Source organism: Paraburkholderia sp. AV2 (genome assembly GCF_054968425.1).
In genome coordinates this window covers 1-97,410 of record NZ_JBANLK010000023.1, presented here as the reverse complement: position 1 = coordinate 97,410, position 97,410 = coordinate 1, and the positions used below count along the sequence as shown (strand labels likewise).

General features: G+C 65.5%; 79 protein-coding genes and 4 pseudogenes. 43 read left to right on the top strand and 40 right to left on the bottom strand.

Annotated elements, in window-relative coordinates; genetic code table 11:
- Positions 1-438 precede the first annotated feature (438 nt).
- Together V8683_RS17485 and V8683_RS17480 are read left to right on the top strand one after the other, a co-directional pair.
- Positions 439-891: pseudogene (locus V8683_RS17485) on the top strand (hypothetical protein); the annotation flags it as partial.
- 105 nt (positions 892-996) lie between these two features.
- Entirely contained in the window at positions 997-1,467 is a 471-nt protein-coding gene (locus V8683_RS17480; RefSeq protein ID WP_411193366.1) for a rhodanese-like domain-containing protein, read from the top strand.
- Positions 1,468-1,476: 9 nt separating this feature from the next.
- Here V8683_RS17480 and V8683_RS17475 read toward each other — a convergent pair.
- Both V8683_RS17475 and V8683_RS17470 read right to left on the bottom strand, forming a co-directional pair.
- Positions 1,477-1,584, bottom strand: a pseudogene (locus tag V8683_RS17475) (IS5/IS1182 family transposase); the annotation flags it as partial.
- Positions 1,585-2,527: pseudogene (locus tag V8683_RS17470) on the bottom strand (IS701 family transposase); the annotation flags it as partial. It abuts the pseudogene before it with no gap.
- Between V8683_RS17470 and V8683_RS17465 the strand changes: the two are divergent.
- A complete protein-coding gene (locus V8683_RS17465; protein WP_411193365.1) occupies positions 2,474-2,917 on the top strand; it encodes an AAA family ATPase in 444 nt (147 codons plus the stop codon). The pseudogene V8683_RS17470 and the gene V8683_RS17465 sit on opposite strands and share 54 nt — an antisense overlap.
- Positions 2,918-3,105: 188 nt before the next feature.
- Here the strand turns inward: V8683_RS17465 and V8683_RS17460 are convergent, their stop codons facing one another.
- Together V8683_RS17460 and V8683_RS17455 are read right to left on the bottom strand one after the other, a co-directional pair.
- A complete protein-coding gene (locus tag V8683_RS17460) occupies positions 3,106-4,530 on the bottom strand; it encodes a YadA family autotransporter adhesin (protein ID WP_411193364.1) in 1,425 nt (474 codons plus the stop codon).
- Between the two features lie 419 nt (positions 4,531-4,949).
- A protein-coding gene (locus V8683_RS17455) for an IS5 family transposase (RefSeq protein ID WP_462880662.1) occupies positions 4,950-5,758 on the bottom strand; the annotation gives its coding sequence in 2 pieces (ribosomal slippage) (positions 4,950-5,419 and positions 5,419-5,758; 810 coding nt in all).
- A 405-nt stretch (positions 5,759-6,163) separates the two neighbouring features.
- Here V8683_RS17455 and V8683_RS17450 point away from each other — a divergent pair.
- Entirely contained in the window at positions 6,164-6,739 is a 576-nt protein-coding gene (locus V8683_RS17450) for a hypothetical protein (protein WP_411193363.1), read from the top strand.
- A gap of 36 nt (positions 6,740-6,775) precedes the next feature.
- On the opposite strand, the pseudogene V8683_RS17445 reads toward V8683_RS17450, so the two are convergent.
- Together V8683_RS17445 and V8683_RS17440 are read right to left on the bottom strand one after the other, a co-directional pair.
- Positions 6,776-8,624 (bottom strand): annotated as a pseudogene (locus tag V8683_RS17445) (elongation factor G).
- A 133-nt stretch (positions 8,625-8,757) separates the two neighbouring features.
- Complete coding sequence (locus tag V8683_RS17440; RefSeq protein WP_411193362.1) at positions 8,758-9,174, bottom strand: nuclear transport factor 2 family protein; 417 nt, start codon at positions 9,172-9,174, stop codon at positions 8,758-8,760.
- Between the two features lie 163 nt (positions 9,175-9,337).
- Between V8683_RS17440 and V8683_RS17435 the strand changes: the two genes are divergently transcribed.
- The 5 genes from V8683_RS17435 (at position 9,338) to V8683_RS17415 (ending at position 17,676) form a co-directional block, all read left to right on the top strand.
- Positions 9,338-10,279 carry a LysR family transcriptional regulator gene (locus V8683_RS17435; protein ID WP_411193579.1) on the top strand — a complete coding sequence of 314 codons (942 nt, stop codon included), beginning with the start codon at positions 9,338-9,340 and terminating at the stop codon, positions 10,277-10,279.
- A gap of 125 nt (positions 10,280-10,404) precedes the next feature.
- Positions 10,405-12,399 (top strand): amylo-alpha-1,6-glucosidase, encoded by a 1,995-nt coding sequence (locus tag V8683_RS17430; RefSeq protein ID WP_411193361.1) that lies wholly within the window; start codon positions 10,405-10,407, stop codon positions 12,397-12,399.
- 133 nt (positions 12,400-12,532) lie between these two features.
- Positions 12,533-15,259 (top strand): MGH1-like glycoside hydrolase domain-containing protein, encoded by a 2,727-nt coding sequence (locus V8683_RS17425; protein ID WP_411193360.1) that lies wholly within the window; start codon positions 12,533-12,535, stop codon positions 15,257-15,259.
- Positions 15,260-15,506: 247 nt separating this feature from the next.
- Positions 15,507-16,907, top strand: a complete 1,401-nt coding sequence (locus tag V8683_RS17420) for a DNA-binding protein (protein ID WP_411193359.1) — start codon at positions 15,507-15,509, stop codon at positions 16,905-16,907.
- 235 nt (positions 16,908-17,142) lie between these two features.
- Positions 17,143-17,676, top strand: a complete 534-nt coding sequence (locus V8683_RS17415) for a TetR-like C-terminal domain-containing protein (protein ID WP_411193358.1) — start codon at positions 17,143-17,145, stop codon at positions 17,674-17,676.
- Positions 17,677-17,709: 33 nt separating this feature from the next.
- Here V8683_RS17415 and V8683_RS17410 read toward each other — a convergent pair whose 3' ends face one another.
- Positions 17,710-19,227 carry an AMP-binding protein gene (locus tag V8683_RS17410; RefSeq protein WP_411193357.1) on the bottom strand — a complete coding sequence of 506 codons (1,518 nt, stop codon included), beginning with the start codon at positions 19,225-19,227 and terminating at the stop codon, positions 17,710-17,712.
- Positions 19,228-19,242: 15 nt separating this feature from the next.
- The gene (locus tag V8683_RS17405; RefSeq protein WP_411193356.1) at positions 19,243-19,680 is read right to left on the bottom strand and encodes a nuclear transport factor 2 family protein; all 438 of its coding nucleotides are present in this window, start codon (positions 19,678-19,680) and stop codon (positions 19,243-19,245) included.
- A 300-nt stretch (positions 19,681-19,980) separates the two neighbouring features.
- Between V8683_RS17405 and V8683_RS17400 the strand changes: the two genes are divergently transcribed.
- The gene (locus V8683_RS17400; RefSeq protein WP_411193355.1) at positions 19,981-20,994 is read left to right on the top strand and encodes an aldo/keto reductase; all 1,014 of its coding nucleotides are present in this window, start codon (positions 19,981-19,983) and stop codon (positions 20,992-20,994) included.
- Positions 20,995-21,399: 405 nt separating this feature from the next.
- Here the strand turns inward: V8683_RS17400 and V8683_RS17395 are convergent, their stop codons facing one another.
- Together V8683_RS17395 and V8683_RS17390 are read right to left on the bottom strand one after the other, a co-directional pair.
- Positions 21,400-21,804 carry a hypothetical protein gene (locus tag V8683_RS17395; RefSeq protein ID WP_411193354.1) on the bottom strand — a complete coding sequence of 135 codons (405 nt, stop codon included), beginning with the start codon at positions 21,802-21,804 and terminating at the stop codon, positions 21,400-21,402.
- Between the two features lie 43 nt (positions 21,805-21,847).
- Positions 21,848-22,213, bottom strand: coding sequence for a hypothetical protein (locus V8683_RS17390; RefSeq protein ID WP_411193353.1), 366 nt, complete (start codon positions 22,211-22,213; stop codon positions 21,848-21,850).
- Positions 22,214-22,819: 606 nt separating this feature from the next.
- Here V8683_RS17390 and V8683_RS17385 point away from each other — a divergent pair.
- Positions 22,820-23,674, top strand: a complete 855-nt coding sequence (locus V8683_RS17385; protein WP_411193352.1) for a nucleotidyltransferase domain-containing protein — start codon at positions 22,820-22,822, stop codon at positions 23,672-23,674.
- A gap of 101 nt (positions 23,675-23,775) precedes the next feature.
- On the opposite strand, the gene V8683_RS17380 is transcribed toward V8683_RS17385, so the two are convergent.
- Both V8683_RS17380 and V8683_RS17375 read right to left on the bottom strand, forming a co-directional pair.
- Complete coding sequence (locus V8683_RS17380; RefSeq protein WP_411193351.1) at positions 23,776-24,492, bottom strand: YceH family protein; 717 nt, start codon at positions 24,490-24,492, stop codon at positions 23,776-23,778.
- Between the two features lie 91 nt (positions 24,493-24,583).
- On the bottom strand, positions 24,584-25,228 hold the full coding sequence (locus tag V8683_RS17375; RefSeq protein WP_411193350.1) for a CGNR zinc finger domain-containing protein: 645 nt from the start codon (positions 25,226-25,228) through the stop codon (positions 24,584-24,586).
- Between the two features lie 165 nt (positions 25,229-25,393).
- Between V8683_RS17375 and V8683_RS17370 the strand changes: the two genes are divergently transcribed.
- Genes V8683_RS17370 through V8683_RS17360 form a run of 3 tightly spaced genes read left to right on the top strand, consistent with a single transcriptional unit; the run spans position 25,394 to position 27,801 of the window.
- Positions 25,394-26,089: an alpha/beta fold hydrolase gene (locus V8683_RS17370; protein WP_411193349.1), complete on the top strand. Its 696-nt coding sequence runs from the start codon at positions 25,394-25,396 to the stop codon at positions 26,087-26,089.
- Positions 26,090-26,124: 35 nt separating this feature from the next.
- On the top strand, positions 26,125-26,979 hold the full coding sequence (locus V8683_RS17365; RefSeq protein ID WP_411193348.1) for an alpha/beta fold hydrolase: 855 nt from the start codon (positions 26,125-26,127) through the stop codon (positions 26,977-26,979).
- A gap of 51 nt (positions 26,980-27,030) precedes the next feature.
- The gene (locus V8683_RS17360; protein ID WP_411193347.1) at positions 27,031-27,801 is read left to right on the top strand and encodes an SDR family oxidoreductase; all 771 of its coding nucleotides are present in this window, start codon (positions 27,031-27,033) and stop codon (positions 27,799-27,801) included.
- Between the two features lie 93 nt (positions 27,802-27,894).
- On the opposite strand, the gene V8683_RS17355 is transcribed toward V8683_RS17360, so the two are convergent.
- The 4 genes from V8683_RS17355 to mdlC form a co-directional block, all read right to left on the bottom strand.
- Entirely contained in the window at positions 27,895-28,599 is a 705-nt protein-coding gene (locus tag V8683_RS17355; protein WP_411193346.1) for a glutathione S-transferase N-terminal domain-containing protein, read from the bottom strand.
- Between the two features lie 118 nt (positions 28,600-28,717).
- The gene (locus V8683_RS17350) at positions 28,718-29,485 is read right to left on the bottom strand and encodes a bestrophin-like domain (RefSeq protein WP_411193345.1); all 768 of its coding nucleotides are present in this window, start codon (positions 29,483-29,485) and stop codon (positions 28,718-28,720) included.
- A 137-nt stretch (positions 29,486-29,622) separates the two neighbouring features.
- On the bottom strand, positions 29,623-31,074 hold the full coding sequence (locus V8683_RS17345) for an aldehyde dehydrogenase (RefSeq protein WP_411193344.1): 1,452 nt from the start codon (positions 31,072-31,074) through the stop codon (positions 29,623-29,625).
- A 43-nt stretch (positions 31,075-31,117) separates the two neighbouring features.
- Positions 31,118-32,755 (bottom strand): benzoylformate decarboxylase, encoded by a 1,638-nt coding sequence (mdlC, locus tag V8683_RS17340; protein ID WP_411193343.1) that lies wholly within the window; start codon positions 32,753-32,755, stop codon positions 31,118-31,120.
- Positions 32,756-32,858: 103 nt separating this feature from the next.
- On the opposite strand from mdlC, the gene V8683_RS17335 reads away from it, so the two are divergent.
- Positions 32,859-33,794 carry a LysR family transcriptional regulator gene (locus V8683_RS17335; RefSeq protein WP_411193342.1) on the top strand — a complete coding sequence of 312 codons (936 nt, stop codon included), beginning with the start codon at positions 32,859-32,861 and terminating at the stop codon, positions 33,792-33,794.
- A gap of 3 nt (positions 33,795-33,797) precedes the next feature.
- Here the strand turns inward: V8683_RS17335 and V8683_RS17330 are convergent, their stop codons facing one another.
- Together V8683_RS17330 and V8683_RS17325 are read right to left on the bottom strand one after the other, a co-directional pair.
- Positions 33,798-34,511, bottom strand: a complete 714-nt coding sequence (locus V8683_RS17330) for a dienelactone hydrolase family protein (protein WP_411193341.1) — start codon at positions 34,509-34,511, stop codon at positions 33,798-33,800.
- 104 nt (positions 34,512-34,615) lie between these two features.
- On the bottom strand, positions 34,616-35,512 hold the full coding sequence (locus tag V8683_RS17325; protein WP_411193340.1) for a LysR family transcriptional regulator: 897 nt from the start codon (positions 35,510-35,512) through the stop codon (positions 34,616-34,618).
- A 94-nt stretch (positions 35,513-35,606) separates the two neighbouring features.
- Here V8683_RS17325 and V8683_RS17320 point away from each other — a divergent pair, with 94 nt between their 5' ends.
- Entirely contained in the window at positions 35,607-36,056 is a 450-nt protein-coding gene (locus V8683_RS17320; protein ID WP_411193339.1) for a PACE efflux transporter, read from the top strand.
- Positions 36,057-36,072: 16 nt separating this feature from the next.
- Here the strand turns inward: V8683_RS17320 and V8683_RS17315 are convergent, their stop codons facing one another.
- Positions 36,073-36,678, bottom strand: coding sequence for a TetR/AcrR family transcriptional regulator (locus V8683_RS17315; protein ID WP_411193338.1), 606 nt, complete (start codon positions 36,676-36,678; stop codon positions 36,073-36,075).
- Positions 36,679-36,821: 143 nt separating this feature from the next.
- Here V8683_RS17315 and V8683_RS17310 point away from each other — a divergent pair, with 143 nt between their 5' ends.
- The 3 genes from V8683_RS17310 (at position 36,822) to V8683_RS17300 (ending at position 38,069) form a co-directional block, all read left to right on the top strand.
- Positions 36,822-37,247 (top strand): tautomerase family protein, encoded by a 426-nt coding sequence (locus tag V8683_RS17310; protein WP_411193337.1) that lies wholly within the window; start codon positions 36,822-36,824, stop codon positions 37,245-37,247.
- 202 nt (positions 37,248-37,449) lie between these two features.
- Positions 37,450-37,719 (top strand): ribbon-helix-helix domain-containing protein, encoded by a 270-nt coding sequence (locus tag V8683_RS17305; protein ID WP_411193336.1) that lies wholly within the window; start codon positions 37,450-37,452, stop codon positions 37,717-37,719.
- Positions 37,716-38,069, top strand: a complete 354-nt coding sequence (locus V8683_RS17300; RefSeq protein ID WP_411193335.1) for a type II toxin-antitoxin system RelE/ParE family toxin — start codon at positions 37,716-37,718, stop codon at positions 38,067-38,069. The genes V8683_RS17305 and V8683_RS17300 overlap by 4 nt, the downstream gene beginning before the upstream one ends.
- A gap of 89 nt (positions 38,070-38,158) precedes the next feature.
- Here the strand turns inward: V8683_RS17300 and V8683_RS17295 are convergent, their stop codons facing one another.
- The 5 genes from V8683_RS17295 to V8683_RS17275 all read right to left on the bottom strand — a co-directional run bounded on the left by V8683_RS17295 (position 38,159) and on the right by V8683_RS17275 (position 49,701).
- Positions 38,159-39,751, bottom strand: coding sequence for an efflux transporter outer membrane subunit (locus tag V8683_RS17295; RefSeq protein WP_411193334.1), 1,593 nt, complete (start codon positions 39,749-39,751; stop codon positions 38,159-38,161).
- Positions 39,748-43,062, bottom strand: coding sequence for an efflux RND transporter permease subunit (locus tag V8683_RS17290; protein ID WP_411193333.1), 3,315 nt, complete (start codon positions 43,060-43,062; stop codon positions 39,748-39,750). The genes V8683_RS17295 and V8683_RS17290 overlap by 4 nt, the downstream gene beginning before the upstream one ends.
- On the bottom strand, positions 43,059-46,223 hold the full coding sequence (locus V8683_RS17285; RefSeq protein WP_411193332.1) for an efflux RND transporter permease subunit: 3,165 nt from the start codon (positions 46,221-46,223) through the stop codon (positions 43,059-43,061). The genes V8683_RS17290 and V8683_RS17285 overlap by 4 nt, the downstream gene beginning before the upstream one ends.
- 18 nt (positions 46,224-46,241) lie before the next feature.
- Positions 46,242-47,612, bottom strand: coding sequence for an efflux RND transporter periplasmic adaptor subunit (locus V8683_RS17280; RefSeq protein WP_411193577.1), 1,371 nt, complete (start codon positions 47,610-47,612; stop codon positions 46,242-46,244).
- 448 nt (positions 47,613-48,060) lie between these two features.
- Positions 48,061-49,701 carry an acyl-CoA synthetase gene (locus V8683_RS17275; protein WP_411193331.1) on the bottom strand — a complete coding sequence of 547 codons (1,641 nt, stop codon included), beginning with the start codon at positions 49,699-49,701 and terminating at the stop codon, positions 48,061-48,063.
- 521 nt (positions 49,702-50,222) lie between these two features.
- On the opposite strand from V8683_RS17275, the gene V8683_RS17270 reads away from it, so the two are divergent.
- Positions 50,223-51,056, top strand: coding sequence for a transporter family protein (locus V8683_RS17270; protein ID WP_411193330.1), 834 nt, complete (start codon positions 50,223-50,225; stop codon positions 51,054-51,056).
- 31 nt (positions 51,057-51,087) lie between these two features.
- Here the strand turns inward: V8683_RS17270 and V8683_RS17265 are convergent, their stop codons facing one another.
- Positions 51,088-51,606 carry a hypothetical protein gene (locus V8683_RS17265; protein ID WP_411193329.1) on the bottom strand — a complete coding sequence of 173 codons (519 nt, stop codon included), beginning with the start codon at positions 51,604-51,606 and terminating at the stop codon, positions 51,088-51,090.
- Positions 51,607-51,856: 250 nt separating this feature from the next.
- Between V8683_RS17265 and V8683_RS17260 the strand changes: the two genes are divergently transcribed.
- Positions 51,857-52,228, top strand: coding sequence for a response regulator transcription factor (locus tag V8683_RS17260; protein ID WP_411193328.1), 372 nt, complete (start codon positions 51,857-51,859; stop codon positions 52,226-52,228).
- Between the two features lie 54 nt (positions 52,229-52,282).
- On the opposite strand, the gene V8683_RS17255 is transcribed toward V8683_RS17260, so the two are convergent.
- Positions 52,283-53,695, bottom strand: a complete 1,413-nt coding sequence (locus V8683_RS17255; protein ID WP_411193327.1) for a DUF2252 domain-containing protein — start codon at positions 53,693-53,695, stop codon at positions 52,283-52,285.
- 370 nt (positions 53,696-54,065) lie between these two features.
- Between V8683_RS17255 and V8683_RS17250 the strand changes: the two genes are divergently transcribed.
- Together V8683_RS17250 and V8683_RS17245 are read left to right on the top strand one after the other, a co-directional pair.
- On the top strand, positions 54,066-54,698 hold the full coding sequence (locus V8683_RS17250; protein WP_462848582.1) for a response regulator transcription factor: 633 nt from the start codon (positions 54,066-54,068) through the stop codon (positions 54,696-54,698).
- 286 nt (positions 54,699-54,984) lie between these two features.
- Positions 54,985-56,934: an ATP-binding protein gene (locus V8683_RS17245; protein ID WP_411193325.1), complete on the top strand. Its 1,950-nt coding sequence runs from the start codon at positions 54,985-54,987 to the stop codon at positions 56,932-56,934.
- On the opposite strand, the gene V8683_RS17240 is transcribed toward V8683_RS17245, so the two are convergent.
- Positions 56,931-57,644, bottom strand: coding sequence for a TetR/AcrR family transcriptional regulator (locus V8683_RS17240; RefSeq protein WP_411193324.1), 714 nt, complete (start codon positions 57,642-57,644; stop codon positions 56,931-56,933). The two genes, V8683_RS17245 and V8683_RS17240, sit on opposite strands and share 4 nt — an antisense overlap.
- Positions 57,645-57,795: 151 nt before the next feature.
- On the opposite strand from V8683_RS17240, the gene V8683_RS17235 reads away from it, so the two are divergent.
- From V8683_RS17235 to V8683_RS17220, 4 genes are all read left to right on the top strand, one after another.
- On the top strand, positions 57,796-58,707 hold the full coding sequence (locus tag V8683_RS17235) for a TauD/TfdA dioxygenase family protein (RefSeq protein ID WP_411193323.1): 912 nt from the start codon (positions 57,796-57,798) through the stop codon (positions 58,705-58,707).
- A 42-nt stretch (positions 58,708-58,749) separates the two neighbouring features.
- Positions 58,750-60,186, top strand: a complete 1,437-nt coding sequence (locus V8683_RS17230) for an aldehyde dehydrogenase family protein (RefSeq protein WP_411193322.1) — start codon at positions 58,750-58,752, stop codon at positions 60,184-60,186.
- Between the two features lie 75 nt (positions 60,187-60,261).
- Complete coding sequence (locus V8683_RS17225) at positions 60,262-61,548, top strand: MFS transporter (protein WP_411193321.1); 1,287 nt, start codon at positions 60,262-60,264, stop codon at positions 61,546-61,548.
- Between the two features lie 89 nt (positions 61,549-61,637).
- Entirely contained in the window at positions 61,638-62,780 is a 1,143-nt protein-coding gene (locus V8683_RS17220) for a porin (protein WP_411193320.1), read from the top strand.
- An 89-nt stretch (positions 62,781-62,869) separates the two neighbouring features.
- Here the strand turns inward: V8683_RS17220 and V8683_RS17215 are convergent, their stop codons facing one another.
- The 5 genes from V8683_RS17215 to aguB form a co-directional block, all read right to left on the bottom strand.
- The gene (locus V8683_RS17215) at positions 62,870-63,265 is read right to left on the bottom strand and encodes a hypothetical protein (protein ID WP_411193319.1); all 396 of its coding nucleotides are present in this window, start codon (positions 63,263-63,265) and stop codon (positions 62,870-62,872) included.
- Between the two features lie 44 nt (positions 63,266-63,309).
- Entirely contained in the window at positions 63,310-63,831 is a 522-nt protein-coding gene (locus V8683_RS17210; protein ID WP_411193318.1) for a hypothetical protein, read from the bottom strand.
- Positions 63,832-63,840: 9 nt separating this feature from the next.
- A complete protein-coding gene (locus V8683_RS17205; protein WP_411193317.1) occupies positions 63,841-65,895 on the bottom strand; it encodes an alkyl/aryl-sulfatase in 2,055 nt (684 codons plus the stop codon).
- Positions 65,896-66,097: 202 nt separating this feature from the next.
- The gene (locus tag V8683_RS17200; protein ID WP_411193316.1) at positions 66,098-66,508 is read right to left on the bottom strand and encodes a hypothetical protein; all 411 of its coding nucleotides are present in this window, start codon (positions 66,506-66,508) and stop codon (positions 66,098-66,100) included.
- Positions 66,509-66,656: 148 nt separating this feature from the next.
- Positions 66,657-67,517 carry an N-carbamoylputrescine amidase gene (gene aguB / locus V8683_RS17195; RefSeq protein WP_411193315.1) on the bottom strand — a complete coding sequence of 287 codons (861 nt, stop codon included), beginning with the start codon at positions 67,515-67,517 and terminating at the stop codon, positions 66,657-66,659.
- Positions 67,518-67,694: 177 nt separating this feature from the next.
- Between aguB and V8683_RS17190 the strand changes: the two genes are divergently transcribed.
- Positions 67,695-68,675: a LysR family transcriptional regulator gene (locus tag V8683_RS17190; RefSeq protein WP_411193314.1), complete on the top strand. Its 981-nt coding sequence runs from the start codon at positions 67,695-67,697 to the stop codon at positions 68,673-68,675.
- Positions 68,676-68,737: 62 nt separating this feature from the next.
- On the opposite strand, the gene V8683_RS17185 is transcribed toward V8683_RS17190, so the two are convergent.
- The gene (locus V8683_RS17185; RefSeq protein WP_411193313.1) at positions 68,738-69,574 is read right to left on the bottom strand and encodes an AraC family transcriptional regulator; all 837 of its coding nucleotides are present in this window, start codon (positions 69,572-69,574) and stop codon (positions 68,738-68,740) included.
- Between the two features lie 193 nt (positions 69,575-69,767).
- The gene (locus V8683_RS17180; RefSeq protein WP_411193312.1) at positions 69,768-71,354 is read right to left on the bottom strand and encodes an inorganic phosphate transporter; all 1,587 of its coding nucleotides are present in this window, start codon (positions 71,352-71,354) and stop codon (positions 69,768-69,770) included.
- Positions 71,355-71,720: 366 nt separating this feature from the next.
- Here V8683_RS17180 and V8683_RS17175 point away from each other — a divergent pair, with 366 nt between their 5' ends.
- Entirely contained in the window at positions 71,721-73,337 is a 1,617-nt protein-coding gene (locus tag V8683_RS17175; RefSeq protein WP_411193311.1) for an AMP-binding protein, read from the top strand.
- 23 nt (positions 73,338-73,360) lie between these two features.
- Here the strand turns inward: V8683_RS17175 and V8683_RS17170 are convergent, their stop codons facing one another.
- Together V8683_RS17170 and V8683_RS17165 are read right to left on the bottom strand one after the other, a co-directional pair.
- Positions 73,361-74,713, bottom strand: coding sequence for a PucR family transcriptional regulator (locus V8683_RS17170; RefSeq protein ID WP_411193310.1), 1,353 nt, complete (start codon positions 74,711-74,713; stop codon positions 73,361-73,363).
- Between the two features lie 137 nt (positions 74,714-74,850).
- Entirely contained in the window at positions 74,851-76,746 is a 1,896-nt protein-coding gene (locus V8683_RS17165; RefSeq protein ID WP_411193575.1) for a bifunctional sugar phosphate isomerase/epimerase/4-hydroxyphenylpyruvate dioxygenase family protein, read from the bottom strand.
- A 259-nt stretch (positions 76,747-77,005) separates the two neighbouring features.
- Here V8683_RS17165 and aroQ point away from each other — a divergent pair, with 259 nt between their 5' ends.
- The 4 genes from aroQ (at position 77,006) to V8683_RS17145 (ending at position 80,526) form a co-directional block, all read left to right on the top strand.
- On the top strand, positions 77,006-77,461 hold the full coding sequence (gene aroQ / locus V8683_RS17160) for a type II 3-dehydroquinate dehydratase (RefSeq protein ID WP_411193573.1): 456 nt from the start codon (positions 77,006-77,008) through the stop codon (positions 77,459-77,461).
- Positions 77,458-78,345 carry a shikimate dehydrogenase gene (locus V8683_RS17155; RefSeq protein ID WP_411193309.1) on the top strand — a complete coding sequence of 296 codons (888 nt, stop codon included), beginning with the start codon at positions 77,458-77,460 and terminating at the stop codon, positions 78,343-78,345. Before aroQ ends, V8683_RS17155 begins: the two co-directional genes overlap by 4 nt.
- A gap of 42 nt (positions 78,346-78,387) precedes the next feature.
- Complete coding sequence (locus tag V8683_RS17150) at positions 78,388-79,755, top strand: MFS transporter (RefSeq protein WP_411193308.1); 1,368 nt, start codon at positions 78,388-78,390, stop codon at positions 79,753-79,755.
- A gap of 87 nt (positions 79,756-79,842) precedes the next feature.
- Entirely contained in the window at positions 79,843-80,526 is a 684-nt protein-coding gene (locus V8683_RS17145; RefSeq protein WP_411193307.1) for a TetR/AcrR family transcriptional regulator, read from the top strand.
- A 74-nt stretch (positions 80,527-80,600) separates the two neighbouring features.
- Here V8683_RS17145 and V8683_RS17140 read toward each other — a convergent pair whose 3' ends face one another.
- From V8683_RS17140 to V8683_RS17130, 3 genes are all read right to left on the bottom strand, one after another.
- Complete coding sequence (locus V8683_RS17140) at positions 80,601-81,320, bottom strand: Rossmann-fold NAD(P)-binding domain-containing protein (protein WP_411193306.1); 720 nt, start codon at positions 81,318-81,320, stop codon at positions 80,601-80,603.
- Positions 81,321-81,397: 77 nt separating this feature from the next.
- On the bottom strand, positions 81,398-82,261 hold the full coding sequence (locus V8683_RS17135; RefSeq protein ID WP_411193305.1) for an SDR family NAD(P)-dependent oxidoreductase: 864 nt from the start codon (positions 82,259-82,261) through the stop codon (positions 81,398-81,400).
- A gap of 67 nt (positions 82,262-82,328) precedes the next feature.
- On the bottom strand, positions 82,329-82,901 hold the full coding sequence (locus V8683_RS17130; RefSeq protein WP_411193304.1) for a TetR/AcrR family transcriptional regulator: 573 nt from the start codon (positions 82,899-82,901) through the stop codon (positions 82,329-82,331).
- 285 nt (positions 82,902-83,186) lie between these two features.
- Here V8683_RS17130 and V8683_RS17125 point away from each other — a divergent pair, with 285 nt between their 5' ends.
- The 7 genes from V8683_RS17125 to V8683_RS17095 all read left to right on the top strand — a co-directional run bounded on the left by V8683_RS17125 (position 83,187) and on the right by V8683_RS17095 (position 92,021).
- Entirely contained in the window at positions 83,187-84,860 is a 1,674-nt protein-coding gene (locus V8683_RS17125) for a methyl-accepting chemotaxis protein (RefSeq protein WP_411193303.1), read from the top strand.
- Positions 84,861-84,900: 40 nt separating this feature from the next.
- Complete coding sequence (locus V8683_RS17120) at positions 84,901-85,401, top strand: chemotaxis protein CheW (protein WP_411193302.1); 501 nt, start codon at positions 84,901-84,903, stop codon at positions 85,399-85,401.
- Positions 85,398-86,864 carry a CheR family methyltransferase gene (locus V8683_RS17115; RefSeq protein WP_411193301.1) on the top strand — a complete coding sequence of 489 codons (1,467 nt, stop codon included), beginning with the start codon at positions 85,398-85,400 and terminating at the stop codon, positions 86,862-86,864. The genes V8683_RS17120 and V8683_RS17115 overlap by 4 nt, the downstream gene beginning before the upstream one ends.
- Positions 86,857-87,555 (top strand): chemotaxis protein CheW, encoded by a 699-nt coding sequence (locus V8683_RS17110; protein ID WP_411193300.1) that lies wholly within the window; start codon positions 86,857-86,859, stop codon positions 87,553-87,555. The genes V8683_RS17115 and V8683_RS17110 overlap by 8 nt, the downstream gene beginning before the upstream one ends.
- Positions 87,552-89,819, top strand: coding sequence for a hybrid sensor histidine kinase/response regulator (locus V8683_RS17105; protein WP_411193299.1), 2,268 nt, complete (start codon positions 87,552-87,554; stop codon positions 89,817-89,819). Before V8683_RS17110 ends, V8683_RS17105 begins: the two co-directional genes overlap by 4 nt.
- The gene (cheB, locus tag V8683_RS17100; RefSeq protein ID WP_411193298.1) at positions 89,819-90,832 is read left to right on the top strand and encodes a chemotaxis response regulator protein-glutamate methylesterase; all 1,014 of its coding nucleotides are present in this window, start codon (positions 89,819-89,821) and stop codon (positions 90,830-90,832) included. The genes V8683_RS17105 and cheB overlap by 1 nt, the downstream gene beginning before the upstream one ends.
- Before the next feature lie 70 nt (positions 90,833-90,902).
- Entirely contained in the window at positions 90,903-92,021 is a 1,119-nt protein-coding gene (locus tag V8683_RS17095; protein WP_411193297.1) for a diguanylate cyclase, read from the top strand.
- Between the two features lie 37 nt (positions 92,022-92,058).
- On the opposite strand, the gene V8683_RS17090 is transcribed toward V8683_RS17095, so the two are convergent.
- A complete protein-coding gene (locus V8683_RS17090; protein ID WP_411193296.1) occupies positions 92,059-94,251 on the bottom strand; it encodes an NHL repeat-containing protein in 2,193 nt (730 codons plus the stop codon).
- A gap of 362 nt (positions 94,252-94,613) precedes the next feature.
- Between V8683_RS17090 and V8683_RS17085 the strand changes: the two genes are divergently transcribed.
- The 3 genes from V8683_RS17085 to V8683_RS17075 are packed head-to-tail and all read left to right on the top strand — an operon-like array spanning position 94,614 to position 96,573.
- Positions 94,614-95,237, top strand: a complete 624-nt coding sequence (locus V8683_RS17085; protein ID WP_411193295.1) for a hypothetical protein — start codon at positions 94,614-94,616, stop codon at positions 95,235-95,237.
- The gene (locus V8683_RS17080) at positions 95,216-95,734 is read left to right on the top strand and encodes a sigma-70 family RNA polymerase sigma factor (protein WP_411193294.1); all 519 of its coding nucleotides are present in this window, start codon (positions 95,216-95,218) and stop codon (positions 95,732-95,734) included. Before V8683_RS17085 ends, V8683_RS17080 begins: the two co-directional genes overlap by 22 nt.
- Positions 95,731-96,573 (top strand): anti-sigma factor family protein, encoded by an 843-nt coding sequence (locus V8683_RS17075; RefSeq protein WP_411193293.1) that lies wholly within the window; start codon positions 95,731-95,733, stop codon positions 96,571-96,573. Before V8683_RS17080 ends, V8683_RS17075 begins: the two co-directional genes overlap by 4 nt.
- The last annotated feature ends 837 nt before the right edge of the window (positions 96,574-97,410 follow it).

Genomic DNA, 97,410 nt, shown 5'->3' with positions numbered 1-97,410 from the left:
ACCTCCAGCGTGCGCGGCTGGGTATTCCAGGACATCCGTGATCCTCCTTACAGAATTTGGCTTGCCCGTTTATATCCTGAACAAGATAAAAGAAGCCCGGAGAATTGGAAATCCGAAAACACCCAGAAAGCCGATTCCCGTTGCGTGAAATGCCGATAAATTGACATTCGACAAAAACTGCCTGGCCCGATCACCTGCCTCACACAAACAGTCGACAGTTAGCTCTTCGTGGACTGCCGGCAACCAGCTATCGATGCCGCACGTAAATGATGGGCAAAGATAAACACGGAAGAATCGAATAATTCTCAGCGCCTCGGTTCATCGCCACGCTTGCACGGACATCGCTAGCCAGAACCTGTTGTCCGGAGGCTGCAATCATGTCCGCCCAGGCACACACGCTTCTCGACCGTCTTCAGGAACCTTGCTCTGCTGAATCATCCCGACGACCTCGACGAGCTGCTGACGAAGCTGTGGAAAGAGCCCGCGTTTTTTCTGACCCACCCGCTCGCGATCGCCGCGTTCGGCTGCGAATGCACGCGTCGCGGCGTGCCGCCGCCGACGGTCAGCCTGTTCGGCTCGCAGTTCATCACGTGGCGCGGCATTCCGTTGATCCCGTCCGACAAGGTGCCGGTCGCCGACGGCAAGACGAAGATCCTGCTGCTGCGCGTGGGCGACAAGCGCCAGGGCGTGGTTGGCCTCTATCAGCCCGGCGTTGCGGGCGAGCAGAGCCCGGGTCTTTCGGTGCGCTTCATGGGCATCAACAACCAGGCGATCGCGTCGTACCTGATCTCGCTCTATTGTTCGCTCCCCGTCCATTCGCCGGATGCGCTCGCGGTGCTCGATGACGTGGAAATCGGCAAGTACCATGATTATGCAGACACCTACCGGTAATCCTGCGGGCGCTGCTGCGGCTGGCTATAGACGGCGAAGCCGAGGCGCGTCGCGCAGGTCAACGGTTTCACGAGCCGCCCCAGCGCGGCAAGCAAAGGAGGCAGCATGGCGGTGGAAACGGAAGAACGCACGATCGACACGGCGCTCGCGGCGGCGCTCGCCGCGGCGCAAGCGAAAGACTTGCCCTTTGCGGGTGGTGTGTCCCCTGACGACGCGTGGAGGCTCTTTTCAGCGGGCGAGGCACGCCTCGTCGACGTGCGCACGGCGGAAGAGCGCAAGTTTGTCGGCCACGTGCCGGAGACGCTGCATGTGGCATGGGCGACGGGCACCAGCCTGACGCGCAATCCGCGCTTCGTGCGCGAGCTCGAAGCGAAGGTTGGCGGCAAGGACGCTATCGTGCTGTTGCTGTGCCGCAGCGGCAACCGTTCGGTCCAGGCCGCGGAAGCGGCGGCCAAAGGCGGCTTCACGCAGGTGTTCAACGTGCTCGAAGGTTTCGAAGGCGACCTCGACGACGCGCAGCGGCGCGGCGGCCGCAACGGCTGGCGTTTCCATGGCCTGCCGTGGGTACAGGACTAAGGGACGGTTTCATAAAGGCTGTTGAACTCGCTGAAGAGTGTTCCAGCAGATCAAGCAACAACCGAGTTTGAGGAACGCTTCATGAATGTCTGCACGACGTTCGAAGCGAATACGTAGATTCGGAGTTTTTTTACGGCCTTCATTGAGGCGCTGTGCGACGAGAAACCCGTAGGCGGCGATACATAGCGAGGCGTGGTGATGAAATCCGCGCCACCCACGCCCTTCGAAGTGTCCGAGGCCAAACTCCTGCTTGACGTCCTGGTAGTCACGCTCAATGCGCCAGCGCATTTTGGCAACGTGAACGAGATGTTCAACAGCCGTCTCTTCTGGCAATGTTGAAAGCCAGTATTGGGTTGGTTCGAGTTCGCCGATGGGCCATTCGATAAGCAGCCATTCTTCATCGCGCGGCGTAGCCCGCCAATAATCGCGGTGAGAGGCACGCACACGCAGCGCCGCAAAACGGGAACTCAAGGCAGTACATGTACCTTCGCGCCACGAAACGGTCTGATAGCGGGATGGTTCGAGCGCTAGCGCCAAGTCTTTGACTGCGAGGGATTATGCCCCGGCACACGTCGCTGCAGGCTTCTTGGCCGGCCAGCCTTGCCTGTTGAAGACTCCGCAGGCAGTGGGACGGCGCCCGGTGGCCATACGCGGGGCTCGACTGAATACCCATCGCGTACTGCAGTCCCATTTCACTAACGCCGTCACGAAACGCCGTGTCGTTTCCATAACCCGCATCGGCCAGCACCACTCCGTCCGGGGTACCGCTTTGTCGTGCTTCGCGTAGCTGTTTGATGGCGATCTGCGGCTTGGTCGCAAAGCCAATTTGCTCGGGAAGCCCTGCCAACTGCCGTCTCGCCGGATCCTCCGCCCACTCCTTCGGAAGGTAAAGCTGACAAGCAACGGGCAAGCTCGCCTCCGCCGTAGCGACCGACAGGCTCACGGCCACCTGACAGTTATCCTGCTTCCCCAACTGTCCACAGTATTGCCGCGCCACGCCCACTGAATGCTTTCCTTTCTTCGGAAAGCTCGTGTCGTCAATGATCCAATACAGCCCGTTTGGATCATTGACGAAGCCGAGAACCTGCCCAGCGAGTTCTTCCGCGACTCCCCGTCGTTCCTGAACTTCGCCTTCGACGCGTGCAGTCTCATCACCGTATGGCTCTCCGGCCATCCGGCCCTAGCCACGGTACTCCAGCGCAATGCCTACGCCGCGCTCTACAGCAGCATCCAGACCCGCGTGCAACTGCAGCACGTCACCGAACACGCGCGCTTCTCCAAACTCATCGCGCTCGCGCTCAGAACTGCCGGCTGCACCCACACGCTGCTCTCCGACTCCTGGTTTGAACTGCTGCGCGCGGGTTGCGCCGCAAGGCCGGGCACATCCTGGCACCGCCATGCAACTGGCAATGCCCCGAGGACTGAACCATCTGCCCGACGAACTGCTTGATATCGTACTTTGCAGATGCTGCTTCAAGACGTTCTCCCTTGGCCTCCTTCTTCTTCGAAGGAGACAAAAATAGACGTCCTGCAACATCGCGCGTGGTCACTCTGCGGCTCAGCCGACGGACGTCAGGGGGAGTTTGGGCGCCCGCCGGGGACACCCTGCGCCGGCCCATTTCACAACCCCGGCCGTGACTACCACTGATACGATGCTCCCCCTCCGACGGTCGTGCCAGCCGAACTGAACCCTGCACCGAGCTTCACCTTGAGATTCTGCGTAATGCGTGCAGATGCCCCAATCGCCGTAGCTTGATAGCCGCGATAGCTCCCCGTGCCAACCCCAACCGCAACGGTCTTTCCCGCATCGACATCCGGAATCATCGTGAGCGCCGTAGCGGCCGCTACGCCGGAATAGGCAGCCCGGGCGACCCCATTTACCTGATTGCCAAGTGCATTGATCTGTTGATCCGTGTACTGGTTAGCCTGACTGATTGCGCCGCTCAACTGATTCAGATTGACGGCGTCGGTGCCTTCCGTGCCGGCGGCAACATTCGTGATCTGACGCTCGCTTCCCGACGAGCCGACAGAAACGGTGTTATCGCGATCCGCGACCGAATTGGCGCCCAGCGCGACCGCGTTCTGCGCGCTGGCCGATGCGCCCGATCCCACGGCGGCTGAACCGGAGCCAGTCGCCTGCGCGTTCGCCCCCACCGCAGTCGCATGTGTTCCGCTTGCAACGGCCGCCTCGGTATTCTTGTCGCCATCGGCGGCAAAGAACGGGCTCGTCTGCCCGGAAACATTGTTCGCAACACTCTCGATGGCGGAGTTCAACTGATTGACGTTCACGGCGTCGGTCCCGTTCACGCCTGCCGCCACGTTCTGGATAACTGTTCCGCCACTACCAGCCAGCGTTACATTGCTATAGTTCACCGAGCCATCGGAATGGGTCCCGTATTTCACGGCTCCGGCGGCGGTCCCCCCCGCGATGCTGTTGCTGAGGTTACTGATTGCCTCGTTCGTTGCATACAGTTGCGAGCCGTTCACCGCGTCCGTGCTCGTTGCCGAGATCGTGCCCGGTGCAAGGTCAAGGATCTTGGTGCCGGTCATGCTCGCGCCGGCTTTAAACGTCGCAAAGCCCGTCGTGGTCGTCGCGCCTTGAAGAAGTATGCCACTTGGCCCATATAGCCAAACCACGCCAGCGGCGTTGTATGCGGTCTGACCGACAGTAACTGCGGCATAATTGCCCGTTGACCCATCCGGTGCAGTGCCGGGTTTGCTGCTGCCGCCGACTTCGTTCAACACGATACCCGCGCCGCCATCGGAGTTGCGGCATCCGCTGTAATCATAACTCGAGCCACTATCCCCGTCCCCGCCGACGGACCACTGACCGGCTGAATGCGAAGTGTCGCTCGCGTAACTCCCCATTTCGTTGGACGGGTTGCAGTTCACGATCGTCCCCGCGAAGGCGCCCGTGGCGGCAAGGCAGAGGACCATGCAGGCTGCGGTGTACACGATGGCCTTCCCGCTGTGCGAGTTCTTCTGGCGCCCCTCCGCCGTCTCCGGCGCTTCTACTCGCGTACGCGTGGCTTCGGTGCAGGCTGATTGATACGTCTTGTTCACATTTAACTCCTTGAATCATGAATAAGAAGGCGCGGTATGGGGCCGTGCAGATAAACAGAGGCTTGCGCAACCGGCATCGCAATCGAATATGGATGGCGTAACAATTGATTAGTTATCCTTTCCATATGAAAAACATGGCTACGTCCCGTAGCACGGCCCATCCGGGATGGCCGGCCTGCAAACACGACCTGCAGCCAGCGGGATTGCCTGCGCCACCACTATCTCAATTTACTGGGTGGCTTGATCCGTCAGAATAGGAGAAGTTCGAAACTGCCGGCCGCCGGGCTGCATCGCACCTTTGTCATGCGCCCCTTTTTTGGAATCAGGCCCAGATGAAAGGTCGCCTGGCCTGCTCAGGGTTGCCTGCCAACGTCGGCCCCATACGCAGGTAGACCTCGGAATCAAGCCGTTAAGAACGGCTAACACAAGTCATCCACGGAGCGGGAGCAGATGACAGCAGCAACGAGGGAGAGCAACGCACCATGAATGTCGAGACGACGTTCGAAACGAATACGTAGACGGCGGAAGTTATGCAACCAGGCATGTGTACGTTCGACGACCCAACGGACTTTCCCAAGGCCGCTATCGTGCGGGTGAGCACGCCGCGCAATGCTGGTGGGGATGTTTCGCGCGTGAAGAAGGTGTCGGTACTTGTCATGATCGTAACCACGGTCAGCGTAGATCCGCCCAGGGCGACTCAGCGGCCGGCCGCGCACGCCGCCAACCGGCACGATGGCCTCGATCAAGGGGATCAGTTGGGTGACGTCATGACGATTGGCGCCAGTCAGGATTGCCGCGATCGGCGTGCCGTTGGCGTCGGTGGCGACGTGGTGCCTGGAACCGGGTCGCGCTCGGTCGGTGGGATTCGGGCCAGTTTTTCGCCCACCCCAACCGCACGAATCGACGATGAATCGACGACGACGCGGGAGAAGTCGATCTTCCCGGCCGCTCGCAGTTTCGCCAGCAGCAGTGCGTGCAGTCGATCCCACACGCCGGCTTGCTGCCAATCGCGTAGCCTTCGCCCGCAACTGACGCCGGAGCCGCATCCCATCTCTGCTGGCAGATCTCGCCAGCGGATGCCGGTCTTCAGCACAAACAAGATGCCGGTCAGCGCAGCCCGATCCGGTACCGGCTTGCGACCCGGATACTTGAAGCGGCGTGGTTTCGCCGGTGGTAGCAGTGGCTCGATCAGTGCCCACAGTTCGTCGTCGATGATTGGTTTGCCCATCTCCTCGATCCTGTTGTCACAACAATCGAGGTAACAGTTTGCGTTACGGGTTAACAGCCCCTACGAACTCTTTTTGAAACCGCTTCTAAGGGACGGGTACACGAATAGCCCGTCCGTTACCGGGGCGCCGGCATGCCGGCGCCCCGGCTCGTTTACTGCGCGCTTTCTGCTGCGCACACCTCGCGTGCCTTTATGGCCGGCTTTCTTGCGGGAGCGTTCGGCACAGCCCCGACCCGGCCGCCCGACCCGGCAGGAAAAATGTCGTCCCGACGCCTAAACTGATCTATGAGGCTAACCAGTGCGCCCCGATGACATTCCGCTGTCGCAGCGGGTTCTCATCCGGGGCTGGCCGACACGGATGCCGTGTCGTGCCGGACGGGGCACGGAGCTATCGAGGTGGGCATCATGATCAAGCGTGGATTGTGCCTGCTGCTGTTCGTGCTGGCGGCGCTATGCATCAGCGCCACGGCCACCGCGGGCAGAGGCTGGTTTCGCGGCGGAGGCCACTATGGCGGCTACGGCGGCTATCGCGGCGTGAACCACAGCAGCGGCTGGAATGGCGGCTACCGCGGCGGCGGCTGGTACCACGGCGGCTACTACGGCTGGTATCACGGCGGTTACTACCATGGCTGGTACGGTTGCTGCGGCGGCGTGAACGTCGGCTTCTACTTCGGTCCGGGCTTCATCTACGGCTATCCGTTCTATCCGTACTACGCCCCGGCCTATTACGGCAGCGTCTACTACCCGTACGTGTCCAGCGACCTGTTGCCGCCCACGGAGTACATCGAGCAGGGTCAGCCGGAGGCCGGCGCGGCGTATCCGGACGATCAGGGCGCGGGCTACCCGGGCGCGGACGATCCGGGTCCTCCCGCGCAACTGGCCGTCTGGTACTACTGCCCCATGTCTCAGCGCTACTACCCTTACGTGCAGAGTTGCCCCGGAGGCTGGCAGAAGGTACCGGCGCGGCCGCCAGACAGTTGAGCGACGGCTGATTCCGGCCGCCGCGATACTTGATGCTCACTCGGCGTTGTCGCCCCGACTCTTGTGCTGAGCCGCGAGCCGCTCCTGCTGAACGGTCGGCACCGGATCGTAGTGGCTCAACTGGATGCTGTAGCTGCCATGTCCGCCCGCCATCGCGTTCAGGCGTGACTGGTAGTCATTGAGTTCGGCCAGCGGGACCTTGCCCGCAAGGACCATCGCATTGCCGCCCACCGTGCGTGTTCCGTGCACCTGCCCGCGGCGTGCCGACAGGTCGCCGATGATGTCGCCCAACGTCGCTTCGGGCGTCATGACCTCGATGTCGACAATGGGTTCGAGCACGATTGGCTGGGCTTTCAGCACCGCGTCGATAAACGCCTTGCGCCCCGCCATCACGAACGCCACCTCCTTCGAGTCGACCGGATGGCTCTTGCCGTCGAATACGGTCACGCGCACGTCCTGCATCGGAAAGCCGGCCAACGGTCCGCTGTCGACGACCTGACGGATGCCTTTTTCCACCGCCGGAATGAACTGTGAAGGAATGGCGCCGCCTTTGACGGCATCCACGAACTCGAAGCCCTCGCCACGCGGCAACGGCTCCACGCGCAGCATGACTTCGCCGAACTGGCCCGCGCCGCCCGTCTGCTTCTTGTGCCGGTAGTGCCCCTCCGCCTTGCCGCCTATGGTTTCCCGCCACGCGATGGTGGGCGGCCTCGTGATGACCTCCAGCTTGTACTGGTCGGTCAGCCGCTCCAGCATGAAGCGCAGATGCAGCTCGCCGAGTCCGCGCGAAGCCGATCTCGTCGACTTTCGCGACGGCGCAGATGTCGCCGGGGCCGGCGCGCAGGACGTCCGTGTGCTCCTTGCCCTGCAGCATGAACAGACGCGTCACCTTGAACGGCTGACGCCCTTCGCCGATATAGAGCTCCCGGTCGCGCACGACCGTGCCTTGATGGATGCGAAACACGGCCATCTTGCCGATGTAGGGGTCCATCACGATCTTGAAGACGTGTGCGAGCACGTGCTTGTCCGCAACCGGCTCGGCATGCACGGCCTTCACCTGATGGTCGACTTCGCGATAGAAAAGCGGCGGGTTGCCTTCGGTGACATTGGGCAGGAGTCGCACGAACACGTCGAGCAATTGTGCAATGCCGGCTCCGGTGGCCGCCGAAGTGAAGCAGACCGGCACCAGATGGCCTTCGCGCAACGCGCGCTCGAAGGGTTCGTGCAACTGCTCGGGACGGACGGCTTCGCCTTGTTCCAGATACAGCTCCATCAACGCGGGGTCGAGCTCGATCACCTGGTCGATGAGCGCATTGTGCGCCGCTTCCACGGAATGAAAGTCGGCTTCGCCCGCCGGGTTGAAAAAGCAGTCCACCACTTCGCGACCGCCCTGCGCCGGCAGATTGATGGGCAGGCACGTCTTGCCGAACACCTCCTGGATCTCGGCCAGTATGCCCGGAAGATCGACCTTCTCGCCGTCGATGCCGTTCACGACGATCATCCGGCAAAGCTTGCGTTGCTGCGCGTACGCCATCATGCGGCGGGTCGTCATTTCAATGCCCGTTCGGGCGTTGATCACGATGGCGGCCGTTTCGACCGCGGGCAGCGTGCTGATCGCGAGGCCCGCGAAGTCGGGATAACCCGGCGTGTCGAGCAGATAGACGCGCGTGTCGCGATAGTGCAAATGGGCGACGGCGGAACTGAGCGAGTGGTGATACTTGCGTTCGAGCGGATCGAAATCGCAGAGGGTGCTGCCGCGGCTCACGCTGCCTGGGGCGTGCAGTGCGCCGCCCTGATGCAGCAGCGCTTCGGCAAGGGAGGTTTTTCCGCATCCGGCGTGCCCGACCAGAGCGATCGTGCGGATGGCTTCGGGATGGTAATCCATGGCCGCCATCGTCCAGTAGTGGAGGTTCGGCCATTATTGGCGAAAATTGGACGATCTGCCAGATTCGCCGCCCGAAGGCGGCATCGAAGGGGCGCAAAGCGCGCGTCTTCTGGCGGGCAAAACGGTCAGTCGATCAGGCGGGGGCGTCCGCGGGAACCAGCATGAGCGCTTTCCCTCCCAATTTCGGAGCCAGTTTTTGCTGCACGGCGACAATCGCCGGAAGCGGGCGCCATGCAACCGTCATGCTGTCGACAAGGCCGGCGTCGTTGAGGCGCATGTGATCCATGCCGTTGATGACGTGGTCACCGAACCGGATCGTGAAGATCGCGACAAAGTCGGCCCCATCGCGCAGGACGCGCTTCGGTTCGAAGGCGTCCACGGTGCTGAGAAGCTGGGTGAGGACATGGGCCACGCGTTGCTTGCCCTCGATAGGCGCGGGGGCGATCGGGCTGTGGAGCACGACGTCGTCCGCCATGTGGGCAAGCGTCCCCTCGGCGTGGCGCTTGCCCATGGCTTCGAGGTAAGCATCGAGATGTTCAGTAGTATTCACGAGAATTTTCTCCTGTTTGAAGCGGCTCGCCGGGATCCCATAAAGGCGAACTGCCTTTCGATTCCATCGTAATCGCATTGACTCCGCGTGATTAACGGGGCTACTGTTCTTGTCTGTAATGACAAAAATGTCACTAATCGATTTTGGAGCCAACGTGGAGAATTTGAGTGCGCTGGGCGGCCTGGATGTCTTTGTACGGACGGCGCAAACGCGGAGTTTTGCCGCTGCGGGGAGAGGTCTTGGCATCTCCGCTTCAGCCGTCAGTAAAAGCATTTCGCGACTTGAAGAGCGCGTTGGCGTGCGGCTCTTTCAGCGCAGCACGAGGAGCGTCCGTCTTACGTCCGAAGGCGAAATGTTCCTGGAGAGATGCAAACGCATTCTCGGCGAAGTGCAGGCAGCGGAGGACGAACTGAGCGTGATGGCACAACACCCGCGCGGGAGGCTGCGGGTTGGGCTGTCGCTTTCCGCGGGGCTGCCGCTGCCCGTGATTTCCGCGTTCATGGAAAGCCATCCGGAAATCGAGCTCGATCTTGATGTCACGGATCGACTGGTCGATGTGATCGATGAAGGATTCGACGTAGTGATTCGAGGGAGCGCGCTGCGGGACTCGCGTCTGGTGTCGCGTCCCCTTGGACCCTGGCGCGCCTGCGTGGTGGCTGCGCCGGCCTATCTGCGAAGAAAGGGAACGCCAGCGAAGCCGGATGACCTTTTGGATCATGCGTGCCTGCACTATCGCTGGGCCACGACAGGGGCGCTGTATCAATGGCCCCTGCGGCAATCGGCATTCACTGCAGCAGGTTCGTCGCTACCCTTGACGATGGTATGCAGCAGCCTGGACGTTTTGCTCTACCTGGCTTTGGCGGGGCGGGGGATCACATGCGCGCCGGACTTCGCCGTCAAGAACGCGGTTGCGGAGGGACGCTTGAAGACCGTGCTGGACACCTACGTGGCAGATTCCAACACGTTCCACATCGTGTGGCCCAGCAACCGGAAAATGACGCCCAAAGTGCGCGTATTCGTGGACTTTGTCAGGGCCCACTTCAGCCAGCACCTCGTCATCGGGCCCGACGACCGGAAGCGGCAAAGGGGGCGGCGCTCAACCTGAGTTCATGACCGGACAGGCCACCATCTACTGCACCTGGCGAACGGCGCGGCACCTCGCGAGCACGCAACGGCGACGCTTCCATTACACTCGGCGCCATACGCTATCCGCGAGGGCGAGGTACCCCGATGACGCACCTTGATAGTCCCATCGATGCGGCCCGCCTGGACGACGAATGGCTCGAAGCGGACGGTGAGGGCGGATTCGCTTCGGGCACGGTCGGGACGGCGCGTACGCGCCGCTATCACGCGCTGCTGCTCGCCGCGACGCAGCCGCCCACCGGCCGCGTGGTCCTCGTCAACGGCATCGAAGCGTGGCTCGAATGCGGCGATCGCAAGATCGCGCTGACGATGCAGCGCTACGCGCCCGATCTGCTCTATCCCGATACCTCGGGCAGCATCGCGAGCTTCGACACGGCGCCCTGGCCGACGTGGCGCTACCGGCTCGAAGGCGGCGCCGTGCTCGTTGCCGAATGGTTTGTTGCGAAGGCGAGCCGGGAGACCATGCTGCGCTGGCGGCTCGAAACCCCTGCCGAAGGAGCCGCCCATACCACCATGCTAGGCGACGTAACGCCCACGCCCACGCTGAAAGTCCGCCCGCTGATGTCGGGCCGCGACTACCATGCGCTGCACCATGAGAACCCCGCGTTCGCGTTCGATGCGCAGATCGACGGCGAGCGGGTGCGCTGGCAGCCGTACGGCGATCTGCCCGCGATCGTGGCCCGCTCGAACGGCAGCTATACGCATGCGCCGGACTGGTACCGCAATTTCTGCTATCTGCGTGAACGAGAGCGCGGTCTCGACTGCATCGAGGATCTTGCAACGCCCGGGGTGTTTTCGTTCGACCTCGGCAAAGGCGACGCCGTGCTCCTGTTCCGCGCGGAACTACGCTCTGGCGCGGCCAATACGCCGCAAGAGACTGGCGACGGCGCGGCGAGCCATGCGGCGCGGCTCGTCGGCTTCGAGGCCGCGCGCATGGCCCCCCTCGGCTCGCGCCTGCAGCGCTCCGCCGACGCCTACCTGGTCGCGCGCGGCACGGGCCGCACGATCGTCGCGGGCTACCCCTGGTTCACCGACTGGGGCCGCGACACGTTCATCGCCATGCGCGGGTTGCTGCTCGCGAGCGGTCGCCATGAGGACGCGGGCGCGATCCTGCTCGAATGGGCGGCGACGGTCTCCGAGGGCATGCTGCCGAATCGCTTTCCCGATACCGGCGGTGCGCCCGAATACAACTCGGTCGACGCCTCGCTGTGGTTCGTCGTTGCGGTGCACGAGTATTGCTCGGCCGCGAACGTGCCGTCCGCCGCGCGGCGCGTGCTGCAAGACGCGGTCGACGCCATCCTCCAGGGCTATGCGCGCGGCACGCGCTACGGGATCGCCGCCGATCCGCGCGACGGGCTGCTGCGAGCCGGTGTGCCGGGCGTGCAGCTCACGTGGATGGATGCGAAAGCGGGCGACTGGGTGGTCACGCCGCGCATCGGCAAGCCGGTTGAAATCGAGGCGTTGTGGATCAACGCGCTCCGCACGGCAGGCGCCTGGGATACGCGCTGGCGCGAACTCGAAGCGCGCGCGAGCGCCGCGTTCGTGGAACGCTTCGTCGACCGGTCGACGGGCGCGCTATTCGACGTGATCGACGTCGATCACGTCGACGGCAACGTCGACCGCTCGATTCGGCCGAATCAGATCTTCGCGGCGGGCGGTCTGCCGTTCGCGCTGCTCGAAGGCGACGCGGCGCGCGCGGTCGTCGCCCAGGTCGAAGCGCATTTGCTCACACCCATGGGGCTGCGTACGCTGGCACCTTCGGATCGCGCGTATCGCGGGTATTACCGTGGCGGTGTGCTGGAGCGCGATGGCGCGTATCACCAGGGCACCGTCTGGCCCTGGCTGCTGGGGCCCTTCGTGGAGGCGTGGCTGCGCGTCAATGGCGATACCGCGGCGCAGCGCGCGCTCGCGCACGAGCGTTTTGTCGCGCCGCTCCTCGCGCATCTCGATCGCGCCGGGCTCGATCATGTCTCTGAAGTCGCCGACGGGGACGCGCCGCACAGGCCGGGCGGCGCGCCGTTCCAGGCGTGGTCGCTCGGCGAACTGCTACGTGTGCTCAAACGGCTCGGCGAGCCGGGGTAGCCGGCATCGGTCTGCCGTGCCGCCTGCCGGCAGGCAAACCGCGCTAGCATGTGACTCTCGACGCACCCGCGCGCCAACCGGCGCCCGAAGCCCGACCTCCGCGGCCGCATCCCGGCGGCCGCAAGAGCAGGAGATGCCCATGCTGCAGCGTGCTGACGGCCTCAGCCAGACGGTTGAAGGCCAACGCCTGTACTCGAACGACTATGCCCGCTGGCAACGCTGGGGGCCGTACCTGAGCGAGCGCCAGTGGGGCACGGTGCGCGAAGACTATAGCGAGCACGGCACCGCATGGGACTATTTCCCGCACGACCACGCGCGCATGCGCGCCTATCGCTGGGGCGAGGACGGCCTGGCGGGCTTTGCCGATGAGCGGCTCGGCTGGTGCTTCTCGGTCGCGCTGTGGAACGGCCTCGACCCGATCCTGAAGGAGCGTCTGTTCGGACTCACGAACGAAGAGGGCAATCACGGCGAGGACGTGAAGGAGCTGTATTTCTACCTCGACAGCACGCCGACGCATTCGTATATGCGCATGCTCTACAAGTACCCGCAGGCCGCGTTTCCGTACCAGGATCTGATCGAGGAGAACGCGCGGCGCGGCGAGCACATGCCCGAATACGAGATTCTCGACACCGGCGTATTCGACGACGAGCGCTATTTCGACGTCCAGATCGAGTACGCGAAGCACACGCCGGACGACATCGTCATGCGGATCACGGTCGAGAACCGGGCGGGGCAGCATGCCTCGCTCGACGTGCTGCCGCAGATCTGGGCACGCAACACGTGGTCGTGGAAGGCGGCAGGCAAGCCGTCGCTCACGCTCGTTTCGTCGTCCGACGGAGAGCACGTCGTGGCGCGGAGCGATACGCATGAGCCGCTCGTCGTGACGGCAGCCTCGCAGGACGGCGCGAGGGTCGAGTGGCTGTTTTGCGAAAACGACACCAACGTGAAGCGGCTCTTCGGCATGGACAGCGCAGGCCCGTTCAAGGACGGCATCAACGACTATGTCGTGCATGGCCGTGGAGACGCGATCCGGCGCGACGCCGGCACGAAGGCGGTCGCGCGGGTCCATTTCGAACTCGCGGCGCACGGCCGCGCCGTCGTCACGTTCCGCTGGCGCCCGCTGTCCGTGCCCAGGGAGGAAGTGTCGCTCGATATCGACGCCCTTTTTGCGCACCGTATTGCCGAAGCGGACGCGTTCTACAACGCGCTGCAGCATGACATCGAGAGTGCCGACGCGCGGCTCGTGCAGCGTCAGGCGCTCGCGGGTCTGCTGTGGTCGAAGCAGTACTACCAGTACGACGTGAACCGCTGGATGGAAGGCGACCCGCTGCAGCCGCCCCCACCCGCGGGCCGCCGGCGCGGGCGCAACGCGGACTGGCGGCATCTGTGCAACGCGGACATCCTCTCGATGCCGGACAAGTGGGAGTACCCGTGGTACGCATCGTGGGATCTCGCGTTCCAGGCGGTCGCGTTCTCCCTGGTCGATCCGATGTTCGCGAAGAAGCAAATGCTGCTGCTCGTGAAGGATCGCTACCAGCATCCCAACGGCCAGCTTCCTGCGTACGAGTGGGCATTCGGCGACGCGAATCCGCCGGTGCACGCGTGGGCGGCGTGGCGCGTCTATGAAATCGATCGCTCGATCACCGGTCACGCCGACCGCGATTTTCTAGAGCGGATCTTCCACAAGCTGCTGCTGAATTTTTCCTGGTGGGTGAACCGCAAGGATGCGGACGGCCACAACATCTTCCAGGGCGGCTTCCTGGGACTCGACAACGTCGGCATCTTCGACCGTTCGTCGCCGCTGCCGACGGGCGGCCGTCTCGATCAGGCGGACGGCACCGCATGGATGGCCGCGTATGCGCTGGACCTCATGCGGATGGCGCTCGAACTCGCGTTCGCGAATCACGTGTTCGTCGATATCGGCGTGAAGTTCTTCGAGCATTTCCTGTATATCGCGAGTGCCGTTAGCAGCGACGACGGCTGCGAGACGGGTCTCTGGGACAGCGTCGACGAGTTCTTCTACGACAAGCTGCAACTGCCCGACGGCACCACCATGCCGCTGCGGATGCGCTCGATCGTCGGACTGATCCCTCTTTTCGCCGTGCGCGTGCTGGAAGAGCACGTCCATGGCAACCTGCCGGGCCTGCGCGACCGGCTCGTCTGGTTTCTCCAGCACCGGCCCGACCTTGCGCAGCTCGTGTCGCGCTGGAACGAGCCGGGCAAGGGCAATGCGCTGCTGCTTTCGCTCTTGCGCGGGCACCGCATGAAGGCGCTCCTGCGTCGCGTGCTCGACGAAAGCGAGTTCCTTTCGGAGCATGGCGTGCGCGCGCTGTCGCGCGCCCACCTCGACGAGCCTTTCGTCTACCGCTACAACGGCTGCAATTTCAGCGTCCAATACCTGCCCGCCGAGTCGGACTCGCGTGTGTTCGGCGGCAATTCGAACTGGCGCGGCCCGGTGTGGATGCCGGTCAACTATTTGCTGATCGAGTCGCTGTACGAATTTCACCGCTATTACGGCGACGACTTTCGGGTGGAGTATCCGACCGGCTCGGGCAAGAAGCTGTCGCTCGCGCAGATCGCCGACGAACTGGCGCGCCGCGTCACGACGCTCTTTTTGCTCGACGGCAACAACGAGCGCCCGGTGATGGGCGCCTACCCGCTGCTTCAGGCGGATCCGCATTGCCGCGACCTCGTGCTGTTTCACGAGTACTTCCACGGCGACAACGGGCGCGGCGTCGGCGCATCGCATCAGACCGGGTGGAGTGCGCTCGTCGCGCTGATGCTGCAGCCGCGCATGATGAGTCCGTCGGGCAGCGTGCCGGCCGCGGGCGAGTTCAAGGAAGCCGAAGCGGTCAAATGATGGCGCACGCGGATCGTTCGGCTCCGCCAGGCCGGATGTGATCTGGACCTCATAATGAGCAGGGCAACTCCGGGGCTCCAAGGCACCGCAATCTCATGAATACCCGCGCGTAAGCCCGGCTTTTCGAGCGATTAACCGCACGCGCGCTACCCGACAATCTGTACTTACACGAGGGGGCCGTATTGCGCCCCTACCCGCCGAACGACGAAATGGCATTCGTCACCGCTCGCGTTATGTCGAGGCAGATATGTCAAGCAGCATTACGATCACGGACGAACAGATTGCTGAAATCGCAAACCGGATGGCTAATGAAGGCCAGACGGTGTCTCCCTTGGCCATCTGGTCCGAAGTCCATACGGGTTCGGTGGTCTCGGTGGCGGCGGCGTTGCGCAAGTGGCGCGAAACGCGCGCGCCGCGGGTGCCGCAGGTGGTGGAGCGTCCTGCTTTGCCCGAGACCGTGACGGACACGATGCGCGACGCGCTCGACCGGTTGTGGACGTCGGCGCAGGACGAGGCCGAGCGGGCGGTGGCGCGGCGCCTTGCGGCGATGCGCCAGCGCGTCGAGGACGCCTGCACCGAGCGCGACGACGCGCTCGCGGAACTGCAGAACACCGTCCAGGAACTCGATGCGCTGCAAAGCCAGTTGAATCAGATGACGGATGCCTACGAGGCGAAAGTCGATACAGTAGCGGGCCTGGAAGAAGACATCGCGCTCGCGGTGCAACGGACCGACGCCGCGGAGAAGCGCGCCCAGGAGCTTGCGGAGCACGTTGCGACCCTTCAGGCGGAACTGGACCGCGCGATGTCGGATCTGGCTGCGGAGCGCGAAGCGCGCTCGCGCCAGGAGGCGGAATTCGCCGAGGCGAGCTTGCGGGAAGAGCCGATTGGCGCAGGCACGGACAGCGATTCCGAGCGCGCAGCGGCACTGGAAGCTACGCATTCCGAAGCAGTCGCGCGTCTTGAAAGCGAACTGGAAGCGATTCGTACGGCGCTGCAGGCCGAGCAGGAAGCGCACGCCGCCCGGCGTGAGGAAGTTGCCGGCGCGCAGGCCGAACGCGATGCCGCCGCCCATGAACTGCACACGGCCCAGGCACAGCTCGCCAGCCTGACCGATGAACGCAACGCGGATGCCTCCGAAATCGCCCGGCTCTCGACCAGCTTGTCCGAGGCCGAAGCGCGCGCCAACGCGGCACAGCAGCATGCGGCGGAACTTGCCGAAGGCGCGCTGGCGAGCGAAAAGGTCGAGGGCGCGGATTCGACGTCGCCGGCGGATGCCGATCCGCAGGAAATCGAAGCGCTGAAGGCGCAGATCTCGCGCGAAGCGGAGAGTCACGCCGCTGCGATTGCCGAAGCTCGCGAGAACATGAAGAAGTGGTCCGAGTACGCGAACGGACTGAAACAGCAGTTGGCCCAGGCCAACGAAAAGATGATTGTCGTTCACGCCCGCGGCGCCGGCGAAGCCTCGCTGAGCCGTCGGCTTGCCGCCGAGCTGAATTCCATCAATCCGGAGCACGAACTGCTGCGCAAGGATGTCCAGCAACGGCTGATCGTCGAAGCGATCAGCGCCCAACTCGAGCAGCAGGGCTACCACTACGACACCAGGACGGGCGTGGTGTCGAAGCTGAACACCGAGAACGCACCGGCTTGACGGTAAGGGGTAAGGCGAACTGGCGGCAATCCGTCCAGACCGCCCTGCTACACTACCGCGCATGACCCGATCTTTATCCGAACACGGCCGGCCTTCCCCGAAGCGCAAAGTCTCAGCGCGTACGGCGGGCGGGACCATCAAGCCGGAGGGGCAGTGGCATCACGGCGATCTGCGTGCTTCGCTGATCGCCTGGGGCACTCATCTGCTCGACACCGAAGGGATCGCGGGCATGAGCATGCGTACGGCCGCCAGGCTCGCCGGAGTCTCGCCGGGGGCACCGGCGTATCACTTCCAGGACCGCAACGGATTGCTCGCGGCCATCGCGGCCCAAGCCTTCCGCGATCTGGTGAGCTTCCGTCACACGCGGCTGGACGAGGTCGACCCGGAAGACGCGGCCGGGCGCCTGCGTTCGGTCATGCTGGCCTATGTCGAATTCGCTCAGGCGCATCCGGCACGCTTTCACCTGATGTTCGGGCCGGAGATCCAGAATCGCGAACAGTATCCGGAACTGCTGGAAGCGGGTTCGGCCTCCTTTCACCTGCTGCGGCGCGCGATTGCCCCCTGCCTGGAGGGTGCGGACGCCAGTGCGCTGAGTGAAGAGGAACTCGCGTTTGCCGTCTGGGCGGCAACGCACGGGCTTGCCGTGCTGACCCTCGATGGCCGCAAGATTTCCATCTCGTCGACTCAAAACCCCACCGCAGAAAAACTGGCCGACATCGTCGTCCAGTTTTGCCTCTCCGCATTGAAGGCGGCGACGGAGAAGCGCTGAGCGCGGTGCACCGCCTGTGTCGGTGTGCTTGTGTCAGATCACGCGTGCCTGACCCTGCCAATGCGGTTCGCGCAAACGCCGTTTGAAGATCTTGCCACTATCTTCGCGCGGCAGCGCCGCATGAATCTCGACTACGCGAGGCACCTTGTAGTTGGCGATGCGTTCGCGCAGGAAGTCCTGCACGGCATGGGCTTCGATGAGGCTGCCGGCGCGCGGCTGGACCGCCGCAGCCAGCGCTTCGCCGAACTCCGGGTCGGGAATGCCGAAGACCGCGCAATCCTCGATACCGGGCATAGTGAGGAGTACGGATTCGATTTCCGCCGGATAGATGTTTACCCCGCCGGAGATCACCATGTCCGCTTTCCGGTCGCAGATATAGAGGAAGCCGTCCTCGTCCAGGTAGCCCATGTCGCCCAGCGTGACGAGACCGTCGCGCTCTGCCGCCGCGCGCGCGTCGGGCCGGTTGATGTAGGTGAAGTCGGGCACGGCGTGCTGACGCACGTAGATCAGGCCGATCTCCCGCACGGGCAGTGCGTTGCCGTTTTCGTCGAGGATACGGACTTCGGCATCGGGCAACGGGCGCCCGGCCGAACCCGCGTGGCTCAGCCAGTCGGCGGAATCGATAAAGGTCGTGTAGCCCGCCTCGCTCGATCCGTAGGCCTCGGTGACGACGGGGCCTAGCCAGTCGATCATGGCCTGCTTCAGCGGGGCGGCGCAGGGCGAACCGGTCGAGGCGACGTGGCGCAAGGCGGACAGATCGCGGCGAGCGCGGACGGCGGGATCCACGGCCAGCAGCCGCTGATACATGGTGGGCACGAGGTAGGCATGCGTGACGCGATGCTGCGCCAGAAGATCGAGCGTTCGATCGGGATCGAAGCGCGGTTCCAGCACCAGCGTGGCGCCGAGCTGACTGAAGTGCAGCAGATAGTTCATCACCGCGCTGTGATAGATCGGCGCCGAAAAATAGGCCGTCACGTCGGTGCCGGTCCCATACACGATATCGACGACGCGCTGCAGGCGCGGCTGCATCGTCACCTGCTCGTCGGGAGACCACGGAATGCGGCGTACGCCCTTGGGCTTGCCGGTGGTGCCCGAGGTATAGGTGATGGCGCCGTGCAGCAGGCCGGCGCGCGGCGGCATGGGCGGCAGGCCGCTGCCGAAGTCCGTCCAGCGGTATGCCTCGCGGTCCGCAGCCGTGGCGGCCGTGGTGTCCGTGTGCGCTACGGCGACAACATGGACCCCTTCGGGAATTCCCTCGCGGATCTGGGCGAGCAGGTCCGCGTCGACGAACAGCGTGTGCGCGGCGCTGTCCGTGAGGATATGTGCGGCTTCCAGCGCCTTGAAATGCCAGTTGATCGATGCCAGGTAGAGGCCGGCCTGGCGGCAGGCCAGCACCAGTGCGACATACTCGGGGCTATTGCGTAGCATGGCGGCAACCGTGTCGCCTTCCTTGCACTGCAATCCGTGCAGCCCGGCGAGAATTCGCTGCATTTCCGCCCGCATCCATGCGGGCGAATAATTCCGTTCTCCGAACCATATTGCGGGAACCATGATGTCTCCCGATACTCACGCGTCCGTGCCGGTCAGCACGGCTTGAGCGGCGGCGAGCCGCGCACCCATTTCGGCGGCGAGCGCTTGCAGGCCGCTCATCGGGCGCACCATCACTTCGAATTCCTCGATCTTGCCGTGCGCGTCGAGACGCAGCATGTCGATGCCTTTCAGGGCCTTGCCGTTCACGGTGGCGCTGAACTCCAGCACGATGCTTTGCCCGTCGTCGCTCGCGAAGGTGCGGTGGTAGCGGAAGTCCTCGAATACGGTGTTGACGGTCTTCAGCACCAGCTTGATCGCCGTCTTGCCGGGATAAGGCGTGTGCGCCACCGGCGAGCGAAAGACAATGTTGTCGGACAGCAGCGGGTCCAGTTCCTCCATCGCATTGCGTTCGAGGAGGTCGTGCCACGTAGCGAGCGTGCGCTGGGCTGCTTCCGGCAGGTTCCTGACTTCCATGCTGTCTCCTTGTCCAGGGGCGGTGCCTGCATGACACCATCCCATTCACGTGAAACTATGCAGTGAATAGTTTTTTGGACTCTAACAGGCGGTGCCCGGTGGTGCAAGGAGGTCTTTTGCTGAGAGGATTGGGCGGGACCATTCACCCATAGCCAGCCAGGAAGCGAAGCCGGTCTCAGGCATTGTGCGGAAATCTGGACAACCTATTCGGTTTGAGGGGGATTATCGCACGCCAAAGGTGCGCCCATAATCCGTCTCGTCCACCGCCGCTCGTGTGCGGTGCCAGTTCAGGAGAAAGACATGAAGCAGCTTCGACTCGGCGCAACGGGACCTCTCAGCTCGGCCATTGGCCTTGGCTGCATGGGCATGTCGGGCATGTATGGTCCGTCCGATCGCGCGGAGAGCATCGCCACCATTCACGCCGCGCTGGAGGCGGGCGTGACCTTGCTGGACACCGGCGACTTCTACGGTTCGGGCCACAACGAATTGCTGATCGCCGAGGCGCTGAAGAGCGCGCCGCCTTCGCGTCGCGATGCCGCGATCGTCAGCGTGAAGTTCGGTGCGATGCGCGATCCGGCGGGCGGCTGGTCGCTGTATGATGCGCGTCCCGCTGCGGTGAAGAACTTCCTCGCCTATTCGTTGCAACGGCTGGGCGTGGACCACATCGACATCTACCGGCCCGCGCGCCTCGACCCGAACGTGCCGATCGAGGAAACCGTGGGCGCGATCGGCGACATGATCAAGGCGGGTTACGTGCGGCACGTCGGCCTCTCCGAGGTCGGTGCGGCGACCATCCGCCGTGCGGCCGCCGTGCATCCCGTCTGCGATTTGCAGATCGAGTATTCACTGATCTCGCGCAGCATCGAAGACGAGATTTTGCCTGCCTGCCGCGAACTCGGTATCGGCATTACCGCGTATGGCGTGCTTTCGCGCGGGCTCATCAGCGGGCACTGGCAGAAGAGCGCGGCGGGCGCCGGCGATTTTCGCGCGTACAGCCCGCGCTTCCAGGGCGAGAACGTCGATCGCAATCTCGCGCTCGTCGAGGCGCTGCGGACGGTTGCCGGGGAAAAGGGCGTAACGGTGGCGCAAATCGCGATTGCCTGGGTGGCCGCCCAGGACGACATCGTCGTGCCGCTGATCGGCGCGCGGCGCCGCGACCGGCTGACCGAAGCTCTCGGCGCGCTGGACGTAGTCCTGAGCGCCGACGATCTTGCGGCCATCGAGCGCGCGGTGCCGAGAGGCGCGGCCGCCGGCGAGCGTTACGCCGCGGCGCAAATGGCGCACCTCGACAGTGAGCGTAGCCACGGAGCGTGAGCAGCGGTTGAGGGCGCAGCGAGGTTCGGCCGGCGCAAGTGTCACATCGCGACAACGAATCAGAGGCAGTTTCATGATGCCACGAGCCTCGCATCCCGATCTTTCAGTACCCCGGACGGATGGAAGCCCGTTTCCACCGCGTATCGCGTATCAGAACTCCGGCTTCGTTGATATACCGGAGCCGTCGGTCGTTTCCGGCGGAGAGGGCGCGGCCGACGGTGATGCGCTGGGCAGACGAGCCATCGAGGGGTTGCGCCTGGAGATAGTTCACGTGATTCCCATTCGGAGGGGTGTTGTATTCCTGGAATACGCCACTGCCGAAATGCGGGTTGCCTGTCCGAATATCTCGATAAATGATTCGTCATCCTAAGCATGTTCTTTCTCCGCTGCCTGGCCGTGCCGGCTTCACGGGGAAGAATCCGTTGTGCCGGGTCGGTTGCGCAGGCCGCATTGTTGCGCAAGCCAGGCCGGCACGTAATCGCCAGAGATGGCTTCCAGCATCTCCTGCATCCAGTCCGCGACTTCCCGAAGCGAAACCGCCCCCATCACGAGCACGGTCACCGAGTTTGTCGACGCGCAGGGGAGAAATTCGATGGTCAGCTTATCCGGCTGTGCGCGGAACGCTTCGATGCAGGCGGCAATCTCCCGGCCGATCGGGGACATGCCCAGCATTGCGCCCGGATCCACGTCCCCAATGCCCAAGGCGCACCACTCGAGTTCCCCGCTTGGAGGTCCGCAGCCCATCAGCAGGCGCCTGCAAGCGGGAACATCAGTGAGCGTCCCGAACGCGGCTTCGAAGGATTCGGTCATGGCGGCGGATCCGGTTAGTGCGGACTACGGCCGGACCTGCGGATCAGTCCTGGCGGAAATGGTAGCGGCGCCGCAGTCCGCCGGAGACCGGCGCCACAATAGAAACGGCAGACGTAGTGCCGGCCGCCGCCGTCGGTCGCCTGACTGCTCGAAGATCCTCACCCGTAATTCCCCCGGACAGGCGTAGCTCCACTAGCAGGCGAACCGGCAGGGGCATTGGCAGTTCGCGAGCCTCGTAGCGGCTGCCGCTGGACTGGGCGACGCCGAGGAGCCGCCAGAACTGCCGCTGGGATTCCCGGTGCTGTTTGCGGAATGCGACGATCCGGGCGATCTCGTCCGGGGGCTCCGTCGCATCGTCCGCGTTCAGGCCGCCGTCATCGGATGTGGCCAACGTATTGGCTGATTCCATGTTTGCGCTCGTTTTTGCCTTCGGCTTTCAAGGACACCTGATCAGCGCCGTCCACGGCCGATCGCGGGCGGGCAGGTAAGCGAAAGCCCCGGCGGATGCGGCCACCGGGGCTTTCTGGCAGCCTTCGTCATCGGGGGAGACAGAGCCTGCGTAGCAACAGTATAGGAGGTTCCGAGCGAAGGGGAATGAGCGATGCGGCGCTGCCATGCTTCGACGGGTCGTCGACAACAATGGGAAGCGTGGCCTCGGTCCTTCCTGCATTTGTCAGAAGACCTGAGCATGGAGCTTGCATCATGCCCAAATCGACTGGCTTCGAGTTCCGGGTTCTAGAATTTCTTCTCAGGCATCGGCCAAGAGCGAAGTAATGCCGGAGCCGGTGATCGCGGCGATCGACAACGGGGGCCCGAAGTACAGTACCGGCAGGCTCGCGATTTGAGTTTCCATGATAGTTTTACGCGACCTCGGCACTCTATTGTCGACGCACCGCTTATCGAATTGTTTCACTGTTTGGCGAAACGTCGAAGTGCCGGACTACCGTTTGCTCACACGGCCGACGACGATGAAGCGCTGCGGTCGTGAAGCATTTCCAGACTACAAGGTTCAAACATGCCCACCATCACGGACACGCTGTTGAAGCGAATAGTCCCATCTCTGGCAAAGGTGCCCGGCGTTGTTGCGGTAGTCCTGGGTGGGTCTCGTGCCAGGGGAACAGCTAACGAGGCGTCCGACTACGATATCGGGCTCTATTTTGAATCCGCTGAACCGCTGGATACAGAATCGTTGCTGAACGTGGTCAGGACACTGGTCGACGATCCGGTTTCAGCGGCCGTAACGCCTGTTGGAGAATGGGGCCCCCGCATAGTGGGTGGCGGTTGGCTCTCGGTCGCGGGGCGAAAAGTCGATCTTCTGTATCGGAATATTGAGCGCGTTGCCACCGTGATCGACGAATGCCGCGCGGGGCGCGTCTTGATGGAATACCAGCCTGGACATCCGCATGGGTTCTGCTCTGCGATCTGGATGGGGGAGGTGGCGCTATGCCAACCCCTTTACGATCCGGACGAAAGCATCCACAAGCTCAAAGCTTCAACTTCACCGTATCCGGTGGCACTGCGCACGGCACTAGTCAATACATTCCTCTGGGAGGTGTCGTTTAGCATCGACAATGCGCAGACGGCGATCTCGCGCCACGAGCAGGTGCACGTGGCGGGGTGTGCATATCGGGCGTTGTGCTGCATGGCGCAGGTTTTGTTTGCGCTCAATGGGCGCTACCTGATAAACGAAAAAGCGTCTCTGATCGAAGCCGCTACGTTCATCTGCACAATTCGCGACCTTGAAACACAGGTCAAACGCGTGTGGGCCGCAATCGGCGAGTCGGATCTCGCGACCGCCGTGTCTGTGTTGCGAGCCATGGATAGAGATCTCCATGCTATGGTCGAAACGCATTCCCGCCCCGGGTCGTAGTGAATTTCGATGGGAATGGCTGTTTTTGCTGGTTATAGGGTAAGGCATGCTTAAGGTTTTATGCGCCACGCTATTCGCGTAGCGCGCCGCCTCGTCTGCCGTTACGTCTGCTGCCCCCGCTCATCGACCCCAACCCCCAGTTCAGCAGCAAGGCGCTCGACGAGCGCGCGCAGCCGAACCACCTCTTCGGCAAGCCGCTCATGCTCGCCGCGCAACGTTTCGAATTCCGCCAACGAGACGGCATTGCCGATCACCGGCGCATCGCCAGCCGCCGCGGCGCCCGCGCTCATTTCCACCTCGCCGCACAGCAGATGCATCCAGCGGTTCTCGCGCTCGCCCGGCGCGCGCGGCAGCTTCACGACGAGCGGCGGCTCGCGCTCGGCCAGTTCGTCGAGGAAGGCCTCGACCGACGACACGTCCGCGAACCCGTGCAGCCGTGCGGAGTTCAGACGCAACTCGGCCGCCGTCTGCGCGCCGCGCAGCAGAATCACCGTCAGCAGCGCCACGGCCTGGCCCGGAATGCCCAGCACGCGATTCAGGTTGTGCTCGAAACGCGGCACGCGGCTGCTGCTGCCCTCGAACACCAGGCTCAGGTGTTTGAGATCCTCGATGGTGCCAAGCACTTCGGTCTCGCTGACGTTCATCACCGGCGTGCGCGCCGTCTTCTGGTTGCAGCCGGACGTCAACGCGTTGAGCGACAGCGGGTAAGTGTCGGGCACCGTGTGCTGCTTCTCGACCAGCACGCCCAGAATGCGCGCCTCGAGTTGCGTGAGCGCGCGCAGCGGGCGTGGCGAGGCGCTATCGGCAGAAGAATTCATGGTCAAACCCGGTAATGGAAGATCATTCGTGGGGGGAGATCATACGCGCATCGTGTGCACTACCGTACCGTCTCCCGTCACGTTTACTGCCTTACTCCTTGCTTTGTTCCCCGCTTTGCTCCTTTAGCCGCTTGCGGTGCGCGGCAACCTTCGCCCGATTGCCGCAGAGCGCCATGCTGCACCAGCGGCGCGCGTGGCCGCGCGTGTGATCGGCGAACAGCAGCGTGCAGCGTGGACCCTCGCACGCTTTCACATGCGTGAAGTCTTCTTCGCACACCAGTTTCGCCATGGCCTCGGCTATCGGCAGCAACAACGCGTCCGGCGTCGTCCAGCGCCGGTACGCGTGCAGTGCCAGCGCCGGCGTGCTGCCGTCGGTGGCCGCGACGATCGCTTCATGCCGCTTGTCCTGGGCGAGCAGCCGGTTGAGGGGTTCAAGGTCGTCGAGATCGTGTGCCGTTAGCGGCTTTCCCTTGCGGGAACGCACGAAGCCCCTGAACCATTCGCGCAGTTCTCGCGCTCGCGCGGCCACGGCGTCCAACTCCTCCCGCGTGGCCTTTGCGCGCAACTGCGCGAGCACGGCAGGCGGCACAAGGCCCGTTTGCGCGAGCCAGGCTAGCAGGCCTTCCCCGTCACTCACCCAGTCAACGGGTTCGTCCACGGGCGTTGCGACGGAGTTCAGGAAGTCGAGGCCCAACGCGTCGGCCACGAGTATCGCGGGGTTTTGACGATAGTCCATTGCTGACCACGAATTAAGTGATGTTGCGGAAAATGTAACCGTCAAAATCATTCTTGACAAGTTACATGCGCAGTTAGTAACCTCTTAATCAATGTTAATAAGGTTACTCGATGAGGCGGATTCCGACCGCCTGGGCAGTGGCCACTTTCTCCGGAGGAATGCGACATGGCATCTGAAAACGTAAGCGTGGTGCTCGCCCATGGAGCCTGGGCAGACGGGTCGAGCTGGGGCAAGGTGATTGGCCGCCTGGAGGCGGCTGGCGTCGAGGCAATCGCCGCGCCGTTGCCGCTCACGTCGCTCGGCGACGACGTGGCGGCGCTCGAACGGGCGATAAGGCGGGCTGCGGGGCCCGTCGTGCTGGCGGGGCACGCCTATGCCGGCGCAGTGATCGGCGCGCCGCGGGCTGAAGCGGTTCGTGCGCTGGTCTACGTGGCGGCGCTGGCGCCGGACGAAGGCGAGACGGTGGCCGATGTGTTCTATCGCGGCGAAACGCATCCGCTGGCGCCGAAGCTCGCTCCCGATAGCGACGGCTGGATCTGGCTGCCGCACGACGCGTTTGCCAGCGCTTTTGCCCAGGATGCGACGCCGCAGGAGCTGGCGGTGCTGGCCGCCGTGCAGCGGCCCATTGCGCCCGCATGCATCGGCGAGGCCGTGGCGCGGCCGTTGTGGCGGGACTTGCCGGCATGGTTCCTGGTCGCGGGGCGCGACCGCATGATCGACCCGGCCACGCAGCATTTCATGGCGCGCCGCATGAACGCAAACGTGCGTTCGCACGATGTCGACCACACGCCGCTCATGACGGCCCCCGATGCCGTGGCGCAAATCATTCTCGAAGCAGTGCGGTCGGTCGCCGGCCGCTGAAAGCGTTGTTTCGTCGTTTCTTCTGGAGGCAAACCATGTCTACGATTGCGTATCGTCACGCCGATGTCGATGGTTTCAACGTGTTCTATCGCGAGACCGGCCGTCGCGACGCGCCGAAGCTCCTGTTGCTGCACGGCTTTCCGACTTCGAGCCACATGTTTCGTGACCTGATGCCGAAGCTCGCCGGGCGTTTTCATCTGGTCGCGCCGGACCTGCCCGGATTCGGCCAGTCGGACCTGCCGTCGCGCGATCGCTTCGCCTATACGTTCGAAAACATCGCCAACGTCATCGACCGCTTCACGGAGGTGATCGGTTTCGATCGCTATGCGGTGTACGTTTTCGACTACGGCGCGCCGACCGGTTTCCGGCTGGCTCTCAAGCATCCCGAAAGAATTACGGCGATCGTTTCGCAGAACGGCAACGCTTACGAAGAGGGCTTGAGCGATGGCTGGAATCCGATCCGCGCATACTGGGGAGCGCAGACGGCTGCGAACCGCGAGGCGCTGCGCGCGTTCCTTGCGCCCGATACGACGAAGTGGCAATACACGCATGGCGTGCCCGACACGACAGCGGTTTCGCCGGACGGCTACACGCTCGACAACCACTATCTCGCCCGCGGCGGCATGGATGAAATCCAGCTCGATCTGTTTGGCGACTACGGTAGTAACGTGGCCCTGTATCCGGCTTTCCAGCAGTACTTGCGCACGCATCAGCCGCCGTTTCTCGCCGTGTGGGGCAGGAACGACCCGTTCTTTCTTCCGGCAGGCGCGGAAGCGTTCCGGCGCGATCTGCCGCAAGCGGTCGTGCGTTTCTTCGACACGGGCCACTTCGCGCTCGAAACCCACGCTTCGGAAATTGCCGAGGCCATTTCCGGATTCCTTGTGCGCTGATCCCGAAGCGAGTGCACGGGCCGTTATCGATTCACCTTTATGGAGAGTGTGATGTCCACGAGAGTTGCCATTGTCACGGGGGCGAGCCAGGGTATCGGCCGTTCAACCGCAATCCGGCTGGCGAGGGATTTCAGCGCCGTCGCGCTGGTCGCGCGCAATCGGGCGAACCTGGAAGAAACGGCGGGCGAGGTGGAGCGCGCGGGCGCCAAGGCGCTCGTGATCGAACTCGATCTCGCCGACCCCGGGGCGGCCCAGCCGGTTGTCGACCGCACGCTGGCGGCGTTTGGCCGGATCGACGCGCTGCTCAACATCGCGGGGGCGGTCCCGCAGATCGACGTGTTCGAGATGACCGACGACGAGTGGGAACGAGGGCTCGCGCTGAAACTGCATGGCGCGCGGCGCCTCACGGTGGCGGCGTGGCCGGCGCTGAAGGCGGCGTCGGGGTCGGTCGTGCTGATGTCCGGCAATTCCGCGTTGTTCCCGAAGGCTCCCTATGCGGCCGTGGGCACGATCAACGCCGCTATTGTGGCGCTGGCGAAAGCGTTCTCCGACCGTGGCATTGCGGACGGCGTGCAGGTCAACAGCGTGCTGCCCGGGCCGGTGATGACGGGCCGGCGTCGCTCGTATCTCGAACACTGGGCGCCGCTGCACGACATGACGGTGGAAGAGGCCACGGCGAAATTCCCGGCCGAAGCCGGTATTGCCCGCTACGGCACGCCGGAGGAAATCGCCGAACTGATGGCATTCGTCGTGTCGCCGGCGGCGCACTGGATGACGGGGTCGACGCTGCGCATGGACGGCGGCGAGGTGAAGTCCGTGTGAGCGGCGTGTTTCTGGCGGGGCGGCGGCCGTTGCGCTTACCGGATCCCGGCGTAAAGCCTCGCGTAGAGCGAGGCCCGAAGCGCCGGGCGCCGCTTAGCCGCGCGGCGGGATGTTGAGCCCTCGCTCGACTGCCGGGCGCGCGACGAATGCTGCGAGCGCGCGCGTGACGTGCGGGAAATCCTGAATGCCGACCAGATCGCCCGCTTCATAAAAGCCGACCAGGTTGCGCACCCATGGGAACGTGGCCATGTCCGCGATGGTGTAGTCCTCGCCCATGATCCACGCGCGGCCCGCGAGGCGCTCGTTGAGCACGTTGAGCAGACGGCGCGATTCCCCGACATAGCGATCGCGGGGACGCTTGTCCTCGTACTCCTTGCCCGCGAAACGGTGGAAGAAGCCGAGCTGGCCGAACATCGGGCCAATGCCGCCCATCTGGAACATGAGCCACTGGATGGTCTCGTAGCGCGCGTTGCCTGCGCGTGCGAGGAACTGGCCGCACTTGTCGGCGAGATAGATGAGGATCGCGCCCGACTCGAAAAGCGCGAGCGGCTGGCCTTCGGGGCCGTTGGGGTCGAGGATCGCGGGAATCTTGTTGTTCGGATTCAGCGAGAGGAACTCGGGCGTCATCTGATCGTTGGCGTCGAAGCGCACCAGATGCCCTTCATAGGGCAGGCCGGTCTCTTCCAGCATGATCGAGATCTTCACGCCGTTGGGCGTGGGGAGCGAATAGAGCTGGATGCGGTCGGGATGCTGGGCTGGCCACTTGCGCGTGATGGGGAAGACGGAAAGGTCGTTCATGCGGGCATCCTCTGCTAATCGCTTGCCGGCCTGAATTGGCCGGGCTGCCCAGTTTAGAGGAATTGGCGGGTGCGTGCCGGGCATGGCCCCGGGCACCACGCTTCCCGGGGCGCCGCGTTCAGTTCGGCGGCAGCGATTGCTGAACGAGGAGCAGATTCTGCGGCACCACGCGAATCAGGCCGCCGCGCGGACTGTCGATGTCCGCGATCAGCGAAAGCGAGAGCGAGACGGTGATGGGCAGGATGACGAGCAGTACGCGCCGGCCGGTTTTGCCGCGTACGCCGTAGCCTTGCATGAGGTTGCTGAAGAAGGCGATCAGCAGCATGAGTCCCCAGGCCGATACCGGGATGCGATTGAGCCAGGCTGCCTGGGTATAGCCTTGGGTGTTGAGGACATCGTTCATGCCGGTCACGACGAGCGCCGTGATGGGGTTGGGCTGTGCCGCAGCGGCGTCTCGCGCGCCTGCCCAGAGCTGGCCCTGGAGGATGGAAGTCTTGCTGTTGATCGCTTCCAGTTGTTTGGCATCGCGTGTCCTGTAGCACTCGATGCGCAACTCCAGGTACTGCGCGAGCAGCGCCTTCATCTTTGCCGATCCGGCGCCGCCGATCAGGTCGGCGCGCACGTATTCCGTGCCGATCGCGTTGGCTTCCTCTTCTTCGTAGTTCTTGCGCTGGTCGTAGCGGCCGACCGCCATCGACAGCGTGAAGCCGATCAGGAGCGCGAGCAGGGTGAGCGTGGCGCCCTGCACGACGTTGTAGTTTTCGCGGGTTTCCTCATGGAGCGGATACAGGCGATGCAGTACGACAGCCCCAAGCGCGGCGGCCAGGGAAAGCAGGACGATCAGCGTGACGAACAGCAACGCGGGACGATCGACGAGTTGTGCCATGGCGGCTCCAGGGAGGACGAGGGCGCCTGGTGCCGGTCGCGCCGCCGGATCGGGCGTATCCGGCACCAGGCGAGGCCGATTTTATTGGAAATTCGGGACGGCGGGGTGCCTCATGGGAGGGTCAACAGGATCACCTCTCAGAACGGATAATGACGCGGCGTGGTCTGCAGCGTGATCCAGCGCAGTTCGGTGAATTCGGCAATGCCCGCCTTGCCGCCGAAGCGCCCGAAGCCGCTGTCCTTCACACCGCCGAACGGCATCTGCGCTTCGTCGTGCACGGTCGGCCCATTGATGTGGCAGATACCGGATTCGATGCGCTGCGCCACGTTGAGCGCCCGCGCGCTGTCGCGGCTGAACACGGCCGAGGAGAGTCCATACGGATTGTCGTTGGCGCAGGCGATAGCCGCTTCCTCGCCGCGCACGCGGACGATGGGCTTCACGGGACCGAACGATTCGTCGTGGTAGATGCGCATCCCGGGCGTCACATGATCGAGCAGCGTCGCCGGCATCAGCGTGTTGTCCGCCTTGCCGCCGCACACGAGCGTCGCGCCTTTCGCGAGCGCGTCGTCGATCAACGCGTTGCAGCGCTCGACCGTGCTCATGTCGACGACCGAGCCGAGCACGACCGGCCCCTTGCGCGGGTCGCCGAGCGGCAGCGCACGGGCGCGCGCAGCCAGCTTGTCGACGAAGGCATCGGCAATGGGCTCATCGACGATGATGCGCTCCGTCGACATGCAAATTTGCCCGGAATTCGCGAAGGCGCCGAACACGGCGGCATTCACGGCGGCGTCGAGGTCGGCGTCGTCGAGCACGACGAGCGGCGCCTTGCCGCCCAGTTCGAGCACGGCGGGCTTCAGATGGCGCGCGCACTGCTCCGCCACCAGGCGGCCGACGCGCGTGGAGCCCGTGAAGTTCACGCGCCGCACCTTGGGATGCGCAATCATCGCTTCCACGATGGGCGCGGCGTCCGCCGGCGCGTTCGTCACGAAGTTCACGGCGCCGCGTGGCAGGCCGACTTCCTGCATGGCTTCGATGATGAGGCCGTGCGTGGCCGGGCAGATTTCCGAGCCCTTCAGCACGACCGTGTTGCCGCATGCGAGCGGCAGTGCGATGGCGCGCACGGCGAGGATCACGGGCGCATTCCACGGTGCGATGCCGAGCACGACACCGGCAGGTTGACGCACGCCCATCGCGAGACTGCCCGGCACGTCGGAGGGAATCAGTTCGCCGCCGATCTGCGTCGTCATGGCGGCGGCCTCGATCAGGCCCTGGGCCGCGAGATGCACATTGAAGCCGGCCCACAGGCCCGACGCGCCGGTCTCGGCCGCCATGGCGGCCGCAAAGGCATCGGCTTTCGCTTCGAGCGCATGTGCGGCCTTCGTGAGCAGTGCACGGCGCTCGCCGGGTCCGAGCGCCGACCAGGCCGGGAAGGCGCGCGCGGCGGCATCCACGGCGGCGCGTGCGTCTTCGATCGAAGCGGCGGGCGCGCGCGATGCCACAGTGCCGTCCAGCGGATTGCGGCGCTCGAACGTGGCGCCATCGCGCGCGGACACTTTTTCGCCGTCGATCAGCATTGCTACGTTTTGCATGGGTTGTCTCCTCGATGAGCGTGATGGGTATAAGGATGAGGGATTACGCAACGACCACTTCGACGAGCGCCGGACCTGGCGACGTGAACGCGTGTCGCAGCGCTTCGTGCAACTGGGACGCAACGCTTGCGCGCACGCCGGAACAGCCCATGCCGGCCGCGATCGTCACGAAGTCGAGTCCCGGCAGGTCGGTGCCCTGGACCGGATCGCCGGGGCCAAAGCCGAATACCGGCGCGAAATCCTGCAGCGCGGCGTAGCGCGTATTGTTCAGGATGACGAAGGTAATGGGCAAACGCAGTTGCACCGCGCTCCAGATGGCCTGGATCGAGTACATGCTGGAGCCGTCGCCTGTCAACGCGATCACGCGCTCGCCGGGCCTCGCGAGGGCGACGCCCACCGCGGCCGGCATGCCGTAGCCGAGTCCGCCGCTGTCCATGGTGAGGAAGCCGCCCGCGCGCCCGATCGGCAGGTAGGTCTGCATCACAGGGCGGGCGCTGGGTGCTTCCTCCACGACGATATCGTCGCCATGGCCGTTGTTATGACGCGCTTCGCTGAGCGTTTGCAACGCGAACGCCACCGACATGCGTTCCCCTGGCGCCGGCGGCAGCGCACGCGGCGGTGTCGGCCGCGGTGCGGGCAGCACGCGCTCGCGAGGCGCCGGGCGCTCGAGCAGATCGCGCACGCCGAGCCGCACATTGCCGACGGCGATCAGACCTTGCGGCGTCCACGCGGCCGTGCCCGGATCGTCGATCAACTGGCACAGCGGCGCGCCGGGCGGCACATGCGGGCCGTGCCCCTCCACGTGGTAAGTGAACGCCGGTGCGCCGAGCGCAAACACGAGGTCGTGACCGCCGAGCGTTTCGACGATGCGCTCGCGCATGGCGGGCAGGAAGCCCGCGAAGAGACGATGCGTTTCCGGAAAGCTGCAGCGCCCCGTCATGGGCGCGACGTAGACGCGCGCGCGATGCCGCTCGGCGAGCTGAACCACGTCCTCGACGGCGCCCGCGCGGTCCACGGCGCCGCCCACCACGAACGCGGGCCGCTCGCAGGCGTCGAGCAGCGCACCGATGCGCGCGAGCATCGCCGGATCGGGCCGCGTGACGTGGGCGACGTCGCGCTCGGGCACGAGCGTGGACGGCCGGTCCCAGTCGTCCACGGGAATCGAGACGAACACGGGGCCGCGCGGTTCCTGCATGGCGATTGCCCAGGCGCGCGCGATGGCGAGCGGGACGTCTTCGGCGCGCGCGGGTTCGATGCTCCATTTCACATAGGGCTTCGGCAGTTCGGTCGCCTGGGTTGCGGCGAGGAACGGGTCGAACGGCAGGATCGCGCGCGCCTGCTGACCGGCGGTAATGACGAGCGGCGTGCGGTTGCGGAACGCCGTGAAGATATTGCCCATGGCATTGCCCACGCCGGCTGCCGAATGCAGGTTCACGAGCGCCGCGCGGCCGCTCGCCTGGGCATAGCCGTCGGCCATGCCGACGACGACCGCTTCGTGCAGGCCCAGCACATAACGGAAATCGGCCGGGAAATCGCGGAACATCGGCAGTTCGGTCGAGCCGGGGTTCGCGAAGATCGACGTCATGCCAACGCGGCGTGCGAAGTCGATCACGGCATCGCGCACGGTCGTGCCCGGTGCGATGCCGGCCTGCTTGTTCTGTTGAGGCGCGCTGCCTGCCATTGAATGTCTCCTTGTACGGGGCGCGTTGTGCCGATGGGGCATTATCGCGAGGCTCGGGGTAATCCGAAATTGCCTGTTCTGCCCAAAGGCATTACCTTCAGGCATGACTTTCAATCTCCAGCAACTGCATGCCTTTGCCACGATCGTATCGGCCGGCAGTCTCGGGCGCGCGGCGGATACGCTGCACGTTACGCAGCCTGCGCTGAGCCGGGCGATTCGCCGGCTCGAAGTCCAGGTGGGCGCGCCGCTCTTCGAACGTCATTCGCGCGGCATGCAGCTCACCGCCGTCGGCGACGCGCTGCTGCCGCACGCGATCCTCTTGCTGCGCGAAGCCGAGCAGACCCGCGAGGAAATCGATGCCATGCGCGGCCTCGCGCGCGGGACGATCCGCTGCGGCGCGGTGGGCAGCATTGCGAGCCATGTGTTGCCGCTCGCCGTGAGCGGCGTGCTGCAGAAGTGGCCCAAGCTGCGGGTGGAAATTATCGAAGGGGTGTGGGACCGTCTTGCCGATGCGCTCGTGCGCCGCGAGATCGACCTCGCGCTCAGCATGGCGGTGCCGGACACCGAGGAGATCGCCGCGATCGGCGATTGCCGCTGGGAGGATCTGAGTTATGTCGTGGCGGCGCTCGATCATCCGTTGCGCCGCAAGCCGGGCCTCACGCTGGCCGACACGCTCGACGAGCAATGGGCGGTCCCGCCGCGCGGCACGGCGCCCTTCGAGCACATGCAGCAGGCGTTCGCGGAGCAGGGCCTGGGCTTGCCGAACGTGGTGGTCGAGACGCGCTCGATCACGGTGTTGAAGAGCCTCGTGGCGAGCTCGCACTTCCTGAGCTGGATGGCGACGCCGATGTACGCGACGGAAAGCAAGGCGGGGGTGTTCGATACGCTCGAACTGCCGGGCGTGGAAGGACGGCGCACGCTCACCGCCTTCCGGCGCCGGGACGGCATTCTGCCGAGCCCGGCGGTGAAGCTGCTGGAAGAGCTGCGGCGGTTGACGGCGGCGGGGCAGTCAACGGGGCCGGCCCCGCGTGACCAGTGAGGCTCAGCCTCGCGGCCAGAGCGTCTTGCCCCAGAACGTGAGCGTGCGATCCCAGGCCAGTTGCGCCCAGACCGGGTCGTACTGCGTGGCGGCGATGCGGCTCGGGCCCACGGCGGTCTCGTTGGCGAACGCGTGGTGCGCGAGATAGCGGTGGAACTCGACATCGACCTTGGCGTCGAGCAGCTTCGTTTCCAGCGCGTCGACTCCTTCGGTCTTGAAGAACTGGTCCTGCGTGGCCCAGTGACCGAGCACCGGCGCGGTGATCTTCGTGGCGTCGATGTATTCGAGCGGCGGGAAGCCGTACCACACCACCACACCGGTGATGCCGGGAATCTGGCTTGCCGCCAGCAGCGTCAGGGCGCCGCCCATGCAGTAGCCGGTCAGGCCGATGCGGTCGGTCAACGTCTTCAGGTAGTCCACGGCGCCGCGCACGTCTTGCGAGGCGGCGTCGGCGAAATCGAGCGCGTTCATCAGATGGCTCGCTTCCTCTTCCTCTACCGTGGACTTGCCGCGGTAGAGATCGGGAACCAGCGCGAGGTAGCCCGACTGGGCGAGGCGGTCGGCCACGCCGCGGATCTGGTCGTTCAATCCCCACCACTCCTGGATCACGACGATGGCTGGTGCGCCTTCGGCCTTTTCGGGGCGGGCAAGATAGCCCTGCAGCGTCTGGCCGTCGGGGCGGGTGAAGGTGATCATGGATCCGGCGGGCTGTTTCATGATGATTCCTCTAGCGGTCGGTCGTGGCCCGGTTGGGCGAAAGCCGTAGCATAGCGTTTGCGCCGAGGCTTTGCCGTGTCGGTCCGGCAGAAGCGCGCCGGGCGTCATGGGTCGATCCGGCGCCCGTCGCGCATCAGGTCGACGTAACGCCGCGCGGCGAGCCCGAGCGGCCGTTCCGTCGACCAGACAATATCGGCCCAGAGCCGGATTTCGTTGCTCATGTTCTCGAACACGATCTCCACAAGCGCGCCCGTGGCGAGCAGCGGCAGCACGAGTGCGCGCGGCAGGTAGGCCCAGCCGAGTCCGGCCTGGACGAGCCCTAGCGTGGCGAGATGGCTGTCCGTGCGCCATGTGGTGCGCGACACGAGCGTGCGGTTGTTGAGCCGGCTGTCCGCATGGCTCGCGACGGCGATCTGCCGGCCCGCGATCAGGTCTTCGTGGCTCACGCAGCTCCGGTCGGGCTGATAGAGCGGGTGATCGGGCGACACCACGGCCACCAGCAATTCGCTGCTCACTTCCTGAAAGCCTTCGCGCGCATCGAGACCGGGCCGCTCGAACACCAGCGCGAGTTGCACGGCACCCTCGTGGAGCATACGCATGGCGTGCGCCTGCGGCGCCGATACGATGTTCACTTCCAGCGCGGGAAACTCGTGAGCCAGCGTCTGTAGCGGCGTACTCCACGGCGCGGCCAGCAGCTCCGGCGCCACGGCGATGGCGAGTGTCTTTTCCAGCCCGGCGTGCAGCGCGAGCGCGTGCACGTCGAGTTGCCTCAGTTGCAGCGCGATCTGGCGCGCGCGCGGTTCCAGCGCGCGGGCGGCGGCCGTGGGGACGGGCTCGCGGCCCGTGCGCTCGAACAGCACGAGGTCGAGCGCGGCTTCGAGGTTCGCAATGGTCATGCTTACCGCGGAAGGCACTTTGCCCAGTGCGCGCGCCGCGGCCGAGAACGAGCCGTGATCGAGCACGGCGAGAAAGACGGCCACATTGTCCGAGTGGAAGCTCATTGCCAACCCTTCAGTTTTTTTGAAAGAAGCTGACTGGTTGTATCAGATTGCCCGTGAGAGTATCAAGGCCGTTCCGACTCGCGCCGGGGGCGCCATGCAAGGTCTCAAACGCCGCATCGTTTATGTCACCGTGTTCGAGGGTCTCGCCATTCTCGTGACCGGTACGAGCTTCGCCTCGATCGCCGGGAGCGGTTTCGACCGGGCAGCCGTGGCGGCGGTGCTCTCTTCAGTGATCGCTACGTCGTGGAATTTCGTCTACAACATGATGTTCGAGCGCTGGGAAGCGCGGCAGACGAAGCGCGGCCGGAGTGTGGCGCGGCGTATCGCGCATGCCGTGGGCTTCGAAGGCGGCCTCGTGCTGATACTCGTGCCGATATTCGCGGGGTTGCTGCGCATTACGCTGGTCGAGGCTTTCGTCATGGATATCGGCTTGACGGTGTTCTTCCTCGTCTACGCCTACCTCTATAACCTCGGTTTCGATTACCTGTTCGGCCTGCCGGCTTCGGCACTGCCGGCCACGCCTTGCGAGGCCCTGAAGCCCTGATCTCATCTGGCGAGGATCACCGCTTGCGCCTTGGCGCCATGTCTTCGGGCTCGGTCATTGCCGTTGCGTAGCGGCTGACCGCTTTCGCGATCCGTTCCGAGAGCGCCGGATCGCGTACGGCGCGCGCCAGCGTCACGCCGCCCGAGAGCAGCGCGAGAAACGCGATCGCACGGTCGTCGCGGCCGGCGGCGGGCAGATCGTCGAGTCCCGCCGACACTTCGTCCACGAGGCGCAGCAGTTCCTCTTCGTAGGCGGTGCGGGTTTCGTCGTCGGCCCGCATCACTTCCGGCGAAAGGCTCGGCAACGCGCAGCTCTCGCCGAGCTTGCAGGTGCGCCGCGGCCCCAGATAGAAGTCGATGAACGGCCGCCGCCAGCGTGCGCCGTGGGCGGCCCGCAATGACGCTACGCCATCGCGCAACTGCTCGATTCCCGCGAGCACGACGTTGCGGAACGCCTCGCTCTTCGATTTGAAATGTCCGTAGAACGCGCCATTGGTCACGCCGGCGGCCTTCGTCAGCGGACCGATACCCGATCCCCCATAGCCTTCCTCGCGGAACAGCCGGCTGGCGGCCTCGAGTATGCGTGCGCGGGTCTCGTTCTTGTGTTCGGCGGAATAACGCATGGGCGGCCTCTTTCGGAGTGATCGCTCTTTATCTTGCATAAAGAGCGATCAGTATCTATTCTATAGAGAGTGATCAGTATTTATATCACGACCGCTGGTGCTAGTCCCTGTTGATCTACGCACTCACCGAAGGAGGATTTGCCATGCCGATTACGCTGACCGTCGCCGAGGGCCTGCTCGCACCCGCAGCCGAAGCCCGGGTGTTTGCCGCATTGACCGAAGCCCTGCTGGAAATCGAGCAACTGGAGGGGAATGCATTCATGGAGCCGAACGTGGTCGGCACGCTGCACGTGGTGCCGACCGGACGCGTGTTTGCGGGCGGCAAGGCGGGCGCGGCGGCGTTCGTCGAGCTCAAGCTGCCCGCGGTGGCGCTGGCGACGCCCGAGGCGAAGCGGCGCTTTGTCGAACGGGCAACGGAGGTGGTCGAGCGGGCGGCGGGAGGGCAACTGACGCGCGACCGTATCTGGGTCAACGTGGTTTATGCGGCGGATGGCGCGTGGGGCATTGCGGGGCGAGCCTATGACAATGCGGGGCTGGCCGAGGCGATAGGTGCGGCGGCTGGGCGCTGAAGGCAGGGGCTGCTGTGGTGGTGGCCTGTTCTTCGTGTCGCGGAGAACAGGCCGTGCGCAGAATTGCAGTTGTAGGCTGTACAGCCGGTTGGCGTACTTGATCAATTGGGACCACGTACCCATGATTTGCTGGCGCAATAGATGCCCCAATCAATGCGTTTAGTGCGACAATTTTGCTGTGAAATTGTCAGCGAGGTTCGCTATGACTGAGCGTATCAATGCCCGTTTATCTCAGCCTCTGGCAGAGTTTGTAAGCCGCATGGTGGGCGAGAATGGCCTGTATGAAACACCGAGCGAATACGTGCGCGATCTGATCCGCCGTGATATGGAGAAGCGCGAAGGGCAGTTTCTGCAAGAGGCCATCGCCGCAGGTTATCGCGATCTCGCCGCAGGCCGTACCTTTGCATCGACGGGTGACTTCAAGGCTGATATGGCCCTGCTGGACCGCAAGGAGGCTGAGGGCTGGCAATGACGGAGTCTGCCGCCCAGTTATTTCTGACCCGCAACGCCGCTCTCGAACTACGCAGAATTCATGCGCGCTCGAGCCGTGAGTGGGGCGAGATGGTGGCCGACCGCTATCTTGCTGACCTGTACTCGGCCATGCAACGGGCAGCCGCCAAACCGGAAAAGGGGCGTTTGCGCCAGTTGCGCCCCGCACCTTTCCTCATGGTGCCTGCACGACAGCATTTCGTGATCTACGATATCGTGCCGAATGGCATTGCCGTGCTGACGGTCCAGCATCAGGTGCGCGACATTGAAAGCCTGATCGCTGAATTCACGCCGTCATTCCTGGCGGAAGTCGACCGACTGAAGCGACGATGAATCAGTGCCTTTGATACTCGTATAAAGCGGACAAAAGAATGCCGCTGGACCTCGCGGTGCAGCGGCTTTTTTTGCAGCCTGGCGTCCCATCAAGGACTCGTCGCCCCCGTCTGCATGCGGCTTGCCTCTTGCGCGGCGGCGCCCGCGGGTGCGCTGGCCGCGGCGTTTGCGTTCGGATCGGCACGGTCGGGACGAAGCGGTTCGTGCATCACGCCGGTCCAGCCGCCGCCCAGGTCGCCAATCAGCGAAATCGAGTCGAGCAGCCGCGACTGCTGCACGCTCAGCGCCGATTGCTGATCGGTCAACTGCGTCGCCTGCGCTGTCGCGACGGTCGTGTAGTCGACGGTGCCCGCTTCGTATTCGTTCTGTGCGATCTCCGTGCCGTGAATGGCGTCGCGCACGGCGGCGTCCAACGCTTCGGACTGCTGCGCAAGGATGCGCAGGCCGGAAAGATCGTTTTCCACGTTCTGGAACGCGGAGAGCACCGTGCCGCGATAGTTGGCGACGGTCGCGTCGTAGCTCGCGCGCGCGGCGGCCACTTCGCCGCTGCGCTCGCCGCCGTCGAAGATCGTTTCCGAGGCGCTCGCGCCGAGCGACCACACGTAATTGCTGATGTGCAGGAGCCCCGAGAGCGGCGACTGCGTGAAGCCGTCGAGCGCGGAGAGCGAGATCGACGGATAGTAGGCCGCTACCGCCACGCCGATCGCCGCATTCGCGGAGGCCATCTGCCGCTCGGCGGTGGCGACGTCCGGACGCCGCTGCAGGATCGTGGAAGGCACGCCCGCCGGGATCGCCGGCAGCGTCGGCAGTCGCTCGCTGTGCGGGATGTCCATGTCCTCGGGATTGCGGCCGACCAGCACGGCGATCGCGTGCTCGTATTGCGCGCGCGAGACGCCGAGCGCGATCAGGCTGGCCTGCGCGCTTTCCAGTTGCGTGCGCGCCGAAACGAGGTCGGACGGCGCGACGGTACCTGCCTGATCCTGGTCGGCCACGACGCGCAGGAAGTTCTTGTACGCCTCGACCGTGTGCGTGAGCAGGTCGATGTCGGCGTCGGTCGTGCGCAGGTCGATTACGGCGTTGGCAAGGGCGATCTGCTCGGAGAGCGTGGCGTTGGCGAGCGTCGCTTCGCTGGCCTGGGCTGTCGCCGAACTTTCTTCCACCTGGCGCCGCACCTGGCCCCAGACGTCCAGATCCCAACTGGCGCTCCCTTCGAGCGTGCCGGCATTGACGACGCGCGCACCCGTGTTGAAGCCGCTCACGCCGCTGACCGATCCCGTGGACGCGCGCTCGCGCGTAGCGGAGCCGTTGATGCCGAGCGTCGGGAAGAGGCTCGCGCGAGCCACGCGCACTTCGGCCAGCGCCTCCTGGTAGTTCGCGTAGTCCTGCTTCACGGTCTGGTTCGAGACCGCGACGAGCGGTTCCAGCTCGTCGAGCATCGGGTCGTTGAACGTCGTCCACCAGTCGCCCTTCGGGCCTTCGGCATTGGGCTCGGCCTGGGTCCAGCCGGGCAGTTCCTTCCACGTCGCGGGCACGGCGACCTGCGGGCGATGATAGTCGGGGCCGACCATGCAGCCGCTCGCGAACAGCGTGACCGATGCGGCGAGGGCGAGAGGAAGGAGGCGCAACGCGGGGCGTGCGCGAGGAAAGGCGGGGATTGTCCGCATGCGGGATGTCTTCATCATGATGCGCTCTCATCGGCCTGGCGGTTCCAGGGCAGGTTTCGCGCCCAGCGCGCGAGCCGCGCGCGCAGGCCGTCGAGGAACAGGTAAATCACGGGCGTGGTGTACAGCGTAAAGATCTGGGAGAGGAGCAGGCCGCCCATCACGGTCACGCCCAGCGGCTGGCGCAGCGAGGCGCCCTGGCCGAGGGCGAGCACGAGCGGCACGGCGCCGAGCACGGCGGCGGCGGTGGTCATCATGATCGGGCGCAGCCGCACCACGGCCGCCTGGTGGATGGCGTGGCGCGCGTCCATGTTCTCGTGGCGCTGGAGCTGGATGGCCACGTCCACCATCATGATGCCGTTCTTCTTGACGATACCGATCAGCAGGATGATGCCGATCATCGCGATCACCGAGAACGGCGTGCCGAAAATCAGCATCGCGAGCACGGCGCCAATGCCGGCCGAAGGCAGCGTCGAAAGGATCGTGAGCGGGTGGATGGTGTTCTCGTAGAGCACGCCCAGCACGATGTACACCACGACGAGCGCCGCGAGGATCAGGAGCGGCACGGTGCCCATCGACTGCGCATAGGCCTGCGCCGCGCCCGCGAACGAGCCGTGCACCGCCGCGGGCATGCCGATGTCGCGCTGGGCTTTCTCGATGGTCGCGGCCGCTGCGCTGAGCGACCCGCCGGCGGGCAGGTTGAACGAGATCGTGCCGGCCACCATGCCGCTCTGGTGATTCACCTGGGTGGCGGTGTGGCCCGTCGTCCAGTTCATCATCGCGAGGAGCGGCACCATGGTTTCGGCTGCGGTGCTGTCCGCACTGCCGCTCGAGCTGCCGCCCTTGCTGTTCGAGATGCTGTTGGTGAGCTGGTTGGCCTCGGCGTTCGCGTTCAGCGAGTTCGTGCTGCTCGACGTGCTCGACGTCGAGCTGACCGCCACCGGCGTGGTGACGCCCGTGACGAGGCTGCCCGACATCTGCGTCTGGTTCGTGCCGCTCGCGTTGCCGGCCGCCGCGGAGAGCCAGATCTGGTTGAACGACTGCGGGTACTGCCAGTACTGCGGTGCGACTTCCATCACGACGAAGTACTGGTTGAGCGGGTTGTAGATCGTCGAGACAGTCCGCTGGCCGAAGGCGTCGTAGAGCACGCTGTCGATCTGGTTCGGATCGAAGCTGTAGCGCTTGGCCGTCGTGCGGCTCAGCGTGACGTAGGTCTGCAGACCGTTCTGCTGGAGGTCCGAGTTCACGTCGGTCAACTGGCCGCGATACTTGCCCAGCTCGGTGACGAGCTTCGGCACCCACGTGAAGAGCGCGTCGGCGTCCTCGCTCGTGAGCGTGTACTGGTATTCCGCGGCCGACTGCCGCCCGCCGATACGCAGATCCTGCTGTGCCTGCAGGAAGAGGCGCGCGCCGGAGACGGCATTGAGCTTGGGCCTCAGGCGGTTGACGACCTCGGTGGCCGAAAGGCGGCGTTCCGCGAGCGGCTTGAGCTCGACGAACACGTTCGCCGTATTGAGCGCCCGCCCGCCCGTGAAGCCCGCCACCGAGGCGACGGCCGGATCCTTCTGCACGATGGCCTGCAACTGGGCGAGCTTCTTCTCCATCGCCGTGAACGAGATGCTCTGGTCGGCGATGATCTGGCCGATCAGGATGCCCGTGTCCTGCTCCGGGAAGAACGTGGCAGGCAGGAGCCTTGCGAGGAACACGTTGCCGAACAGCAGCGCGAACAGCACGAGAATGACGAGCCCCTTGTGATTGAGCGCGACGTCGAGCGAACGCGAGTAGGCGTTCTTGAAGCGCTCGAACTGCGACTCGATCCACACGGCCCAGCGCGCCGACGATTGCGTGCCCTGTCCGCGCGAGAGCACGTAGGCGCACATCGTGGGCGTGATCGTGAGCGAGACCACGAGCGAGATGAGGATCGCGATGGACAGCGTGACCGCGAATTCGTGGAAGAGCAGGCCGACGATGCCGGGCATCAACAGGATCGGCAGGAACACGGCAATGAGCGAGAGGCTCATCGACACCACGGTGAAGCCCACTTCGCCGGCTCCGCGTATTGCGGCATCCTGCGGGTCCATGCCGGCCTCGATGTGGCGCACGATGTTTTCGAGCACGACCACGGCGTCGTCGACCACGAAACCCGTGCCGATGGTGAGCGCCATCAGCGAGAGATTGTCGATGCTGTAGCCCATCAGATACATCGGCCCGAAGGTGCCGACGATCGAGAGCGGCAGCGCGACGGCCGGAATCAGCGTGGCGCGCGGCGAGAGCAGGAACACGAACACCACGCCGATCACGAGCAGGACCGCGATGAACAGCGTGCGCTCGGTATCGTCCACCGAAGACTTCACCGACTCGGAACGGTCGATTGCGACATGCACCTTGATCGACGAGGGCAGGGCGGCTTCGATGGACGGCAGCCGGTCCTTGATCTGCTGCACGGTCTGCACGATGTTGCTGCTCGGCATCGGGTAGACGATCACGAGCACGGCGGACTTGCCGTTGTAGAGACCCGCGTTGCGGATGTTCTCGTTCGAGTCGAGCACCTGGGCCACGTCGCGCAGCAGGACGGCCGCGCCGTTGCGGTAGGCCACCACGATGTCGCGGTACGGCGCGGCCTTGGTGATCTGGTCGTTCGAGATCACCTCGTAGCGCTGCTCGCCCTGATCGATGTGGCCTTTCGCGCTGTCCGCGTTGGCCGCACCGATGGCCGCGCGCACGTCTTCCAGACCGATGCCGTAGTTGTTGAGCTTGCCCGGCTGCAGTTCCACGCGCACCGAAGGCAGCGCGCCGCCGCCGAGCGTGATTTCGCCCACGCCGTCGACCTGGGAGAGCTGCTGCTGGATGACCGAATCGGCGGAGTCGTAGAGCTGCGCCTTCGTGAGCGTGTCCGAGGTCAGCGCGAGCACCATGATCGGCGAGCTCGCCGGGTTGTACTGGCGGTACGTGGGGTTGCTGCGCAGCGTCGTGGGCAGGTCGGCGCGCGCGGCCTGGATCGCCGCTTCCACGTCGCGCGCGGCGCCGTTGATGTCGCGGTTCAGGCCGAACTGGATCACGATCATCGACGAACCCACCGAGTTGGTCGACGTGAGCTCGTTGACGTCCGCGATCGTACCGAGCCGCCGCTCGAGCGGCTCGGCCACGGTCGACGCCATGATCTCGGGGCTCGCGCCTGCCATGGTCGCCTGGACGACGATCACCGGAAAGGCGATGTTGGGCAGCGGAGCGACCGGCAACTGGAAGAACGCCAGGATGCCCGAGATCAGGATCGCGACCGCGAGGAGCGAGGTCGCGACCGGCCGCCGGATGAAGAGCGCCGAAAGATTCACGAGGTGCCCTCGGGTGCGTTCGGCGTGCCTTCGCCCTTGCCGGGGCCGCCCTCGTCATCGCCCGGGTGCGGCTGGCCGTGGCTCGGCTTGCGGCCGAAGCGTTGCGCGAGACGGTCGAAGAACAGATAGATCACGGGCGTCGTGAAGAGCGTGAGCACCTGGGAAAGCGTGAGGCCGCCGATGATCGCGAGCCCCAGCGGGCGGCGCAGCTCCGAGCCGGTGCCGGAGCCGAGCAGCATCGGCAGCGCGCCGAGCATGGCCGCGAGCGTCGTCATCAGGATCGGGCGGAAGCGCAGGAGCGACGCCTCGAAGATCGCCTCGCGCGGCGGCTTGCCGTGCACGCGCTCGGCCTCCAGCGCGAAGTCCACCATCATGATCGCGTTCTTCTTGACGATGCCGATCAGGAGCACGATGCCGATGATGCCGATCACGTCGAGGTCGCTGCCCGCGATCATCAGCGCGACCAGCGCGCCGATGCCGGCGGAGGGCAGCGTCGAGAGGATCGTCACCGGATGCACGTAGCTCTCGTACAGCACGCCGAGCACGATGTAGACGGCCACGAGCGCCGCGACCAGCAGGTACACCTCGCTCGAGAGCGAGTCCTCGAACGCGGCGGCCGCGCCCTGGAACGACGAGGTGATCGACGGCGGCAGCTTGATCGCGGCCTCGGCCTTGCGGATGTCGCTCACGGCGGCGGAGAGCGAGGCGTCCTTCGCGAGGTTGAACGAGATCGTGACCGCCGGGAACTGCGCGAGATGGCTGATCATCAGCGGCGAGTGCGTGATGCGGATGGTCGCGATGCCCTTGAGCGGCACCTGGCCCGAACTGCTCGTCTGGCTCGGCAGATAGATGTCGCCGATCGAATCGACGGTCGGTATGGTCTCGGGCTTGGCGACGAGAATCACGCGGTACTGGTCCGACTGCTCGAAGATCGTCGAGACGATGCGCTGGCCGAGCGCGTCGTAGAGCGCGTTGTCGATGGTCGCCGCCGTGATGCCGTAGCGCGCCGCGAGCTGGCGGTTCACTTCGACGTCCACGGAAAGGCCGTCGGAGTTCAGATCGCTCGTGACGTCCGTGATCGACGGGATCTGCTTCATGCGCGCGATGAGCGCGGGCACGTACTGGTTGAACGCGTCCTGGTTCGGTCCGCGCAGCACGAAGTTGTACTGGTTGCGCGAGATCGTCGTGTCGAGCGTGAGATCCTGCTCGGGCTGCACGTAGAGCCGGATGCCCGCCACCTTCGCCGTTTCCTGCTGGATGCGCCGCGCGATTTCCTCGGCGGTTTCGGAGCGGTCGTCGCGCGGCTTCAGGTTGATCAGGAAGCGGCCGTTGTTGAGCGTGTTGTTCACGCCGTCGATGCCCACGTACGAGGTCAGCGAGACGACGTCCGGATCCTTGAGGATCGCTTCGGCGAGATCGGACTGGTGCCGCACCATGGCCGAGTACGACACCGAGTTGTCGGCCACGCTGATGCCCTGGATCACGCCCACGTCCTGCACGGGGAAGAGACCCTTCGGGATCACGACGTAGAGCACGAGCGTCAGCACGATCGTGCCCAGCGCCACGAACAGCGTGAGCGTCTGGTGGTCGAGCACCCACCTCAGGCCCCGCTCGTAGGCGGCGAGCGTTCGATCGAAGATGCCTTCGCTGATGCGCTCGAAGCGGCTGGGATGGCGTTCGGCCTGGGCGCGCAGGATCCGCGCGCACATCATGGGCACGACCGTGAGCGAGACGACCGCGGAGAGCACGATGGTCACCGCGAGCGTCACGGCGAACTCGCTGAAGAGCCGGCCGATCACGCCACCCATGAAGAGCAGCGGGATCAGCACGGCGATGAGCGAAATCGTCAGCGAGAGAATCGTGAAGCCGATCTGGCCGGCGCCCTTCAAGGCGGCCTGCAGCGGTTTTTCTCCCTCCTCGAGGTAGCGCACGATGTTCTCGATCATCACGATCGAGTCGTCCACCACGAAGCCCGTGGCGATGATGAGCGCCATGAGCGAGAGGTTGTCGATCGAGTAATTGAGCTCGTACATGAGCGCGAGCGTGCCGATCAGCGAGACCGGCACCGAGATGCTCGGGATGATGGTGGCCGGCACGTTGCGCAGGAACACGAAGATCACCGCGACCACGAGCGCGACGGCGAGCACGAGTTCGAACGCCGCGTCCTTCACCGAAGCCTGGATCACGCCCACGCTGTTCGACACGACCGTGACCTGCATGCCGGCCGGCAGCGTCGCTTCGAGCTGCGGCAACTGCTTCATGATCTGGTTGACCGTGGCGATCACGTTCGCACCAGGCTGCCGTTGCACGTTCAGCACGATCGCGGGCGCGTGGTTGTACCAGGCGCCGCGTTCCACGTCCTGCGCCGCGGAACTCACGTGCGCGACGTCGCGCATGAACACCAGCGCACCGTTCTGATACGCGATCACGGTGTTCAGGTAGTCGTTCGGATCCGAGATCTGGTCGTTCGAATTGATCGTGTAGTCGAGGTCGGGGCCGTCGAAGTTGCCCTTCGGCTGGCTCACGTTCACGTTGGCGAGCAGCGTGCGCAGGTCGTCGAGATTCAGGCCGTAGGCGGCCAGCTTCTGCGGATCGGCTTCCACGCGCACGGCCGGCACGTTGCCGCCCGCCGTGGTGACGAGGCCCACACCCTGCACTTCGGAGATCTTCGTGGCGAGGCGGTTGTTGGCCGCGTCCTGCAACTGCGTGAGCGACATCGACTTCGACGTGACCGCGAGCGTGAGGATCGGCTGGTCCGCCGGGTTGACCTTCGCATACGTTGGCGGGGCGGGCAGGCCGCTCGGCAGGTAGCTGTTGGCCGCGTTGATGGCTTGCTGGACGTTCTGCTCGGCAACGTCGAGGTTCAGCGAGAGGTCGAACTGCAGCGTGATGATCGACGCGCCCTCCGAGCTGTACGAGACCATCTGCTGGAGGCCCGGGATCTCGCCCAACTGCACCTCCAGCGGGGCGGTGACCGTGGTGGCCATCACGTCCGGGCTCGCGCCCGGGTAGAAGGTCTGCACCTGGATGGTCGGATAGTCGACCGAAGGCAGCGACGAGACCGGCAGGAACTTCATCGCGACAAGGCCGACCAGCACCATCGCGATCATCAGCAGCGAGGTCGCGACCGGCCTAAGAATGAACAGGCGGGAAATATTCATCGGCACCGGGTCCGCAGCTTACGAGGCCTGCGACGCCGCAGGCGCGCCCGAGGCATTCGACGCGCCGTGCGCGTGGTGGCCGTGGTGCGCGTGCGTGCCGCTTGCGCCCGAGGCGGCGGCTGTGCCGCCGGCGTCCGCGCTCGATTCGTCGTCGCCCGCGGCGCTCGCGCCGCTTGTCCCGCTCGCACCGCTTGCCGCCGCGGGGCGGCCGGTCGACGGGCGGATCTTCGCGCCGTCCGAGAGGCGATCGAGACCGTCGGTCACCACCCGCTGGCCGGCCGCAAGACCCGAGGCGATGACCGTGTTCTTGCCGTCGCTCGGCCCGAGCGTGACCTTGTGGACCGAGACCGTATTGTCGTCGTTCACGAGATAGACATAGTCGCCGGGCGCGCCGGTCTGCACGGCCGGCGTGGGCACGAGCACGGCGTTCTGCAGCGTGTCCACCAGCAGCTTCACGTTCACGAACTCATTGGGGTAGAGCGATTCGTCGTCGTTGGGCAGCTTCGCGCGCAGCGTGACCGTGCCGGTGGCCGTGGCCATCTGGTTGCTGATCGCGTAGAGCGCGCCGGTGGCGAGCTGCTTCGAGTTGTCGCTGCTGTAGATCGTGACGGGCAGCGTTGCGCCCGTGCCGAAACGCTGCATCACGTTGTCAAGCAGGTTCTGCGGCACCGGGAATTCGACGGTGGTGGGTTTCATCTGCGTGATGACGGCGATGCCGGGCGAGCTCGACGCGGTCACGTAGTTGCCCGGATCGACGAGCTGCAGGCCAATGCGGCCCGAGACCGGCGCCGTGATGTGGCAATAGATGAGGTCGAGCTCGTACTGGGCGATGTTCGCCTTGTCGGACTTCACGGCCGCTTCGTCCTGCTGGACGAGGAACTGCTGGTCGGTAAAGGTCTGCTCGGCGATCGACTTGCGTTCGTTGAGGATCGCGTAGCGCGCGAGGTCGGCGCGCGCCTGGGCCAGCGACGCCGTGTCTTTGGCGAGTTGCGCTTCCGCCTGCTCCTTGCTGATCTCGTACTGGCGCGGGTCGATCTGCGCGAGGAACTGGCCTTTCTCGACATCCTGGCCTTCGTGATAGCCCACGGCCGTGAGATAGCCGCTCAACTGCGGCAGGACCGTGACCGTGGCGAGCGGCGTGATCGTGCCGAGCGCGGTGATCGTTTCCGGCATCGTGCCGAGCGCGGCCGTGGCCACCGTCACCACCTGGGCACTGGCGGCGCGCTCGGGCTTCTTGCCGCGCAGCAGATGCAGGACGACGAGCGCCACCAGCACGATCACGATGAGCGCGAGCACGATCGGGCCGCGGCGCCTGCGCGGCGGCTGGCCTTGCGGCGGCGTGGAGGGAGCATTGGGCGGCGTGGCCGAGGTGTTCGACGTATTCGACATATTCGACGTGTTTGACGTATTGGGCGTCTGGGGCTGGTTGGGCGCGTCGCTCACGCTTGCCTCCGCGGGTCAACGGTCAGTAAACGGTCATGGTGTGCCTCGACGCACGAGCCGCCTGCCTTGGCGAGCTGTGCGCAGGCTTCAGGCGCGGTACTTGCCGGCCGCATCGTTTCGATGTGCGGCCGGAGGCGGTCGGATCGCGGCATACGCATTCTCATGGTTGTTATGCCGTTCGCGCACAGCAAGCCAGGCTGCGCGTAGACGGCCAAGTGTGCAAGTCTAACCAGGTCCGATGCCGATTTCGAAACGTTAGGTATATGAAAGGTTTTGTTGCGTTACAGGAAGCCTTTCCTGACATGTTTGGTTACGTTTCGGAACAAAACTGACACAAAGCTGGCAGGCGTGTCAGCAAGCGCTCGCGGCGCTGCCGTGACGCTTCGGAGAATGGCTAGGAGGCCGATGGATCGGCGAGGCGGTCACGCAAGCTCCGGCGCATCACTTTGCCGGTGGCCGTGAGCGGCAGGCTCTCGACGAAGTGGATCCGGCGCGGGTATTCGTGCGCGGCGAGACGCGTGCGCACGTGCTGCTGGATCTCGCGCACGAGCGCCTCGTCGCCGGTATGGCCTGCGTTGAGGACAACGAAAGCCACCACGACCTCCGTGCGCGCCGCGTCCGGCGCGCCGACCACTGCCGCCATGCAGACGGCCGGGTGCTTCATGAGCGTGTCTTCGATCGCGCCCGGGCCGATGCGGTAGCCGGCGCTCGTAATGACGTCGTCGTCGCGGCCGACGAAGCGGAAGTAGCCCGCTGCGTCGCGGGTGCCCTGGTCGCCGGTCAGGAGCCAGCGCCCACGGAATTTTTCGCGCGTGGCGGCCTCGTTGCGCCAGTAGCCGAGGAACATGACCGGGTCGGGCGCGCCGACGGCAATGTTGCCGATTGTCTCGTCAGGCAGGACGCGGCCCGCGTCGTCGACGATGGCGACGTCGTGACCCGGCGCCGCACGCCCGATCGCGCCGGGCACGGGGTCGAAGAGCGCCGCGCACGAGGCGAGCACGACATTGCACTCGGTTTGGCCGTAGAACTCGTTGATGGTTACGCCGAGCGCGCTGCGGCCCCACGCAATCAGTTCGGCGCCCAGCGACTCGCCGCCGCTCGCCACGGAAGAAAGGGTAAGGTTCCAGCGCTTGGGGCGCTCGACCGCGCGCATCATTTTGAGCGCCGTGGGCGGCAGGAAGGTGTGCGTGACGCCGTGGCGCGCCATCAGGTCGAACGCCGCTTCGCCGTCGAACTTCGCGAAGCGCCGCGCGAGCACCGGCACGCCGTGATGCCAGGAAGGCAGCAGCACGTCGAAGAGGCCGCCGATCCAGGCCCAGTCGGCGGGCGTCCACATGAGCCGCGCGCCGCGCGCAAAGCCCTGCTGCGAAACCTCGACGCCCGGCAGGTGGCCCAGCAGCACGCGGTGGGCGTGCAGCGCCCCCTTCGACTTGCCCGTTGTGCCCGAGGTGTAGATGATGATGGCCGGATCGTCGGCGCCGGTATCGACGGGCGCGAAATCGGGCGAGGCGGCGTTCAGGTCGGTCCAGAACGCGTGCGTGCCGGGCGGCGGAACCTCGGTCCCGGCGTCGGCGAGCCAGACGTCGCGCAGAGCGGGAAGCGCCGCGCGAATTTCGGCGAGCTTGCCGAGGCCCGGGGTATCGGTGATGAGCGCGACGGCGCCGCTGTCGCCGAGGCGGTGTTCGATGGCATCGACACCAAACAGCGCAAAGAGCGGCACGGCCACGAGGCCCGCCTTGTAGATCGCGAGATGGGCGATGGCCGTTTCGGGCGCCTGCGGCAGGAACACCGCCACGCGGTCGCCGCGCTGGGCGCCGCGTGCGAGCAGCACGTTGGCGAAGCGGTCGGAGAGCGCCTTCAGTTCGTCGAACGTGTAGCGCGTGACCTGCCCCCCGGCGTCTTCGAAGATCAGCGCGAGCCGGCCGCTGCCGTCGGCCCACTTGTCGCACGCATCCACGCCGATGTTGTAGCGCTCGGGAATCCGCCATTCGAATGCCCGCGTGACGCTGTCCCAGCTTTGGCCTTCCAGATCCATGCCTGCTCCGCTTCCATGAACGCGCTGGCGAGCCGCCGCGCCAATGGGTGACCGATGGTCACCGAGTCGGCATCCAATATAGCGCAGCGAGCCCGGGGCGGTTTCGGTGCGTCCGTCCGGCGGGAAAGATTACCGCGGCGGAGAGGTCCGTGCCCGGATGTTGGCGTGCTTCACGGTTTCCGGTGACGAGCAAAAAAATAGCCCGCGCAGGCGGGCTGAGGTTTAAGGAGACCTGACGAGGGCACGGGGAAGCCCTCGAAGCCACTGTAGCGCGTGTCATTCCCTTGCGCACCTATCCAATCGGAGAGGCGACGCGCCGCACGTTGCGCGAAGCTTGCCCGAAAGGGCAGATGGCTTGCCCCTATTCCCTATGGCGCCGGATACGCGCGTGAAAAACAATCGCGTGTGGGTGTTGCCGGCCTGGCATTGGCAAAGATAGGGCATGTGAATGACATGCAAGCGGCATGCGCGGGCATCGAATGCCTCTGCCAACCGTATGCCCGGCGCGCGGGAGGGGAGGCATGGCACTTTTTCGGGTGGTATGCGCCGCAGGGCTTGCGTTGCTCCTTGTTACGGCCGTCACGCCGGCGCGTGCGGACGACGATGCCGACAATAACGGCGGCAGCAACGGGCAGGACCTGACGAAGCCGCTCACCCGCCTCGACCTGCGCTACCAGTACCAGACGAGCGGCCAGGACAGGGACCAGGCCACGGACACCCTCAAGATCCGCGTGGACAGGCCGTTTGAGTTCGGCTCCGGCTGGAGCGCTTCGCTGCGGGCCGACTTGCCCTTGGCGCTCACGAACGTAACCAGTTCGAGCAATCCCGGCGGGAACTATCAGTTCGGGCTGGGAGACCTTCTGACACAGGCGGTGCTGATCAAGACCGTGAGCCGCGATTTTGCCTGGGCGGTGGGCACGCAGCTCATTTTTCCGACTGCTTCGACCGACGCCATGGGCGGCGGCGAATACCGCGTGGTCCCGACGCTGGGCGCACGCTGGAACCCTCCCGGTTTCGGCGACGAAAACTGGCTGGAGGGCATCGTGCGCTACGACATCTCGTACGCGGGCGATCCGGGCCGGGCAACGAAGCGCGAATTGCAGCTTCAGCCGATGGTGAATGTCGCCTTGTGGCAGGGCTGGTACTTCGATCTCTATCCTTCCAGCGACATTCGTTATGACGCCGCCGCGGTGCGCTCCGGCGACACGGGACGATGGTTCGTGCCGTTCGACTTTCTCGTAGGCGACAAGATCAGTCGCAAACTGCTCGTGTCGCTCGAAATCAGCGTTCCGGTTGTCAAGGAGTACCACGTTTACAGCTTCAAGAGCGAAGCGAGGGTGGGATTCTTCTTTTGAGTAAAACGGCGCAACGCATTTCCGGCGCGGCCTAGGCGGCGGTCGAACGCGGCGGGAGCGGCCCGAAGAACATCTTCTTGAGCCGGTCTTTTCCCAGCGCCCGCGCAAGCTCCGCGATCACGCAGTAGTTGAAGATCAGCGTCACGAGGAGGATCTGGATCGCCCAGAAGCGCGGCCAACTGATCTGGGTGAGCAACTCGTGGTTCGCCGCGGCAAGACTGGGCGCTTCTTTCCAGTAGTCGTAGAGCCGCTCCAGAACATGGATGACGAGTGCAACGAGTGCATACATCAGTGTCTTCCAGGACACGTTCCAGACGAGCGGCTTTTCCGGAAAACGGTTGATGAAAGGCAGCATGTCCGCTATCAGCACGGACTTGCCGAGAATGAGCGAGGAGATCAGCACCGAAGCCGAAGCGGGCAGCGGAATGCCGGTTTCCTTGAGCATCAGGGAGCGGATCAGCGCCACGATGTGAAGAATGACGAAGAAGAAGATCGTAGGCGGCAGGACCTTCTTGAATTCCTCTTTAAGCTTGCCGAACAGCGAGCGCATGGTGCCCTCCGGTCATGGCCGATGCCTCCGGGTTTCGGGCTTGCGCGCCGTCGCTGGAGGTGGCCGTCTCTTCCTGACAGGCGCCGCAACAGGGCGCGGCGCACGTGCTCTGAATAATGTAATGGCCGTTCGGGGGAAAGGGAAGATTTCCGGCCGCTCTTGCCCCAAAGGGAAACGGAATTGCCCCGAGTCCCTATGGTGCTGCGCGTGTGCCTGGACAAGACTCGCCGAATGGCTGGGCGGGCAGGCTATGGACGATCAGCGGCAACTCATCGTGATACTGGAGGACGATGCCGGCTTGCGGCGCGCGGTCGAGCGGCTGCTGCGGCTATCGGGCTTTCGCACGCGATCGTTTCGTAGCGCGGAAGAGGCCAGTGTCGTCGAATGTTCCGGCGCCGCCTGCTGTCTCGTCATCGACGTGCAGTTGCCGGGCATGTCGGGGCCGGCGTTTTACGGCACGTTGCGTTCGCCGCGGCCGCCTGCCGTATTCATGACGGCCTACGACGGGCCGCGCACGCGGCGCGCCGTGGAAAACACCGGCGCGCGCACGCTGCTGATCAAGCCGTTTCTCGGCGAGGCGCTGATCGATTCGATTGGCAAGGCCATCGCGGACCGGTCGTGAGCGAAGCCGCAGCGGGTTGCCGAAGCTGCGCGTGCGCAGCCGGGTAGCCCGCTATCAGACGCGGAAATCCGCGGCCATATCTTCGTCGCTGCGCGCTTCGAGCTTGCCGGAACGGCATGCGTGCATGAACGTGTCGTAGTCCTTTTCGTTCTGCGCAGCGCAGGCGAAGGCATATTCCGTGAGCGCCTCCGCGAACCGGTCGCCATTGCCCAGATAGGCGGAGATCTCGACGGCCTTGCCGCTTGCTTTCGCGTGGGCGCGCGCGAGCGCCCAGCCGCACAGCCGCGCGTAGCCCTGCAGGACGGTGTTGCTCATGCGCTCGACCTCCGCGGAGATCTTCATGTCGCGCAACTGGCGGAAATAGAAATTCCGCTTCGCCGGCCCCGTCGTCCAGCCGAGAAACGCGTCGCTGGCTGCCTGGAGCAGGCGCTGTCCGGCAACGACACGCTGGCCTTGATGCGCCGGACCGTCGGCTGGGAAGTAGTGGGCGATGACCGATTCGCGCGCCTCCTTGACCTGCAGGAAGAGCGGCTTGCCGTGACTGTCGATGAACAGGAGCACGAGACAGAACGTCCCCACGCTGCCCACCCCGACGACCTTGAACGCCACGTCCTGAAGCTCGAACTGGCCGATGAGCGCGCGGCGCTCGGGAGACAGCGTGCCGAGATAGGCCTCGAACGCGACGGCGAGCTTGCTTTTCCACGCTTCCGTGTTGGACCACGCTTCGTCCTTGCCGAGCAGCGAACTGGCGCCCCCGGGATGAAAGAGCGCCGGTGGAGCGTCCTGGATTACCCAGTGGCCGTCGCGTTGTACAGTCATCTTTCCCAGCATGCTTTCGTTGGTCCGCGTCGCGGCTTTTTCCTTCGCTTTGGCGATGGCGCGCCGTCCTTCGTCGGTCGTGGCGCTTTCCATCATGCGCTCGAAGGTCACGACTTCGTGCCACAGATCGAGCGTGCTGTAGCCGGAGTATTCGCGCATGCGGTCGCAGTATTCGTGCACGGCGGTCGCCACGAAGTCGCCTGTCGGCCCGCGTGCAATGCCCATATGCTCGCCGGCAATCGCGAGGCTCGCCGTGAGCCGTTTCAGATCCCACTCCCACGGGCCGGTCGCGACTTCGTCGAAGTCGTTGAGATCGAACACCAGTTGCCGCTCGGGGGTGGCGAAGCCGCCGAAATTCATGAGGTGGGCGTCGCCGCAGATGGGAAAGGCGATCCCCGTGTTGACGGTATCGGCCAGATCGTGGGCCTGGAGAATCGCGCTGCCGCGAAAGAAGGTAAAGGGCGAAACGGACATGCGCCCATAGCGCAGCGGTATCAGCGCCGCCACGCGGCCCGCGCTGTTCTGCTGCAGCAATTCGACCGGATCGCGGTCGGTATTGCCCACGTTTGCGTGCAGGGAGCGCTTCGCATGCTCCCGCGCTTCGCGGCCGATCGACTGCCGCTCGGCCAAAGTTTGCAGTTCTGCCATGTGCGCACTCCTCTGTGTTCGAGAGCGTTGACGCGCGAGCGGTGTGGGGATGCCTTGCAGCATGTTCGGCATCCGGGATGCGCGGAATGCGCGAAGGCCGGTGCGATTCAGTCTAGCATCGAATTCCTTCGCTGTACTGGAGGATGCGGGAGCGCGCATTGAAGCCGCAATCGAAGCCGCAATCAAAACTGCAATCGCGCGGAGACGGCAAGGGGCCATGGAGGCATGACATGGCGGCACTCCCGACACGCAAAATGCAAAATTACCTGATATAAATGCAAAACAGCGGGGTGAATTACGGGTCGATAAAACGTTATCTTACGACTCGTGCGCTGTCGTCTGAAATGACGGCAGCGTCCGGATTGGTCGCATGGAACTGGAGAGAGCCGTGATCGAACATCAGAATGCGGTGATTCACGTCATAGACGACGATGCCGAGATGCGAACGGCATTGAAACGTCTTCTCCACGGCGCGGGCTATAACGTGCGCGATTATGCTTCGGCCGGCGAATATCTTGTTAGCGAACCTGATGCGCGCGCCGGGTGCCTGTTGCTCGATCTGGAACTGGGTGGCCCGAGCGGGCTGGAACTGCAACAGGCATTGCTGCGTCGTCCGCAGCCATTGCCCGTCGTCTTCATGAGCGCCTATGGCGACGTCCCCAGAACGGTCAAGGCCATGAAAGCGGGGGCGGTCGATTTTCTGGTGAAACCGTTCGACCGGCATGCCCTGTTCGACGCCCTGGATGCGGCATTCGGCTCAGCCGGGAGGCAAGCCGCTGCACCGGATACGAAACTTCCCGTCGATCTTGGCGAGCGCGAGCAGGCCGTGTTGCGCGGCGTTGTCGCCGGGTTGCGCAACAAGCAGATTGCCGCGCAACTCGGGCTCTCCGAACGCACGATAAAAAGCTGCCGTGCCGGACTGATGCGCAAATTCGAGGCAACGTCGCTTGCGGAATTGCTGCGCCGGGCCGAATGGCTGGCGAATGCTCCTCTCATGCAGTAGGGTTGATCCGGCGAGCCGGTGAAGATCGACGAAACGCATTATTCGGTAAAAGCATCATTCCAGCGGCATGGCGCGCGTTGATGATTGGCTTATGCATTTCAATGCGTGGTCCGAAAGGGGCGAATGCGTGCCGATACGGCCTATGCCAGTCATTCCACGGATAAAACGATGGCTATCCGCTTTATCGATCAGGCTGCCCTGGCGTCGCGGGGAGAGGGATAAGTGCAAATATCCCGCTGGCATTATTCAATTGCACATATCGGCGCAATGGCTGTCGAAGCCTGATATGCGCCGTGTCCCGGCGGGAATGGTCGCAAGCGCGATTCGTCTCGGGCTTTTCCTGTTCTGTCTGGCCAGTACGGCGGGGAGTTTCGCGGGCGAACCGGCACGCGTGCTTCTGCTGACGGGAGCCGATCCCAGTCAGCCGGCGGCTTTCGTGCAGATCCGCGCGATTCGCAGCGTTCTGGACGAACAGATGCCGTATGCCACGGAGGTCTTTCTCGATTCCATCGACGGATTCCGCTTTGGAGACGAGCATCTGACGCCCGAATTTCTCGCGTTGATGGAGAAGAAGTACCAGGGACAGCACATCGACCTCATCATCGTGCTCGGCGATCACGCGGCCGACTTTGCGTTGCAGTACCACACGGCACTCTGGCCCGGCATACCGGTCTTGCTGTCGAGCGTGGCGCAGGGCTGGATGGCCGGGCATGTGTTGCCTCCTGGTTTTGCTGCGTTGCCGTTCCGGATCGAGGTCGAGAAGACGCTCGCGATTGTCGAAGCGCTTCAGCCTCAGGCACGGCGTCTCGTCGTCGTGGGCGGCTCGACCGACGCGGATACGGAACTCGTGAATCGTGTCGTCAATGCGGTGCGCCGCGAGCCTGGACGCTGGACGTCGGTGCAAACCTGGGAAGGGCTTGCCCCTGACGAACTGCAAAGGCGGCTGGCGGGACTCGACAGGAACGACGCGGTGATCTACACGACGATGTACCGGGATCACGCAGGCCACCGCTATTTCCCCTATCAGTTGCTCAAGCCTATGGTCGAGGCGAGCCGTGCGCCCATCTACGGCTGGTATTCCACGTATGTGGAAGGCGGTATCACCGCCGGGGCGGTCTATGATCTCACCGGGAACGGCGTCAACACGGGCAAGGCGGCCGTGGCGATCCTGCAAAACGGTGGAAAAAGCGGCGGCAAATTCGAGGGTGTCGATCTTCCGGCCATACCGGCCCATTGCGTGGCGAATGTCACCGAGCTCGAACGCTTCGGCCTCCCGGTGTCGCGCTTGCCCGAGGATTGCGAGCTCGTTAATTTTCCGCCGTCGATCTTTCGCGAGTATCGCGGCACCATGTTGACGCTGCTGGGCGTGCTGCTTGCCCAGTCGGCCACCATCGTCGCGTTGCTGGCGCAGCGGCGGCAGCGCCGCCGGGCCGAAGCCGAGGTCGCCGAGCGCGGCAACGAACTCGCGCGTGCCGCCCGCTTTGCGGCGGCCGGAGAACTCAGTGCTTCGATTGCGCACGAGGTCGGGCAGCCGCTGGGCGCGATCCTGAGCAATGCGGATGCGGCCGAATTGCTCGTGGCGTCGCCGCACATGGACGTGGCCGAGCTACAGGAGATTCTCTCCGACGTGAAGCGCGACGCATTGCGGGCGAACGATGTCGTGCAGCGTCTGCGTGCATTGCTCCAGAAGCAGCGCGTCGTCTTTTCGCCGGTCGGGCTCGATGCGACGCTCAAGGAGTCGCTGTCGCTCGTCGCGCCCGAAGCGAGGCGGCGCGGGATTGCTATCGATGTGCAATTCGGCGCAGGCGACCTCGAAGTGATGGGCGACCCTATCCAGCTTCAGCAGGTATTGCTCAATCTGGCGGTCAATGCCATGGACGCCATGCGACAGTCGGCGCCGGAAGATCGCGTGCTTAGTATCGTGACGCGAGGGGCGGGCGAAAGTGTCGAAATCGTCGTCGCGGATCGCGGCAGCGGTTTTCGCGCCGCATCCGCCCAGCAGCTCTTCGAACCGTTCTATACGACCAAGCCGCACGGCATGGGGCTGGGCCTGTCCATCGTGCGTTCGATTGTCGAAGCGCACCACGGACGCGTGGCCGCCTCGTTGCGCGATGGCGGCGGCGCCGAGGTCACGGTCTGGTTGCCGCTTTCGCACGTGCGCCATGACGTGCACGCCCAGACCGCACCGCCGGTTTCCGCCGCCCGATTGTCGAACGTGCACACGGATTCGGGCTAGGCCCTCGGGCGCGAAGTGGCTTGTCTTGCCGTCCCGGCCGTGCAGGCCGTGACGTAAAGCGCAAGCATGTCGCCGAGCGCTTCGGTCATGGCTTCGTCGGCGAGACCGAGCGGCCCGGGATCGTTGAGGGCCGCGTTGATCATCGTGGCAATCACGGTCTGGAACGCAACCATCAGGCGTTCGCTTGCATGCTTGCTGCGGCGCAGTTCGGGCAGGCGTGTCATATGCGCCGTGACATCTTCGACAAAGCCGCGCGCGTACTCCTTGAAAGGCCGCCAACCGTCCGACGTGTGATCGCGCCGCTGCAGCGAAGCACGGATGACCCCGCAATGGCGCAGATGCCAGAGCCGCATCGCGTCGACCACGGCGCGTGCGGACACGGCCAGTGTCAGCGGTTCGACTTCGCCGCGCGCCAACGTCTCGACCAGTCCCTGCTGAATTCGTTGCGCATCGTCGAGCGCCAGCCTCTGCAACGCGAGAAAGAACGCGTCCTTGCTCTCGAAGCGGCGATAGAAGGCCCCCTTCGTGAGGCTCGCTTCGGCACACAGATCGTTGATGCTCAGCGCTTCGTAGCTGATATCGACGAGCAGGACTCGCCCGGCCTCCAGCAAGGCGTCCGCTGAGCGCTGGCCGCTGCGGTAGCGCGGCGCGACAAATCCGTCCCCGCTTTCGAGCGATCCGGAAAGCGGTTTTTCGATGGGGTTCGGCATGGGAAAACCCTTGGTTGACCGACCAAATGATACCCGATAGCATCTTTTTAAACGATACCCGTCGGTATCTTTTTCGTCGGTATCTTTTGATTGACGGCCTTGAGTCTGCATCTCTCGACGGCCGACGATTCGGATCACTATGGAGACAGTCATGCAAGCAGGCGAGCACACCATTGCCGCAAGCCCCGCGATCGTTCGGCCGGGCGCTCTCAAAACGTCGTTCAGCATCGAGCCGCTCGCACCAGCGATCGGCGCGGAAATCGGCAATATCGATCTCGCCGCGCCGCTCGACAGCGACCAGTACGCGGCGCTGCGTGCCGCGCTGCTCAAGCACAAGCTGCTGGTGTTCCGCGATCAGGACATCACGGCGGAGCAGCAAGTCGCGCTGGCGCGGCGTTTTGGCGAGCTCGAAGTACACCCGGTATTTCCGCATCATCCCGATCATCCGGAACTGGTGGTGCTGGGCGGCGACCACCAGATTCCCGGGCGCGAAAACGTCTATCACTCGGACGTGAGCTGGCGCGCGCGTCCCTCGATGGGTTCGATGCTGCGGTGTATCGAATGCCCGAAGGTCGGCGGGGACACGATCTGGGTGAACATGGCCGAGGCGTACGCAAGGCTGCCGGAAGCGACGCGCAACGCGCTCGACGGTCTCTATGCGGTGCACGATCTGCTGCCGGCGTTCGGTACGCGCATGACGGCGGAGGAACGCGAAAAGCGGCGCGCGGCGTTCCCGCCCGTGATGCATCCGGTGGCGCGCACGCACCCGGAGACGGGCGAGCGCGTGCTCTACGTGAACGAGGCGTTCACCACGCATCTGGCGAACTACATGGAGAAGAACGAGGTGCGCTTCGGCTTCGACTTCCGTCTCGCCGAAATGGATCTGCTGCAGTACCTCTATCGCCAGGCGGCCGTGCCCGAGTATCAGGTGCGCCTCAAGTGGCGGCCGAACACGATTGCGTTCTGGGACAACCGCTCGACGCAACACTACGCTATTCAGGACTACTTCCCGGCACGCCGGCGCATGCTGCGCGCCACGATCATCGGCGACCTGCCGGCGTAAAGATCGTCCCTTCCTCGAAAAAGCGCTCCACAGACGAACCTCATGAAGCTGACCGATCAGGCCGTGTGCGACAGGGCCGGCCACGACGTCGATCCCGCCGTCGCACGATTTTACGCGTTGCGCGCGGCGTTCCACGCGGCACCTTATCCCGCGTACGCGGCCCGGCGCGAGGCGTTGCGCCGTCTGCGCGAAGCATTGCGCAGGCATGCGCCGGCCTGCGCCGCCGCGGCGGCTGCCGACTTCGGCGTGCGTGCCGCCGATGAGACGATGCTCGTCGATCTGCTCCCGTCGCTGCTCCATATCGACCATCTGCTGCGGCATTTGCGGCACTGGATGCGGCCATCCCGCCGCCGGCCGGAGCTGCTGTTCAGCACGAATCGAGCGGCGGTGCGGTATCAGCCGAAGGGTGTGGTCGGAATCGTCGTGCCGTGGAACTTTCCGTTCTATCTGGCGCTCGGACCGCTCGCCACCGCACTGGCCGCAGGCAATCGCTGCCTGATCAAGACGTCCGAGTCCGCGCCCGAATCGTCGCGTGCGCTCCGCCGCTTGCTTGCCGATGCGCTGGACGAGGATGCGGTTGGCGTGGTCGAGGGCGACGCCGAGTGCGCGAAGCGCTTTTGCGCGCTGCCGTTCGATCACCTTGTCTTTACCGGTTCGCCCGCGGTCGGGCGCCAGGTCATGCGGGCCGCCGCGGACAATCTCACGCCCGTTACGCTCGAACTGGGCGGCAAGTCGCCCGCGATCGTTTCGCGATCGGCGGACCTGGCGCGTGCGGCCCGTCGCATCGTGCATGGCAAGACCGTGAACGCCGGCCAGGTTTGCGTGGCGCCGGACTATGCGCTGGTGCCGCGCGAACACGCGCAAGCGTTCGTCGCGGCAGCCGCGAGCGCCTTCGAACGGTTCACGGGCGAGGGCGCCGGCTATACGTCGATGATCGACGCGCGGGCCCATGCCCGCATGCTCGATCTGCTCGACGACGCCCGCGCGCTGGGCGCGACAGTCACGGTGTGCGGATCGTACCGGGGCGAGGGCCGGCAGTTGCCGCTGCACGTCGTCACGGGCGTTCGGCCGCAAATGCGCATTGCCCGCGAGGAGATTTTCGGACCGCTCCTGCCCATAGTCGAATACGACACCTTCGACGAGGTCATCTTCCGGGTGCGCAGCGGCGAGCGCCCGCTCGCGTTGTACTGGTTCGGGACGGACGACGGCGAGCGCGAACGGGTCCTGCGAGAAACACACGCAGGCGGCGTGACGCTCAACGACTGGGGCTGGCACGCCATGAACCATGCGCTGCCGTTCGGCGGAACGGGCATGTCGGGCATGGGCAACTACCACGGGGAAGAGGGGTTTCGCGAGCTTTCGCATGCGAAAGCGGTATTTGCCGAACACCGCTGGTTTCCCGTCGAATTGTTTCATCCACCCTATGGTGGTGCCGTGCAGCGCGCCGTACTGCGCTGGTACTTCGGCACGCGCTCCTGAGCCGGATAGCCGGCACCGGAAACCGCGCGAGACGGCTTCGGCCATGTCCGCGCCCTGATTCGGAAGACTTCCCGCATGCAACCCACCTATCGCCCGGCGCGCGCCTGGTTCATGGCGGCCATGTTGTTTCTGCTGGTCGCAATCAACTTCGTCGACAAGGTCGTGCTCGGTCTCGTGGCCGCGCCGCTCATGAAAGAACTGGGGCTTTCGCCGGCCCAGTATGGCCTCGTTGCCGGCAGCTTCTTCTTTCTGTTCGCCGTGACGGGCGTGGCGGGAGGCTTCCTCTCGAACCGGCTGCCCACGCGCTGGCTGCTGCTCGTGATGGCGCTGCTCTGGGCCGTCGTGCAGTTGCCTGTTGCATACAGCTCGTCGCTCGGGATGCTGATTGCCTGCCGCGTGCTACTCGGCGCGGGCGAGGGCCCCGCGCAGCCGATTGCGATTCACGCCTGCTACAAGTGGTTTCCCGACGAACGGCGCAATCTGCCTGTCTCCGTGTTCCAGCAAGGCGGCGTGTTCGGCATGATCGTGGCGGGCATCGCCGTGCCCTGGATCGATGCCACCTGGGGCTGGCGTACTAATTTCGTTGTCCTTGCCGTGCTCGGGCTGGCGTGGGCAGCGCTGTGGCTCGCGGTGGGGCGTGAGGGTCCGCTCGATGCGCATGCAACGAAAGTCTGCGCGCCGCAAGAGCCCGCAGGCACCGTCGCGCGCATTGGCTACCGCGCGTTGCTGACCGACCGTACGGTGGTCTGCATCATTGCCTTGCACTTCGCGGCCTTCCTGACACTGGCGCTCGTGCTCACGTGGCTGCCGGCTTATCTGAGCGAGGGCCTGGGCTTCGGGCCGCGTCGCGCAGGCCAGATGTTCGCGGCGGTGCTGGTCGCCACCGCGCCCGTGGGGCTCGTGCTCTCCGCCTGGTCGCAGCGGCTGATGAAACGCGGCGTGCCCTCGCGGCTCGCACGCGGCGCCTTCGTCTGCGCGTGTCTTGCGGTGGGCGGCGTGCTGCTCGTCGTGGCGGTGGTCGGCAATTTCGGGCCGGCTCTCAAGGTCGTGCTGATCGCGCTTGCCATTTCGACGACGCCGATCATCTACTCGCTCGGCCCCGCGATGGTTGCGCAGATCGCACCGCCCGAGCAGCGCGGCGCCGCGCTCGCGATCGAGTATTCGATCGCCTGGATCGCGGGCATAGTCGCGCCGCCGGCCGTGGGCTGGATGATACGCGCCGCGCACAACAACGTTGCGGCGGGCTTCGAGCAAGGTCTGTTGCTGACGGGCGCCGTGCTCGTGGTGCTTGGCGTGGGCGGCCTCAAGGTGCTCAATCCCGAACGCTCGCTCGAACGACTGGCGCGGCGCGCGGCGGCGTGAAGCGGCCTGGGCGCCGCGCCAGTCGCGAGGCACGCAATCTCATTCCAACTGGCTCCGGCCAACAAACCCATAATCACGACGGGGGAGAAATGCAGAAAAGCAAAGCAGGCCACAACAAACGCCGGGCGGCGGCACAGGTTGCCGTTGCCGTGGTGCTCGGGGGGACGGGTGCTGCGGCGCACGCGCAGTCGTCGGTCACGCTGTACGGTTTGATCGACACGGCCATACGCTACACCACGCACGCCGACAAGGCGGGCGACGACAAGATCCAGCTCGCCAACGGCGGCTTGAGCGAGAGCGAATGGGGGCTGCTTGGCTCCGAAGACCTCGGCGGCGGCTATCGCGCCGTATTCCAGCTCGAGGACCGCTTCTTTCCGAACTCGGGCGAAAACGACCCTGGCTATCCGTTCTTCAACACCGCCTATGTCGGACTCGTGTCGCCCACCCTGGGGCGTTTCACGCTGGGCCGCCAGACCAACCCGCTTGCCGACGCCGTGCTGAGGACCTACGTGACCGCATCCTGGCTGCCGACGGTATATGAGTTCCGTCCCGAGGTTTCCATGGCCGAGGGCGTGTGGACGAGCAACATGGCCAAGTACGCCGCGCGCTGGAACGACGTTACGCTGGAGCTTTCGTATGCGTTTGGCGGCGAGGCAGGCTCGTTTGGCGCGGGCAGCCAGATTGGGGCGTCGATCGCCTACATTCCGGCCTGGCCGCTGAAGCTCGCCGCGGGCTATCTGGATGCGCGCGACGCGGTCAACGGCTCCGCGCACTTCAAGGCCTGGACGGCCGGCGGCGCCTACACGTTCGGCGCAACGACGGTCAACTTCGGATGGGCGATGAACCGCGAGGATCCGGGCTTTATGGGCAACTTCCCGAATGGTCCGTACACGGCCCCGCAACTGACCGCGCTGAAGTTCAACACGTTCTCGGAGCGCGAGATGTTCTTCGGCGGCGTCACGCAACTGATCGGCGCCTCGACGCATCTTTCGGCCAACGTCTGGCGCACGCTGCAGGACGGCAAGGCGGCGAGCGGTGACGGCAACGCCACGCAGTTCCAGTTGCTGGCCGACTACAGCCTGTCACGCGCCACCGACGTCTATCTCGAGGGCGATTACGCGTTGTATCGCGGCGGCCTGGTTGGAGCGCAGTTGCAGGGTTTCGTCGGTTTGAGCGCCGCGGCGACCACGACGCAACTTGGCATGATGGTGGGGCTGCGCCACGCGTTCTGAGTCTTGAAGCACGACGTTGCAATACGCGTAGTTCGCGCTGGTGTCGCCCGAAGCACCCGGCGCGCGTGCGGCTTGCAGTACGATTTCGATCAATTCCGCTTCTGGAGCACCCATTGGTCGCTGCCTGACCGGCAGTATTGCGGGTGCAGGTTGAGCGACTGGCCTTTGGCGTTCAGTACCACGGCGACGGTCCGGCAGGTTCGGCTGTCCTTCGTGACCGTGCCGCCGGGCGTGATCGTGGCGTCGACGGCGACGCTGTTGCCGAGACCGCTGTTCTTCCACTGCGCCGCTTCGCCATCGTGTCGGGTGTTCAATGCTTCCACCACGGCTTGTTTTGCCGAGTCGATGTCGCGCTGGGTCATATAGCTGAGCGGCGTGTCGTTCAGGAATCCCAGGTTTGCTGCAAAGACGGAGCAGGTGCAGGCGGCGAGCGCGATACCGGTCAGCGCGCCCGCGGCGCTGTTGAGCGAAGCACGAAACGGCATGGACGTTTCCTCTTGGCGGCAAGCATTGAAGGTCGGCGGCCCGGTCAGGCAGCCACGCCGGCCTCGGCCGTCGCCAGCATTTGCGTCAGCGCGGCGGCCGGACCTGGGGGCGCGTCGACGACGAAGAGCGAATCGCCCCAGGCGGTCTCCGTGTGGAAGCGCCCATCGAGCCAGGCGCGCAGGGCGGCCTCGGAGAGGATGAGAATGTTGCTCCGCTTTGCTTCGTCCGTGGCCGTAACGTCGGGCATTTCGGGAACGACGTCCGGGTCGAAGCCTTCCGTCGTTGCGTGGAAGAATCCCCACGTGTCGTTCTCGATGAGCAGTACGTAGAAGTCCGGCAGGTCCAGCAGCGCCGCTTCGCTGTGAGCGGCTTCAATGCGCGCCTGCAGCAGATTCAGCGCGTCGACGGAGGACAGGCGCATCCGGGCCGCGGAAAGCGCGCCCTCCGTGTCTTCCAAAGGCTCGACGAGTCCGTATTCGATTGCTTTTCGGGTCGCCACCGCCACGCTGAGCGCGAGAGGATGGCCGACGCCGAAGTCGATCCTGAAGTTACAGATGGCGCACATATCCGCACCTCATGGCGTGACGATATTGAACCAGAACTCGAAGTTATCGAGCCAGGAAACGAACTCGCCGAGTGACTGGCTGTTACCGTCGATCTTCACGTTGCCGGCCATCACGAGTTTCTGCATGTTGGTCTTGCCCATCATGATGTCGTTCAGGTCCGAGCGTTTCATGGTGACCGAGGCATCCGCCGTGCCCGAAGTCTTGCCGGCCGTGTAGTGCAATGCGCTGTTCTCGACACCCAGAAGGCGAACTTCCTTCGTATCGGTCAGCGTGAGATTGAAGCTCACGGCCTTTCCGGCGGCGCGTTCGGGATTCAGGCGTATCCCGAGATAGTCGAGGAACATGTCGAGCGGCATCGCCTGGATGGTGTCGGGGCTCTGCGGGTTCGGCGCAGGAAGTTTTCTGACGCCATCGCGCAGTTCCATCGCTCCCGTGAGATAGAAGTTGCGCCACGGCGCCGACTCCGACTGGTAGCCCAACTGCTCGTAGGCGTCGGCCAGCAGTTGTTTGGCCGCAGTGTTCTGGGGGTCGGCAAATACCGCGTGGTTCACGACTTCAGCGACCCAGCGATAGTCGCCCTTGTCGTAGTACTCGTGCGCTCTTTTCAGGATCGCGGAGGATCCCCCCATGAACTCGACATAGCGTTTGCCGGCCTCCGTGGGAGGCAGGCGATGCAGGTTGGCGGGCACGCCATCGAAGAAGCCGAGACGCAGGTTGTACTGGGCCACCGCGTCGTGGTACACCGTGCCGTAGTAACTTCGGCAGTACCAATGTTTCGCAAGACTGTCCGGCAAGCGCATGACTTCGCCGATCTCGAGCGGCGTGAGCCCCTGGTTGGACAGGCGCATCGTCTGATCGTGCAGATAGCGGTACATGTCGCGCTGCGCACGCAGGAAGGCAATAATCCGGTCATTGCCCCAGGTCGGCCAGTAGTGCGAAGCGAACAGGACTTGTGTGTCGTCGCCGAACATGTCGATCGACGCCTGGATGTATTTCGACCAGAGCAGTCCGTCACGCATCTTGGCGCCGCGCAGCGTATAGAGATTGTGGAGCGTGTGCGTAACGTCTTCTGCCGCGCAGAATGCCTTGTACTGCGGCAGATAAAACATGAATTCGGCAGGCGCCTCGGATTCCGGCGCCATCAGCACCACGATCTCCACGCCGTCGAGCGTCATCTTCTGCCCGGTCTTTTCGGCGTACATCGTCGGGATAGCCAACGTGATGGTGCCGACCGACGTCGTCTTGCCGAGGCCGCCGTCCACGATGCCCATGGCGTTGCGCGGCAGCAGCGACCCGTACATGTAGCTTGCGCGGCGTCCCATTGCGTTGCCGGCGATGACATTCTCGCCGACGGCCGCCTCGGTAAAGCCGACGGGCGCCACGATCTTCACCTTGCCCGACTGCAGGTCTTCGTCGCTGACGAGGCCGCGTACTCCGCCGTAGTGGTCCACGTGACTGTGCGTATAGACGACGTGGGTAATCGGCTTGTCGCCGAGATGCGGGATCACGAGCTGCTTCCAGACCGTGGAGGAGACCTCGGTCGTGATGAACGGGTCGACGACGATATAACCCTGATCGCCGCGGATGATGCTCATCACGGAGAGGTCGTAGCCCCGCACCTGCCAGATGCCGTCGACCACCGTGAAGAGGCCGTGGTTCATGTTCAGCTTGGCGTTGCGCCAGAGGCTTGGATTGACCGTGGGTGGCGCGTTGTTTTCGGGGCCGCCGTTCACGAAGGCGAACTGCTGGAGATTCCACGCCGGGATATCGTCTTGCCCCTTGATGATGACCGGTTCGGGAAGCGTGGCCACGAGGCCGCGCTTCGCGTCCTCGAAATCCTGGGCGTCCGCGAAGGAGAAGAAGTCCGCGTACTGCTGGTTCAACGCGGTCGTTGCGCGCGTTGCGGGCTTCGCATGCGGGCTGGTGGGCGTCGCGGGCGTGTCCGACTGCGCCAACGCCTCGCCCACGACGCCGGACAGACCGCTCGCCACGCCGGCGACGGCAACGTTCTTCAGAAAGGTTCTGCGGCCGCTGGTCTTTGCTGGATCTTCGGGTTGGGACACGACCACCTCCAGGTGTTTGATAACGACGTTTGATCAACGCCCGACGAACAAACCGGGCTGAGCGCGTGGGCTTTGGCCGCGCGCTCCATGATCGATTGCCGATAGCGGTCGTTTTCTCATAGCGACCGACGCGAAACTATAGGGAGTTTGGGCAACGCGCTTGCCCCGAAGGGCAACGGAAGGATCCGGGGCGCCAGCGGATTCACCCCGCCTTCTGGCGCTCCCAGGGAGCGTCGCCGGTCCGGCAGTATTGCGGACGCAGCCGGCCCGTCTTGCCGACAGTCGTGACCGTGATGGCGACGAACCTGCAGGTTCTGCGATGTTTGATCGCGGTGCCTTCGGGGGTGAGCGTCGCGTTGACTACGGCCCGGTTGTCCGAACCGTTATTGGTCCACCGGCTCGTTTCCCCGTCGTTTCTCGTGTTCAGTACGACCAGCACCGTGCTTTCGAGCGCGTCGAGGTCAGGCCGGTCGAGTTTTTCGAGCGGCGTGCCGTGCAGAAGGCCGGTGTCGGCCAAAGCGGCCGGCAACGGTGCGCAGACGAGCAGCAGCGCCCCGAGGACCGCGAGGAGGCGTTGGCTTGCGGTGCTTCCGGTTGAGGCGTGGTACGGCATGACCGTTTCCCGTAACTCGAAGAGCGTCGCAGAGGGGGACGTCTGCAGTCTAGCATTCGGGTTCCGGAGGACCTGCGCAACAAGGCAAACACGGCTTCGCCGTGCCTGACGAAAGCGCCTTGCGCCGGTCCATCTTCAGGCGCGGCTTTTATCCCTGCGTGGTCAGCGCGCCATAGCACGCGGGCCGCCGGTCGCGGAACACGCCCCACGCGCGCCGTTTCGCCGCGAGCGCGTCGAGATCGAACTCGGCGGTGAGGATCGCCGCCTCCGTGCGATTGCATTCGGCGATCTTCTCGCCGTCCGGTCCCGCGATAAACGAGCTGCCATAGAACGTGATCGCGCCCGTCTCGCCGGTTTCGATGCCGATGCGGTTGCTGGCCACGAGCGGCATCACGTTCGCAGCGGCGTGACCGCGCTGCACGTTCTGCCAGTGCGTGCGCGAATCGATGGAAGTGTCGTGCGGTTCGCTGCCGATCGCCGTGGGATAGAAGAGGATTTCCGCGCCGGCGAGCGCCATGGCGCGTGCGCATTCGGGGAACCACTGGTCCCAGCAGATGCCGACGCCGATGCGTCCGTACGCCGTGTCCCAGACCTTGAAGCCCGTATCGCCCGGCGTGAAATAGTATTTTTCGGTGTAGCCGGGGCCGTCGGGAATATGCGTCTTGCGATAGACCCCGAGTGCCGCGCCGTCGGCGTCGAAGATCGCGATCGAATTGAACTGGGTCTGACCTGCCCGCTCGAAGAAGCTCACGGGCAGCACGACGGAGAGTTCGCGCGCGAGCGCCGCAAATCGCCCAAGCCACGGATGGTTCTCGTAGGGCTGGGCGAGCGCGAGGTGCGCGGGGTTCTGGTCGATGCAGAAGTACGGCGTTTCGAACAGCTCCTGCAACAGGACGATCTGCGCGCCGGCGCGCGCCGCTTCGCGCACGGTTTCTTCCGCCCGCGCCAGATTCGCCTCGATATCCCAGCTTGCCGCCATCTGCGTGGCGGCCACCACGACCTTTCTCATTGTCTTCTCTCTCATGCGGCCTGCGCGGCCGCGTTTGGCGTTCTACGTCGTTGCGGATCGTCCGGATGGTTCGGGCGCGTTGATTGTGATAATAATTCAATAAACACGAGCGGTTTTTTGCCTGTTTCGCCTATCTCTCGTGCCTCAAAGGAAATATTCGGGGAGCTTAGGGTCGTCATGTCCCGCATCGATCTGTTCGTTGCCATCGAAACCTTCGTCTGCGCCGTCGAGGAGGGCAGCCTGAGCGGCGCGGCGCGCCGTCTCGACAAAACGCCCTCGGCCGTGACGAAAACCATCGCCGGTCTTGAGTCCACGCTTGGCGTGCGCCTCTTCGAGCGCACCACGCGCACGCTCGCGCTGACCGAGGCGGGCCGGCTCTATCTCGCGACGGCCAACGAAGTCCTGCAGCGTCTCGCGGATGGCGCGCGGCAGCTCTCCGAGCACGATGACGAGCCGCGCGGCCCGCTGCGCGTCACGGCCGCCCATTCGTTCGGCCAGGCGGTGCTTGCGCCGCTCGTCGCGCGGTTCGGTCAGGCCTTTCCGCGCGTTCAGCTCGACATCGCGCTCTCGGACCGCTACGTCGACATTGTCGGCGAGGGCTTCGATCTTGCGCTGCGCATGGGCAATTACGATCTGCCGAGCCAGATCGTGAAGCCCATCGGATCGAATCGCAGCCTGCTCTGCGCGAGTCCGGCGTACCTGGCGCAGCGCGGCGTGCCCGCTTCGCCGCACGATCTGGCGCGCCATGCGTGCATTGCCTACCGGCATCCGGCGCTTTCGAGCGTTTGGCATTTCGCGCGCGAAGGTGCCCTGCAAGAGGCGGCGGCGATCGAGCCGCGCGGTTCGATCGTCACGGACAGCTACGATCTCGCACGCGCGGCGGCGATCGGCGGGGCCGGCATTCTGCCGTGTCTTTACTGGAGCGTCGTGCCGGAGATCGAGCGCGGCGCGCTCGTGCCGCTGCTGGCCGACTGGGTATTCAGTTGTCCTTGCTTCGGCGAGGACCGGGTCTGCGCGGTGTATCCCGTGAGCCGGCGCGGCTCGACGAAAGTCCTGAGGCTGATCGAGATGCTGCAGGCGCGGCTCGCCGACGACGAAGCGCGCGTGGCGGCCGTGATGGAGGCCACGATGGCGGCGTCGGTCGGGGCCATACGGTAACGAAGTGCATGGCGCTTCGCGGAGGGGCCGGCCCTTCCTGGCGCGGCGGCGCAGAGACGGTGTCAGCGCTGCGCAACGTCCGCCTGTTCGCCTTCCTCTCCCGCCTGGCCGAGCGTGGCATCCGGACGGAATTCGCTGGGCGGTACACCCAGTTCGCGCCGGAACATGTCGCTGAAGCTGCTCGGCAGATAGCCGAACTGGCGCGCGACGGCGCTCACCGGCTGCCCCTGGGCGAGCCGCGAGACGGCAATCGCCAGTTGCACCTGGCGGCGCCACTCCGCGAACCCCATACCCAGCTCGCGCGAGAAAAGACGCGCGAGCGTGCGCACGCTCGCGCCCACGTTGGCCGCGTGCTGCTCGAAGCCGATATCCACGGAGGGGTTGTCGATCACGGCGCGGCACAGCATGTCGAGCCGCCGGTCCGATGCGTCGGGCAACGGCACGCGCAGCGTGTAGCGCGGCGCATGGGCCAGCTCCATGGCGGCCAGCCGGTACGCGGTTTCGAGCCACGCGCTGTCGTTGCCCTCGCTGCCTTCGCCGCTGTCACGTTCGGCGATGGTCTTGATGAGTTCGCGCAACAGGCCGTTGATCTCGAAGACTTCGCACTGCGGGGACAAGTGGCCGATGTTTTCGCCGTGCAGATAGAGATTGCGCATCTCGACAGCGCTCATCATGTGGATGGCATGCAGCGTGTCGGGCGGCAGCCATACCGCGCGTTGCGGCGGTACGACCAGCGCTTCGCGGCCGATCTCTACCCACATCACCCCGGCTACCGCATAGAGCATCTGCGCCCACGTGTGCGAATGCGGCTCGATGTGCAGACCACGCGGATAATGGCGCGCAAGGGCGTGACCGCGTCCGGGCTCGTCGCCGAGTACGGGGGGCGCGGCTTGAGGCATGAGGGTCTCCTGACAAAAGATGGGCGGATGCGTGGCGGCAACGGCTACGCTAGCACGGTTTGGCCGCGAGCCGAAAGCGCGGGCATGCCTGACCCGCCACGCAAATGAGACGAAAGGCGCGGTGCGCCGCGCTTTTGTCCGCCCTGTCGCGAGCGGGTAAGACTGGGCGGCCTCCGGGGCACGCGCCCGCGCCTCAGAACACCTGCCTGAAGACCCAATAAAGCCCTGCCGACAAAGCAATCGAAGCGGGCAGCGTCAGCACCCAGGCCAGCACGAGATTGCGCACGGTGACCCACTGCAGGCCGGAGCCGTTGGCGGCCATCGTGCCTGCCACGCCCGAGGCGAGCACGTGCGTCGTGGAGACGGGCAGGCCGTAGACGTCGGCCATGCCGATGGTGAGCATTGCCACCGCCTCCGCCGAGGCGCCCTGCCCATAGGTCAGGTGTGCCTTGCCGATCTTCTCGCCCACCGTCACGACAATGCGCTTCCAGCCCACCATGGTGCCAAGCCCGAGCGCCATCGCCACGGCCACCTTCACCCAGGTCGGAATGAACTTGGTGGCGTGATCCATCTGCTGGCGGAACGCATTCATTGTCTCGAGGTCTGCGGGGGTGAAGGCAGGCGTGTTCGACCTCGTCATCAGACGAATCGCCTCGGAGGCAACATACATGTTGTTGCGCACGTTATCGACCATCGACTGCGGCACTGCCGCCATCGAGCCCGAGGCGCTGGCCTGGTCGGCGATGGCCTCGGTGAGCTGGCGCAGTGCGGGAAGCGTAGCGGGTTCGAGCCGGCGGGTGCGGACATAGGCTTCGACCGCCGCGCGCGGATTGTCGGGCTGGGCGCCATGCGTGTCTTGCGTGTACTTCCCGAGCGTGGCGGAGGCGTGGTGCGCGACGCTCACGAAGGCGGCGGTCTCGGCGGGCGTGACGGCCTTGTTGAGCGCGTAGGCCGTGGGTACCACGCCGATCAGGATCAGCATGATGAGCCCCATGCCTTTCTGGCCGTCGTTCGAGCCGTGCGCGAACGAGACGCCCGTGCAGGTGAGGATCAGGAGCGCGCGGATCCAGAGTGGCGGCGGTTTTTTGCCCTCCGGTTCCTGGTAGAGCCTGGGGACGCGCACCACGGCTTTGAGGACGACGAGCAGCAGGGCGGAAAGCACGAAGCCGACCACCGGCGAGAACAGCAGCGCCTTGCCTACGCCGATCGCCTGGCTCCAGTCCACGCCGCTCGTGCCGGAGGGCCCGCTGATGAACGGGTTCATGACGCCCACGCCGATGATCGAGCCGACCAGCGTATGCGAACTGGATGACGGCAGGCCCAGGTACCAGGTGCCGAGGTTCCAGACGATGGCCGCGATGAGGAGTGCGAAGACCATCGCGAAGCCGGCGTGGCTGCCCACCGTGAGGATCAGCTCGACGGGCAGCAGTTGCAGGATGCCGAACGCCACGGCGCCGCTCGAGACCAGCACGCCGAGGAAATTCCACGCGCCCGACCACACCACGGCGAGGTGCGGATCGAGCGAGTTCGTATAGATGACGGTGGCGACCGCATTCGCGGTATCGTGAAAGCCGTTGACGAACTCGAAGCCGAGCGCGATGAGGAGGGCGAGGCCGAGCAGCACGAAGGGCAGCGCCGAGCTTTCGCGCACGCCGCTTAGATCGATGACCACATGCTGTACGACGTAGATCGCGCCCACGAGGATGACGGCGGCGAACAGGCCGAAGGCGAGGCCGCTGCGGTGTGCCGCGCGCGGCTGGGGTAAGGGTATGTCCGGCATGGCGGTGCCCGGTCGGGAAGCGGTGGCTGGCGCGCGACGTTGAAGCGGGGACAGGCAGGTCGCGCGACCCTCGCGCATCGTTTGCAAACTGGCACGACGGCGCAGGCGTGTCGGACTCGCGAGACCTTGAAGCGGGTCTGTGGAGCCGAGTCAGTGTCTCATAGAAGGCGGCAACGAACGGGGTGCGCGTGCACCCGAACAGGGCGGGCCGGCGGACGCGGGTTTTGTGATTTGTCACAATCGACCTGTCCGGTTTCCCAGTTCCCGCGGCGCGAACTCCGCCGTAGCATGGGAGCCTCAGAGCGGTGAAAAGACGCCGCCTTCGCGCCGCATTGCGGGCGCGCCTTGTGAAACATGGAGGAGCACGTGTCCGAAGCCCCCTGGCTGGCCAGTTACGGCAGCATTCCCGCTGAAATCGATCCCGACGTTTACCCGTCGCTCGCCCACCTGTTCGACGACGCCTTGCGCCGCTTCGCCGCACGCCCCGCATTCCGCGTGGGCGAACACACGCTGACCTATGCGGACGTGGACCGGCTCTCTCGCGACTTCGCCGCGTATCTGCAGCAGCGGCTGGGCGTGAGGAAGGGCGACCGCGTGGCGGTGATGATGCCGAACCTCGTGGCGTTTCCCATCGCACTCCTTGGCATCGTTCGCGCGGGCGCCGTGCAGGTCAATGTCAACCCGCTCTACACGGCGCGCGAACTCGAGCATCAGTTGAACGATGCGGGCGTCGAGACCATCGTGGTCTTCGAGGGCGCGCTCCCGACCGTGGGCGCGGTGAAGGAAAAGACGGCGCTGAAGACCGTGCTCGTGGCCGGCGCGCTGGACGGCTTCACAGCACCTGCGGTCGCACCTGAAGGCGCCGCCGCGACTTTCGCGCAGGCGCTTGCCGAAGGCGCAGGCCTGCCGCTCGATCCTGTCGAGCTGACGGGCGACGACGCGCTTTTCCTCCAGTACACCGGCGGCACCACGGGGCTTTCGAAGGGCGCGCTGCTCACGCACCGCAACCTCGTCGCCAACGTCGCGCAGTTCAAGGCCTTCATGCCGGGGCTGCTCGGCGAAGACGACGAGGTGATCGTCACGGCGCTGCCGCTGTATCACATCTTCGCGCTGACCGTGAATCTGATCGTGAGCTTCTCGATCGGCGCCGAGAACTGGCTCGTCGCGAACCCGCGCAACCTCGACAGCCTCATCGACATCTTCAAGGCCGCCCGTCCCACGACCTTCATGGGCGTCAACACGCTCTATGCAGGGCTTGCCGGGCATCCGCGCATCGGCGAGGTCGACTTCTCGCGACTGCGTCTCGCGGGCGGCGGCGGCGCCGCGACCATGCCCGCCGTTTCCGCGCGCTGGGAGGCGGTCACGGGCACTTTCATCCGGGAAGGCTATGGCCTTTCGGAAACGAGCCCGGTGGTGTCGTTCAATCCCGGCTCGGTGGATCGCTTCACGGGCACGGCCGGTTTGCCCGTGCCGTCGACCCACGTCAAGCTGGTCAACGACGGGGTGGAGGCCGCGCCCGGCGGGACCGGCGAGATCTGCGTGAAGGGACCGCAGGTCATGAAGGGCTACTGGAATCAGCCGGAAGCCACGCACACGGCGTTCACCGCCGACGGCTACTTTCGGACCGGCGACGTAGGCGCGATCGACAAGCAAGGCTTCCTGCGCATCGTCGACCGTTCCAAGGACATGATCCTGGTCTCGGGCTTCAACGTGTATCCGAACGAGGTCGAGGCCGTCGTGACCGCGATGGCGGGCGTGGCGGAGTGCGCGTGCATCGGCGTGCCCGACGAGCGCACCGGCGAGGCCGTGAAAGTGTTCGTGGTGGCGTGCCCGAATGCCGTGCTGAACGAGGATGCGGTGATCGCTTACTGCCGCTCGCAGCTCGCCGCTTACAAGGTGCCGCGCCTCGTGAGCTTCGTGGAGGCGCTGCCGAAATCCACGGTCGGCAAGATTCTGCGGCGCGAACTGCGCACGCTGAGCTAACGCCATCGGGGCGGGCGCGCCGGCTAGCCTGCCCCCGCTTTCTTGCCCGCCTTCCTTGTCGGCGTGCGCGTTTTGCCTGCGCCGGCGGTCTTCTTCGCGCGAGCGGCGGCATGGCCCGTCTGCGCCGCGCCGTACAGCTTCAGGGCGACGTCGAGCCGGGCAATCCAGTCCGCGTCGTCCAGCTTCGCGCCGAGCAGCGTTTCGATCCGTTCGAGCCGGTAGTCGAGCGTATTCGGATGCACGCCCAGCGCCTCGGCGGCCTGGCGGCGGCGCTGGCCGTGCGCGAAATACATTTGCAGCGTGGCGAGCAGATCGGATTCGCCCGCGAGCAGTTCGGCGAGCGACACCAGATAGCGCAGCACGTTGCCGCTGCTGCGCACGCTTTCCTCGATCGCGATCGACGAATACCGGTGCACGTCGCCTTCGTGCGGCGCGAAATCGACGGCCCGAAATGCTTCGTCCACCGAAGCAGCCCAGCCGCGCGCGCCTTCGTTCATGAGACCGAGGCCGATGCTGCGCACGCGCGGTTCGGCCCGCGCGAGCGCGGACGCGCGCGCAGCCACGGCCTGGTCGTTGCGCGTGAGCGAATCGCCGCGCGCGCACGGCACCCACAGCACGAGCCGCTCGCGATGCCACACGCGCAGGAGTGCGTCGAGCTTGACCTCCAGGTGGCGCGCGGCGGCGAGCGTGAAGCGGTCGAGCGCGTCGTCGCGGGCCGAAAGCGGGTAGTCGCGCAGGTCGAGATCGATGGCGAGCGCGATGCGCGGCAGGGTGGCGTCGAGTCCCAGCGCTTCGACGGTCTCGCGAAAGCGCTCCGTGTCGTCGGGCGTGTGGAAGACGAGGCCGTAGAGCTGGTGCAGCAGCGAGCCGCGCCAGCGTGCCTGCTGGTACTGCTCGGCGAGGTAGGCTGCGGCGATGTGCTGGGTCATCGCGTCGAAATAATCGAGCAGGTATGGCGAGATGTCGAACAGCAGCTCGCTCACGAGCATGCGGTCGCTGCGGGCGAGGTCGGTGCACACGCGCCAGAGCTCGCGCGCGCCGAGCTGGAACGCGCGCATGAACGACTGCAGCGGCACGTGCTGATGCACGCGGCGGCGCGCATAGTCCTCGATGCGGTCCATCATCTCGGCCGAAGGCGTTTCGCCCGAGAACAGGCAAGAGAACCAGAGATTTGCCGAGAGCGTGATCGAGGCGAAGATGTCCTTGCGGATGGCGGACGTGAGCCCGCTGTAGCCTTCGAGTTCCATCAGCGCCGCAAAGGTGCGTTCGACGGCGCTCGACGGGTTGTCGGCCAGCGCTGCCTGCAGCTTCGCGCGCAGGCGGGGGCTGATGCGGGGTACGGGAGGCAGCACGTCGGGCAGGGCGCGGGGGCGCAAGAGACGAAAGGCGAAAAGTGTATGCGCGAAATCGCCTTGCCGTCGATTGGGTGTTTTGCCGTCTGCCTGGCTTCCGCCTCGCCGCCGGTCCGCCGCCGGTCCGCTGGCGGACCGGGCGGGACCGGCCGCTGCCTGGCTCAGCGCGAGGCCGCCGCGCGCTGGCGGGCCTGGGCGGCGAGGCGCACGGCGGCGTTGGACGCGCCGTAGCCGTCGTAGCCGCCGCGCCGCTCCACCACCTCCAGGAAGAAGCGCTGGTCGAGCGTTTCGGTGTATGCGTGCAGGAACTCGCCGCCGCGCTCGTCGCGGTCGTAGAGCAGATTGTGCTGCTGGAGCGCTTCGAGGAACGCGGCCGGCAGTGCGTGGCGCGCTTCGAGATCGTCGTAGTAGTTCGCCGGCACGCGCAGCAGCGGCACGCCGGAGGCCTCGAACGCGCAGACCGCGCGGAAGATGTCGCCGGTGGCGAACGCCACGTGGTTCAGGCCGGAGCCGTGATAGGCGCGCACGGTAGCGGCCGCGGCCGTGTGCTGGTCGACCGAGGCGTTGAGCACGATGCGCAGCGCGCGGTCCGCGCTGAACAGCGCACGGCTGCGCACGAGCCCGTAGGGGTCCGGCACGAGCACGGCCGGGCTGGCTTCGAGTCCGAAGACGCTTTTCAGGAACAGCACCCACGCATCGAACGATCCGGCTGGCAGCGAAAGGCCGATGTGGTCGATGCCCGTGATCGGCCCGACCTCGGAGGGGCCGTCGATGTCGGTCAACGTGAAGTCCGCTTCGAACAGCGTTGGCGCATTGGGGCTTTCGCTCACGAAATAGTCGAGGCTGCCGTCCGGTGCCTGGACCGCGGGCACCACGCGCTCGTTCGGACCGACGCGGCTGGAGAACGGCGCATAGCCGAAGCGCGCCGCGCGTTCGCGCGCGAGCGCGGCGTCGTCCACCCGGAACGCCGATGCGCAGAGCGACAGGCCATGGTGCTGAAAGAACGCGTTGGCGAACGAGTCGGGCTCTGCATTGAGCACGATCGCAGCCGAGCCGTGCTGGTAGAGCGTCACGTCCTTCGAGCGGTGCTGGCCCGCGCGCCGGAAATGCAGCTTGCCGAGCCAGTCGGCCACGCGCTCGCGCGAGGGGCTGTCCACGGCGAATTCGAGGAATTGCCACTGCGCGCGCTCGGGCGCGGCCGGGGGAGCGAACAAGAGGGGCGCGGCGCCGCTGGCCGCACCCAGCGCTTCGCGCGTCGCTTCTTCGAGCAGCAGCAGCGAGCGATGCCCGTCGGCGGCCGTTGCGGCAGGCGGCGCGCCGCGAAAGCCGTCGTTGAAGATTTCGAGCGACAGCGGGCCGCGATAACCGCTTTTCACCACTTGCGCCGTGAAATCCGCGAGCGCGAAGTCGCCCTGGCCCGGAAAGCAGCGGTAATGGCGGCTCCATTCGAGCACGTCCATATTCATCTTCGGCGCGTCGGCAATCTGCACGAAGCCGATGCGCTCGCCCGGAATCGCCGCGATGGCGTCCGGCGTGTCGCCCAGCGACAGCGTATGGAAGCTGTCGAGCGCGAGCGTCAGCCGCGGATGATTCACCGCTTCCACGAGTTGCCACGCGTGCCGGTAGGTGCGCACGTGGCGGCCCCACGCGAGGGCTTCGTAGCACACCGTGACGCCGGCCGCTTCGGCCGCCCCGGCCAGTTGCGCCAGTTGAGCGGCGCAGACACCGTCGTCGCACAGCGTGTCGGGCGCGACGTTGCTGCAGACCAGCAGCCGGTCGGTGCCGAGCTGATGCATGACGTCGAACTTGCGCTTCACGCGTTCGAGATTGCGCGCGAGACGCTCCGCGCTCACGCCTTCGAAATCGCGAAACGGCTGATAGAGCACGATTTCGAGCCCGAGATCGTCCGCCATCCGCCGCACGTCGGCGGGCGACCCTTCGAAATACAGCAAATCGTTCTCGAAGATCTCGACCGCGCCAAAGCCTGCCGCGCGGATGGCCGCGAGCTTTTCGGCAAGCGTGCCGCTGATGGAAACCGTGGCGATCGAGCGGCGCAGGGGCGCGTGAGCAGGGGAGGCGTTGGGCATGGCAATGGCGGCGGCGTGGGTGCGGGACGGCATGCGCAATGCGCCGCCGGAGTGTGTGCATCATAATAAAACTAACTAGTTAGTACAAATTCTCGAAAACCCCAGGTGACGTTCAAGGCTTTCCGGGCGCACACTTGCGGCCATCCGGTGGTGCCTTGCCTGTTTGTACCAGGTCGTTAAGGCCACCGCCGCCGCCAGCGTGTTGTTGTGTCGTCGTGGAGTGTGAATGATGGGAATGCCTTCGGTGCTGGTCCTGAACGGGCCGAACCTGAATCTGCTCGGTACGCGGGAACCCGCGGTCTATGGTTATGAAACATTGGATGACGTTGCCGGGCTGTGCCGCGAAGCGGCGGCGCGCCTTGGGCTCGCGCTCGATTTCCAGCAGTCGAACGCCGAGCATCAGCTCATCGACTGGCTCCATGAAGCGCGCACGCGCGTGGACGGCATCGTCATCAATCCTGCCGCGCTGACCCATACGTCGGTGGCGCTGGCCGACGCGCTCAGCGCGATCGACAAGCCCATCATCGAGGTCCACATCTCGAACGTGCACAAGCGCGAGGCGTTTCGTCACCATTCGTTCGTCTCGTCGATCGCGGCCGGCATCATCGTGGGCTGCGGGACCCAGGGCTATGTGCTTGCGCTGGAACGCATGGCGGTCCTGCTCGCGAACGAGGTGATGTCATGAGCGCGGCGATTCCGGCAGAATGTGCGCGCTCGATCCTGGTCGGGCTGATCGGCTCGGGCATCGGCGGCTCGCTGAGCCCGGCCATGCATGAGCGGGAAGGGCGCGAGCTTGGCTTCAACTATGTCTACCGGCGCATCGATCTGGAAGCGCTCGGCCTCGCGCCCGCCGCGCTGCCCGAGCTGCTGCTCGCGGCGCAGCGCATGGGCTTCGACGGGCTCAATATCACCTACCCGTGCAAGCAGGCGGCGATCCCGCTGCTCGACGAACTTTCCGACGACGCGCGCGCGCTCGGCGCCGTGAACACCGTGTTGTTTCGCGACGGCAAGCGCATTGGCCACAACACCGACTGGTCGGGTTTCGCGCGCTCGTTCCGGCGCGGGCTGCCCGATGTGTCGCTCGAAGCCGTGGTTCAGCTTGGCGCGGGCGGCGCGGGCGCGGCCGTCGCGCACGCGGCGCTGACGATGGGCGCGCGCGCGCTGACACTATTCGACGTCGACCCCGCACGCGCCGAGGCCCTCGCCCGCGAACTGCAGGCGCGTTTTCCCACGGCGCGCGTCACGGCGGGAGGCGACCTTGCCGCGACGCTGCGATCGGCCACCGGGCTCATTCACGCCACGCCCACAGGCATGGCGAAGCTGCCGGGCATGCCGCTGCCGGCGGAATATCTGCATGCGGGCCTGTGGGTGGCGGACGTCGTGTACTTCCCGATTCGCACGGCGCTGCTCGAAGCCGCCGCGGCGCTGGGCTGCCGTACGCTGAGCGGCGGCGGGATGGCCGTGTATCAGGCCGCCGAGGCATTCGAGCACTTCACCGGCGTCGAGCCGGACGCGGAGCGCATGTACGCGCATCTCGAGTCGCTGCTTGCAAAAGACGCCGGCCGGTAAGGCGGCGGGCGTCGAACAGAACCTGAGAGATAGGGAAGAGACATGGCACCTCCGTTATCCGCCGATCCGCCGGCAATGCCCGCCACCTCGGCCGAGGGCTCCGCGCGGCGTTCGCGCGCGCGTTACCGCATCCTCGCGCTGCTTGCCGTGGGCACGATGATCAACTATCTCGACCGCACGGTGCTCGGCATCGCGGCGCCGCAGCTCACGAAGGAGCTCGGCATCGACGCGGCGCTCATGGGGCTCGTCTTTTCCGCGTTCTCGTGGAGCTATGTGGTAGCGCAGGTGCCGGGCGGCGTGTTCCTCGACCGCTTCGGCAGTAAGTTCACCTACTTTCTTTCGATGACGCTGTGGTCGATGTGCACACTCGTGCAAGGCTTCATTACGGGAGTGGGTGCGCTCTTCGCCTGCCGGCTGGGTCTGGGCGCGGCCGAGTCGCCGTGTTTTCCGACCAACAGCCGCGTCGTGGCGACGTGGTTTCCGCAGAGCGAGCGCGCCTTCGCGACCGGCACGTATACGGTCGGCGAATATATCGGCCTCGCATTCTTCAGCCCGTTCCTGTTCGCGCTGATGGGCGCCTTCGGGTGGCGCTCGCTATTCTATGTGGTGGGCGGTGTCGGGCTCGTGTTCGGCCTCGTGTGGTGGCGCTTTTATCGCGAGCCGCATGAGCACCCGGCGGCCAACCGCGCGGAGCTCGACTATATCGAGGCGGGCGGCGGGCTCGTCGCGCACCAGCCGGCAGGCGCGCAGCACGACGCGAAAGACGGCAACAAACGAGGTGCGAGGCGCGGCTTCGACTGGCGCATGGCAGGCAAGCTGCTGCGCCGGCGCCAGTTGGCCGGCATCTGCATCGGCCAGTTCGCGGGCAATTCGACGCTCGTGTTCTTCCTCACCTGGTTCCCCACCTATCTCGCCACCGAACGCCATATGGCGTGGCTCAAGATCGGCTTCTTCGCGATCATGCCGTTTATCGCCGCTTCCGTCGGCGTGCTGTTCGGCGGCGCGTTTTCGGACTGGCTCCTGCGTCGCGGCAAGTCGGCCAACGTGGCGCGCAAGCTGCCGATCATCGCGGGTCTGCTGCTCGCCTCGACGATCGTGCTCGCCAACTTCGTGGCGAGCAACGTGGCCGTGATCGCGATCCTCTCGCTCGCGTTCTTCGCCCAGGGCATGGCCGCGCTGGGCTGGACGCTGGTTTCCGATATCGCGCCGGCGGGCATGCTGGGTCTCACGGGCGGCATTTTCAACCTCGCGGCGAACCTGGCGGGCATCGTCACGCCGCTCGTGATCGGCCTGATCGTGGCCGTTACCGGGTCGTTCGTCTGGGCGCTTGCGTTCATCGGCGTGATCGCGCTGGTGGGCGCGGCGGCGTATATTTTCGTGGTCGGCGATATCCGGCGAATCGAGCTCTGAGCGGCTTGTCGCACGCTCCGGTGTGCTACAAGCCCCATGCTAGAATCGCCCGCATCCTTTCCTCTTCCTATGTGCGCGGCAACGACAATGGCAAGACCGGCGGCACCGCCCGAGAGCAACGACGACAACACGCCATCCGGGAACCGGCGCAAGTACGACCCGGAAGAAACGAAGCGCAACATCCTCGAAGTGGCGACCGCCGAATTTTCGGCGATGGGGCTCGCCGGCGCGCGCGTGGATCAGATTGCCGAGCGCACGCACACCACGAAGCGGATGCTCTATTACTACTTCGGCAGCAAGGAAGGGCTGTACGAAGCCGTGCTCGACAAGGTCTACGGCGACATTCGCGCGCTTGAACAAGACCTGCGTATCGACGAACTCGATCCTGTCGAGGGCCTGCGCCGTCTAGTCGAGTTCACCTTCGACTACCACGATCGCCATCGCGACTTCGTGCGGCTCGTGACCATCGAGAATATCCACGGCGCGCGTTACCTCGAACGCCTCAAGACCTTCCGCAACCGCAACGCCAGCGTGATCCGCACGATCGAGGATCTGCTCGCGCGCGGCGTATCCGCAGGCGTGTTTCGCAGCGACGTCGATCCGATCGACCTGCATCTGCTGATCAGTTCGTTGTGCTTCCATCGCGTGAGCAATCGCCATACATTCGGCACGGCGTTCGGGCGCGATCCTTCGCATCCGCGCTTGCGCGCGCGCCATCGCGAGATGGTGGTGGATGCCGTCTTGCGCTTCGCGCGCCGCGAGGGCGACTGAGCGGGGCCTGCGGCCGTCCTCGACACTACCCTGGCGGACGGAATTCGCGCGGCGCGGTTCCCGCAGGCGCCGCTTCATGCGGCGCTGTCATTCACGGCGTTTTGTCGGCGTTTCGTGCTTTGCGCTTCGGCTTGGGCCAGCGCATGCAATGCCGGCGCTTCCAGCACCGCCGTGGCCGCGTCATGTCTCGCAACGGCCAGCATGGCCTGTCCGACGTCCGCGGTCGTCACCAGCCGGTCGCCGAGCGCCACGCGCAGCAGCGGCCAGACCGGCTTCATGAGCCGATACAGCGCGTGATAGAGACGCGTTTTCGAGCGTATGCCTTCGAGCGGTTCGATAGCGCCGGGCCGGAACAGGTACACCGCACGAAATCCCAGTCGCTGCAACGCGTTCTCGGTTCGTCCTTTCACGCGCGCCCACATGCTGCGGCCGCGCTCGCTGCTGTCGGTGCCCGCGCCCGAAACATAGACGAAAGTCATCTCCGGATTCAGGCGCGCGAGCGTACCGCCTATCGCCATCGTGAGGTCATAGGTCACGCGCGAGTAATCGGCTTCGGACATGCCGACCGACGACACGCCGAGACAGAAAAAGCACGCGTGAAAGCCCGTCAGTTCGGACTCGGCCGCGCGGCTGTCGGCCAGATCGGGCAACAGCGTTTCGCGCAGCTTCGCGTGACGGAGGCCCGTTTCGCGGCGTCCTACCGCGCGTATGAGTTCGACGTCGTCCGCGCGCAGGCATTCGCGCAGCACGCCCTGGCCGACCATGCCGGTCGCGCCGTAGATCAGTACTTTCATGAGGTTCCCGAATCACGGTCGTTGTCGATGGGCGTGCAGGACGCTCCTCTCAAGCTGCCCTGCACGTTCGCGTTCGCTCAGTTGCGCGGCATGACCGGAATGATGCCCGCGCCGCCGAAGTCGGTGGACAGCGTGACGGCGCGCCAGCGTTCGCCCTCGGCGGCGCGCGCGGCATCGGCGGCGTTCGAGAACTGCAGGGCGTCGCTGCCGAGCAGCAGGTGGGCGGGCGGATCGTCATGGCGCGTCAGTTGCAGCACCACTTGCGCGACGCGCGCGGGATCGCTGCGTTCCTTGCCCACGTGGTCGGCGAAGAGCTTCAGCAGCGCGCCGATCGACGGCTCGTACTCGGGCAGCAGCGCGGGAATGTGGGCGCCGGCTTCGGTGCCCCAGTCCGTCGCCATGCCGCCCGGCTCGAGTGCCGTCATATGGATGCCGACAGGCGCGAGTTCCTGGCGCAACACTTCGGTGAAGCCGCCCACGGCCCATTTGGCCGACTGGTACGCGGCGAGCCCGGCCGTGCCTAACCGGCCGCCGACCGACGACACATGCAGGATATGCCCGGATTTTTGCGCGCGCATCACCGGCAACACCGCCCGCGTGACGTTGACGACGCCGTAGAAGTTCGTGTCGATCTGCGCGCGGAAGTCGTCCTCGGGACTTTGCTCGAACGGCGAAATGTGACCGAAGCCCGCATTGTTGACCAGCACGTCGATGCGGCCGAACGCATCGAGCGCGGTTTGCACGGCGATGCGCGCTGCCGCGGGATCGGCGACGTCGAGCGCCGCGGTTTTCATGCGGTCTCCGTGGCGCGCCGCGAGGTCGTCGAGCCGCTGCGGATCGCGCGCCGTGGCCAGGACGCGTTCGCCCGCCTCCAGCGCGGTTTCGACGATATGGCGGCCGAGGCCGCGTGCACTGCCGGTGACAAGCCAGACTTTCGACATGATGAGCTCCTTTGCTCGCTAATTATGAGTGTGCACTCACTCATTAATGGGTCAAAAAAAAGCGCACTCAGGCGTGCGCAATCGCGTTCCAGAAAGCGTTGAACCCGGCTTCGAGGTAGCGCTCGCGCTGCGCCGGTTCGCGCACGATGAAATCCATCGTTGTTTCGGCGAGTGCGCCCATGATTGCCGAGGCGAAAGCCGGGGAGTGCCCGTCGAGATGGCCTTGCGCGATGCAATGCCCGATGAGCGCGCCGGCTTCCGCGAAGGCTTGCATGCCGACCGCGCGCGATTGCTCGGTGACGCGTTCGGAGGCGCTCAGGACCAGCATGACCTTGCGTTTGTCCGGGTTGGCGACGCCCCAGTCCACGTAGTGCCGCCAGAGATGCCGGGCGCGCTCGCGCATGCCGGCGTCGTGCGGGAAGTCGGGCGCGAGCGCTTCGCGCAGCTCGGCCTTGATGGCGAGATAGAGCGCGTTGAGCAGTTCGTCCTTGTTATCGAAGTAGGTGAAGAGCGTGCCTTCGGCAACGCCCGCGGTTTTGGCGATCCTGGCCGTGGGCGCGCCCAGCCCTTGCGTCGCGATCACGTGGATGGCGGCGGCAAGGATGGCATTGCGCTTGTCTTCGCTTTTCGGGCGGGCCATGAACGGCGTCTCGGGTTACATAGTTGAGTGATTACTCAATCATACAATGGATTTTCTCCTTCCTGCAACCTGCCGCAGGGCGGTGGCAGGCGGAACTGTCCCTGTCGTCGCGCCCCCGTAATCCGGCCCCAGTGGCTTCCCGCCTATCCCATAAATGTGCGCAGACCATTACACTAGCGACCGTGAGGGCCGCACGACGGGCCTTTCGTCCGGCCGCAACGCGCGCGCATTCGCCCGCGCCGCGTGGAGCCACGATTCAGTCAACGGAAAAAGCCCAGACGCCCAATGAGCACCGCCATGCCCCGCGCCGGCCAGGCCGGCCTGCCGCGCCAGACCGAGGGACGCTACACGCTCGGCACGCGCATCGTCCTCAGCTTCGGACTGCTGTTCGTGCTGATGCTCGCCACCGCGGCGATCTCGTACAACCGCCTGCGCACCATCGACGACGAGGCTTCCAGCCTCACGCACGATTCGGTGCCGGGACTCTTCTACGCGACGTCGCTGCGTGCGGCGGCGTTCCAGACGTACATGCTCACGGAGCGCGCCGCCTTCGTGGACGCCGACGCCGACAGCACCGGGCGGGATCTTGCCGCCTTGCCCGGCGCGCTCGCCGACGTGGACCGGCTGGTGAAGCAGTACGACACCACGGTTTTTCGCGGCGACGATCGCGAACGTTTTCAACGCTTCCGCGATGCCTACGCACGCTATCTGCCCCAAATTACCGCCATCGCGCATCAACTGCCCGCGTCGCGCCCCGCCGCGCAGGCAGCCTTCGCGCAACTCGCTCCGGCGTGGCAGGACGTGACGGACTCTGTCAACTCGATCGTCGAAGAGAACCGGGGGCAGGCCGACGATTCCGCGCAGACCATCCGCGGGTCGGTCTCGGGCACCGAGATCACGCTGGCCGCAGCGCTGGGCGTCGTGCTGCTCGCCTCGCTCGCCACCGGCTACGCGCTCTATCGCGCGATCACGGTGCCGATGGCGCGGCTCGTGGACGTGCACGACTCCATGCGCACGGGCGACCTCACGCAGCGCCTGCATCTTGGCCGCCGCGACGAATTCGGCGTGCTCGAAGACGGCTTCAACCGCATGAGCGACGAGCTCGCGAGTCTCGTTGCCCAGGCGCAGAAGTCGTCGCTGCAGGTTTCGACTTCGGTGGCCGAGGTGGCCGCCACGTCGAAGGAGCAGCAGGCCACCGCGAGCGAGACGGCGGCCACGACCACCGAGATCGGCGCGACCTCGCGCGAGATCTTCGCGACCGCGCGCGACCTCGTACGCACGATGAGCGAAGTGGCGACGGTGGCCGAGCAGTCGGCCGCGCTCGCCACCACGAGCCAGAGCGGCCTCACGCACATGGAAGACACGATGGGCAGCGTGATGGAGGCCGCCGGCTCCGTGAACGCGAAGCTCGCGATCCTCAACGAGAAGGCCGTGAGCATCAACCAGGTGGTGTCGACCATCACCAAGGTGGCCGACCAGACCAACCTGCTTTCGCTGAACGCGGCCATCGAGGCGGAGAAGGCCGGCGAGTACGGCCGCGGCTTTTCGGTCGTCGCCACCGAGATCCGGCGCCTGGCCGACCAGACGGCCGTGGCCACCTACGACATCGAGCAGACCGTCAAGGAGATCCAGTCGGCGGTGTCGGCGGGCGTGATGGGCATGGACAAGTTTGCCGAGGAAGTGCGCCGCGGCATGCACGACATGCAGGCCGTGGGCACGCAGCTTTCGCAGATCATCGGCGCGGTGCAGACGCTCGCGCCGCGCTTCCAGATGGTGAACGACGGCATGCAGGCCCAGGCCACCAGCGCGGAGCAGATCACCCAGGCGCTCACGCAGCTTTCGGAGGCGGCGCAGCAGACGGCGGAATCGCTGCGCCAGTCGTCGCAGGCCATCGACAATCTCACGCTCGTGGCCAGCGAACTGCGCACGGGCGTATCGCGCTTCAGGATCGAGGCTTGATATCAAGTGGCGCGCAAGAGCGCCCCGAGGGGACCCGGCGATGCTGTTCCTGTTGTTCGAGCTTGACGGCGAACGCTACGCGCTCGATGCGCGCGAGATCGCGCACGTGCTGCCGCTCGCACCGGTGCGTCCGCATCCGGGCACGCCGCCGTGGATCGCGGGCCTGATCGAGCACGAGGGCGCGCCCGTGCCGGTGGTCGATCTCGCGATGCTGGCGCTCGGGCGTCCCGCGCGCGCGCTCATGTCCACGCGGCTCGTGCTCGTCTACGACAGATCCGGCTCCGATGCCGCATCGCGAAGCTCCGCGCAACGTTATATTGCACTCCTGATCGAATGCGCCACCCGTACGCAGGCTTTCGCCGCGACCTCTTTTGCGGACGGTGGCATTGCCACCCCCGAGGCACGCTGGCTCGGCCCTGTCGCGCGCGACGAACAGGGTTTCGTGCAGTGGGTCAAGGTCGATCAGTTGCTCGATGCGCGGGTGCGGGCGCTGCTCTTTCCCGATCCGCCTTCGTGGCAGGCGCAGGGAGCCGCGTCGTGAGCGCCGGCGATCCGCGCTTCGCTGGGTGGCTCCTTCAGGAGACGGGTATCGATGCGCCGTCGCTCGGCGTGAACGCGCTGGCCCGCGCGGTCGCGCTGCGCGCCGCTGCAACGGTGGCGGCGGAGACAGGCGAGGCGTCACAAACCGGTTCGCTGCCGGCTGCCTGGGAGGCGGGCGCCGCCGTGCCGGGCGCGGTGCTCGACGCGTACTGGGCGCATCTCACGTCCGTCGCCGCGGAACGCCAGGCGGTCATCGACGCGCTCGTGGTGCCCGAGACCTGGTTCTTTCGGGAGCGCGAGGCCTTTACGGCGCTGGCGCGCCTCGGCGCGGAGCGGCTCGCGCGGCGGCCCGGCGACGTGCTGCGCGTTCTGAGCGCGCCGTGCTCCAGCGGCGAGGAACCGTATTCGGCGGCGATGGCGTTGCTCGACGCGGGGTTTGCCGCCGATCAGTTCGGCATCGACGCGATCGACATCAGCACCGCCTCGATCGCGGCCGCGGAGCACGGGGTTTACGGACGTAACGCGTTTCGCGGTGACGGCCTCGCGTTTCGCGAGCATCATTTCGAGGCGGTGGAGGACGGCTGGCGCGTCGGCATGCACGTGCGGCGTCCGGTGACGTTCGAGCGCGCCAATCTGTTCGAGTGGCTCGTGGCCCATCCGGTGCGCTACGACTTTATTTTCTGCCGCAACGTGCTGATCTATTTCGACCGCGATGCCCAGGACCGCGCGATACGCCTGTTGCGCGAGCGTCTGGCTGTCGACGGCATGATCTTCGTCGGTCCTGCCGAGACCGGGCTCATGATGCGGCACGAGATGGTCCCCGCTTATATTCCGCTAGCGTTCGGTTTCCGGCTGCCCGACGAGGACGAGGCGCAAAAGCGTGCGCTTGCGCCCGGACTCGCGCCTGTGCCGCTGTCCCTGCCGTTGCGGCCCATGCTTGCCGTGCCGCCGAAGCCCGCGATCTCCGCTGCGCCAGTGCTCCCGCCGTCGTCGACCGTTGCGCCGGCATCGATGCCGCATGGCGCCGGCGTGCCGCGGACCCTGCCCGGCGTACCCGCGCGTTCTTTGCGCACGCAACGTTCCGTACCAGACGGTGGTGCGTTCGCGAAGCCGCTTGCGCCTGCCGCGACTCCCGGCGCCGGGCTTGTCGAGGCGCGGCGTCTTGCCGATGCGGGCGAACTCGATGCTGCGCGCCGTCTTGCCTGGCAGGCGGCGCAATCGGCCGCGCCGGACGCTGACGCCTGGTATCTGCTCGGCCTGATCGCCGATGCTCAGGGGCACGCTGCCGAGGCGCGGGACCACTACCGCAAGGCGGTCTATCTCGATCCTGTGCACTACGAAGCACTGACCCATCTGGCCGCGCTGCTCGAAGTGGAAGGCGATGGCGACGGCGCGCGCCGCCTGATGCGCCGCGCCGAGCGTGTCGCGCCGGGAACGCCATACCACGGAGGCGCCGATGTCTGAACGCGAATCTGCCGTGCTGGCCCGCGTGCCGCTAGACGATTGCTGGAACCGCATCGGCACGCGCGGCGACAATTCGTGCCCACGGCTCGAACAGTATCTGCGCTGCCTGAACTGCCCGGTATTCGCGCAGGCCGCCGCGCGCATGCTCGAGCGTCCTGCTGATTTCGCGGCGGCCGCGCTTCCTTCCGCCGCGCGCGCCGGCGGTGCGCGAGTCGACGATCAGGACACCCTGGCTAAAAGCGAAGGATCGCTCGTATTTCGCGTGGGCGCCGAGTGGCTTGCGCTGCCGGCCACGGTACTGCAGCACGTGGGCGAGGCGCGCGCCATTCATTCGCTGCCGCACCGGCGCAGCGCCGCCGTGCTCGGCATCGTGAACGTGCGCGGTGTGTTGACGCTGGCCGTCTCCCTCGCAGCGCTGCTGCACATCGAGGCGGCGCCGGAGTCCGCTGGCGCGCGTTCCGGCCGGCGCCGCCTGCTGGTGGCGGAACGGGGCGGCGAGACGACCGCGTTCCCGGTCGACGATGTGGAGGGCGTAGCGTATTTCAGCCACGAAGCGCTGCTGCCCGCGCCGGCCACGCTGGCGCAGGGATCGGGCCGCCACGTGCGCGGCGTACTGGGCTGGCGCGGCCGCTCGGTCGGCGTGCTGGACGTGGAGGCACTATTCGAGGCATTGACGAGGAGCGTGCGATGAGCGACGACGAGCTGAGCCGCCGCTCGCTGCTCGACCTGTTCCGCGAGGAAGCGCAGACGCAGACGCGCACGCTTTCCGCCGGCTTGCTGGCGCTCGAAGCCACGCCGGCGGACCCCGGGACGCTGGAGTCGTGCATGCGCGCGACGCATTCGCTCAAGGGCGCCGCGCGCATCGTCGGGTTGCCCGAGGCGGTGGAAGTGGCGAGCGTGATGGAAGACTGCTTCGTCGCTGCGCAGCATGGCGAACTGCGGATCGACGCCGCGCGCATCGACGCATTGCTGGTGGGCATCGACATGCTGCTGGCAGCGGGCAATGCCGATGCGCCGCCGCTGGCGCGCGACGCGATCGATGCATTTGTCGCGCGCCTCAATGGCGAAGCGGACCTCGAAGTTGCGGGGGATGAAGTGCAGGCTACGCAGGCCATTTCCGTGGCGCCCGATTCCGCCTCGTCCGCCGCGCCCGTTGCGGCCGAAGCGGAAGCCGAACCCGCGTCCGCACGCGAACGCGCCACGTCGTCTACAGACGGGCAACGCATGTTGCGCGTGCGTGCAGGCACGCTGGATCGGCTCGTGGGTCTCGCAGGCGAAACGCTCGTCGAATCGCGCCGTATGCGGCCGTTCGCCGACTCGCTCCTTCGTGTGCGCTATGCGCAGGGCGACGTGCTGGGTGCGATCGGCCAGTTCCAGGATCGGCATATCGATGCGCTCGGCACCGAGGCGCGCGCCGCGCTGGCCGAAATCCGCGCGTCGCTCGCGGCGCTGCAGGGGCAACTGGCCGAACGCTTCGACGACCTCGACCGCATCGAGCGGCGCGGCGCGCGGCTCGCGCAGCGGCTCTACGACGAAGCGCTGCAGTGCCGCATGCGGCCGTTCGGCGAGATCGCGCACGCGTATCCGCGCATCGTGCGCGATCTGGCGCGCTCGCTCGGCAAACGCGTGCGCTTCTCGGTCGAAGGCGAGACGGCCCAGGTGGACCGCGACATCCTCGACATGCTCGATGCCCCGCTCGGGCATCTGCTGCGTAACGCGCTCGATCACGGCATCGAGGATCCGGTCACACGGCTCATCGAGGGCAAGCCGGAGGAGGCGCGCCTCACGCTCGAAGCGCGCCACAGCGCCGGCAAGCTGCTGATCAGCGTGGCCGACGACGGCCACGGCGTCGATCTCGCGGCGCTGCGCGCGGCCATCGTGGCGCGCGGGTTTGCCCAGAGCGACGCGGTGGAGACGATGTCCGACGCCGAGCTGCTCGACTTTCTGCTGCTGCCGGGGTTCTCGCTGCGCGATACCGTCACCGACGTTTCCGGGCGCGGCGTGGGGCTCGACGCGGTACACAATTTCGTCAAGGCCGTGCGCGGCACGGTACGGATCGAGAGCGTGGCGGGGCGCGGCACGCGCTTTGTCCTGCAGTTGCCGCTTACGCTTTCCGTCGTGCGCAGCCTGATCGTCGACGTGGCCGGCGAAGCGTACGCGTTTCCGCTCGCGCGCGTGAGGCGCGCGCTGCGCGTGCCGCGCAGCGCCATCGAAATGCTCGAAGGCCAGCAGCACATCGCCTGGGACGGACGGCCCGTGGGGCTCGTGACCGCGCGCCAGTTGCTTGGCGCAAGCGGCGGCGCGGAGACGGACGGCGACGTGAGCGTCGTGCTCGTCGGCGACGAGGCGGGCCTCTATGGTATCGCCGTGGACGGTTTTATCGGCGAACACACGCTCGCCGTGCAGCCGCTCGACAGCCGGCTCGGCAAGGTGCGCAACGTCTCCGCGGCGGCGCTGCTCGACAACGGCCAGGTGGTGCTGCTGATCGACGTGGAGGACATCGTCGCCTCGGTGGCGCGGCTCGTGCGCGAAGGGCAGCTCGCCGGGATCACGCGCGGCGCGCAGGGCGCGGTGCGCGAACGCAAGCGCGTGCTGGTCGTGGAGGACTCCTTGACGGTGCGCGAGCTGGAGCGCAAGCTCCTCGAAAAACGCGGCTATGCGGTGACGGTGGCCGTGGACGGCATGGATGGCTGGACCACGCTGCGCCAGGGGCGCTACGACCTCGTCATTACCGACGTGGACATGCCGCGCATGGACGGCATCGAACTCGTCACCATGATCAGGAACGACCCGCAACTGAAGCACGTGCCGGTGATGATCGTCTCGTACAAGGACCGCGAGGACGACCGGCGGCGCGGGCTGGAGGCGGGCGCGGACTACTATCTCACGAAGGGCAGCTTCCACGACGAAGCGCTGCTCGATGCGGTCAACGACCTGATCGGAGAGGCGACCTGATGAACATCGGCATTGCGAACGACATGCCGCTTGCCGTGGAGGCGCTGCGCCACGCCATCGCGCGGCGCCCGGAGCACCGCGTGCTGTGGGTGGCCGCGGACGGCGAGGAAGCCGTCGAATTCTGCACGGCCCGCCCGCCCGACGTGGTGCTCATGGATCTCGTGATGCCGAAGCTAGATGGTGTCGAGGCCACCCGGCGCATCATGGCGGCTGCTTCGTGCCCGATCCTGATCGTGACGAGCAGCGTGGGCGCGAACGCGTGGCGCGTGTACGAGGCCATGGGCGCGGGTGCGCTCGACGCGGTCGATACGCCTTCGCTTGCCGGTCCCGGCGCGCGCGAAACGATCGACCTGCTGCTTGCGAAGATCGAGCAGATCGGCCGGCTGCACGGCGCGCCCGACACCGTACGGGCGCCCGCTGCGGCCACCGGCGCCGCGCCGGGCCGTGTGCCGCTCGTGGCGATTGGCGCGTCGGCGGGCGGGCCGACCGCGCTCGCGCGCGTGCTTGGCGATCTGGGTGCCGATTTTGCGGCCGGCATCGTGATCGTGCAGCACGTGGACCAGTCGTTCGCCGCCGGCATGGCGGAGTGGCTCGACGGACAGACGCCGCTCACCGTGCGCGTGGCGCGCGAAGGCGACCGTCCCGAGCCGCGCGTCGCACTGCTGGCCGCCACCAACGATCATTTGCGCATGACAGCCAGCGGCCGGCTTGCCTATACGCGCGAGCCCGCGGAGACGCCGTATCGTCCGTCCGTCGATACCTTCTTTCGCAGCGTGGTCGAGCACTGGCGCGGCGACGCGGTGGGGCTGCTGCTCACCGGCATGGGCCGCGACGGGGCGATCGGCCTGAAGGAGATGCGCGCGAAAGGTTATTACACGATTGCACAGGATCAGGCCACGAGCGCCGTCTACGGCATGCCCAAGGCCGCGGCGGCGCTCGGTGCGGCGTGCGCGATCCTGCCGCTTGACGCCATTGCCGCCGAACTGCGGGGCCGCGTCAAACGCCCCGTGTGATGCACGAAAGGAACGGACACGCGAGCGAGCGCGATCCTCATTTACAGAAGCCCAGAAGCGACCGACCATCATGACCACCGAGAAGCCCAACCTTCCCGCAAGCGCGCAAGGCGCATCACCGGCCGTCGGCACCGAGGACGCCGCGCTCGAAGCCTCGCTCGAGGCGGCGCGCGCGGCGCTCGAACAGCCGCTGCCCGCCGCCGACCTGCCGATGATGGTGCTGCTGGTGGACGATCAGGCGATCGTTGCCGAGGCGGTGCGCCGGGCGCTGAGTGGCGAACGCGACATCGACTTTCATTACTGCGCGCATCCCGAGGACGCGTTGCATACGGCCCGGGAAGTGCGGCCGACCGTGATTCTGCAGGATCTCGTGATGCCGGGCACCGACGGGCTCACGCTCGTGAAAGCCTACCGCGCCCACGAGGCGACGCGCGACGTGCCGATCATCGTGCTCTCCACCAAGGAGGAGCCCGCGATCAAGAGCGCGGCATTCGCCGCGGGGGCGAACGATTATCTCGTCAAGCTGCCGGACAGCGTGGAGCTGATCGCGCGGTTGAAATATCATTCGCGCTCCTATATGAGCATGCTCCAGCGCGACGAGGCCTACCGCGCGCTGCGCCGCTCGCAGCAGGAACTGCTGAAGGCGAATCTGGAACTGCGGCGGCTCACGCATTCGGACGGCCTCACGGGTCTTTCGAATCGCCGCTACCTGGACGAGTTCCTCGGCGCGGAATGGCGCCGCGCGCTGCGCGAGCGCACCGAGGTCTCGCTCCTGATGATCGACGTGGACTACTTCAAGCCCTACAACGACACGTACGGGCACGTGGCGGGCGACAACGTGCTGCGTACCGTGGCGGCGACCATCCGCAGCGAGATCAACCAGCCGCGCGATCTGGTGGCGCGCTTCGGCGGTGAGGAATTCGCGGTTGTGCTGCCCGGCACGGGCAGCGCCGGCGCGCGCCTGCTGGCCGAGAAGATGCGCCGCGATGTGGCGGCGCTGGCGCTGGCGCACGCGGGGTCGGACGCGAGCGAGCACCTCACCATCAGCATCGGCGTGGCGACGCTCACGCCGGCGGAAAACATCGCCGAGACGGCGCTCATCGAGGAGGCCGATGCGGCGCTCTATCGCGCCAAGCGCGATGGACGCAACCGCGTGGCCTTCTCCGCGCAGATCGGCACGCGCGGGTGAGGGCCGCGCGGCCTGCTGCCTCCTTCCGCCACGCCGGCTAGTTCGGCTTCCACTGATACATGAGCAGCTTCGCGCGCGCGTCGTCCTCCACGAGGATAACGTAGCTGCCGTCCGGCTGTTCGGCCGCGCTGAGTCCCATATAGATGTCGACCCAGCCCGTCGTGTTGCCGACATCGGCGCCTGGCGTGAACGTGCCGACGAACTGGCCGCTGCGCGTGTCGTAAACGTCGATGTGCGGGGTATAGAGTTCCGCGATGAACACATAATTGCCCGCCACGGCAATTCCCACGGTCGTGACCTGCGGATCGCTGCCCGCATTCCAGGGCAGGTTCACGGTGTAGGTGAGCACGGGCGATCCGCCCGACCAGTTGTCGTAGCGCGCCAATACCGGTCCGGCTTCTTTCCAGAGCGATGAGTTGTACTGACTTGCCGACGTGTAGCCCGTGAGGTACATCGTATCCGTCGCGGCCACGTAGACCATGCGCGCAACGCGTGCGAACGGGGCGGGCATCGGGAACATCTTCGCGGACGCATACGAATACACCGGATTGCCGTGGGCGTCGAGACCGAGCATCGGCATCTCGCGTATGCCCGAGGTGGGTGTCGCGAGCCAGACGTTGCCCGGCGCATCCACCCACCAGTAGCCGTCGCCTACCGTCGAGCCCGTCGAGGGATTGGCCGTGATTTCGCTCGCATCCACCTTGCCGTCGCCGTTCGCGTCGCGCCACATCCACTCGCCGTACGCTGGCTGGCCGGCGGGCCAGTTGCCCGGCAGCGGGTTCTGCGCGAAGAAGCCGGACGGAATGGCCACCTGGCCCTCCGTTCCCGGCGCGAAGCGGTATGCCGTGAGGTAGTGCGCGTATTCGTCGAGCGTATAGAGGAACAACTGGCCGTCGAAGCGCCGCACCATCGGCGAGCCACGCACGCCGCGCGCGAGGTGGAAGGCGGGGTCGTCAGGGTAGTCGAAGCGGTCGAGCGTGAAGCCCGAGTAGGTCCATTGCTTGCCCGCGGGCTGCGTATAGTCCATCGTGAAGCGCTTCGAACCGGTGAAGACGTTCGCCGTCGAAGCGGGATCGAACGCGCCGGCGTCCACGAACAGGAGGCCGTAGAGTCGCCACCCGAGCGAGCGCGTGGTCATCGCATAGCTTTCGAGCACGGCGCCCTGGCCCACCAGCGCCGATCCGATGGGACGCGGCCCCTGGCCGTTCTGCGCAACGTAGAGATTGCCCGCCGAGTCGTAGCCAATACCGGTGATGCCGTTGAAGCGCCAGTCGCCGGGCGTGCCCTTCACGGTGTGGAAGATGCCGTCGCGCGTGCCGAGCGTGGCCGTGAGCTGCATCGCGCCGCTTGCCGCGCGGCTATAGAGCAGGATCTGCTGCGCGGGGCCGTTGTCGGCGATCGTCAACTGGCCCGAAGGCGCGAACGCGAGATCGGTGGGGACGGTGCCCTGCGGCAGCACGGGCGTATCGTTGAGCGCCGTGCCGTCCACGCGGTAGTGACCGATGGTCGGGCCGCTCGCGTTCTGCAGACCCTGCACGACCCATAGCGTCGAGTCGCTTGCGAGTGCGAGCCGGCCTGGCGACGGCGCGGTCCACGAGCGTAGCTGCCGCATGGTCTGCGCGTCGTAGACGACGATGCGATTGCCGTAGGTGTCGGAGACGTAGAGCTCGGTGTCGGAGGCCGCCAGGCCACGGACGGCGCCGTCGTCGGGCGTGCGCACGTCGCGCACGCGCAGGAAGCTGTCTTTCGTCACGTTGGCGCTGTTGCCGATGCCGCTTGCGAACGGCGCGCCCTGTGCGATGTTGGAGCGCAGGCGACGCGTGACGCCGTACCAGGTCTGCCCGGCAGGCGGGTAGTCGGCACCCGAAAGCGCATTGCTTTCGTTGCCTATCGACAGGGCGGCGTAGACGTATTGGGTGTTCGCCGCGATGGCGTCGCCGCCCGTATCGCCCCAACCGTGCGTGTTCCCACCCACGGCGAGCTTGTTGCCGGCGCGGTAGACGCCGAGCTCGCTGCCGCTCTCGTCCCATGGCGCATTGGCGTACACCGTGCCGTCGGGCGCGACGGCGATCGCCTCGATGTCGAGCTGTACCCACTTGCCGTCGCCGTACCCGAAGGTATTGCCTATCCACGACGTGGTGTAGTTGAGCGTTGCCTGCGCAACGGCTGTGTCGATACATACCGCTTGCAGTGCGAACACCGCTAGCAGCATGTGCCTGGCCAGTTTCATGCTGGAACCCCTGAGCGAACGAATGGCGCACGGTGCGTGCGCAACGAATTGCGCTCATGCTCGCATGCCGGGTTCCGGAAATAATTCGGTCTTTATTCGTAGTGAGTAATGTGAATTTTTTTATGCTGACGGAATGGCGTACCGCATGCATTCTATTGTTAAGGTATACGAAAGATATGAGCGCGCGCTTTACGCCGGGAGCTGGTGGTCAAGCGGCGCAGGCCATTGGCCTCGATAGATTGCGTGGTGCGGCGGCAAAGAAGCATCTCGGGCAAGTTGCTGTGGTGCCAGAAAAACGTGGGAATAATCCACCCGCCTTACGTGTTTGCCCATCGAACCAACCTTTTCGTCGCCGAAAGACCATGATCCGCAAGGGGCCGATGGCGTACCCGCCCGTGTCCGGGACCGCTATCCAGGCATACACTGAAAGTTCACGAAGTGACGCGCCGCGCGCCCTCCGGGCAGCCGCGCTGACCGTCCTGCTGGCCACGGTGGCCGCGACCTGGCTGGCGCTCACGCAACCTGCGCAGCAGGTCGTGAACGCCGCCGCCCTCATGGCGCTCATGGAAACGGCGAACCAGGCGGCCGGAGGCGACAATGTGGACGCGGTCGCCATGGCGCCCGATCCTTTCGATCTGAAAGCATCGGGCCTGCGGCTCGTGGGCGAGGACACGCTCAGGCTGGGGCTGCTCGCAAGCGCGAGACGCTACGTCTACGAAAACGCGGACGGCAAGCGCGTGGTGTTGCTGGGCGCGCGGGCCTGGTTCTCGAAGGGCGAGCCGCAGTGGAGCGCGAGGCGTATCGGCGCGATGCGCCTGATCGAATGGACAGCGAACGGCACGCGCTGGGTGCTGGCGGGCGACGTGCGCACGCGCGGCCTGATGCGCGCGGCGGATGCCGCGACGCTGCCCGCGGATGGCGGCGACCGAGGGAATGGAATGGAGGAGGCGGGCAAGGATGGAACATGGACATCCGTGACGAACTGATAGAACACGTGCCGCGTTTGCGCCGCTACGCGCGCGCGCTGATCCACAACCGGGAACTGGCCGACGACCTCGTGCAGGACACCCTGGAGCGGGCGCTCGGCCGCTCGGGGCAGTTCCGTTTGGGCACCGACCTGCGCGCATGGCTCTTCACGATCATGCACAACGTTTTCGTGAACCAGGTGCGCAAGTCGTCGGCGCGCGGCGCGCATGTTTCCGTGGACGACGAGACCGTGCCGGAGACCGACTACGCCGTGCCCGCGAGCCAGCTCGGCACGCTCGAAGTGTGCGATCTCGACTATGCGCTACAGCGTCTTCCCGGCGAACAGCGCGAGGTCGTGCTGCTCGTGGGGCTCGAAGAAATGAGCTATGCCGAGGTGGCGCAGGCCCTCGATATTCCCATCGGCACGGTGATGTCGCGTTTATCCAGGGGGCGGGAGCGGCTGCGCGCGCTGATGGCCGGTACAGCCCCGCGTGCGAATTTGAAGGTGGTGCGATGAGCGAGCAAACGTATCCCGTCACGGAAGACGAAATCCATGCGTATGTGGACGGCGCGTTGCCCGAAGCGCGCAGGGCCGATGTCGAGCGAGAACTGGAGCGCAACCCGGACCTTGCGGCGCGCGTGAGCGATTATTTCGCGCTGAACGGTCTGCTGCACGAACGCTACGATCGGGTGTTGAGCGAGCCGTTGCCCGCGAGTCTGCGCCCGGCGCCCGAGGCAGCGCGGCGGCGCGAGGCCGCGAACGGGCCGCGGTTTGCCGCGCAGTTTGCCGGTATGGCGGCGACGCTCGTGCTGGGTGTCGGCATCGGCTGGGGCTTGCACTATGGCGCGGGCACGATGCTGGCATCGTCGTCGAACGAAGCGGACGTACGCGTGGCCAGCGCCGACGGCAGCGAGCTGTTCGCGCGCCAGGCGGCGCTCGCGCATGTCGTCTACATGCCGGAAGTCGGTCGCCCGAACAACATGACGCGCGCGCCGGAGCAGGACTTCGTGCAATGGCTTGCGAACCGGCTTGGCACCAATGTGCATCCGCCCATGCTCGGGAAGAGCGGCTTCGAACTCGCCGGCGGGCGCCTGCTGCCCGGCGCCGACGGTGGCCAGGTCGCGCAGTTCATGTATAACAACGCGCGCGGCGAACGGGTCACGCTCTGTATTTCGCGCCGCAAGGTCAGCTCGAATACCACCGCGTTCAAGCTGTATCGGGACGGGCCGGTGAACGTGTTCTACTGGGTCGACGGGGACTTCGGCTACGCGCTGTCGAGCGGCATCGACCGCGGCGAGCTGCTGCAGCTGGCGCACGATGTCTATTCGCAGTTGACGGTGGAGAAGGTCGGGTGAGTGTGTCCTGTGCGACAGGGCTTCTCGCTGAAGCCCTGTCGCGACGTCCATAGGGATCGATGCTTAAGTACATCCACCAGGGTGTCCGATTCCGTATTCTTCAAGCACTTCAATCGAGAACAAAGGGCGTTGAGCTCTCCCGTTCCTCTCCGCCTACTTCACAAATCGGACAACAATCCACGTCATTCCTTTCAAAATGAAAGGCGATTGTTGCCCGATCATGCCTGTTCATTTGCACGCTTTTTGATAAAAATATTGCCAGCCTGGCCGTGTTCCAGAAACTCTTTCTGGAAGAAAGACTGGAATTCGCATCGGCAATTCTTGATGAATTTCCAGAAAATGCGCATCAAGACATTAAGTCTTTTTCATTAAATCAATTGTTCATCTCGCTGAACAATAGCACGATCGGTAGCCAATAATTTTTGCCAAAATTGCTGCTAATAGAATGACTCGTTCCGGAGCAGGGGTTTATTGAAAGCGGCACGCCCCTGCAAGATGCGGGCCGTGCCAGATTCCGTGCAGGTGACGGCAATTCGCAACGCGTGCTCATTCTCTCCTCGCCTCACCGATTCGCCTTTGATACATTTGTAGTGAAAATAAACAAAACGAGACGGAAGAAAGTAGTTTCTGCTCTCGGAAGGCGAGCGAGATCATCCAGCGAAAAAGCAAACACGAAAGATCCCCGGGCATTGTTCTACGGGGCCTGTCTGTAATTGACGCATTGTTCATTGTGAAAGCTATTGGGAAATGTTAGCGGTACCACACCCAGTGGATTTCAAAGGTATGGAGGAGAGGATGAAGAAGGCTTTGCTTGCCGCAGCGCTCATGTCTGCGGGA

Bases quoted from the DNA above. Each gene is read 5' to 3' on its own strand.
- V8683_RS17480 (WP_411193366.1), top strand. From the start codon at position 997: ATGGCGGTGGAAACGGAAGAACGCACGATCGACACGGCGCTCGCGGCG.
- V8683_RS17465 (WP_411193365.1), top strand. From the start codon at position 2,474: ATGCTTTCCTTTCTTCGGAAAGCTCGTGTCGTCAATGATCCAATACAG.
- V8683_RS17450 (WP_411193363.1), top strand. From the start codon at position 6,164: ATGATCAAGCGTGGATTGTGCCTGCTGCTGTTCGTGCTGGCGGCGCTA.
- V8683_RS17430 (WP_411193361.1), top strand. From the start codon at position 10,405: ATGACGCACCTTGATAGTCCCATCGATGCGGCCCGCCTGGACGACGAA.
- V8683_RS17425 (WP_411193360.1), top strand. From the start codon at position 12,533: ATGCCCATGCTGCAGCGTGCTGACGGCCTCAGCCAGACGGTTGAAGGC.
- V8683_RS17420 (WP_411193359.1), top strand. From the start codon at position 15,507: ATGTCAAGCAGCATTACGATCACGGACGAACAGATTGCTGAAATCGCA.
- V8683_RS17415 (WP_411193358.1), top strand. From the start codon at position 17,143: ATGCGTACGGCCGCCAGGCTCGCCGGAGTCTCGCCGGGGGCACCGGCG.
- V8683_RS17410 (WP_411193357.1), bottom strand. From the start codon at position 19,227: ATGGTTCCCGCAATATGGTTCGGAGAACGGAATTATTCGCCCGCATGG.
- V8683_RS17405 (WP_411193356.1), bottom strand. From the start codon at position 19,680: ATGGAAGTCAGGAACCTGCCGGAAGCAGCCCAGCGCACGCTCGCTACG.
- V8683_RS17400 (WP_411193355.1), top strand. From the start codon at position 19,981: ATGAAGCAGCTTCGACTCGGCGCAACGGGACCTCTCAGCTCGGCCATT.
- V8683_RS17395 (WP_411193354.1), bottom strand. From the start codon at position 21,804: ATGACCGAATCCTTCGAAGCCGCGTTCGGGACGCTCACTGATGTTCCC.
- V8683_RS17390 (WP_411193353.1), bottom strand. From the start codon at position 22,213: ATGGAATCAGCCAATACGTTGGCCACATCCGATGACGGCGGCCTGAAC.
- V8683_RS17385 (WP_411193352.1), top strand. From the start codon at position 22,820: ATGCCCACCATCACGGACACGCTGTTGAAGCGAATAGTCCCATCTCTG.
- V8683_RS17380 (WP_411193351.1), bottom strand. From the start codon at position 24,492: ATGAATTCTTCTGCCGATAGCGCCTCGCCACGCCCGCTGCGCGCGCTC.
- V8683_RS17375 (WP_411193350.1), bottom strand. From the start codon at position 25,228: ATGGACTATCGTCAAAACCCCGCGATACTCGTGGCCGACGCGTTGGGC.
- V8683_RS17370 (WP_411193349.1), top strand. From the start codon at position 25,394: ATGGCATCTGAAAACGTAAGCGTGGTGCTCGCCCATGGAGCCTGGGCA.
- V8683_RS17365 (WP_411193348.1), top strand. From the start codon at position 26,125: ATGTCTACGATTGCGTATCGTCACGCCGATGTCGATGGTTTCAACGTG.
- V8683_RS17360 (WP_411193347.1), top strand. From the start codon at position 27,031: ATGTCCACGAGAGTTGCCATTGTCACGGGGGCGAGCCAGGGTATCGGC.
- V8683_RS17355 (WP_411193346.1), bottom strand. From the start codon at position 28,599: ATGAACGACCTTTCCGTCTTCCCCATCACGCGCAAGTGGCCAGCCCAG.
- V8683_RS17350 (WP_411193345.1), bottom strand. From the start codon at position 29,485: ATGGCACAACTCGTCGATCGTCCCGCGTTGCTGTTCGTCACGCTGATC.
- V8683_RS17345 (WP_411193344.1), bottom strand. From the start codon at position 31,074: ATGCAAAACGTAGCAATGCTGATCGACGGCGAAAAAGTGTCCGCGCGC.
- mdlC (WP_411193343.1), bottom strand. From the start codon at position 32,755: ATGGCAGGCAGCGCGCCTCAACAGAACAAGCAGGCCGGCATCGCACCG.
- V8683_RS17335 (WP_411193342.1), top strand. From the start codon at position 32,859: ATGACTTTCAATCTCCAGCAACTGCATGCCTTTGCCACGATCGTATCG.
- V8683_RS17330 (WP_411193341.1), bottom strand. From the start codon at position 34,511: ATGAAACAGCCCGCCGGATCCATGATCACCTTCACCCGCCCCGACGGC.
- V8683_RS17325 (WP_411193340.1), bottom strand. From the start codon at position 35,512: ATGAGCTTCCACTCGGACAATGTGGCCGTCTTTCTCGCCGTGCTCGAT.
- V8683_RS17320 (WP_411193339.1), top strand. From the start codon at position 35,607: ATGCAAGGTCTCAAACGCCGCATCGTTTATGTCACCGTGTTCGAGGGT.
- V8683_RS17315 (WP_411193338.1), bottom strand. From the start codon at position 36,678: ATGCGTTATTCCGCCGAACACAAGAACGAGACCCGCGCACGCATACTC.
- V8683_RS17310 (WP_411193337.1), top strand. From the start codon at position 36,822: ATGCCGATTACGCTGACCGTCGCCGAGGGCCTGCTCGCACCCGCAGCC.
- V8683_RS17305 (WP_411193336.1), top strand. From the start codon at position 37,450: ATGACTGAGCGTATCAATGCCCGTTTATCTCAGCCTCTGGCAGAGTTT.
- V8683_RS17300 (WP_411193335.1), top strand. From the start codon at position 37,716: ATGACGGAGTCTGCCGCCCAGTTATTTCTGACCCGCAACGCCGCTCTC.
- V8683_RS17295 (WP_411193334.1), bottom strand. From the start codon at position 39,751: ATGATGAAGACATCCCGCATGCGGACAATCCCCGCCTTTCCTCGCGCA.
- V8683_RS17285 (WP_411193332.1), bottom strand. From the start codon at position 46,223: ATGAATATTTCCCGCCTGTTCATTCTTAGGCCGGTCGCGACCTCGCTG.
- V8683_RS17280 (WP_411193577.1), bottom strand. From the start codon at position 47,612: ATGTCGAATACGTCGAACACCTCGGCCACGCCGCCCAATGCTCCCTCC.
- V8683_RS17275 (WP_411193331.1), bottom strand. From the start codon at position 49,701: ATGGATCTGGAAGGCCAAAGCTGGGACAGCGTCACGCGGGCATTCGAA.
- V8683_RS17270 (WP_411193330.1), top strand. From the start codon at position 50,223: ATGGCACTTTTTCGGGTGGTATGCGCCGCAGGGCTTGCGTTGCTCCTT.
- V8683_RS17265 (WP_411193329.1), bottom strand. From the start codon at position 51,606: ATGCGCTCGCTGTTCGGCAAGCTTAAAGAGGAATTCAAGAAGGTCCTG.
- V8683_RS17260 (WP_411193328.1), top strand. From the start codon at position 51,857: ATGGACGATCAGCGGCAACTCATCGTGATACTGGAGGACGATGCCGGC.
- V8683_RS17255 (WP_411193327.1), bottom strand. From the start codon at position 53,695: ATGGCAGAACTGCAAACTTTGGCCGAGCGGCAGTCGATCGGCCGCGAA.
- V8683_RS17250 (WP_462848582.1), top strand. From the start codon at position 54,066: ATGGAACTGGAGAGAGCCGTGATCGAACATCAGAATGCGGTGATTCAC.
- V8683_RS17245 (WP_411193325.1), top strand. From the start codon at position 54,985: ATGCGCCGTGTCCCGGCGGGAATGGTCGCAAGCGCGATTCGTCTCGGG.
- V8683_RS17240 (WP_411193324.1), bottom strand. From the start codon at position 57,644: ATGCCGAACCCCATCGAAAAACCGCTTTCCGGATCGCTCGAAAGCGGG.
- V8683_RS17235 (WP_411193323.1), top strand. From the start codon at position 57,796: ATGCAAGCAGGCGAGCACACCATTGCCGCAAGCCCCGCGATCGTTCGG.
- V8683_RS17230 (WP_411193322.1), top strand. From the start codon at position 58,750: ATGAAGCTGACCGATCAGGCCGTGTGCGACAGGGCCGGCCACGACGTC.
- V8683_RS17225 (WP_411193321.1), top strand. From the start codon at position 60,262: ATGCAACCCACCTATCGCCCGGCGCGCGCCTGGTTCATGGCGGCCATG.
- V8683_RS17220 (WP_411193320.1), top strand. From the start codon at position 61,638: ATGCAGAAAAGCAAAGCAGGCCACAACAAACGCCGGGCGGCGGCACAG.
- V8683_RS17215 (WP_411193319.1), bottom strand. From the start codon at position 63,265: ATGCCGTTTCGTGCTTCGCTCAACAGCGCCGCGGGCGCGCTGACCGGT.
- V8683_RS17210 (WP_411193318.1), bottom strand. From the start codon at position 63,831: ATGTGCGCCATCTGTAACTTCAGGATCGACTTCGGCGTCGGCCATCCT.
- V8683_RS17200 (WP_411193316.1), bottom strand. From the start codon at position 66,508: ATGCCGTACCACGCCTCAACCGGAAGCACCGCAAGCCAACGCCTCCTC.
- aguB (WP_411193315.1), bottom strand. From the start codon at position 67,517: ATGAGAAAGGTCGTGGTGGCCGCCACGCAGATGGCGGCAAGCTGGGAT.
- V8683_RS17190 (WP_411193314.1), top strand. From the start codon at position 67,695: ATGTCCCGCATCGATCTGTTCGTTGCCATCGAAACCTTCGTCTGCGCC.
- V8683_RS17185 (WP_411193313.1), bottom strand. From the start codon at position 69,574: ATGCCTCAAGCCGCGCCCCCCGTACTCGGCGACGAGCCCGGACGCGGT.
- V8683_RS17180 (WP_411193312.1), bottom strand. From the start codon at position 71,354: ATGCCGGACATACCCTTACCCCAGCCGCGCGCGGCACACCGCAGCGGC.
- aroQ (WP_411193573.1), top strand. From the start codon at position 77,006: ATGGGAATGCCTTCGGTGCTGGTCCTGAACGGGCCGAACCTGAATCTG.
- V8683_RS17155 (WP_411193309.1), top strand. From the start codon at position 77,458: ATGAGCGCGGCGATTCCGGCAGAATGTGCGCGCTCGATCCTGGTCGGG.
- V8683_RS17150 (WP_411193308.1), top strand. From the start codon at position 78,388: ATGGCACCTCCGTTATCCGCCGATCCGCCGGCAATGCCCGCCACCTCG.
- V8683_RS17145 (WP_411193307.1), top strand. From the start codon at position 79,843: ATGGCAAGACCGGCGGCACCGCCCGAGAGCAACGACGACAACACGCCA.
- V8683_RS17140 (WP_411193306.1), bottom strand. From the start codon at position 81,320: ATGAAAGTACTGATCTACGGCGCGACCGGCATGGTCGGCCAGGGCGTG.
- V8683_RS17135 (WP_411193305.1), bottom strand. From the start codon at position 82,261: ATGTCGAAAGTCTGGCTTGTCACCGGCAGTGCACGCGGCCTCGGCCGC.
- V8683_RS17130 (WP_411193304.1), bottom strand. From the start codon at position 82,901: ATGGCCCGCCCGAAAAGCGAAGACAAGCGCAATGCCATCCTTGCCGCC.
- V8683_RS17125 (WP_411193303.1), top strand. From the start codon at position 83,187: ATGAGCACCGCCATGCCCCGCGCCGGCCAGGCCGGCCTGCCGCGCCAG.
- V8683_RS17120 (WP_411193302.1), top strand. From the start codon at position 84,901: ATGCTGTTCCTGTTGTTCGAGCTTGACGGCGAACGCTACGCGCTCGAT.
- V8683_RS17110 (WP_411193300.1), top strand. From the start codon at position 86,857: ATGTCTGAACGCGAATCTGCCGTGCTGGCCCGCGTGCCGCTAGACGAT.
- V8683_RS17105 (WP_411193299.1), top strand. From the start codon at position 87,552: ATGAGCGACGACGAGCTGAGCCGCCGCTCGCTGCTCGACCTGTTCCGC.
- cheB (WP_411193298.1), top strand. From the start codon at position 89,819: ATGAACATCGGCATTGCGAACGACATGCCGCTTGCCGTGGAGGCGCTG.
- V8683_RS17095 (WP_411193297.1), top strand. From the start codon at position 90,903: ATGACCACCGAGAAGCCCAACCTTCCCGCAAGCGCGCAAGGCGCATCA.
- V8683_RS17090 (WP_411193296.1), bottom strand. From the start codon at position 94,251: ATGAAACTGGCCAGGCACATGCTGCTAGCGGTGTTCGCACTGCAAGCG.
- V8683_RS17085 (WP_411193295.1), top strand. From the start codon at position 94,614: ATGATCCGCAAGGGGCCGATGGCGTACCCGCCCGTGTCCGGGACCGCT.
- V8683_RS17080 (WP_411193294.1), top strand. From the start codon at position 95,216: ATGGACATCCGTGACGAACTGATAGAACACGTGCCGCGTTTGCGCCGC.
- V8683_RS17075 (WP_411193293.1), top strand. From the start codon at position 95,731: ATGAGCGAGCAAACGTATCCCGTCACGGAAGACGAAATCCATGCGTAT.